The 113589-nt window shown below is 70.8% G+C and carries 100 protein-coding genes and 1 riboswitch (2 of these 101 running past the window's edge); of the genes, 41 read left to right on the top strand and 59 right to left on the bottom strand.

Annotated features, from left to right (window positions below):
- On the bottom strand, positions 1–1027 hold the 5' portion of the coding sequence (locus tag MZC64_RS48825; protein WP_308301076.1) for a DUF4185 domain-containing protein. The gene continues 476 nt to the left of window position 1, outside the view; 1027 of the gene's 1503 nt are visible here — the first part of the coding sequence; its start codon is at positions 1025–1027; its stop codon lies beyond the left edge, outside the window.
- A gap of 229 nt (positions 1028–1256) precedes the next feature.
- Positions 1257–3239, bottom strand: coding sequence for an amino acid transporter (locus MZC64_RS27365; RefSeq protein WP_247761886.1), 1983 nt, complete (start codon positions 3237–3239; stop codon positions 1257–1259).
- 228 nt (positions 3240–3467) lie between these two features.
- Here MZC64_RS27365 and MZC64_RS49180 point away from each other — a divergent pair, with 228 nt between their 5' ends.
- The 4 genes from MZC64_RS49180 (at position 3468) to MZC64_RS27345 (ending at position 7580) form a co-directional block, all read left to right on the top strand.
- Complete coding sequence (locus MZC64_RS49180) at positions 3468–4637, top strand: endonuclease (protein ID WP_247761887.1); 1170 nt, start codon at positions 3468–3470, stop codon at positions 4635–4637.
- A 60-nt stretch (positions 4638–4697) separates the two neighbouring features.
- The gene (locus MZC64_RS27355; RefSeq protein ID WP_247761888.1) at positions 4698–5681 is read left to right on the top strand and encodes a sporulation protein; all 984 of its coding nucleotides are present in this window, start codon (positions 4698–4700) and stop codon (positions 5679–5681) included.
- Positions 5682–5833: 152 nt separating this feature from the next.
- A complete protein-coding gene (locus MZC64_RS27350) occupies positions 5834–6055 on the top strand; it encodes a GNAT family N-acetyltransferase (protein ID WP_247761889.1) in 222 nt (73 codons plus the stop codon).
- A gap of 232 nt (positions 6056–6287) precedes the next feature.
- Positions 6288–7580 (top strand): nucleobase:cation symporter-2 family protein, encoded by a 1293-nt coding sequence (locus MZC64_RS27345; RefSeq protein WP_247761891.1) that lies wholly within the window; start codon positions 6288–6290, stop codon positions 7578–7580.
- On the opposite strand, the gene MZC64_RS27340 is transcribed toward MZC64_RS27345, so the two are convergent.
- From MZC64_RS27340 to MZC64_RS27330, 3 genes are read right to left on the bottom strand one after another with little or no spacing between them, the layout of a single operon-like run.
- Positions 7565–8062, bottom strand: coding sequence for an SRPBCC family protein (locus MZC64_RS27340; RefSeq protein WP_247761893.1), 498 nt, complete (start codon positions 8060–8062; stop codon positions 7565–7567). The two genes, MZC64_RS27345 and MZC64_RS27340, sit on opposite strands and share 16 nt — an antisense overlap.
- Positions 8016–8393 carry a helix-turn-helix transcriptional regulator gene (locus MZC64_RS27335; protein ID WP_247761899.1) on the bottom strand — a complete coding sequence of 126 codons (378 nt, stop codon included), beginning with the start codon at positions 8391–8393 and terminating at the stop codon, positions 8016–8018. Before MZC64_RS27335 ends, MZC64_RS27340 begins: the two co-directional genes overlap by 47 nt.
- 30 nt (positions 8394–8423) lie before the next feature.
- Entirely contained in the window at positions 8424–10154 is a 1731-nt protein-coding gene (locus tag MZC64_RS27330; RefSeq protein ID WP_247761901.1) for an FAD/NAD(P)-binding domain-containing protein, read from the bottom strand.
- A 322-nt stretch (positions 10155–10476) separates the two neighbouring features.
- Here MZC64_RS27330 and MZC64_RS27325 point away from each other — a divergent pair, with 322 nt between their 5' ends.
- The 3 genes from MZC64_RS27325 (at position 10477) to MZC64_RS27315 (ending at position 12763) form a co-directional block, all read left to right on the top strand.
- Positions 10477–10782, top strand: a complete 306-nt coding sequence (locus MZC64_RS27325; protein ID WP_247761903.1) for a hypothetical protein — start codon at positions 10477–10479, stop codon at positions 10780–10782.
- 34 nt (positions 10783–10816) lie between these two features.
- A complete protein-coding gene (locus MZC64_RS27320; protein WP_247761908.1) occupies positions 10817–12073 on the top strand; it encodes a nucleotide sugar dehydrogenase in 1257 nt (418 codons plus the stop codon).
- A gap of 153 nt (positions 12074–12226) precedes the next feature.
- Entirely contained in the window at positions 12227–12763 is a 537-nt protein-coding gene (locus MZC64_RS27315; protein ID WP_247761909.1) for an EF-hand domain-containing protein, read from the top strand.
- 55 nt (positions 12764–12818) lie between these two features.
- Here MZC64_RS27315 and MZC64_RS27310 read toward each other — a convergent pair whose 3' ends face one another.
- From MZC64_RS27310 to MZC64_RS27285, 6 genes are read right to left on the bottom strand one after another with little or no spacing between them, the layout of a single operon-like run.
- Positions 12819–13247: a hypothetical protein gene (locus MZC64_RS27310; protein ID WP_247761910.1), complete on the bottom strand. Its 429-nt coding sequence runs from the start codon at positions 13245–13247 to the stop codon at positions 12819–12821.
- The gene (locus MZC64_RS27305; protein WP_247761912.1) at positions 13247–14164 is read right to left on the bottom strand and encodes a Gfo/Idh/MocA family protein; all 918 of its coding nucleotides are present in this window, start codon (positions 14162–14164) and stop codon (positions 13247–13249) included. The genes MZC64_RS27310 and MZC64_RS27305 overlap by 1 nt, the downstream gene beginning before the upstream one ends.
- A complete protein-coding gene (locus MZC64_RS27300; protein WP_247761914.1) occupies positions 14164–15252 on the bottom strand; it encodes an Ldh family oxidoreductase in 1089 nt (362 codons plus the stop codon). The genes MZC64_RS27305 and MZC64_RS27300 overlap by 1 nt, the downstream gene beginning before the upstream one ends.
- Positions 15249–16520, bottom strand: a complete 1272-nt coding sequence (locus tag MZC64_RS27295) for a M20/M25/M40 family metallo-hydrolase (RefSeq protein ID WP_247761915.1) — start codon at positions 16518–16520, stop codon at positions 15249–15251. Before MZC64_RS27295 ends, MZC64_RS27300 begins: the two co-directional genes overlap by 4 nt.
- Positions 16504–17337: a sugar phosphate isomerase/epimerase gene (locus tag MZC64_RS27290; RefSeq protein WP_247761917.1), complete on the bottom strand. Its 834-nt coding sequence runs from the start codon at positions 17335–17337 to the stop codon at positions 16504–16506. Before MZC64_RS27290 ends, MZC64_RS27295 begins: the two co-directional genes overlap by 17 nt.
- The gene (locus MZC64_RS27285; protein ID WP_247761919.1) at positions 17327–18373 is read right to left on the bottom strand and encodes a Gfo/Idh/MocA family oxidoreductase; all 1047 of its coding nucleotides are present in this window, start codon (positions 18371–18373) and stop codon (positions 17327–17329) included. Before MZC64_RS27285 ends, MZC64_RS27290 begins: the two co-directional genes overlap by 11 nt.
- A gap of 265 nt (positions 18374–18638) precedes the next feature.
- Here MZC64_RS27285 and MZC64_RS27280 point away from each other — a divergent pair, with 265 nt between their 5' ends.
- From MZC64_RS27280 to MZC64_RS27240, 9 genes are all read left to right on the top strand, one after another.
- Positions 18639–19835 carry a DegT/DnrJ/EryC1/StrS family aminotransferase gene (locus MZC64_RS27280; protein ID WP_247761920.1) on the top strand — a complete coding sequence of 399 codons (1197 nt, stop codon included), beginning with the start codon at positions 18639–18641 and terminating at the stop codon, positions 19833–19835.
- Complete coding sequence (locus MZC64_RS27275) at positions 19835–20965, top strand: DegT/DnrJ/EryC1/StrS aminotransferase family protein (RefSeq protein ID WP_282105976.1); 1131 nt, start codon at positions 19835–19837, stop codon at positions 20963–20965. The genes MZC64_RS27280 and MZC64_RS27275 overlap by 1 nt, the downstream gene beginning before the upstream one ends.
- 10 nt (positions 20966–20975) lie before the next feature.
- Complete coding sequence (locus tag MZC64_RS27270; RefSeq protein WP_247761923.1) at positions 20976–21914, top strand: UbiA family prenyltransferase; 939 nt, start codon at positions 20976–20978, stop codon at positions 21912–21914.
- On the top strand, positions 21911–23215 hold the full coding sequence (locus MZC64_RS27265) for an NAD(P)/FAD-dependent oxidoreductase (RefSeq protein ID WP_247761924.1): 1305 nt from the start codon (positions 21911–21913) through the stop codon (positions 23213–23215). Before MZC64_RS27270 ends, MZC64_RS27265 begins: the two co-directional genes overlap by 4 nt.
- Positions 23212–24777, top strand: a complete 1566-nt coding sequence (locus MZC64_RS27260; RefSeq protein ID WP_308301075.1) for a class I adenylate-forming enzyme family protein — start codon at positions 23212–23214, stop codon at positions 24775–24777. The genes MZC64_RS27265 and MZC64_RS27260 overlap by 4 nt, the downstream gene beginning before the upstream one ends.
- Positions 24774–25556, top strand: a complete 783-nt coding sequence (locus MZC64_RS27255) for a bifunctional 2-polyprenyl-6-hydroxyphenol methylase/3-demethylubiquinol 3-O-methyltransferase UbiG (RefSeq protein WP_247761926.1) — start codon at positions 24774–24776, stop codon at positions 25554–25556. Before MZC64_RS27260 ends, MZC64_RS27255 begins: the two co-directional genes overlap by 4 nt.
- On the top strand, positions 25553–27232 hold the full coding sequence (locus tag MZC64_RS27250) for a CoA transferase (protein WP_247761927.1): 1680 nt from the start codon (positions 25553–25555) through the stop codon (positions 27230–27232). The genes MZC64_RS27255 and MZC64_RS27250 overlap by 4 nt, the downstream gene beginning before the upstream one ends.
- On the top strand, positions 27229–28863 hold the full coding sequence (locus MZC64_RS27245) for a fatty acid--CoA ligase family protein (protein ID WP_247761928.1): 1635 nt from the start codon (positions 27229–27231) through the stop codon (positions 28861–28863). The genes MZC64_RS27250 and MZC64_RS27245 overlap by 4 nt, the downstream gene beginning before the upstream one ends.
- Before the next feature lie 164 nt (positions 28864–29027).
- Complete coding sequence (locus MZC64_RS27240) at positions 29028–29648, top strand: LysE/ArgO family amino acid transporter (protein WP_247761930.1); 621 nt, start codon at positions 29028–29030, stop codon at positions 29646–29648.
- 167 nt (positions 29649–29815) lie between these two features.
- Here the strand turns inward: MZC64_RS27240 and MZC64_RS27235 are convergent, their stop codons facing one another.
- From MZC64_RS27235 to MZC64_RS27205, 7 genes are all read right to left on the bottom strand, one after another.
- Positions 29816–30799, bottom strand: a complete 984-nt coding sequence (locus MZC64_RS27235; protein ID WP_247761931.1) for a hypothetical protein — start codon at positions 30797–30799, stop codon at positions 29816–29818.
- A 27-nt stretch (positions 30800–30826) separates the two neighbouring features.
- Complete coding sequence (locus MZC64_RS27230; RefSeq protein ID WP_247761933.1) at positions 30827–32368, bottom strand: hypothetical protein; 1542 nt, start codon at positions 32366–32368, stop codon at positions 30827–30829.
- Between the two features lie 100 nt (positions 32369–32468).
- Positions 32469–33893, bottom strand: coding sequence for a glycoside hydrolase family 76 protein (locus tag MZC64_RS27225; RefSeq protein ID WP_374205799.1), 1425 nt, complete (start codon positions 33891–33893; stop codon positions 32469–32471).
- A gap of 221 nt (positions 33894–34114) precedes the next feature.
- Positions 34115–35164 carry an ABC transporter ATP-binding protein gene (locus MZC64_RS27220; RefSeq protein WP_247761935.1) on the bottom strand — a complete coding sequence of 350 codons (1050 nt, stop codon included), beginning with the start codon at positions 35162–35164 and terminating at the stop codon, positions 34115–34117.
- On the bottom strand, positions 35161–35958 hold the full coding sequence (gene modB / locus MZC64_RS27215) for a molybdate ABC transporter permease subunit (RefSeq protein ID WP_247761939.1): 798 nt from the start codon (positions 35956–35958) through the stop codon (positions 35161–35163). The genes MZC64_RS27220 and modB overlap by 4 nt, the downstream gene beginning before the upstream one ends.
- Positions 35955–36707: a molybdate ABC transporter substrate-binding protein gene (gene modA / locus MZC64_RS27210; protein WP_247761940.1), complete on the bottom strand. Its 753-nt coding sequence runs from the start codon at positions 36705–36707 to the stop codon at positions 35955–35957. Before modA ends, modB begins: the two co-directional genes overlap by 4 nt.
- Positions 36708–37106: a molybdopterin-binding protein gene (locus MZC64_RS27205; protein ID WP_185006245.1), complete on the bottom strand. Its 399-nt coding sequence runs from the start codon at positions 37104–37106 to the stop codon at positions 36708–36710.
- 157 nt (positions 37107–37263) lie between these two features.
- Here MZC64_RS27205 and MZC64_RS27200 point away from each other — a divergent pair, with 157 nt between their 5' ends.
- The gene (locus MZC64_RS27200; RefSeq protein ID WP_247761941.1) at positions 37264–37890 is read left to right on the top strand and encodes a hypothetical protein; all 627 of its coding nucleotides are present in this window, start codon (positions 37264–37266) and stop codon (positions 37888–37890) included.
- Positions 37891–38076: 186 nt separating this feature from the next.
- Here MZC64_RS27200 and MZC64_RS27195 read toward each other — a convergent pair whose 3' ends face one another.
- A complete protein-coding gene (locus MZC64_RS27195) occupies positions 38077–39807 on the bottom strand; it encodes a pyruvate dehydrogenase (RefSeq protein WP_247761943.1) in 1731 nt (576 codons plus the stop codon).
- Between the two features lie 91 nt (positions 39808–39898).
- Here MZC64_RS27195 and MZC64_RS27190 point away from each other — a divergent pair, with 91 nt between their 5' ends.
- The 6 genes from MZC64_RS27190 (at position 39899) to MZC64_RS27165 (ending at position 43974) form a co-directional block, all read left to right on the top strand.
- A complete protein-coding gene (locus MZC64_RS27190) occupies positions 39899–40810 on the top strand; it encodes a LysR family transcriptional regulator (protein WP_247761944.1) in 912 nt (303 codons plus the stop codon).
- Between the two features lie 11 nt (positions 40811–40821).
- A complete protein-coding gene (locus MZC64_RS27185; protein WP_247761946.1) occupies positions 40822–41169 on the top strand; it encodes a hypothetical protein in 348 nt (115 codons plus the stop codon).
- An 84-nt stretch (positions 41170–41253) separates the two neighbouring features.
- Positions 41254–41595 carry a YciI family protein gene (locus MZC64_RS27180; protein WP_247761947.1) on the top strand — a complete coding sequence of 114 codons (342 nt, stop codon included), beginning with the start codon at positions 41254–41256 and terminating at the stop codon, positions 41593–41595.
- Entirely contained in the window at positions 41595–42794 is a 1200-nt protein-coding gene (locus MZC64_RS27175) for an RNA polymerase sigma factor (protein WP_247761949.1), read from the top strand. The genes MZC64_RS27180 and MZC64_RS27175 overlap by 1 nt, the downstream gene beginning before the upstream one ends.
- Before the next feature lie 114 nt (positions 42795–42908).
- Positions 42909–43430 carry a hypothetical protein gene (locus MZC64_RS27170; RefSeq protein ID WP_247761950.1) on the top strand — a complete coding sequence of 174 codons (522 nt, stop codon included), beginning with the start codon at positions 42909–42911 and terminating at the stop codon, positions 43428–43430.
- A gap of 157 nt (positions 43431–43587) precedes the next feature.
- Positions 43588–43974: a glycine cleavage system protein H gene (locus MZC64_RS27165; RefSeq protein ID WP_247761951.1), complete on the top strand. Its 387-nt coding sequence runs from the start codon at positions 43588–43590 to the stop codon at positions 43972–43974.
- On the opposite strand, the gene MZC64_RS27160 is transcribed toward MZC64_RS27165, so the two are convergent.
- Complete coding sequence (locus tag MZC64_RS27160; RefSeq protein WP_247761953.1) at positions 43971–44972, bottom strand: YdcF family protein; 1002 nt, start codon at positions 44970–44972, stop codon at positions 43971–43973. The two genes, MZC64_RS27165 and MZC64_RS27160, sit on opposite strands and share 4 nt — an antisense overlap.
- A gap of 229 nt (positions 44973–45201) precedes the next feature.
- Here MZC64_RS27160 and MZC64_RS27155 point away from each other — a divergent pair, with 229 nt between their 5' ends.
- Positions 45202–45984: a class I SAM-dependent methyltransferase gene (locus MZC64_RS27155; protein ID WP_247761955.1), complete on the top strand. Its 783-nt coding sequence runs from the start codon at positions 45202–45204 to the stop codon at positions 45982–45984.
- On the opposite strand, the gene MZC64_RS27150 is transcribed toward MZC64_RS27155, so the two are convergent.
- On the bottom strand, positions 45981–46532 hold the full coding sequence (locus MZC64_RS27150; RefSeq protein ID WP_247761957.1) for a TetR/AcrR family transcriptional regulator: 552 nt from the start codon (positions 46530–46532) through the stop codon (positions 45981–45983). The genes MZC64_RS27155 and MZC64_RS27150 overlap by 4 nt on opposite strands.
- Before the next feature lie 90 nt (positions 46533–46622).
- Between MZC64_RS27150 and MZC64_RS27145 the strand changes: the two genes are divergently transcribed.
- Positions 46623–47537, top strand: a complete 915-nt coding sequence (locus MZC64_RS27145) for an SDR family NAD(P)-dependent oxidoreductase (protein WP_247761959.1) — start codon at positions 46623–46625, stop codon at positions 47535–47537.
- A 70-nt stretch (positions 47538–47607) separates the two neighbouring features.
- Positions 47608–48057 (top strand): universal stress protein, encoded by a 450-nt coding sequence (locus tag MZC64_RS27140; RefSeq protein ID WP_247761961.1) that lies wholly within the window; start codon positions 47608–47610, stop codon positions 48055–48057.
- Here MZC64_RS27140 and MZC64_RS27135 read toward each other — a convergent pair.
- From MZC64_RS27135 to MZC64_RS27125, 3 genes are read right to left on the bottom strand one after another with little or no spacing between them, the layout of a single operon-like run.
- Complete coding sequence (locus MZC64_RS27135) at positions 48054–48629, bottom strand: suppressor of fused domain protein (RefSeq protein ID WP_247761963.1); 576 nt, start codon at positions 48627–48629, stop codon at positions 48054–48056. The two genes, MZC64_RS27140 and MZC64_RS27135, sit on opposite strands and share 4 nt — an antisense overlap.
- A gap of 13 nt (positions 48630–48642) precedes the next feature.
- Positions 48643–51552: a glycine--tRNA ligase gene (locus MZC64_RS27130; protein WP_247761964.1), complete on the bottom strand. Its 2910-nt coding sequence runs from the start codon at positions 51550–51552 to the stop codon at positions 48643–48645.
- A 40-nt stretch (positions 51553–51592) separates the two neighbouring features.
- The gene (locus tag MZC64_RS27125; protein WP_247761965.1) at positions 51593–52048 is read right to left on the bottom strand and encodes a GNAT family N-acetyltransferase; all 456 of its coding nucleotides are present in this window, start codon (positions 52046–52048) and stop codon (positions 51593–51595) included.
- Between the two features lie 61 nt (positions 52049–52109).
- Between MZC64_RS27125 and MZC64_RS27120 the strand changes: the two genes are divergently transcribed.
- Positions 52110–52709, top strand: a complete 600-nt coding sequence (locus MZC64_RS27120) for a TetR/AcrR family transcriptional regulator (RefSeq protein WP_247761967.1) — start codon at positions 52110–52112, stop codon at positions 52707–52709.
- A gap of 13 nt (positions 52710–52722) precedes the next feature.
- Here MZC64_RS27120 and MZC64_RS27115 read toward each other — a convergent pair whose 3' ends face one another.
- Positions 52723–53463 carry an SDR family oxidoreductase gene (locus tag MZC64_RS27115; RefSeq protein WP_247761968.1) on the bottom strand — a complete coding sequence of 247 codons (741 nt, stop codon included), beginning with the start codon at positions 53461–53463 and terminating at the stop codon, positions 52723–52725.
- Positions 53464–53558: 95 nt separating this feature from the next.
- Here MZC64_RS27115 and MZC64_RS27110 point away from each other — a divergent pair, with 95 nt between their 5' ends.
- The 3 genes from MZC64_RS27110 to MZC64_RS27100 are packed head-to-tail and all read left to right on the top strand — an operon-like array spanning position 53559 to position 55326.
- Positions 53559–54260, top strand: a complete 702-nt coding sequence (locus MZC64_RS27110; RefSeq protein ID WP_247761970.1) for a TetR/AcrR family transcriptional regulator — start codon at positions 53559–53561, stop codon at positions 54258–54260.
- Positions 54261–54304: 44 nt separating this feature from the next.
- Positions 54305–54808 carry an AAA family ATPase gene (locus MZC64_RS27105; RefSeq protein ID WP_247761972.1) on the top strand — a complete coding sequence of 168 codons (504 nt, stop codon included), beginning with the start codon at positions 54305–54307 and terminating at the stop codon, positions 54806–54808.
- Complete coding sequence (locus MZC64_RS27100) at positions 54805–55326, top strand: hypothetical protein (RefSeq protein ID WP_247761973.1); 522 nt, start codon at positions 54805–54807, stop codon at positions 55324–55326. The genes MZC64_RS27105 and MZC64_RS27100 overlap by 4 nt, the downstream gene beginning before the upstream one ends.
- Here the strand turns inward: MZC64_RS27100 and MZC64_RS27095 are convergent.
- From MZC64_RS27095 to MZC64_RS27085, 3 genes are read right to left on the bottom strand one after another with little or no spacing between them, the layout of a single operon-like run.
- Positions 55316–56158, bottom strand: a complete 843-nt coding sequence (locus tag MZC64_RS27095; RefSeq protein ID WP_247761975.1) for a carbohydrate ABC transporter permease — start codon at positions 56156–56158, stop codon at positions 55316–55318. The genes MZC64_RS27100 and MZC64_RS27095 overlap by 11 nt on opposite strands.
- Positions 56151–57077, bottom strand: a complete 927-nt coding sequence (locus MZC64_RS27090; RefSeq protein ID WP_247761976.1) for a carbohydrate ABC transporter permease — start codon at positions 57075–57077, stop codon at positions 56151–56153. Before MZC64_RS27090 ends, MZC64_RS27095 begins: the two co-directional genes overlap by 8 nt.
- On the bottom strand, positions 57074–58381 hold the full coding sequence (locus tag MZC64_RS27085) for a sugar ABC transporter substrate-binding protein (RefSeq protein ID WP_247761977.1): 1308 nt from the start codon (positions 58379–58381) through the stop codon (positions 57074–57076). The genes MZC64_RS27090 and MZC64_RS27085 overlap by 4 nt, the downstream gene beginning before the upstream one ends.
- A gap of 172 nt (positions 58382–58553) precedes the next feature.
- Here MZC64_RS27085 and MZC64_RS27080 point away from each other — a divergent pair, with 172 nt between their 5' ends.
- Positions 58554–59579: a LacI family DNA-binding transcriptional regulator gene (locus tag MZC64_RS27080; protein WP_247761978.1), complete on the top strand. Its 1026-nt coding sequence runs from the start codon at positions 58554–58556 to the stop codon at positions 59577–59579.
- A gap of 207 nt (positions 59580–59786) precedes the next feature.
- On the top strand, positions 59787–60725 hold the full coding sequence (locus MZC64_RS27075) for a glycoside hydrolase family 6 protein (protein ID WP_247761980.1): 939 nt from the start codon (positions 59787–59789) through the stop codon (positions 60723–60725).
- Positions 60726–60785: 60 nt separating this feature from the next.
- Here the strand turns inward: MZC64_RS27075 and mgrA are convergent, their stop codons facing one another.
- The 3 genes from mgrA to MZC64_RS27060 all read right to left on the bottom strand — a co-directional run bounded on the left by mgrA (position 60786) and on the right by MZC64_RS27060 (position 63143).
- Positions 60786–61781, bottom strand: a complete 996-nt coding sequence (mgrA, locus tag MZC64_RS27070) for an L-glyceraldehyde 3-phosphate reductase (RefSeq protein WP_247761981.1) — start codon at positions 61779–61781, stop codon at positions 60786–60788.
- Between the two features lie 84 nt (positions 61782–61865).
- A complete protein-coding gene (locus MZC64_RS27065; RefSeq protein ID WP_247761982.1) occupies positions 61866–62405 on the bottom strand; it encodes a pyridoxamine 5'-phosphate oxidase family protein in 540 nt (179 codons plus the stop codon).
- A 264-nt stretch (positions 62406–62669) separates the two neighbouring features.
- Positions 62670–63143 carry a cupin domain-containing protein gene (locus tag MZC64_RS27060; RefSeq protein ID WP_247761983.1) on the bottom strand — a complete coding sequence of 158 codons (474 nt, stop codon included), beginning with the start codon at positions 63141–63143 and terminating at the stop codon, positions 62670–62672.
- Between the two features lie 150 nt (positions 63144–63293).
- On the opposite strand from MZC64_RS27060, the gene MZC64_RS27055 reads away from it, so the two are divergent.
- Together MZC64_RS27055 and MZC64_RS27050 are read left to right on the top strand one after the other, a co-directional pair.
- Complete coding sequence (locus MZC64_RS27055) at positions 63294–64064, top strand: GNAT family N-acetyltransferase (RefSeq protein WP_247761985.1); 771 nt, start codon at positions 63294–63296, stop codon at positions 64062–64064.
- On the top strand, positions 64061–64462 hold the full coding sequence (locus MZC64_RS27050; RefSeq protein WP_247761986.1) for a DUF1992 domain-containing protein: 402 nt from the start codon (positions 64061–64063) through the stop codon (positions 64460–64462). The genes MZC64_RS27055 and MZC64_RS27050 overlap by 4 nt, the downstream gene beginning before the upstream one ends.
- A gap of 587 nt (positions 64463–65049) precedes the next feature.
- On the opposite strand, the gene MZC64_RS27045 is transcribed toward MZC64_RS27050, so the two are convergent.
- Genes MZC64_RS27045 through MZC64_RS27030 form a run of 4 tightly spaced genes read right to left on the bottom strand, consistent with a single transcriptional unit; the run spans position 65050 to position 74793 of the window.
- Positions 65050–65961, bottom strand: coding sequence for an SDR family NAD(P)-dependent oxidoreductase (locus MZC64_RS27045; RefSeq protein ID WP_247761988.1), 912 nt, complete (start codon positions 65959–65961; stop codon positions 65050–65052).
- A gap of 12 nt (positions 65962–65973) precedes the next feature.
- Positions 65974–66489 (bottom strand): hypothetical protein, encoded by a 516-nt coding sequence (locus tag MZC64_RS27040; RefSeq protein WP_247761989.1) that lies wholly within the window; start codon positions 66487–66489, stop codon positions 65974–65976.
- A gap of 58 nt (positions 66490–66547) precedes the next feature.
- Positions 66548–67534 (bottom strand): TauD/TfdA family dioxygenase, encoded by a 987-nt coding sequence (locus MZC64_RS27035; protein ID WP_247761991.1) that lies wholly within the window; start codon positions 67532–67534, stop codon positions 66548–66550.
- Entirely contained in the window at positions 67534–74793 is a 7260-nt protein-coding gene (locus MZC64_RS27030) for a non-ribosomal peptide synthetase (protein WP_247761992.1), read from the bottom strand. The genes MZC64_RS27035 and MZC64_RS27030 overlap by 1 nt, the downstream gene beginning before the upstream one ends.
- A gap of 165 nt (positions 74794–74958) precedes the next feature.
- Between MZC64_RS27030 and MZC64_RS27025 the strand changes: the two genes are divergently transcribed.
- Complete coding sequence (locus MZC64_RS27025) at positions 74959–76197, top strand: MFS transporter (RefSeq protein WP_247761994.1); 1239 nt, start codon at positions 74959–74961, stop codon at positions 76195–76197.
- Between the two features lie 56 nt (positions 76198–76253).
- Here MZC64_RS27025 and MZC64_RS27020 read toward each other — a convergent pair whose 3' ends face one another.
- From MZC64_RS27020 to MZC64_RS26985, 8 genes are read right to left on the bottom strand one after another with little or no spacing between them, the layout of a single operon-like run.
- On the bottom strand, positions 76254–78494 hold the full coding sequence (locus tag MZC64_RS27020; protein WP_247761996.1) for a lantibiotic dehydratase: 2241 nt from the start codon (positions 78492–78494) through the stop codon (positions 76254–76256).
- Between the two features lie 5 nt (positions 78495–78499).
- Complete coding sequence (locus MZC64_RS27015; protein ID WP_247761997.1) at positions 78500–78748, bottom strand: phosphopantetheine-binding protein; 249 nt, start codon at positions 78746–78748, stop codon at positions 78500–78502.
- Positions 78745–79650, bottom strand: a complete 906-nt coding sequence (locus tag MZC64_RS27010) for a threonine/serine dehydratase (protein ID WP_247761999.1) — start codon at positions 79648–79650, stop codon at positions 78745–78747. Before MZC64_RS27010 ends, MZC64_RS27015 begins: the two co-directional genes overlap by 4 nt.
- The gene (locus MZC64_RS27005; protein ID WP_247762000.1) at positions 79647–81107 is read right to left on the bottom strand and encodes an amino acid adenylation domain-containing protein; all 1461 of its coding nucleotides are present in this window, start codon (positions 81105–81107) and stop codon (positions 79647–79649) included. The genes MZC64_RS27010 and MZC64_RS27005 overlap by 4 nt, the downstream gene beginning before the upstream one ends.
- Complete coding sequence (locus tag MZC64_RS27000) at positions 81104–83407, bottom strand: lantibiotic dehydratase (protein ID WP_247762002.1); 2304 nt, start codon at positions 83405–83407, stop codon at positions 81104–81106. The genes MZC64_RS27005 and MZC64_RS27000 overlap by 4 nt, the downstream gene beginning before the upstream one ends.
- A 20-nt stretch (positions 83408–83427) precedes the next feature.
- Entirely contained in the window at positions 83428–84348 is a 921-nt protein-coding gene (locus MZC64_RS26995; RefSeq protein ID WP_247762003.1) for an ornithine carbamoyltransferase, read from the bottom strand.
- 10 nt (positions 84349–84358) lie between these two features.
- Positions 84359–85654, bottom strand: coding sequence for a diaminobutyrate--2-oxoglutarate transaminase (gene ectB / locus MZC64_RS26990; protein WP_247762005.1), 1296 nt, complete (start codon positions 85652–85654; stop codon positions 84359–84361).
- 26 nt (positions 85655–85680) lie between these two features.
- Positions 85681–95067, bottom strand: coding sequence for a non-ribosomal peptide synthetase (locus MZC64_RS26985; RefSeq protein ID WP_247762007.1), 9387 nt, complete (start codon positions 95065–95067; stop codon positions 85681–85683).
- A 195-nt stretch (positions 95068–95262) separates the two neighbouring features.
- On the opposite strand from MZC64_RS26985, the gene MZC64_RS26980 reads away from it, so the two are divergent.
- The 3 genes from MZC64_RS26980 to sbnB are packed head-to-tail and all read left to right on the top strand — an operon-like array spanning position 95263 to position 97495.
- Positions 95263–95472, top strand: coding sequence for an MbtH family NRPS accessory protein (locus tag MZC64_RS26980; RefSeq protein WP_185006352.1), 210 nt, complete (start codon positions 95263–95265; stop codon positions 95470–95472).
- A 5-nt stretch (positions 95473–95477) separates the two neighbouring features.
- The gene (sbnA, locus tag MZC64_RS26975; protein WP_247762008.1) at positions 95478–96491 is read left to right on the top strand and encodes a 2,3-diaminopropionate biosynthesis protein SbnA; all 1014 of its coding nucleotides are present in this window, start codon (positions 95478–95480) and stop codon (positions 96489–96491) included.
- Entirely contained in the window at positions 96485–97495 is a 1011-nt protein-coding gene (gene sbnB / locus MZC64_RS26970) for a 2,3-diaminopropionate biosynthesis protein SbnB (protein WP_247762010.1), read from the top strand. The genes sbnA and sbnB overlap by 7 nt, the downstream gene beginning before the upstream one ends.
- A gap of 70 nt (positions 97496–97565) precedes the next feature.
- Here the strand turns inward: sbnB and MZC64_RS26965 are convergent, their stop codons facing one another.
- From MZC64_RS26965 to MZC64_RS26900, 14 genes are all read right to left on the bottom strand, one after another.
- Entirely contained in the window at positions 97566–98183 is a 618-nt protein-coding gene (locus MZC64_RS26965) for a LuxR C-terminal-related transcriptional regulator (RefSeq protein ID WP_247762012.1), read from the bottom strand.
- Positions 98180–98791, bottom strand: coding sequence for a response regulator transcription factor (locus MZC64_RS26960; RefSeq protein WP_247762013.1), 612 nt, complete (start codon positions 98789–98791; stop codon positions 98180–98182). The genes MZC64_RS26965 and MZC64_RS26960 overlap by 4 nt, the downstream gene beginning before the upstream one ends.
- A 216-nt stretch (positions 98792–99007) precedes the next feature.
- Positions 99008–100027, bottom strand: a complete 1020-nt coding sequence (locus MZC64_RS26955) for a LacI family DNA-binding transcriptional regulator (protein ID WP_247762015.1) — start codon at positions 100025–100027, stop codon at positions 99008–99010.
- A 10-nt stretch (positions 100028–100037) separates the two neighbouring features.
- Complete coding sequence (locus tag MZC64_RS26950) at positions 100038–100868, bottom strand: class I SAM-dependent methyltransferase (RefSeq protein ID WP_247762017.1); 831 nt, start codon at positions 100866–100868, stop codon at positions 100038–100040.
- Between the two features lie 58 nt (positions 100869–100926).
- The gene (locus MZC64_RS26945) at positions 100927–101676 is read right to left on the bottom strand and encodes a CbtA family protein (protein WP_247762019.1); all 750 of its coding nucleotides are present in this window, start codon (positions 101674–101676) and stop codon (positions 100927–100929) included.
- A 14-nt stretch (positions 101677–101690) separates the two neighbouring features.
- Entirely contained in the window at positions 101691–101888 is a 198-nt protein-coding gene (locus tag MZC64_RS26940; protein WP_185006366.1) for a CbtB-domain containing protein, read from the bottom strand.
- Between the two features lie 22 nt (positions 101889–101910).
- A riboswitch (cobalamin riboswitch) is annotated at positions 101911–102089 on the bottom strand.
- A 98-nt stretch (positions 102090–102187) separates the two neighbouring features.
- The gene (locus MZC64_RS26935) at positions 102188–102445 is read right to left on the bottom strand and encodes a hypothetical protein (protein ID WP_247797754.1); all 258 of its coding nucleotides are present in this window, start codon (positions 102443–102445) and stop codon (positions 102188–102190) included.
- Positions 102446–102448: 3 nt separating this feature from the next.
- On the bottom strand, positions 102449–103060 hold the full coding sequence (locus tag MZC64_RS26930; protein WP_247762160.1) for a TetR/AcrR family transcriptional regulator: 612 nt from the start codon (positions 103058–103060) through the stop codon (positions 102449–102451).
- 61 nt (positions 103061–103121) lie between these two features.
- On the bottom strand, positions 103122–104153 hold the full coding sequence (locus tag MZC64_RS26925; RefSeq protein WP_247762023.1) for a PDR/VanB family oxidoreductase: 1032 nt from the start codon (positions 104151–104153) through the stop codon (positions 103122–103124).
- The gene (locus MZC64_RS26920; protein WP_247762025.1) at positions 104153–105025 is read right to left on the bottom strand and encodes a metal-dependent hydrolase; all 873 of its coding nucleotides are present in this window, start codon (positions 105023–105025) and stop codon (positions 104153–104155) included. Before MZC64_RS26920 ends, MZC64_RS26925 begins: the two co-directional genes overlap by 1 nt.
- A 31-nt stretch (positions 105026–105056) precedes the next feature.
- On the bottom strand, positions 105057–106790 hold the full coding sequence (locus MZC64_RS26915; RefSeq protein ID WP_247762027.1) for an SDR family oxidoreductase: 1734 nt from the start codon (positions 106788–106790) through the stop codon (positions 105057–105059).
- Positions 106787–107620 (bottom strand): M24 family metallopeptidase, encoded by an 834-nt coding sequence (locus tag MZC64_RS26910; RefSeq protein ID WP_247762028.1) that lies wholly within the window; start codon positions 107618–107620, stop codon positions 106787–106789. Before MZC64_RS26910 ends, MZC64_RS26915 begins: the two co-directional genes overlap by 4 nt.
- A gap of 69 nt (positions 107621–107689) precedes the next feature.
- Positions 107690–108487 carry an FHA domain-containing protein gene (locus tag MZC64_RS26905; protein ID WP_247762030.1) on the bottom strand — a complete coding sequence of 266 codons (798 nt, stop codon included), beginning with the start codon at positions 108485–108487 and terminating at the stop codon, positions 107690–107692.
- Positions 108488–108564: 77 nt separating this feature from the next.
- Positions 108565–110316, bottom strand: coding sequence for a serine/threonine-protein kinase (locus MZC64_RS26900; protein WP_247762032.1), 1752 nt, complete (start codon positions 110314–110316; stop codon positions 108565–108567).
- Positions 110317–110520: 204 nt separating this feature from the next.
- Here MZC64_RS26900 and MZC64_RS26895 point away from each other — a divergent pair, with 204 nt between their 5' ends.
- On the top strand, positions 110521–111303 hold the full coding sequence (locus tag MZC64_RS26895) for a right-handed parallel beta-helix repeat-containing protein (RefSeq protein WP_247762033.1): 783 nt from the start codon (positions 110521–110523) through the stop codon (positions 111301–111303).
- 137 nt (positions 111304–111440) lie between these two features.
- Positions 111441–111860, top strand: a complete 420-nt coding sequence (locus tag MZC64_RS26890) for a hypothetical protein (RefSeq protein ID WP_247762035.1) — start codon at positions 111441–111443, stop codon at positions 111858–111860.
- Positions 111861–111878: 18 nt separating this feature from the next.
- Here the strand turns inward: MZC64_RS26890 and MZC64_RS26885 are convergent, their stop codons facing one another.
- Together MZC64_RS26885 and MZC64_RS26880 are read right to left on the bottom strand one after the other, a co-directional pair.
- The gene (locus tag MZC64_RS26885) at positions 111879–112787 is read right to left on the bottom strand and encodes a LysR family transcriptional regulator (protein WP_308301074.1); all 909 of its coding nucleotides are present in this window, start codon (positions 112785–112787) and stop codon (positions 111879–111881) included.
- 43 nt (positions 112788–112830) lie between these two features.
- Positions 112831–113379 carry a TetR/AcrR family transcriptional regulator gene (locus tag MZC64_RS26880; protein WP_247762037.1) on the bottom strand — a complete coding sequence of 183 codons (549 nt, stop codon included), beginning with the start codon at positions 113377–113379 and terminating at the stop codon, positions 112831–112833.
- Between the two features lie 134 nt (positions 113380–113513).
- Here MZC64_RS26880 and MZC64_RS26875 point away from each other — a divergent pair, with 134 nt between their 5' ends.
- Positions 113514–113589 carry the 5' portion of a serine hydrolase domain-containing protein gene (locus MZC64_RS26875; RefSeq protein WP_247762038.1) on the top strand. It continues 1103 nt past the right edge of the window, so 76 of the gene's 1179 nt are visible here — the first part of the coding sequence; it begins with the start codon at positions 113514–113516; its stop codon lies off the right edge, out of view.

Genomic DNA, 113589 nt, shown 5'->3' with positions numbered 1-113589 from the left:
GGTAGGGACCCCACTGCGACATGACGAAGTGGATCTCGTTGCTGCGCGCGCTGTCCGGGTGCAGGAACGCGCCGTAGAGCGCCGGATGGTCGGTGCCGCGCACCACCACCCGGCCGCCGGTCCACGGTCCGGTCGGGGCGGGCGCGGTGCGCAGCACGATCGCGGCCCGGCTCTCGTCCAGGGTCAGCGCGACCCAGCGCCGCAGCACCGTGTTGTACTGCACCGACAACTCGCCGATCTGCCCGCCGAAGACCGGGATCGCCCGGTCCAGGCCACCGAGCTGCCAGCCGTCCGCTGTCCAGTACTCATAGACACCCAGTTCCAGCACCCGGTGCTCCGGCACCCTGGCCAGGTGTGCCGCGCCGAAGCGGCCGTTGGGCGTGCCGAACAGGTAGGTGTAGCCACCGTCCTTGGCGAACGCGCCGAGCTGGAACCGTGCCCCGCCACCGGAATTTGACCAGCGCAACGCCGGATCCTTCACCCAGCTGCGGCCGCCGTCATCGGAGTAGGCGAGCCCCGAGTAGTTCGTGGTCCACGGGCCCCAGCTTTTGATCGACATGTAGTGCACGACGTCCCGGTTGCCCGCGGCCACCCCGGCGGTCGGGATGACGGTGATCTCGGACACCGCCGGATCGCGGTGCAGCAGCTCCGCGGCGTGCCCTGGCCGGTCGGTGATCATCGAGTCGATGCCCAGGCCGTCGGCCAGGTTGGTGTCGGTGGAGTGGGCCAGCACGTTGAATCGCCAGTCCGCGGTCTCCGGCCCGGCCCCGTGACCACCCCAGCCCGCGCCGTAGGTGTCGCCGAACATGATCGCGGTTCGATCCCGGCCGTCCCGCCACATGATGCCCAGATCGGTGGCGTGCACCGCGAACCGTTCCCTGGTGCGGTTGATGTCGTTGGCGCCCTGGCCCGCGACGAGCGCGACCTGCTCGGCCAGCTGCGGTGCCGCCGCGGCCGGAACCACACTCACCAGCCCCAGCACCAATCCGGTCACCAGTACCGCGCCAACGCGGCGTTTCGTCCCCATATCCCCCATCCTGGCGCACTCCGGGATGGCCGATCAGCAGTTCGGCGAAGTACACCAGGTACACCAGCGGTCGCCGCGGGTTCTCCGCGTGCAGGCTCTTGGCCAGCTCGTTCTGCTCGAACAGAGCGCGTTGCGCGGCCAGCAGCCGATCGTCCCGGCCGAAGACCTGGCCGGCGGAATCGCTGTAGCCCACGCAGGTGCGCGCTCCCGCCCTGTTCGCGGTGTGGCCTCAACCGCCCACGTGGATGACCGGCCGGCGGTCCGGGTCCTCCTCCGCGGTGCGCAGGATCTCGCGCACCACCGGCGGGGTGTCGCCCTGGCCGAGGATCAGGTAGCGGAACAGGTGGCCGAGCGGGCTGCCCTCGCTCCACTCGAAGTGGCAGTGCGGGCGCACCCCGGTGGCATCGCGCAGGGCCAGCAGGATGGCCGCGATCGCGTTGGGCGCGGCCGGGCTGTCCACCCGCAGCACCCGGTGGCCGTCGATGTCCACGCCGCGGACCCGGAGCACCTCGGCGAAGTCGGAGGGGTCGACCACGTCGATCTCCAGGAAGATCACGTCGGCGGCGCCGGGCACCGGGTTGAGGCCGCGCTGTTCGCGTTCCTTCGACGAGTACTCGGCGTTGTCCCCGCTCTGCCGCTTGTTGGCGATGATGTTGAGCTGGCCGTCGTGCTCGATCGAGTCGGCGATGAACTTCCGCGCGGTCTCGTCGAACTCGATGTGCTCTGCGCGCAGTTCGGTGGTGCGGGAGATCCGGGAGATCAGCGAGACGACGACGATGCCGAGGATGAACAGCGCCGAGATGGCGATGCCATCCGGCTTGCGGATCACGTTCTCCACCAAGGCGTAGATGAGTACCAGGGTGAGCACGGTGAACCCGGCGGCGGCCCGCTTCTGCCGGTGCCGCCAGGCCGAGATGGCTACCGCGACCGCGCCGGAGACCATCATGGCCAGGATCCCGGTGGCGTAGGCGCCTGCCTGCTTGTTGACATCGGCGTTGAACGCGATGGTGATGATCACGCTGATCAGGGTGTAGACCAGCACCACCGGCCGCACCGCGCGACCCCATTCCGGGGCCATGCCGTAGGCGGGCAGGTACCGCGGCACGATGTTGATCAGCCCGGCCATCGCCGAGGCGCCGGCGAACCACAGGATCAGGATGCTGCTGATGTCATAGGCGGTGCCGAACAGCTCGCCGAGTTCCTGGTGCGCCAGATAGGCCATGGCGCGGCCGTTGGCCGGACCGCCGGGCTTGAACGCCTCGTGCGGGATGAGCACGGTGGTGATCAGGCTGGTGGCGAGCAGGTAGACGGACATGATCAGCGCGGCCGCGGTGAGCAGCTTGCGGGTGTTGCGGATCCGGTCCCACAGCCGCTCCTGCTCGGTTTTCCCGTCCGCGGCGACCAGCGGCATCATGCTGACCCCGGTCTCGAACCCGGACAGGCCCAGCACCAGCGAGGGGAAGGCGATCAGGGCCGGGCCGATGATGCCGGTGAACCCGCCCTGGCCGGAGGTCAGCGCGTCGAACCACCGGTCCAGGACCTCGGGGTGGCTGAACACATCCACCAGGCCGACCACCGAGACCACCGCGTTGAGCAGCAGGAACACCGCTACCAGGGGGATGGCCACGCCGACGGCCTCGCTGAAGCCGAGCAGGAAGACGAAGCCGAGGATGAGCAGCAGCCCAATGGTGATGGGCACCGCCAGGCCGTGCAGGGCCTCGCTGAGGTAGGGGTTCTCCAGCACGTGCACGGTGGCGTCGGCGGAGGACAGGGTGATGGTGACGATCCAGGAGGTCACCACGAAACCCAGTAGCACCAGCACGAATATCTTGCCGCGCCAGAACGGCAGCAGGTCCTCCAGCATGGCCACCGAGCCCTGGCCGTGCGGGCTCTCCGCGGCGACCCGGCGGTACATCGGCAGCATGCCGAGCAGGGTCAGCGCCACGATCACCAGCGTGGCCAGCGGGGAGAGCCAGCCCGCGGAGAGCACCGCGATGCCGGGCAGGTAGGACAGCGTGGAAAAATAGTCAACACCCGTCAGGCACATGACTTTCCACCAGGACTGCGGCTTGGCGTGCGCCTCGTCCGCCTCCGGGCCGACCGGGGCGACCCGGTTGGCCAGCAACCAGCGGCTGACCTTGCCGCGGGGGTGCCGTGGGGGCACCGGACTGTCCATCCGGTCCGGGATCGTGACCCGCTCGCCGCCGCTCATCCGTGCATCCCCTCCGCCGTCTCCGCCCCCATATCGCGCCGTGACCATGCCAGGAAGCAGATCGGCGCGCAGCACCGGGCCGGTCATTGACCGGTTTGTCTGGTGGCGCCCGATTGCTGATATCAACACTTCGTGCGCACCTCACCCGATCGTGTCCCCACCATGTGATTCTCAGCAGGTGGTGGCGCCAACCCTGCGGCGCTACTCCTGGGGAGAGGACACCCGATCGTGCGTCCCTGGCATTCGATCGCCGTACTGATCGCCACCGTCACGGTGGCCACCGGACTCATCGCGCAGGCCCCCGCGGCCACCGGCGCGGCGCCGGCCATCACGGTGGCCCAGGCCATCGGCCAGCAGACCGGGGCCGCGGCCACCGTGCGCGGCTACGTGGTCGGCCAGCCCACCGCGACCAGCACCGTGCTACGGGCGAACTTCCCCAACGACTACGCCCTGGCCCTGGCCGACACCGCGGGCCAGACCAACACCGGCCAGATGTTGTACGTGCAGATCAGCTCCGGCTACCGCGCGGCCTGGGGCCTCAAGACCAACCCGGGCCTGCTGGGCAAGCAGATCGAGGTGACCGGCCCGCTCGGCGCCTACTTCGCGCACCCCGGCCTGACCTCACCGACCGGCTTCGCCTTCGCCGGCACACAGCCGACCACGAGTACCGGTCCGACCAGCACCAGCGCGGGCGGCGGCCCCGGCGAGTACGACAGCACCTACTACAAGGACGCGATCGGCCGCACCGGGCCGGCGCTGAAGTCCGCACTGCACACCATCATCAAGTCCCAGACCAAACTCAGCTACGACCAGGTGTGGAACGCGCTCAAGGCCACCGACCAGGATCCGGCCAAACCGGACAACGTGATCCTGCTGTACTCCGGCCGCTCGCAGAGCAAGAGCAGCAACGGCGGCAAGCCGGATGACTGGAACCGGGAACACGTCTGGGCCAAGTCGCACGGCGATTTCGGCACCGCCACCGGCCCCGGCACCGACCTGCACCACCTGCGCCCCGAGGACGTCTCGGTCAACGCCGACCGCGGCAACAAGGACTTCGACCAGGGCGGCTCCCCCGCCAACCAGGCCCCCGGCAGCTTCACCGACGCCGATTCCTGGGAGCCCCGCAACGAGGTCAAGGGCGATGTGGCCCGGATGATCTTCTACATGGCGGTGCGCTACGAAGGCGGCGACGGTTTCGCCAACCTGGAGATCAACGACAGCGTCAACAACGGCAGCAACCCGTACCAGGGCCGGTTGTCCGTGCTGCGGCAGTGGAACGCCCAGGACCCGCCGGATGCCTTCGAGAAGCGCCGCAACCAGGTGATCTACGAGACCTACCAGCGCAACCGCAACCCGTTCATCGACCACCCGGAGTGGGTCAGCTCGATCTGGGGCTGACCTCCGGCCGGCCAGAATTCTCGGCAGCCGGGCATCGGGCCCGGCTGCTAGTTTCCGCTCGTGTTCAAGAAGATGCTCGGCGCCTTCGGCCTCGGCACCCCCACCGCCACCACGGTGCCGCACACCCGGGAGATCGAACCCGGCCGGCCACTCGCCGGCACGGTGCACCTCCAGGGCGGCAACACCGACACCGAGATCAGTCAGGTGGCCCTGGTGCTGGTCACCGCGGTCACGGTGGACGGCCCGGAACGCCTGATCATCGGCGAGTTCCAGCGCGTGGTGGTGCAGCAGTCGGTCCGGCTGCTCGCGGGCCGGCAACTCACCCTGCCCTTCACCATCCCGGTGCCGTGGGAAACCCCGATCACCGCGGTGGGCCCCGCGTTGCTGCCGGACGTCGCGGTCGAACTGCGCACCGAGCTGATCACCGACGGCGCGCCGGTCCAGGTCGATCCGGTGTCGTTGCTGGTGCAGCCGATGGCCGGGCAGGACCGGGTGCTGGACGCGGTGGGTGAGCTGGGGCTGCAGTTCCGCAACGCCGAGGTGGTGGCGGGGCGGGTGCCGGAGGCGGTGCAGGAACTGGGATTCTTCCAGCGGTGGTTCTTCTATCCGCCGGCGCGGTTCGCGGGGCGGTTGAACGAGGTTGAGCTGGCTTTTGTGGCTGGGGGTGGCGGGTTGGTGGTGTCGCTGATCGCGGATCGGCGGGTGGCGGGGGCGGCGCGGTACTCGCTGGGGCAGGAGGAGGCGGCGGCGCTGGAGTGGGAGTCGGTGCTCGGGGAGTGGCTCGCGGGGGCGGCCGGAGCTGGGGTCGCAGGCGAGCCTGGGATGGGTCCGGCGTTGGGCGAGGGCCAGCCTGGTGCGGCCTCCGCGCCAGGGAATGGGCCGGTTTTCCAGCAGCAGCAAGCGTATCCGGGTCAGCCTGGACAGCCGAATGAGCAGGGATCGCGGGGGGCTGACGTGGGCAAGATCGTGGCGGCGGGGGCCGCGGGCGTGGTCGGCGGGATGATCATCAACGAGATGCTGGACGACGACCAGGACGTGCTCTGACCTGCTTCCCTGTCAGGCCTCGCTGGCTGCCCCTGGTCAGTACCCTGCGCGCGGCGGAGGCGTTCGGGCAACTGCAGCCGCAGTTGTCCGCCGGGGCCAAGCCACTTGATCGGGCAGCCTTGGTCCGGCTGGTCTCAGCTGAGGCCAACACGGTGCCGCGGGCACGCATCGAGGACGTCGTGGTCGACGAGGCCGCCCGCGGTCACACGGTTGGCGCGGCCTTGGCCGAGGAGGCCGTTCGCTTGGTCCGGCTGGCCGGTGCCCGCACGGTGGACCTGACATCCCGGACCTCACGCGACGCGGCCAACCGGCTGTACGAACGTCTGGGCTTCCAGTTGCGCGAGTCGCGGGTCAGTCGACTTCCGCTCGGCTGACGTCCCGGACGACGCACCGCCCGGACTGAGTCCGCGGTACCAGCGCGCTACCTGGTGGGGATACGGGCGAGCTGTTGGGTCCGTGGTTCGGCGGCACCTCGTAGTGGCGGGGCGCGGGGGTCTGTTCGACTGGCGGGCTTGCGCGTTCGGCAGGTTGGGCCGGTGGTCCTGGTGGGGGTGTTCCGGGGTACCCGGGTTGGGGGCGGTGGGGGTGGGGCGATATTGGTAGGGCATGACTAACGTGCATCCGGTCGATGAGCGGCTTGGCGCTGGGCGGCTGGCGGTGCTGGGTTTGCAGCACGTGCTGGTGTTGTATGCCGGGGCGGTGGCGGCGCCGGTGGTGCTGGCGGCGGGGCTGGGGTTGCCTGCGGCGGATGTCGTCTACCTGGTGGCGACTGATCTGTTGTTGTGTGGGTTGGGCACCCTGTTGCAGTCGCTGGGGGTGTGGAAGGTCGGCGTGCGGATGCCGATGGTGCTGGGGGCGGCGTTCACCAGTGTCGCGCCGATGCTGGTGATCGCGCAGGGGCATGACATCCGCACTATGTATGGGGCGTTGCTGGTTTCCGGGGTGTTCATGGTGCTGGCGGCGCCGTTGTTCGCCCGGCTGTTGCGGTTCTTCCCGCCGGTGGTGATGGGGACCGCGATCACGTTGATCGGGATCCAGCTGGTGCCGGTGGCGGCGGGGATGATCGTGGGGGTCAATCCGGCCGCGCCGGGGTTCGGCGGCCCTGGGGCCATTGGGCTGGCGCTGGTTGTGGTGGTTGTTGTGGTTGCGGTGCATCGGTTTTTGCCGAGTGGGGTTCGGCAGGTGTCGATTTTGCTTGGGCTCCTGGTGGGTACCGGGGTCGCCGTGGTGCTGGGGTTGGTTGATCTGGGGGCGGTGTTCCGGGGGCCGGTTGTGGGGTTTCCGGAGCCGTTTCACTTTGGGCTGCCGAGCTTTGAGTGGTCGGCGATCCTGTCGCTGATCATCATTCAGATCGTGATCATGGTGGAGTGTGCCGGGCAGGTGCAGGCGGTGGGGACCGCGGTGGACAAGCCGGTGGGTCCTGCGGATGTGGCCGCCAGTCTGCGCGCCGATGGGCTGATCACCATGCTGGCGAGCGTGTTTCAGTCGTTCATGTACGTCACCTATGCGCAGAACATCGGCATGGTGAGTGTGACCAAGGTGCGCAGTCGGTACGTCACGGCGGTGGCTGGTGGGATCGCGTTGGCGCTGAGCTTCTTTCCGTTCATGGGGCGGGTTGTGTCGGTGGTGCCGCAGCCGGTGCTGGGTGGGGCCGCGTTGGTGATGGTGGCTACCGTGGCCTTGGTTGGGGTGCGGATTCTGTCCACTGTGGACCTTCAGGATGGGCGGAATTTGGTGGTGGTGGCGGTTTCGGTGGGGGTTGGGCTACTGCCTACGGTGCAGCCTGCGTTCTACAGCCAGTTTCCGCCTTCGGCGCAGTTGTTCCTGAGTAGCAGTGTGGCCACCGGGACCGTGGTCGCTTTTGTGTTGAATCTGGTGTTGCCTCAGCGTAAGGACTGAGCGACCAGGTCCAGGGCGTGCAGGGACTCCTGCATGCCGGCTTCCATGCCGGTTTCCAGGATCAGGTCGCGCAGCGCCTGGTCCGGGTGGTCGACCAGCAGGTGCAGGTGGGTGCGGTCGCCCTCGCCGGTGAAGGTGTAGGTGCACAGCACGGGCTGCTCGGGTTCGGGCACACCTGGCTGCTCGTACACCTCGGTGCAGACCACCCGCTGCTCCGGCACGATCTCGCGGTACTCGCCGTGGAAGGCGACCTCGAAGCCGCCGTTGGCGATCATGACGAAGCGCCACTGGCCGCCGGCCCGGAGGTCGATCTCGGCCGAGGTGACCTGGCCGCGTTGACCCGCCCACCAGCGTTTGACCAGTTCAGGCGTGGTCCATGCCTTGTACACCAGGTGCCGGGGCGCGTTGAACTCGCGCGTGATCAGCATCTGGGTGTCACTGGGCAGGGTCAGCACCGCCGAGTGGTTCGCCGTTGTGCTCATGCTCTTCCTCCGTCAGCTCCGCCAGCACCTCGTCCAGCAGCTCGAAACGCTCTTCCCACAGCTGTTCATAACGCCGCACCCAGTCGTGGATGGGCTTGAGCGGCCCGCCGTTCATCCGGTACAGCCGCTGCCGCCCCTCGTCGCGCACCTCGACCAGGCCGACCTCGCGCAGCACACGCAGGTGCTTGGACACCTGTGGCTGCGCCAGACCGAGCGCGCTGACCAGGTCGTTCACCGCTCGCTCGCCGCCGGAGAGCAGGTCGAGGATCTCCCGCCGCCGGGGTTCGGCTATCGCGTTGAACGCGTCTGTGGTCGTTGCCGCTCGCGCCATGGGACCATCGTATACCCATATGGGAATAGGTCAAGCGGGCAGGCAGGCGCGGGCGATGGCGTCCGCGTCGGCCAGGATCACCGAGGCGGCGAAGGGTCGGATGCCGGCCGCGGTCAGCCAGTGCCCGCCCTCGGTGGGCACCCCGAAGGCGAACCGGCGCGGATGCACTCCCCCGGCGGCGTCGAGCAGGTGGCAGGGTCGCCTGGTCACCGCCAGGCCGCCGGTGACCAGGTGCCCGCCCTCGGCCAGCGGCAGCCGGTGCAGTGTGGCCTCACCTCGCTCGAACAGGGTGCGCAACAAGGGATCCCGGGTGCGCCGCAGATCGGGCACGGGCAGCCTGGACTCCACCAGCGCCCGCACCGGGTGCGCCTCGGGCAGCGCGGAGTGGATCACGAACTCCCCCGGTTCGCAGGCCACCCGGATCCGCGGTCCGACCACCTCCACCACCCCGGCCCTGATCAGCGCACCCAGTTCCTCGACCCGTTCCAGCGGCGGCCCGATGGCCAGGAACGTGTTGAGCGGGTCGAACCAGCCGCGTAGCTCGGTCCGCCAGGACTCCGCGGTCAGCCCGCCGTGTTCGACCAGCTCGCGCAGCTCGTTGCGCAGGTCCCGCAGCACATCCAGGGCAGCCTTGCGTGGCCCGGACCGATTGCCCCGCCTGGCCTGCAGCACATCGTCGTCCACATAGGACAGCAGCCAGTCCCGGTAGGTGCGGGCGCTGCCAAGCTGTTCGGGCATGGACGGATCGGCCAGCCGGTGCCAGTCCCAGGGCGGCGGGTCGGCCAGCCCGGACCGCGCCAGGTAGGTGCCGTGATAGACCGCGCGCACCTCGCGATCGAGTTCGGGCCAGATGTCCTCGCGGAAGCGCAGCGGGGTGCCGCCGTCGGCGCGGGCCCGCAGTTTGGCCACTCGCGCCGCGGTCAGGAACACTGGTTCGTGCCGTCCGGCCGCGCCCTTCTGGTTGACCGCGCGGGCGTGGTGCGGCACCCCGCGCCGGCAACCCGCGACCAGCCGCGGTTCGCGCCCGGATCCGTGGTAGCGCAACCGCCCGCCGTGCTCCCGGCGGAACCGGCCACCGCGGCCGACGGTGAGCAGGGAGAGATAGTCGAAGAAGCACAATCCCATGCCACGCAACGCCACCGCCTGTCCCGGCGCGAGCACGTCCAGGTCCACCTCGGCCGGATTTCCCGGCGGCACATAGGTCAGCCCGTACCGGCGGGCGAACTCGCCCAGCGCCAGCTCAGCCGGATCAGGTCGTTGACTGAGGTGCCCCTGGGCCAGCACCACCGCGTCCAGTCCACTCAGGACAGTGCCATCGGCGAGGTGGACCCGTTGCCGCCCATCGGCTTCCGCGGTCAGGTCGACCGCGAGCACCGGCTGCCGCCGGATGGTCACCTCGGCGGGCGCGGTGCTGATGACGTGCCGCAGGAACCAGTCGAGGTACCGGCCGTAACAGGCCCGCGAGGCGTAGGTGCCCGGCGGCAGTCCCGCCCATTCGGCCAGGCTCGGGCCAGTACGCACCGGACCGGCGCAATCGACCGTGTGGTCGGGAAACATGCTGACCTGCTCGGCCACCGTGTTCATCACCAGCAGCGGGGACACCCCGGTGTGCCAGGTCCGCCCGCCCGAACCGAGGTGCGGGTCCACCAGGAACACGGTCAACCGTCTACCGGCCGGTCGGTTGGCGCACAGTCGGGCCAGTACCGCGAGGCCGCGCGGACCGAGGCCGATCAGACAGATCCGGATCTCACGCGCATGCACCGGGGGCCTCCACAAACGAATGCGGGAATGGCGCCGATTCTGTGCGGGGGCGGGTGAACGCGTCAATTGCCGCAGTCACACCGGGGCCGACTCACACCGAAAGCATGAGCGGCTACTCCGGTCGAGTCGCCTCCAGACGTGGTTCCTCTCACGCAAGGCCACCAGAACAACCGATTACCGACACTGACCAGTCGATCAGGTGTCACTGGGATTAACCCGGTCAAAAATACTGACCCACTGGTAACGTCGAAATCAGGCGGAGCGGCTGACCACGCTGGTCAATTGACTCGTGGACAATTTTGCGAAACACAGGAGATTTCCCATGCGCAGGGTTGCACTGACTCTTGCCGCCGTATTCGCGGCCGGCGCCGCACTGACCGGAACCGCGCAGGCCACCCCGGCGGTCGGCGAGGTGATCGTCTACAGCCTGGACACCATGCCGGTGGCGATCTTCGACAACCCCAAGGGCTGCTACTCGATCCCGGTCGGCGCGCACGTGCTGATCAACCGGACGAACAGGCCGGTGGAGATCTACCCGAACCCGGCCTGCTTGCTCCTGCCGATCCTGACTCTCAAGGAGGACACCGGGGCGCACGCGCCACCGGCCGCCGGCTCGTTCCGGGTCTAGTCATCACGCCATCCATGCAGCTAGGAGCCATCTCGTGGGGTTGGACCTTGTCGTCATCGGACTGGGTTACGTCGGGTTGCCGCTGGCTCGGCTGGCCAGCGCGGCCGGGCTGTCCGTGGCCGGATACGACCTCTCCCCGACCGTGGTCAGCGACCTCAACCGGGGCCGGTCGAGCACTCCCGATGTGGCTCCGGCGGAGGTCGCGGCCATGCTCGCGGCCGGCTTCCAGGCCACCACCGACCCGGCCGTGCTGGACGCCGCCGACACCGTGGTGATCTGCGTGCCGACCGGTCTGACCAGCGACGGAGCCCCGGACCTCGGTCACGTCCTGGCGGCCGCGCACACCCTGGCCGGCCGGTTGCAGCCCGGGATGCTGGTGGTGCTGGAGTCCACCAGCTACCCGGGCACCACCGACGAGGTGCTGCGGCCGGTCCTGGAGCGGGGTTCGGGCCTGCGCGCCGGGGAGGACTTCCACCTCGGGTTCTCCCCGGAGCGCATCGATCCGGGAAACCGCAGGTACGGGCCGCGCAACACGCCCAAGGTGATCAGCGGGCACACCCCGCTGTGCGCCAAGCACGTGGCCGCGTTCTACCAGGATCTGGTGGACACGGTGATCGTCGCGAGCGGCACCCGCGAGGCCGAGATGGCCAAGCTGCTGGAGAACACCCACCGGCTGGTGAACATCGCGCTGGTCAACGAGGTCGCGGTGTTCTGCCGGCAGCTCGGCATCGACGTGTGGGACGTGCTGCACTGCGCGGCCACCAAGCCCTACGGCTACTCTGCGTTCACCCCCGGACCGGGTGTGGGCGGCCACTGCATCCCGGTCGACCCGCGCTACCTGCTCAGCAAGGCGGAATCGGCGGGCTTCACCTTCTCCCTGGTCAACGCGGCGTTCCAGGTCACCGAGCGGATGCCGGAGTACATCGCGGACCGGGCCGGGGAGCTGCTGGCCGAGGCGGGCGGACTGGCCGGGGCCGAGGTGCTGTTACTCGGGGTGACCTACAAGCCGGATGTGCCGGATCTACGTGGCTCGCCCGCCTTCGCGGTGGCCGAGGCACTCCGGCGACACGGCGCCGACCTGCGCTTTCACGATCCGTTCGCCGCGGAGTTCGTCGTCGCGGGCGCCCCGGTGCCCAGGGAGCTGGACCTGGCCGCGGGGCTGGGCCGGGCCGAGCTGACGATTCTGCTGCAGAACCACCGCTGTTATCAGCCGAACCGGTTGGCCCGTGCCGCCCGGCTGCTGTTCGACACCCGCGGCACGGTGCCGGGAGGGAGTGTGGCGCATCTCTGATCGATCGTCTGTGACTTTTTGCGCATTCGATCGAAGTTTCATGCGGACTGACGGGCCGGGTGCCCATCCGGTTTCCACTGTTCTACGTTTGACTCATCAGCGAGTCTTCGCCTTCTTGCTGTTCTCTTATCGAGGAGAGGAAGTTCGAGTTCCATGACAACCGCCGTGAAGAACGAGCGCCAGATCCAGCGTTTCAAGAAGTGGGATGTCAACGGGAACGGCCGTATCGAGCGGTCCGACTACGAGGCGGAGGCCAGGCGCATCATCAACGCCTTCGGCGAGAGCGAGTCCACCCCGCGCGGGCGGGCGGTGCTGGACGCGTTCATCGGCATGTTCGAGTACCAGGCCATCGAGGCCGGGGTCGGGCCGGACGGGGCGCTGTCCGAGGACCAGTTCCTCGCCGTGAACGAGAAGCTGATGTTCCGGGACGGCGATGTCGGCTTCAGCCGGCTGCTGCGCCCGACCATCCGCGCCATCGTCGACCTGTGTGACACCGATGGCGACGGCGAGGTGAACCCGACCGAGTTCAAGAAGTGGATGAAGGCGATCGGGGTGCCGGTGGCCGACGCGGACGCCTCCTTCCGCGCGATCGACAGCAACGGCAACGGTGCGCTGTCGGTGGAGGAACTGGTGAACGCGGTGCGTGACTTCCACAACGGCACCCTGGACGTGCCACTGCTGGGCAGCTGATCCACACACCACGAGGCCCCCGGGAGTGTTGACTCCCGGGGGCCTCGGCCTGTGTTCAGCGGCGGACCAGCTGCGGGATCACCGCGGGTTGCTGGACGAACCGCACGGCCTGTTCCGGCCGCAGGTCCAGTTCCTCGCCGCTGACCGGCGTGGTCGCGGCGATGAGGATGTTGTAGTGGTTGGGGAAATGGCAGGCGTCGAAGCCGAGCACGGTGCCGATGTGGTGGTGGCCGATCCACACCTCGTCGCCGCGGTCGATCACGCCGGCGTCGGTGATCTCGGCGAAGCCCAGGAAGCCGACCCGGTCGATCCGGCTGCCGGGCGCGGTGTCCTGGTGGTCGGTGCTGACCAGCTCGTGCACCTCGCCGCGGCGCACGCACCGGCTGGCGTGCTCTTCTAGGTGCATCCCGCGGTCGGTTCGCTTGTGCACCAGCACTTTCACCAGCACGCCGCCGATGGTCCGCTTGGGGCCGTTCTCCCGCATCAACGCTCCTGACCGGTCGGTAGGGCAAGTTCCGCCTGGTAGACCTCGTGCACCAGGGACAGTGCGGCCAGGCCGTCCGCCGGGTCGCCGCCGGTGCGCACCAGGTGCGCGAATTCGCGCAGCACGCCGAGGTACTCGTGCCAGAGCGAGCCTTTGAACTCGCTGTGCCCGGCGAGCATGTCCGCGTGCAGCACCTGTCCGTCGGCCAGGGTGACCCACACGTCCTTGGTCTCCCCCGCAAAGGACCAGTCCAGTTCGACCTCGGCCGGGATGCCGGTGGCCGAGCGCAGGCGCACCAGGGCCTGCCGGTCCACGCCGGTCTCGTCGCGCCGGACGTCCGCGCCGGTCAGCTCGACCGGGCCGAGGAACTGGCGGACCAGGTCGAAGGCGTTGGGCCCGTTGTCGGCCACGCAGCCGCCGCCGCAGCGGGCCGGGTCCAGGTACCAGCGGTCCCGGCCCACGTGGTCCTCGATGCGTTCCAGGTAGCGCACCCGCAGCGCGGTGATCGGCGGCAGCGCGGGCAGTCGTTCCAGCAGGGCGCGCACGGTGGCGTTGTAGCGCCGGTGGAAGGCGGTGAACAGTGGCAACCCGGCCGCGCGGGCCTGTGCGGTGAGGGCGCGGCCGTCGGCGAGGGTGGTGGCCACCGGCTTCTCCACGCACACCGGCAGGCCCAGGGCGAGCGCGTCCCGGCTGACCGGGACATGCGCGTCGTTGGGCACGGTGACCACCACCGCGTCCAGGCCGGGCCGGGTGAGCAGGCCCAGGTGGCTGGTGTGGCAGGGCACCTGACCCCGGTGCGGGGCCAGGGCTTCCGGATCCCGGTCGCACACCCCGGCCAGTTCGATGCCGTCGATCTCCTTGATCGCGGCCAGGTAGAACCGGGAGATCACCCCGAGTCCGATCACGCCGACGCGCATCACAGCCTCCCGATGCCGAGCAGCTCGGCGACCTCGTGGAGTTCGGCGTGCAGGGCCGGTGGTATCGGCAGGCCGTCACGCAGGTGGCTCGCGGCGCGTTCGCCTTCGTGCCAGCCGGGATAGCGCACGCCATCCTCCGATGTGGACGGACAGTCGAGCAGCGCGCCGAAGACCTCGGCGGTCTGGCGCTGGAAGGATTTGCCGTGTCGCAGGGCGGCCGGGGCGATGGCGATGGCGGCGTAGCCGATGTCGTCGTCCTGGCCGCGGTCGCCGGTGTAGGCGTCCCGGCTGGGTCCGGTGCCCGCACCGGAGAGCAGCGCGCCGAGAATCTCCACCACCAGGCCGAGCCCGAATCCCTTGTACGCGCCGGTTTCCGGGTCGCCGCCGAGCCAGCGCAACTGGGCCTCACCGCGGTCGAAGGCGGCCGGATCGGTGACCGGTGCACCGTCCACATCGGACAGCCAGCCGGGCGGGATGGACTCTCCCGCGCGGGCGGCGGCGCGGATGCGGCCGGTGGGCACCACGGTGGTGCTCATGTCCAGCACGAACGGATGGCCGGCGCCGGCGGGGGCGGCCACGCTGAGCGGGTTGGTGCCGAGCATGGCGACCGTGCCGCCGGGCGGGTGCGCGATCCGCTGACCGCCGCAGTTGCCGGCCAGCAGGCCGATCATGCCGTGCCGGGCGGCCAGTGCGGTGTGGTGGCCCGCACAGCCGAAGTGGGTGGCGCCGCGGACCGAGACCAGGCCGATGCCGTGGGTGCGGGCCCGGTCGACCGCGTCCGCCATCGCCTCGGTGGCCTGCCACAGGCCGAGCGCGCGGCGGGCGTCGACCAGGGCGGCGGCGCCGAGGTCGGTGAGCACCACGGGTTCGGCGGCCGGATCGGCCCGGCCGTCCTGGAACAGCGGCAGGTACAGGCGGGTGAGGTTGGCCAGGCCGTGCGAGGTCAGGCCGGTGAGGTCGCCATGGCAGAGCGCGGCGGCCGCGGCGCGGGCCCGGCCCGGGGGCAGACCGAGGGCGCGGAACACCTCGGTGGTCCAGCCCAGCAGGTCCACTGTGGACACCCGGGTGGCGACGCCGGTGGTGGTCATGGGGCTCCGATCTCGGTGGCGAAGGCGAGCAGCAGGCGTCGGATGGTGTCGGCGAAGGCGTCCAGGTCGGCCAGGTCGGCGAACTCCCCGGCGGCGTGCGCGTTGTTGCCGTCCAGGGTGCCGGGACCGAGTACCACGGTGGCGGTGTCCGGGACCCCGGCCAGCCAGATCGCGTCGCAGGTGAACGCGGGTTGTTCGGCGGGCCAGCGCGGGATGTCCAGGCCGGTCAACAGGTTCTCCGTCCACGGGTCGGCGCCGGTGAGCGCGGGCAGGCCGCGTTTGTGCCAGTCCAGGCGGGTGATGTTCTCGGCGTCGGCGGCGGTGCGGGCGAACTGGCGGCTGTGCGCGAACCGGCGGCGGAAGGCGGCCAGGCCCTCCCGCACCGCGGTGGTGACCGCGTGTTCGAGGTGGGTGGCGGAGGCGGGTTCGGCGTAGGAGAGGTTGAGCAGCAGGCGGCCGGAGCCGTAGACCCGGTTGTGCAGCCGGCCGGTGTGCAGTCCGGCCACGCACACCTCGCCGTCGGTGTGCCGGGAGTCCAGGGCCTGGGCCAGGTGCTGGGACAGGAAGCCGAGCAGCACGGTCGCGTTGTGCCCGGCGTAGGGGGTGTCGTCGATGGCGTCCTGCCCGTCGACCCGCACGCAGGCGGTCATCGCGGCGGTGGCCCTGGGCAGGTAGCGGCCGCCGGTGGGTTCGCAGAAGACGTTGAGCCGCCCGACATAGCCGGCCTCCACCAGTGGCCGGGTGCCGATGGTGCCGAGTGCGCCGCCCTCTTCGCCGGAGACCGCCTGCACCAGCACGCCGATGTCCTTGCCCAGTCTGGGTTCTACGGCGCGGGCCGCGCGGATCCCCGCCAGCAGAGCCACAGCCGGGCCCTTGGCGTCGATCGCGCCGCGACCGCGGAAGCGGCGGCCGTCGAAGGCGACCGGTTCGATCCCGGCCACGGTGTCCAGGTGCACGTTGAACATCACCGTGCGGGATCTGGGTTGTTCCGGGCCGAGTCGCAGCACGAGACTGGGTTGGCAGGCAAGGAAATCCGGGTTTTCGGCGGCGGCGCGGACCACGCTGGGCACATCGGGGCGCCGGGCCGCGGCGAGATCGGCCGGGGCGTGCCGCACGGTGTCCAGGCCGAACTCGGCGGCGGCCTCGGCGTAGACCCGCTGGGCGTCCCACAGCCGGGGCGGCGGGCCGGTGTCCTCGATTTCCAGGGGTCCGGCGGTGGGGAGTTCGAGCAGGTCGAGCAGCAGCCAGTGGTCAGCGGGTCGCAGCACGGCCGCTCATCTCGTTGCGTAGCAGGGTTTCCAGTGCGAGCCCGGCTTGATGGAACGACTCGGCCTGATCTCCGGTTGCCTGCAAGCCTTCGTGCGGCACCAGGGACAGATGTGGTTCCAGGGACAGGGATCCGGTGTAGCCGTGGTCGAGCAGCAGCCGCAGGCAGTCGGCCACCCTGGCCTCACCCGCGCCGGGCACGGTGTAGACCGGTCCCGCCAGGGCGTCCTTGACGTGCACGTGCGCGACGTGCTCGACGATCTGGGAGAGCACCTGGTAGGCGTCGTACCCGGCGGAGATGCCGTTGCCGGTGTCGAACAACAGTTTCAGCGCCGGAGAGTCCACTTCGGACAGCAGATCCAGCATGTTCGCCGCGCTGGTGCCTGCCCAGCCCGAGCAGTTCTCGTGCAGCAGGGTGATCCCGGCGGACTCGGCCAGCTTGGCCAGCACCCGGATCCGGTCCACCACCCGCCGCCGCCAACCGGATTCGGGCAGGCCGTCGTTGGGGTAGGACATGATCCGCACGTACCGGCAGTCCAGCCGGTGGCAGTGCTCGATCAACCGGCCCAGTTCGGCCAGGTCCGCGGCCAGTGGGGTGCTGATCGGGCGGGACCAGTTGCCGATCCGCGAGGCCAGGCAGACCACCTCGATCCCGGCCAGGTCGAGCCGGTCCGGGTCCAGGTCGGCCAGCCACACTCCGTCCACGGTGCGCAGCTCGATCTCGCGCCAGCCCAGCCGCCGGATCGCGGCCAGCTGACCGGGCAGGTCCGGCGCGGCCTCATCGCCGATTCCGGTGCGGCGCAACGGTTCAGCCGACATGGATCGGCAGCTCGGCGGTGCGTGCGGGCGGGATCAGCGGTGGTTCCGGCTCAGTGAGTCCGGCGCGGGCCTTGGCCTCGGCGAGCAGCCGCACCACCTCGCACTGCAGCACCAGCGAGGTGGTGGACGGGGCCTGACGCTGGTAGCGGCGGTAGGTGTGCAGCAGGAACGCGGTCAGCGAATCGTCGGGGAAGCTCAGGTTGACCACTCGTTCCGGGGTGCGCACGCTGAGCTGGGCGTGGTGGTCGTCGGCGCTGACCGGGTAGTGCCCGACCGCCTCGCCGCCGTCGAAGCTGAGGGTGATCCGGCGTTCGCGCACCGGCGAGGTCAGCGAGGAGGTGATCTCGGTACGCACCCCGCCGCCGTGTTGCAGGGTGAGCCAGGCTCCGCCCAGGCCGGTCCGCGTGCGGCCCTCGCTGACCAGGTCGGTGGCGCCGGAGTCGACCAGTTCGGCCCGCCCGGCCAGTCGCAGTGCGACCCCGACCGAGTGCGGGAGTTCGACGTCGAAGGCGGTGGGGTGCCCGGCGGAGGCCAGGGATCGGCGGAACCGGGATTTGTGCTGGGCCATGCTGATCCGGCGCAGCGGGCCGAGCTGACCGCCGCGGACCAGGTCCTCCAGCCGCTGGGTCAGCGCGCTGGACTGCCACTGGGCCACCACCACCAGGTCCAGCCAGCGGCGTTGCCGCAGCTCGGACAGGCGGGCCAGGTCGGCGATGCTGGTGGCCAGCGGCTTCTCCACGATGATCTTGCGGAAGCCGTGGTCGGCGAGTTCGGCGAGCAGGGTCGGCCTGCTGGTCGGCGGGGTGCACAGGTGCACCACGGCCCGGATCGGCTCCAGCTGGGCGGCGGCCTCGGCGATGCTGCCCGCGACCACCACGCCGGCGGGGGCGGTCTCCGGCGCGGAGGTGTCGCAGGCGATCACCGGTCCCGGGTCGAACAGTCGTGGGTGTTCGCCGGACTCCCTGGCCCGCAACAGGATCGGCAGGTGCAGTTCGGCGCCGGCCCGGCCCAGTCCCACGACAAAGGTCTGCAACATGTTCTACCCGTTCACCCCGAAAACGGCGGACCCGGAATTCCGGACCCCGGACAGCAGCAAGAAGCCGACCGACCTCGGTTGCCGGACGACAAATTGGCGATGATGACCCCTTTGCACATTCATCCCCCGTGGAAGCGCTGTCAAGGCGGCAATCGACACCGCTACCAGATGAGGTGAATCTTTCTCCGAGTGTGCGATCGGCCCTCGACAAGCCAGGCGTGATTCCTACGCTCAGTCGCGAGCATCGACACCGAGAGTAGCGGAGGTGGGCACCCTGAGCAGCCCTGCGCAAGCGGGTATTTCGCATTCCGCGCCGGTTCCGTTTTTCACCCAATCCGCCTCGTTCGAGCAGCTCTGGCCACTGATCAGCGAACGAGCGGGGCAAGTTGTTTCACACGGCAAGTACTCGCATGGCCGCCAGGTCGCCGAACTGGAACAGGCGCTGTGCGCCTATACCGGCGCCCGGTTCGCCCTCGGCGTGAACAGCGGCACCGACGCGCTGGTGCTGTTGCTGCGGGCGGCCGGGCTGGCGCCGGGCGATGAGGTGCTGGTGCCCGCGTTCACCTTCATCGCCACGGCCTCGGCGGTGGTGCTGGCCGGGGGCAGGCCGGTGTTCACCGACATCGAGCCGACCAGTTACGCGATGGACCCGGCCGCGATGGAGGCCGCGATCACCCCGCGCTGCCGGTTCGTGCTGCCGGTGCACCTGTTCCACCAGCTCGCGGACCTGGACGCACTCGGCGCGGTGGCCCGGCGGGCCGGACTGACCATGATCGAGGACAGCGCGGAGGCGATCGGCATGCGCTGGAACGGCAGGCACGCCGGACTACTGGGCACGGGCGGGGTGCTGTCCTTCTTCCCGACCAAGACCCTGGGCGCGCTGGGCGATGCCGGGGCGGTGCTGACCGACGATCCGCTGATCGCCGAGCGGGTGGCCGCACTGCGGCATCACGGGCGGGGCGGGCGCACATTGGACCATTTCCCTGGCATCGCCAACGAAACCGGGTTGTCCGGGTGCAACAGCAAGATGGACGACCTGCAGGCCGCGGTGCTGCTGGCCAAGCTCACCCGGCTCGACGCGGACATAGCCCGCCGCGGTGAGCTGGCCGCCGCGTATTCGGCGCAGTTGTCCCGTATTTCCGGGATAACCCGGCTACCCACGGTAGTAAAAAGAAATGCGGACACCACCGGGGCGTACTACGTATACCTGATCGAGGTAGACGACCGGGATGAGTTGGCCGGATACCTGGCCGCCCGCGGGATCGAAACCGAGATCTACTACCCCACTCCGCTGCATCTCCAGCCCTGTTTCGCCCACCTGGGGCATCGGCCCGGGGACTTCCCAGTGGCCGAGGCGGCCTGCCGGCGCGCACTGGCCCTGCCGCTGTACCCGGACCTGACCGTGGCGCAGGTGGACCGGGTGTGCGCGGCGATCGGCGAGTTCTACTCCGGGAGCGCGTGATGGTGCCCTTCTTCCCCGACGACCTGTTCGCCGCCGACCGCGAGGTGCTCCTGGACCTGCTCTACGAGCTGGGCACCGGACCGGCGCAGCGGTTCATCCTGGGCGAGCACACCGCCAGATTCGAGCGGGAACTGCGCGAGCAGCTCGGCGCGGCGGACGTGGTGACCTGTTCCAGTGGCACCTCGGCACTGACATTGTTGTTGCACGCCATGGGCGTCGGTCCCGGCGATGAGGTGATCACGCCCGCTTTCGGTTGCGCGCCACTGGCTTCCACCGTGGTCAACCTGGGCGCGCGACCGGTGTTCGCCGATATCGACCCGGTCACCATGACCATGGACCCGGCGCAGGCCGAGCGGCTGATCTCACCGCGTACCAAGGTGGTGCTGCCCGCGCACATGTTCTCCGCGATGGCCGATATGCCCGCCTTCGCCGATCTCGCGGCGCGGCACGGGTTGCGGTTGCTGGAGGATTCCGCGGTCGCCCAGGGCGGGGTGCTGGACGGTCGGCCGGCCGGGCTGTGGGGTGAGGCGGGGGTGTATTCCTTCGTCCAGGTCAAGACCTTCGGCAGCATCGGCGAGGGCGGGGCCGTGGTGACCAAGGATCCCGAACTGGGCCGGGCGGTGCGAATGTTGCGCAACCACGGCCAGGACGGCCGGACCCGGTTCCGGCACCACCGGATCGGCTACAACAGCCGGTTCGACGAGCTGATGGCGTTGTTCCAGCTGCACCGCCTGCCCGGCCTGCCCGAGCGGCTGGAACGGCGGGCGCACATCGCCGCCTACTACAACGCCCGGTTCGAACCCCTTGCCGAGCAAGGGATCCGGCCACCGCCGGGCGGCCGGAACGGGCGCTGCTACTACGTGTACTGCCTGCGCGCGCAACGCCGGGACGAGCTGCAACAGCACCTGGCGCAACAGGGTGTGGGCACGCACGTCTACTACCCCCGGCCGCTACCGCGTCAGCCCGCTTTCTCTTCCTGGGCAACGGGTTCCTGGCCGCAGGCCGAGCTGGCCAGCCGGGAGATCCTGGCGTTGCCGATCTACCCGCACCTCACCGACGCCCAGGTCGAGCAGATCGCCGACGCCGTCTGCTCGTTCGTGCCCGCCCCGGCCCCGGCCGGCACTCGATGAAGGAGAGCGCGTGAGCACCGTCGCCCTGCCCGTCGAAGGCAGGCTGCGCACCTACGCGCGGCTGGCCAAACTGGATATCTTCGACTACTACCTGAGCCTGCCGCTGGTCCTGTCCCTGCTGCCACTGGGCCTGCTCACCGAACCCGGGATCCTGGTGCTGCTGGGGCTTTTCCTGGCCGGGGAGATCATCCTGATGGCCTCGCTGGTGGCCTTCGACGATCTGACCGGGTTCCGCGACGGCAGCGACGCGATCAACTACGGCCCGGACGCGCCCGCCCGCCGGATGCTGCGGAAACCCTTGGTGGCCGGGACATTGACCGAGAACCAGGTGCTCCGCTTCGCCTGGGGCGCGTTCCTGCTCGGCGCGCTGTGCTGGGCGGGCGCGGTGTGGCTGGCGCCCGCGCCGCCGATGTGGGCGCTGGTGCTCACCGGGGTGATGCTGGTGCTGTACCCGCAGTACTCCTACGGGCTCAAACTCAGCTACATCGGCTGCCAGGAGTTCTACCTGGCCTTCATCGGCTGGGTGCTGGTGCTGGCCCCGATCGGCCTGGCCGGGGGCGAGCTGACCGGGTTCACCGTGGTGCAGGCACTGCTGTTCGGGTTGGGGCCGTTGCTGTTCGGGGTGTACTCCAACACCAACGACGTGCGCGGGGACCGCACCGTCGGGCGGATCACGGTGGCCACCAGGACCAGCGCGGCGGGCAACCGGCTGTTCGTGCTCGCGCTGACCCTGGTCGAGATGGCGCTCATCGTCGGCTCCTCGGCGCTGGAAATCGCGCCCTGGTGGTTTGCTTTCGCGTTGGCGCCCACGTTGATCCTGCGCGCGTTGCAGTTCGGGCAGGGCTTCCGGGACGGCGACATCCTGCGCGCCCGCAGGCTCGGCATCCACGTGCACCGGATCACCGTGACACTGCTGATCGTGATCAACCTGGTGGTGCGGCAATCATGAGCACCGACCTGGATGTGGCGGTGGTCGGCGCGGGCATCGCCGGACTGACCCTGGCGCACACATTGCGGCAGGCCGGGCGTTCGGTGCGGGTGTTCGAGGCCGCCGAACACGTGGGCGGGCGGATGACCACCGTGCGCCGGGACGGCTACGCCATCGACACCGGCGCCGAGCAGATCTCTGGTCGCGGCTACGACCAGACCTGGCGGCTGCTGCACGAACTGGGCGTGGATCCCGTTGCGGTGCCCAAGGTTTCCGGTGAGGTCGGGATGTGGCGGGACGGGCGCGCGCACGCCGGGGTGGCGCATCCGCGTGGAGTGCTCACCGGGGCGGGGCTCTCGCCGCGGGCCCGGCTGGACCTGGTGCGGCTGCTGGTCACCGGGGCGAGCCGGGCCAGGACGGCCACGGTGGCCGAGTTCGGCAGGCGCTACCACCCGGACATCGGCGCGTACCTGCTGCAGCCGGTCACCGGCGGGTTCTTCGGCTGGCACCAGGACCGGTCGGCGGCGGCCCCGTTCCTGCACCTGCTGCGGATGGTCGGGCCGTCCACCGGGTGGCGCACCTACCGCGACGGCATGGACACCCTGGCCCGGCTGCTGGCCACCCGGCTGGACGTGACCACCGGCTGCGCGGTACGGGAAGTGTTGGCGGGCAACGGATCTGCCCGCCTGAGCACCGATGCGGGCACGTTCACCGCGCGCACGGTCGCGCTCTGCCTGCCCGCACCACAGGCCAGGACGATCTACGTGAACCCGCCCGCCGCCAATCAGTCCTATGTGGACGCTTGCACGTACACGCCGATGCTCAAGGTGAGCTGCCTGCTGGACCGGCCGCTGGGACCGGAGTGCGCGCGCGAGCTGTACTGCCTGCTGCTGCCCGAGATCGAGGACGGTGTGCTCGGCGGGATCGTGGTCGACCACGCCAAGCACCGCTCGCGCGCACCCCACGGCAAGGGGCTGCTCACCCTGCTCGCCGCACCCAGGGCCATCCCGGATCTCCTTGACGCGCCAGAGGATCTGGTCACCGGCACGCTGACCACGGCGGCGGAGAAATACGTGCCCGGCCTGGCCGCGGCCTTGATCTCCGCGCACAGCCACCGGTTCCGGCACGGCCTGCCCGAGGCCACCCCGGCCGCACTGCGCCTGCAACCCGCCTTCCACCGGCGGCCACCCGGCCCGGTGGAGTACGCGGGCGACTGGATCCTGTTGCGCCCCAACAGCGAGGCCGCCGTGCGGAGCGCACTGCTGGCCGCCCGGCGGATCCAGGCCACCACCACACTCAGCCCGCGGAGGGAACCGGCGTGAGACCACACGACATGGGCGTGCTCTTCGACGAGTGCGCCGAACGCGGCACCGGCACCATCGTGCACCTGGACCGGCCGTTCGACCTGGCCCCCGGCACCAGCCACGACCTGCCAGCACTGGCCGGACTGGTGCGCGCCATGGCGGGCTGGCTGGCCGCCGCCGGACTGCGCCGGGGCGAACGGGTGGCCATCCTCAAGGACAACCACTGGGACTACGACCTCCTTGCCTGCGCGGCGATCCGGCTCGGCGCGGTGCCCGCGCTGCTGTCCGGCCACCTGCCGCCGGAGACGGTCGAGGTGCTGCTCAAACGCCTCGACCCGGCACTGCTGGTCAGCACCGGCCGCCATCTCGCTGTGGGTGATCTGCCCGCGCTGGCCCGGCGCACACTCACCCTGGACCACGGGCCCGAGGGCGTACTCACCCTGGACGAGGTGCGCGGCCACCAAGCTCCTGGCCCGCAACGGCGTGCCGACGACGACCCGCTGGTGATCAACCACACCTCGGGCACCACCGGACTGCCCAAGCTGGTCACCCACTCCACCAAGACGATCATCGGGCGGCTGGCCCGGTTCGAGGCGATCCGCTGGCCGGTGATCGGCACCCGGCGCACCGACACGGTGGCCAGCGCCAGTTCCTTCGCGCACGGCCGCACCTTCTGCTGGACCGCCAGCGTGCTCTGCCTGGCCCCGGCGAAGATCCTCATCCTCAGCGGCGAGCACGACCGGGAACTACTCGAACAGCATCCGCCGAGCACCCTGGAAGCGTTGCCCTCCTGGTACGTGCGGCACCAGCAGCTCACCACGGACCCGGCCAACCCGTTCCGGCGGGTCCGGCTGTTCGTCAGCACCTACGACGCCATGCACCCGCCCACCGTGCGCGCCTACCTGCACGCCTCCCAGCGCAACCGTCCACTGTGGATGCAGGGCTGGGGACAGACCGAGACCGGACCGCTCACCTTCCGCTTCCTCACCCGCAAAGCTCTGGCCCGCAACCATGATCCGGAGCCCACCACCCGGAACCTCGGCCACCCGCTGCCGGGACGAACCCGGTTGCGGGTGGTCGATCCCAGCACCTTCACCCCGCTGCCGCCAGGGCACACCGGGCTGGTGCTGGCCCGCACCAAGGCCCGCTGCCTGGACTACGTGGGCGAGCCGGACCGGTTCGCGGCCAAGGACACCGCGGGCTGGTGGAACACCGGCGACCTGGGCAGGCAGACCCGCTCCGGCGCGATCCTGTTCCTGGACCGCGAGGTCGACCGCACCCCCGAGCTGAGCTGCGTACACACCGAGGACCTCCTGGAAGAGCGGCTGCCCGAGGTCCTGGAGGCCGTGGTGCTCGGCGTGCGCGGGCAACCGCCGATCCCGGTGCTGGTCACCGCGGACGGCACCCTGGACCCGGTCGCCTGGACCCGCGCCCTGCGTGACCTGCCGCCGCTGGCCGACCCGGTCGCGCTCACCTGGGCGGAGGTCCCACGCACCGGCACCGGCAAGGTCCGCCGTCAACAGCTTCTCGACCGACTGGTCGGTAGGGCTGAGCGACACGGCAGCGGGCGGTGGACATGAGCGCCCCGACCTTCTCCGACAACCGCAGCGAACACGCCGCTGACCAGCACCTATTCCTCTCCGAAGCCTACGATCTAATCACCCGTGCCCGGCTCGCCGAGGCCGGGGTTGGCAGCGGCTGGCGGTGTCTGGAGGTCGGCGCGGGCAACGGCGGCATCGCCCGCTGGCTGGCCGGGCGGGTCGGCCCGGACGGCTGGGTGCTGGCCACCGACCTGGAACCCCGGCACCTCACCCCGCAACGCCGGTTGTCCGTGCTGCGGCACGACATCCGGCACGATCCACTGCCGAGCAACGCCTTCGACCTGGTGCACGCCCGCCAGGTGCTGCCACTGCTGCCCGAACGGCTGTCCGTGCTGCACCGGCTGGTCGGCGCGGTGCGGCCCGGCGGGGTGCTGCAACTCGACGATCTCGACCTCGGCTACGGACCCGCCCTGCTCACCCCGGACCAGCGGGCCGCCGAGCTGTACCAGAAGTTCCTGACCGCCAAGGCCGCGGTGATGTCCGCGACCGGCGCCGACAGCACCTGGGGCAGCCGGGTCGCGACCGCGATGCGGGCCGCCGGACTCGTCGAGATCGACCCGGTGCCGTACCTGAGCCAGTGGCGGCCGGACTCACCGGGGCTGCGGCTCCAGCTCAACCACACCTACCGATTGCGAGAACCCTTGCTGGCCGCCGGCCTGACCGAGCACGACCTCACCGAACTGCGTGCCCTGCTCACCGATCCCGGCTTCCGCGCCGTCTCCTGCGTGTTCTACTCGGTGCAGGGACGGCGGCCGTGAGCCCGGTGCGGCTGGACACCGAGGCCGCCGCCGCGCGCATCCTGGCCTGGCGGCAACTCCAGACCCTGGGCGTGGAGGGCCAGGACGCGGAGTGCGTGGTGGCCTGGGCCGGTCCGGTGGCCGCACCGCTGCTGGACGAGACCACCGTGCAGGCCGCCTGCGGGATCGCGCACGTGCACGGCCGCCGCTACGGCAGACCGACCACGCTGGACGTGGACTACGCCACCGTGCTGGCCGGAGTCCTTGCCGCGCAAGGAGTCCTGGCCGTCCTGGTGGCCCGGCAGCGCGGCCTGCGACTGCGCCGGGCAGAGACCTCGGTGGCGCAGGCCGCGCTGCTGTCGGTGTCGCAGTACCTGGCCGCGCGCACCGCGGGCGACGACTGGGCCGAACCCCTGCACCCCGGCGGTCCGCCCTTCGTCGCCAGCGACGGGGTGCGGTTCGAGGTGGAGACCTTCGAAGCCGAGCGCTGGCACCGGTTCTGGACCGTGCTGGCCGCCGAACCGGAAGCGATCCGGGCCGGCTGGCGGCCGTTCCAGCACCGCTACGCCACCGCCACCTGCCCACTGCCCGAACCGCTGTTCCGGGCCGCCAACCGGGTTTCCTTCGGCGCGGCGCACGCCGCCGCCGACCTCACCGGGGTCAGCGTGCTGCGGCTCAACCCGGCCGGGCACAGCCTGGCCGACCTGCCGCCCTGGCGGATCACCTCGCTCGGCCCCGCGTCCCGACCGAACGGTCGGTTGGCACGCGAGAATCCCCTGGACGGCCTGGTGGTGATCGAGGCCGGACGGCGATTGCAGGGCCCGATGGCCGGACACCTGTTGCGGCTGCTCGGCGCCAGGGTGATCCGCCTGGAACCCCGCGGCGGGGACCTGTTGCGGGGCATGCCGCCGATGGCCGGGGACACCTCGGCCCGCTTCCGCGCCATCAACGACGGCAAACACGTGGTCGAGGTCGACCTCAAATCCCGCGCCGGCCGGGCCGAACTCCTCGACATGGTCACCGGCGCGGACGTGTTCCTGCACAACTGGGCGCCCGGCAAGGCCGCGCAACTCCGCCTGGACGCCGAAGACCTGGCCAAGGTGCGTCCCGGGCTGGTCTACGCCTGGGCCTCGGGCTGGGGCGATCACCTCGGCGACCGCCCACCACTGGGCACCGACTTCATGGTGCAGGCCTACAGCGGACTCGCCGCCGAGGTCCGGCCAGCCAGGGAACCCGCCGCGCCCTCCCTGATGACCCTCACCGACATCCTCGGCGGACTGGTCAGCGCCCAGGGCGTGCTCGCCGGTCTGCTGGCCCGCTTCCGCGGTGGCCGCGGCCGCCGGGTCGACTCCTCACTGCTCTCCGCCGCCGCCGTGCTGCGCCGGATGCCGCGCACCCCGCGCCGCGAACCACTGTCCACACTGGACGGTTGGCTGGCGGTCTCGGCGGATCCCAAGCACAACAGCAGGATCGCCAAGGCATTCGACCTGCCCGACCCGCCCGGTTACGCCCACCTCGCGATGCGCTGCGCCCAGCAGTCCACCAGTCACTGGCTGGACCGGCTGACCGCGGTCGGCGTGCCCGCGGTACGGGTGTGCACCGACCTGGCCGAACTGCCCGGCGATCCGCGGTTCGGCGCGGTGCTGCGGCAGGACAACGGCTTCGCCACCCCCACCCTGCCCTGGGAGTTCTCGTGAGCTGGACCTCGAACAACGGCATCGTGTTGCACGATCTGGTGCCGCACGCGCTGCGCAGGCAGTGGGTCCGCGAGGGCCATTGCCCCGACCTGGACGTCTACACCGCCTTCCGCCAGCAGGTGAAGGCCCGGCCCTGCCGGATCGCGGTCAGCGACGAACTCGGCTGCCTGGACTACGTCGACCTGGACCGGGAGGTGCGCCGGATCGCCACCGCGTTGCGCGCGGCCGGACTGGGGCAGCGGGACATCATCGGCATCCAGCTGCCCAACGGCCGCCACGCGGTGGCCGCCGAGCTCGCGGTGGCCGCGCTCGGCGCAGTGTCCCTGCCCTATCCGTACGGTCGCGGCACCCGGGACTCGGTCAGTCTGCTCGGCCGTTCCCTGGCCGCCGCGCTGATCACCGTGGCCCGCCCCGAACTGCCCACGCTGTGCCCGGTCTTCGTCTTCGGCCCGGCCCCCGAGGGCTGCATGTCCCTGGACGAGGCCCCGGTCCCGCCGGAGCCGTGGACACCCGCGGTGATCGACCCGGACGGCCCGGCGCGCATCCTGGTCACCTCCGGCTCCGAAGCACAACCCAAGATGATCGCCTACTCGCACAACGCCTTCCTCGGCGGCCGGGCCCGCTACGTGCGTTCGCTGCACACCGGCGAGGGCCCGATGCGCAATCTCGTGCTGGTGCCGCTGTCCTCCTCCTACGGCTCCCTCGGCGTCCCGGTCACCCTGGCCGCGCTCGGCGGAACCCTGATCACCCAACCGAAATTCGACCCGGCCGACGCCCTCCGGCTGATCACCGAACAACGCCCGACGCACCTGTTCGGCGTGCCCACCATGCTGCGCCGCATAGTCGGCCAGCCCCGTCAGTCCCCAGAGGACACTTCATCGCTGCGGGCGGTGGTGTCCAGCTCGGCCGCGTTCCCGCCCAGTCTGCTGACGGACTGCCGGAAACGGCTGGCGGACAACGTGATCACCGTGTACGGCTCGGCCGACGGCGTCAACTGCCACACTGCCCGCACCGGCATCTCCCCCACCACCGGCACCGGCCTGCCCGACCCGGCGGTCGCCCAGCTGCAGATCCTCTCCCCCACCGGCAGGCCACTGCCCCGCGGCGAGGAGGGCGAGATCATCGCGCTGGGTCCGATGACCCCGCTGTGCTACGTCGCCGACCCCGGTCTGGACGCCACCTACCGACTGGACGGTTGGGTGCGCACCGGCGACCTGGGTCAGCTGGACCGCGACGGCTGCCTGCACGTCTCCGGCAGGCTCAAGCAGATCGTCAACCGCGGCGGCCTCAACATCAGCCCCGCCGAGGTCGAGGCGCACCTGTCCACCCATCCGGACATCGCGGACGTCGCCTGCGTGCCGGTGCCCGACCCGGAACTGGGCGAGCGACTGGCCGCCTGCCTGGTCCAGCACCCCAGCACCGAACCGCTGACGCTGGCGGCGCTGACGGGTTACCTGGAACGGGAACGGGGCCTGGAACGCCGGAAGTTGCCGGAGGTGCTGGTGCCGCTGGCGGAGTTGCCGTTGGGGCCGACCGGGAAGGTGTGCCGGCACACGCTGAGCGCGCTGGCCGCCGACCGTCCCGCGCCACCACCGCCCCGGCAACCGCAGGGTGAACCAGCGCGCAGGTGAGGTCGGCGGGCCGGCCCCCGCCAAATTCGGTTGCCGCACCAACCGGCCCCGGCGCACCCTCCCCTCATGACCGAAATCCTGACGCTCCTGTCCCGACCCGCCGACCGACCGGCCGGTCGGCAGCAGCGCACCCACCTCACCTGGAGGCCGATCCACCCTCGGTCATGATCGAGGCGCTGGTCGCCGGACTGCTCGCGGGCTATGGCATCGCCATGCCGGTCGGCGCGGTCGCGACCTACCTCGTCGCCCTCTCCGCCCGCACCAGCCTGCGCATCGGCGCCGCGGCTGCCCTGGGCGTCGCGGCGGCCGACGGTCTCTACGCCTTGCTGGCAGTGCTCGGCGGGGCCGCGCTCACCGATCTGCTCCGGCCCGTCGCCGAACCACTGCGCTGGGCCTCGGTGCTGATCCTGGTGGGACTGGCGATCCGGACCGCCTACTCCGCGGTGCGCCGGTTCCGGGACGGCCAGGACCCGGCTTCCACGGAGTCACCGCCGAAGCCGGGCCGGGCGTTCCTGTTGCTGCTGGGGATCACCGTGCTCAACCCCACCACGGTGGTGTACTTCTCCGCGTTGGTGCTGGGCCGATCCGGCGCCGCGGCCACCGGGTGGAGCGCGATCGTGTTCGTGCTGGCCGCTTTCCTCGCCTCGGCGAGCTGGCAACTGGTGCTGGCCACCGGCGGCAGTCTGCTGGGCAGGGTGCTCACCGGACCGCGCGGACGACTGGCGACCGCACTGGCCTCAGCAACGCTGATCACCGGCCTGGCGATCAGCCTGGTCCTCGGCTAGCACCCACCCACCGGAGTGTTGGCCGAACTCGTACGCAGTCTTGGCCGTTCTGGTACCAGGTGTTGGCCGTTCTGGTCGCCCGGGGCGGCGCGGGCGTCCACAACGGCCAACCTGGTGTACGAGTTCGGCCAACACACCGTCCCATAACGGCCAACACTCCGGGGTGGTCAGTCCTTCATCTTCAGGCCGAGGGACTTGCGGATGGCGCGGTAGTCCAGCTTGTCGTAGCGGTAACCGATGTAGCTCCACGGCAGCCCGTCGGTGATGCTGCGCGCGCTCACCCGGGACAGGTGGTCGCGGGCGCGTTCGCGTTCCCCGGCCAGGTACAGCCCGGCGCCGAGCAGGTGGTGCGCCTCGATGTTGCGGTGGTGCGGGCGCAGGCCGGCCAGCCAGGTGTCGCTGATCCGCACCAGCTGCGTGCTGATGTGCGGGCGGCCGAAGTAGTCCAGGGGTTCGACGTCGGTGCCCAGCATGACCTCCAGGTGCGCGGCCACGGCCAGCGCGCCCAAGGGTTCCCCCGGCGGGGCGGAGTCGGCGACCTCGCTGGTGAATTCGAGGACCTCCCGGTGGCTGCCCTGCCACTTCTCGCACAGCACCTGGACCCGGGAGTAGTGCGCGCCGTAGTGGTACGGGTCGCGGTCGGTCAGCTCCTGCCAGACCTCGTCCATCTCGTCCCGGCTGACCTGCAGCCCCAGTCCGCGCCACTGGAGTTTGTCCCAGGGCACCGGGTCGGCCGGGCGCAGTTCGGCGGCGCGCATCAGCGGGTCGTAGGCGCCGCCGAGGATGAACCAGAACTGCTCGAACTGCTCCCGGCTGACCTGGTCCGCGGTGGCTCCGGTGCGCACCTTCCAGGCGTGCTGGATCCGGGTGGCGCCCAGCAGCAGCTGCAGGTCGGCGTCGTCGGGGTTGGCGGCGGCGATCTTGCCCAGCTCGTCCACGGTGCGGACCAGGATCTTGCTGATCTTGCCGATCCGGTCGGCGCGCAACTCGTGCTCGCCCTGGGTGGCCGCGGCCAGCTTCCAGGCGACCTCCAGGTCACCCTTGTAGAGGTCGTGCTCGGCGGCCTTGAAGTCCGGGTCGGGCTGGCCCGCGTCGGTGCTGATGCCGATGTCGCGCAGGACACGCATGATCATCATGAATTTGCTGGGCACGGCGTTTCTCCAGGCGCGAGAAGGGGTTCAGTGACGCTTGATGCGGGCGCGCAGGCGGCTCCAGGAGCTGGTCCTGACCTGCCGGGGGATCTCGTGGTCGGCCCGAGGGGGTTTGGGCACCACCACCCCTGGCGGCACGCCGCGGTCGATCAGGTCGGGCAGCGCGGCCCCGTACTTCCACAGGGTGGGCTCGACCCGCAGGTGCAGCCCGTCCCGGCCGATCAGGTGCCGGGCGCCGTCCGGCCAGGCCAGCATCGCGGCGCAGTCGGCGAACCGGATGGTGATGAACTCCGGTCCGCTGATCAGGCTGATCCCGGTCGGCCCGACGCACAGTCGCGGACGGCCGGTGGTGCCGGGGCCGAACGGGTTCTGCTCACCGGGCTGGGCGGATTCGATGGGCAGCAGGATCTCGCCCTCGACCCGGCCGGTGGAGGTGTACGGCGCGGCGACATAGCGGTCGCCCGCGGGGGTGTGGCCCTCGGGGACCATGAGCAGGATGTTGTCCCGCACCGTGATCCCGACATCCTGGATGTCCTCGGCGCACAGGGTTTCCAGCTCCGCCTCCACCGAGGCGATGGTGGGCGGTTCGGCGCCGAACAACTCGGCGTGCGCCGCGCCCACCGGCAGCCCGGCCCGGATCCGCGGGTCCAGCAACGGGGCCCGGCGCAGTTCGATCAGCTCGGCCACCTCGTGTTCCTTGGGCGGCAACTCGGCCAGCCAGTCGATCACCTCGGTGAAACCGCGGACCAGTCGCGAGTGGACAGAGGACAAACCGTCGGCGAAGGCGGTGATCTCAGCCATATACGCGTCCCGCCGGTCATAGGTCGCGGTCTGGCTGTAGCTGATCCCCTCCGCGGTGCGCAGGCTCTGGAACAGCCTGCGCTGCAACAGATCCGCGTAGGCGGTGGCCGCGGTGGAGCGTTCCACCACACTGCCCGCGGCCACCCCGTTGAGGCTGGCGTTGAAGTAGGCGGGGGTGCGGCGCAGCGTGCAGGTGGGTTCCGGTGTCGGCACGCGTGGCCCGGCGGGCAGTTCCAGTCGCAGCCCGTCCGGGGGCGGGCCGCCGATGAGCCACAGCGCGGCGTTGCCGGTGGTGAACCAGGCCCGCGCCCAGGCCCGGACCTCCGCCGGACTGTGCAGGCCGACACCGAATTCGTCGTAGCCGCTCAGGCCGTAGGTGGCCGCGCCGTAGCGCCAGATGGCCAGTGAGGACTGGATGTCCCGGCTGCGGCCGTCGGCCTCGGTGAGCAGCAGCTGGTTCTCCGCGGCGATCCGGTCCACCGGCAGCTCGGCCAGCGCGGCGCACAGCCGGGTGAAGAAGTCGCGCACGTGCTCGGCGTCGCCGTGGGTGAGGAAGGTGGTCAGGGTGGCGTCGACGCTGCCGTTGGACTGATCGTGCCTGGCCCCGGCCTGGTGCAGGGCGAGGTGTTCGACCAGGTGCGTGATGCCGCGCCGGGCGAGTCGTTCATCGGCGTGGCCGACCCGGAACACCAGGCCCGCGGTCAGCTCGCCCTCGTGCTCGGACCAGAACACCGGCACACCGTCGATCTCGGTGCGAACCCATTCCACCCCGTGACTCCCCATACGCGCATACCCCGATCGGGGCCGCGCGCACTATACGACGGGGTGATGGGGCCGCGCGAGTGGTTCTCGGCCGGGCGTCCCCGGTTTACGTGACATTCATCAGGTCCAGCGCGCTGTGCTGGCGGGCGGCGTCGGCCCGGTCGAACGGCCCGGCCCAGCGCAGGCCGTAGGTGTCCAGGGTGGTGCGGGTCCGCGTGTACGCCGAATCGGCCTGTCTGCGCAGGTAGGCGCGGTAAGGACGGTCGGGCAGGAGCTGGTTGAGGGCGCCGAGTCCGCGGACGTAGGCGCCCTTGAACGAGGGTCCGTCCGGATCGCAGTCGTTGTTGGGTTCGCAGGGTTCGCGCAGGATGCCGCCGGGGTTGAGCGCGGTGCTGGTGGTGGAGGCGTCGGCCAGGCGGCGGGCGCGGGCCAGCGGCGCGGGGTCGCCGGTGGCGCGGTGCAGTTCGACCAGCGCGTTCAGGATGACGCCCTGGTTGTAGGTCCAGGCGGGTTTGCCGTCGTTGCGGCAGGTGGCCATGGTGACGCCGTCGTTGACCAGCCCGGCGCTGTTGATCATTCCGGTGCCCTGGAACCAGGTCCACCCCGCGCGGGCCCGGTCGCGGAAGGCGGTGTCACCCGGGATCCGGTTGTGCAGGGCGGCGTTGAGCTGGATGTAGAGCGAGTTGGTGATCGCGTTCTTCACCCGCCGGTCGGTCTTCCAGTACACCCCGCCGCCGCAGCGGCCGTCCCAGTAGGCGTGCATGTGTCCGGCGTCGATCCGGGCGGTGTTGAGGTAGCGGCGGTCGCCGGTGAGGTCGTAGGCGGCGATCCAGGCCAGGCCCCACCAGCCGGTGTCGTCCAGGAACTCGTTGCGGAACTCGCCGAGCGCGGCGGCGCGGTTGCGGTCGTAGGTGGTGGCGATGGCGTGCCGGTAACTGTCCATTCCGGACACCCGGATGTTGTCGATGATCGCGGTGAGCGCGTTGGCCGAGTTCCACCAGCCGCTGGTGTCGAACAGGCCGGTGTCCCGGTTGTAGAACTGCATCAGCGCGGTGGCCGCGGCGGTGCGCCGGTCGTAGGCGTTCCAGGTGGTCCGGGCCCAGGCGGTGCAGGCGATCTCGGGGCGGTCCTTGGCTTTCGCGCAGGCGCGCAGCGCGCCTACCGCTCGGTTGGCCCAGTCGTCGACGTTGTACATCAGCGTGCGCCAGCCACCGCGTCCGGCGGGCACGGCGGTATTGCCCAGGCGCGGGGTCCAGCTGCGGCCGCCGTCGAAAGAGCGGTCCAGCCAGACCTCGTCACCGGGAGTGGCTGCGTCCAGGGCGGCCCAGCCCATGGCGTCGGTGTCGTTGAAGTGCAACGAGATCCGTCGGCCGAACAGGGTGACGTCCAGGGCCGCGCGGTCCTGCGGGGCCAGGGCGGGGTCGCGGGCGTCGCAGTGCCGGTTGCACACGGTGGCGGCGGCGTGTGCGGACGGGGTCATGGTCAGCAGGGTCGCGGTGATCAGGGCAGCGGTCAACGCCGGGCGCAGCATGGTGACCTCCTGGACCGGGCGCTCCGGCAGGGGTGGGTGCGCGGCCGGGTCCAACTCGAACGTAGGCCGGGTCGGCGCGGGCCGTCAACGGCCGGAATCGGCCAGTCGGGGTGGAACCCGTTCCGCGACAAGGACATCGGGCTGCCCCGTCGACCCGGTCCGCAGCTCGCAGGCACACCTACCGACCGTTCGGTAGGTGTGCCTGAGGGGGGCCGGGTTGGTCAGGCCGGGTAGGTGCGGGTTTCGGTGGCCTTGAGGGCGGCCCAGAGGGTGTCGCCGGGGGTGAGGCGGAGTTCGGCGATGGTGGCGGTGGTGACGTCGGCGAGCACCGGTGGGTTGCCGTGCAGCCGGACCCGGGTGGTGTGGCCGTGCTGCTCGATACCGTCCACGGTCACCGGCCACACGTTGCGCGGGCTGCCGCCGGGTTTGTCCCGGTGCAGGCCGACCGCGGAAGGCGGGAAGGCCACGTGCACCGCTCCGGTGGCGGGTTCGGCGATGGTGAGGCTGCCCCCGGCGTCCAGGGTGACGGTGCCGCCATCGGCGTGGCCGCGGTGCAGGTTGAGGCCGACCAGGTTGGCCACATAGTCGGTGCGCGGGCGCTGCGCGACCTCCAGGGGCGGGCCTTCCTGGACGATGCGGCCGTGTTCCAGGATGACCAGGCGGTCGGCCAGCACCATGGCGTCCAGGGGGTCGTGGGTGACCAGCAGGGTGTGGCCGGGGTAGTCGCGCAGGTGCCGGCCGAGGTCGGCGCGCACCCGCAGCCGGGTGCCGGCGTCCAGGGCGGCCAGGGGTTCGTCGAGCAGCAGCAGGTCCGGGCTGGTGGCCAGGGCGCGGGCCAGTGCGACCCGCTGGGCCTGGCCCCCGGACAGGGCGCGCGGGCGGGTGTTCAGGTGTTCGGCCAGGCCCACCCGATCCAGCCAGCGGGCGGCTTCGGCGCGTGCCTCGGCGCGGCGGATTCCCCTGGCGCGCAAGCCGAAAGCCACGTTCTCCAGCGCGGAGAGGTGCCCGAAGAGCAGGTAGTCCTGGAAGACCACGCCGATCGGCCGGTATTCGGCGGGGCGGAACACCTTGGGCGGCTGGTCCCAGACCTGCTCGCCGAGCCGGATGTGCCCTTCGGTCACCGGAAGCAGCCCGGCCAGTGCGCGCAACGCGGTGGTCTTGCCCGCGCCGTTGGGGCCGAGCAGGGCGATGACCTCGCCGGGTTCGATGGTGAGCGGGAGGTCGAGGCGGAACTCGCCGCGGGTGAGCCGGAGGTCGGCGTGCAGGGTCATGTGGCTCCGTTGATCCACCGGTCGCGCAGCAGGGCGAGCACCGCGACGGAGACCAGCAGCAGCACCAGGCTGAGCACGATGGCCGCCTCGGGTTCGATCTCCAGGGCGAGGTAGACGGCCAGTGGCATGGTGGTGGTGCGGCCGGGGAAGTTGCCGGCGAAGGTGATGGTGGCGCCGAATTCGCCGAGTGCGCGGGCCCAGCACAGCACCGCGCCCGCGATCACACCCGGGAAGATCGAGGGCAGGGTGACCCGCCGGAAGGTCAGCCACCGGGACGCGCCCAGCGTGGCCGCGGCCTCTTCGAGTCTGCCGTCCCCGGCGCGCAACGCGCCCTCCACCGAGATGACCAGGAACGGCAGTGCGACAAAGGCTTCGGCGAGCACGACGCCGGCGGTGGTGAACGGCAGCGAGATGCCGAACCACTCGTCCAGGTACTGCCCGATCACCCCGCGCCGGCCGAGCACGAGCAGCAGCGCGACCCCGCCGACCACCGGCGGCAGCACCAGCGGCACGGTGACCAGGGCCCGGATCAGTCCGCGCCCCGGCAGGTCGCCCCTGGCCAGCAGCCAGGCCAGGGGGATGCCCAGTACCAGGCAGATCAGCGTGGCCAGGGTCGCGCACAGCAGCGAAAGCCGTAGTGCCGCACCGATTTCCGGGCTGAACAGCTGTTCGGGCAGCCGGGCCCAGGGCGCGCGCACGAGCAGCCCGAGCAGCGGCACGAGCAGGAAGGCCAGTCCCAGCAGGGCCGGGACGACCAGCAGCGCCGGGCGGCGGCGGGCGACGCGCCGGGTCATGGACCGTCGAACCCGGCCTCGGCGAGCACCGCCCGGCCCTTGTCCGAACGCACGTAGTCGAGGAATGCCTTGGCGCCACTGGCATTGGGCGCTGTGGCCAGGGCGGCCAGCGGGTAGTCGTTGATCGCCTGATCGGCCTCGGCGAAGGTGATCCCGTCCACCTCGGCGCCCGCGGAGCGCACGTCGGTCCGGTAGACCAGCGCCGCGTCCACCTCGCCTAGCCGCACCTTGGTCAGCACCGCCTTGACGTCCTGTTCAAGCGTGTCCGGCTGCCCGGTGACCTTGGCCGCCTGCAACACTTTCTTGGCCCCCGCCCCGCACGGCACCTGCTCCGCGCACAGCGCGATCTTCAGCTCGGCCCGCCCGAAGTCGGCCAGCCCGGTGACCTTGGCCGGGTTTCCCTTGGGCACCGCGATCTGCAACCTGTTGCGGGCGAAGGTCACCGGGGTCTCGGTGACGGTCTTGGTGTCGGTGACCTGCTTCATGTTCGCCGGCGCGGCCGAGGCGAACACGTCCGCGGGCGCGCCCTGGTTGAGCTGCTGGGCCAGTGCCGAGGAGGCGCCGAAGTTGAAGGTCACCTTCACGCCGGGGTTGGCCGCCTCGAAGTCCTTGCCGATCCGGGTGAAGGACTCGGTCAGCGAGGCCGCCGCGAACACGGTCACCGCCCCACCCGCCCCGGCCGGTGGCGCCGGAGCCGACCCACAGCCCGCGAGGACCAGCAACGCCACCAGGGGAACAACCCGCCGCATTCATGCCTCCGGAATCTCGACAACGACATGGGTGGACTTGATCGAGGCGACCGCGACGCTGCCCACCTCCAGGCCCAGCTCGTCCGCTGCTTCGCGGCTCATCAGCGACACCACCCGGAACGGCCCGGCCTGCAACTCCACCTGCGCCATCACCCCGTCCTTGACCACCCGGGTGACGATCCCGCGCATCCGGTTCCGCGCCGAGGCCGCCACGGTCGCCCCCGGCTCCGGCGTCTCCGCCAGTCGCCGCGCGAACTCGGCCAGCTCCCGCCCTTCGATCGCCTTACGCCCGTTAGCCCCCACCACCACGGGCAGCCGCCCCTGCTCCACCCACCGGCGCACGGTGTCATCGGAGACCCCCAGCAGCGCGGCGGCCTCGCTGATCCGCAGATTCGGCATGCCGGGGACTCTACCTCCGCAGTTGCGGCACACGGGGTGACGCGGGTGCTCGTTCGCGGATCAACACCGCACGGTGCCCGCGCCGTGACCCGGGGCGAGGTTTCCGCGCTTGCTGAATCCGGCCCGCCCGCGGGCGCCGATCTCCTACTGTGCCGCGGTGCGCCGAACCCTGCCCGCCCTCGCCCTCCTGCTCACCGCCTGCGCCACTCCCCCGCCGCCACCGGCCCCGGCACCACCCGCCGCCCCGACCGCCGCGTCCAGCAGCGCCGCCCCGGCCGGCGCCGTCGCCGTCCCCGACCTGCAGGCCCGCTGGTGGACCTGGGCCTCCTCCCGCCCCGAGGCCACCAACCCGGTGGCCGACCGCACCGGCGCGCACTGCGCGCTCGACCAGCCCAGGGACGTCTGGCTGCTCGCCGGTTCCTTCGGCGAGAATCTCAGCCGCCGCTGCACCGTCCCCGCCGATCTGCCCCTGGCCGGTCCGGTGGTCAACCTGGTCGCGGACAAGGCCGAATGCACCCGGTTCCTGGCGGCCGCCAGCGGTCAGCTGCTGCTCAACGGCGAACGCCAGGAGATCGAGCGGATCGAGCCCACCGAGATCACCTTCCGCTCGGTCGCCGGGAACCCGGTCACCCAGCGGTCAGGCCGGACCCGCACCTACGGCTGCGGACTGTGGTTCACCCTGCCCAAGCTCAAGCCTGGCAAGCACAACCTGGTGATCACCGGCCGCAGCGCGGACTTCGCGCTCGAGGTCACCTACGAGCTGACAGTCTCCGCCCGGACCTGAGCCAGCAGTCCCGTCCGCGACTCGCCGGCGTGTTGGCCGTTGTCGTACGCCACGTTGGCCCAACTCGACCCGGCGTGCCGCTCTTCCGGCGAGTTGGGCCAACCGGTACGCCAGTTTTGCCCAAGCGGGCGTACCAGTTGGGCCAAGTGGTACGCACATTCGGCCAACACGGGGGCGGGTGGGTGTTCAGGGGCGGGGGATGTTGCGGAGGTTGCTGCGGGCCAGGTCGATCATTTTGCCCACGCCGCCGTTGAGGACCGTCTTGCCTGCTGCCAGGGCGAAGCCGCGGACCATCTCGCCGGTGATCTTCGGTGGCAGGGACAGCGCGTTGGGGTCGGTGACGAGTTCGACCAGGGCGGGGCCGGGGTGGGTGAAGGCGTCTCGCAACGCGGTCTCGACCTCGGCGGGCTTCTCTGCGCGGATCGCGTGGATGCCGGCGGCCTTGGCGATCGCGGCGAAGTTGACCTGGGGGTGGTCGGTGCCGTGGTCGGGGAGGCCGTCGACCAGCATTTCCAGTTTGACCATGCCCAGGCTGGCGTTGTTGAACACCACCACCTTCACCGGGATGTCCGCGCCGGAGAGGGTGAGCAGGTCGCCGAGCAGCATGGACAGGCCGCCGTCGCCGGAGAGGGCGACCACCTGGCGGTCGGGGTAGGCGAGTTGGGCGCCGATGGCTTGGGGCAGGGCGTTGGCCATGCTGCCGTGGCGGAAGGAGCCGATCATGCGGCGGCGGCCGTTGGGGGTGAGGTAGCGGGCGGCCCAGACGTTGTTCATGCCGGTGTCGATGGTGAAGACGGTGTCGGCGGCGGCGACCTCGTCCAGTACCGCGGCCGCGTACTCCGGGTGGATCGGGGTGCGTTCGGCGATGTCCTTGGTGTAGGCGTCGACGACCTTCTCCAGGCGGTCGGCGTGCTTGCGCAGCATCTTGTCCAGGTAGGACCGGTCGGTGCGCTGCTTCACCTTGGGCAGCAAGGCTTGCAGGGTTTCCTGGACGCTGCCGTGCACGGCCAGTTCGAGGGGGGTGCGGCGGCCCAGGCGGGTGAGGTCGTGGTCGATCTGGATGGTGCGGGCCTGGGGCAGGAAGTTGTCGTAGGGGAAATCGGTGCCCAGCAGGATGATCCGGTCCGCCTGGTGCATGGCCTCGAAGCAGGCGCCGTAGCCGAGCAGGCCGCTCATGCCGACGTCGTAGGGGTTGTCGAACTGGATCCACTCCTTGCCGCCGAAGGAGTGGCCGACCGGCGCGCCGAGCCTGCCCGCCAGTGCCATCACCTCGGCGTGCGCGCCCCGGGCGCCCGCGCCGACGAACAGCATGACCTTCTCGGCGCTGTCAAGAAGTTCCGCCAGTTCGCCTACCGTCCGGTCGGTAGGGATGACGGGTGAGGGGCGGACCCTGGTCACCGGCGGGGTGGGTGCGGTGGCCTTGCGGTCAGCCAGGTCGCCCGGGATGGTCAGCACCGACACGCCGCCGCGGCCCAGCGCGGTCTGCATGGCGATGCGCAGCAGGCGGGGCAGCTGTTCGGGCTGGGAGACGAGTTCGCTGTAGTGGCTGCACTCGGCGAAAAGCTGCTCCGGGTGGGTCTCCTGGAAGAAGCCGGTGCCGATCTGCGCGGCCGGGATGTGCGAGGCGATGGCCAGCACCGGCGCGCCACTGCGGTGCGCGTCGAACAGGCCGTTGATCAGGTGCAGGTTGCCGGGACCGCTGCTGCCCGCGCAGACCGCCAACCGACCGGTCAGTTGGGCCTCGGCCGAGGCGGCGAAGGCGGCGGTCTCCTCATGCCGCACGTGCACCCACTCGATGCCCTCGGTGCGGCGGACCGCGTCCACGATCGGGTTCAGGCTGTCCCCGACGATGCCGTAGATCCGCTGGACCCCGGCCTCGCGCAGCAGGTGCACGAGCTGCTCGGCCACATTCGTCATGTTGTCCTCCTCCAGCTGCTAGTTCCCAGCCTGCGCCGGGCTAACCCATGCGTCCAATGCCGAGTTTCCGGCCCATCGATACCCTTGACACATGGATCTGCGGACCTTGACCTGGTTCCGGGAGGTCGCCGAGGGCGCCACGGTCACCGAGACCGCGCGCCGCGCGCACCTGACCCAGCCCGCGCTGTCCCGGGCGCTGGCCAGACTGGACCAGGAAACCGGCGCCGCCCTGTTCCAGCGAGTCGGCAAGACCCTGGTGCCCACCCCGGCCGGACACCTGTTCAAGACCTGCGTGACCGAGGTGCTGGACCGCTACGCCCAGGGCCTGCGCGCGGTGGCCGACCTGACCGACCCAGGACGGGGCACGGTGCCGCTGACCTTCCTGCACACCCTGGGCACCTGGCTGGTGCCGCCACTGCTGAGCCGGTTCCGCGCCGGGTTCCCGGACATCGCCTTCGAGCTGACCCAGCACGGCGAGGCGGGTCTGGCCGCGGCACTGCTCTCCGGCACCGCCGACCTGGCCGTGACCAGCGACGATCCCGGCCACCCTCAGCTGCGCTGGCAGCACCTGCTGACCGAACCGCTGTTCCTGGCCGTGCCGCCGCGACACCGGCTGGCCCGCCGGTCCCGGGTCCGGCTGGCCGACCTCGCCGAGGAACCGTTCATCCTGCTCCGCCCGGGTTACGCGTTGCGCGCCACCACCGAGGACCGCTGCCGCCAGGCCGGCTTCACCCCGCGGGTGGGCTTCGAGGGCGAGGAGGTGGAGACCCTGCGTGGCCTGGTCGCCGCCGGACTCGGCGTCGCGCTGCTGCCACTGCCCGGCGGCGAGCCGGCCACCCCGCACCTGCGGCTCACCGACGTGCCTGCCACCAGGGACATCGGCCTGATGTGGCTGGCCGACCGGGAGCTGCCGCCCGCCTCGGCGGAGTTCCGGGAGCACGTGCTCGACACCGTCGCCGGTGGTCTGGACGTCCCCTGGCAACGGGGGAAACCAGCGAGGTAGGGTCCGCGTCCATGGACGCGACCCCCCTGCCCGATCCCGCGGACTGGCAACGAATCGCCCGCCCGGATCGCCGCCTGTCCATCGCGCTGGCCGCACTGTATGAGTATTACCCGACCCTGGACGGTCCGCCCGGCGCCGAGCACGAGTCCTATGTGGATGGTGCGGTGGCCCGGCTCGCCCCGGCGTTCCAGGCCGACGCCGCCCGCGCCGAGGTGGTCGCCGGCGCGATCCGGCACGCGATCTCCTTCCCGACCTGGCAGTCCCTGGTCCGGACCAGCGGCCTGGTCCCCCTGGACGCGGTGCGGCTGATGGTGGCCATGGTCAAGACCGCCGCGAACGGTCCCGGCGACCGCGGCTGAGAAAAATCTTGGCCGGATTTTCGCCGTGGTGTCGATCCGAGGCTCCTGGGTTCGTGTAGAGAGCGAACCAAGGAGGAGATTGACATGGCCCAGTACCTGCTCAGCATCTACCAGCCGGACGGCCCCACCCCGCCGCCGGAGTTCCTCGACCCGATCATGAAGAAGCTGGACGCGGTCAACGCGGACCTGATCGCCTCGGGCGCCCGGGTCTTCGCCGCTGGACTGTTCCCGCCCAGCACCGCCACCGTGATCAGGGCCAGGGACGAAGAAGTGCTGATGACCGACGGCCCGTTCACCGAGGGCAAGGAGCACATCGGCGGCTTCACCGTGATCCAGGTCGAGGACCTGGACGCGGCCCTGGGCTGGGGCACCCGGCTGGCCGAGGCGCTCGGCCTGCCCATCGAAGTGCGGCCCATGTACGAGTGATGGACGTCGAAGCGGTCTTCCGCGCCGAATACGGACGCGCGGTGGCAGTGCTGGTCCGCCTGCTCGGCGATATCGATCTCGCCGAGGAGGCGGTCCAGGACGCCTTCGTCACCGCGCTGCGCCGCTGGCCCGCGGACGGCCTGCCGCCCAGTCCGGCGGGCTGGATCATCACCACCGCCCGCAACCGGGCGATCGACCGGCACCGGCGCGAGTCCGGCCGGGAAAGCCGGGAAGCCGAGGCGCTGCTGGCACACGGTCCCGAGGAACCGGTGGAGGTGGGTGCGGTGCGCGACGACCAGCTGCGGCTGATCTTCACCTGCTGCCACCCGGCACTGGCCCCCGCGGCCAGGGTCGCGCTGACCCTGCGCCTGCTCGGCGGACTGTCCACTGTGGAGATAGCAAAAGCCTTCCTGGTGCCGGAATCCACCATGGCGCAACGACTGGTGCGGGCCAAGGGCAAGATCCGGGACGCCCGCATCCCGTACCGGGTGCCGCGCGAGGCGGACCTGCCGGACCGGCTGCGCTCGGTGCTGGCCGTGCTGTACCTGGTCTTCACCGAGGGCCACACCGCCACCGCGGGCGACCGCCTGGACCGGCCCGACCTCGGCGCGGAGGCGATCCGGCTGGCCAGGGTGCTGGCCGGGCTGATGCCGGATGAGCCCGAGGTCTGGGGCCTGCTCGCGCTGATGCTGCTGGTGGAGTCCAGGCGGGCGGCCCGCACCGGCCAGGACGGCGAGCTGATCCCACTGTCCGAACAGGACCGTACGCGCTGGAATTCCGGCTATATCCAGGAAGGCCAGGCGATCGTCGAGGCGTGCATCCGGCGCGGGCTGCCGGGCCCGTACCAGATCCAGGCCGCGATCAACGCCGTGCACGCCGACCCGCCGCCCACCGACTGGACCGCCATCGTCACCCTCTACGACCAGCTGCTCAGCCGCACCCCCACCCCGATCGTCGCACTCAACCGGGCGGTCGCCGTCGCCGAGGTCGACGGCCCGGCCGCCGCGCTGGCCCTGATCGAACACCTGGAACTGCCCGGCTACCACCTGCTGCCCGCCATCCGCGCCGACTTGCTGCACCGCCTGGGCCGCACCGCCGAGGCGATCGCCGCCTACGACCAGGCGATCAGCCTCGCGGGCAACGCCGCCGAACAGGACTTCCTGCGCCGCCGCCGCGACCGGCACGCACCAGACTCCTAGCCCGCACGAGACAACCGGCATCGTCGACGACGGCGGCCGTCTGGCTCAATCCGCCTCTACAGGCAACCCCGTCGGCGGCTGGGCCGATCGCACCCGGCTTCGCATACTCGGGTGATGAGTGCCTGGGAGCTGCGCGTGCGGGCCGGCGGCCACGGCGAGGCCGGCTCGCTGGTGGTCGCGATGACCGGGCTGGCCGCGCTGGTCGGGTTGCTGGCCGCACTGGCGGTGGTCGGGTACGCGGCGATGAACCAGGACCCCGCGCCCTGGGCGTCGGACTCGATGCTCGTGGTGGTGCCCATCGCCATCGCCGCGGTGCTCATCCCGTTCGCGCTGTTCCTGCTGCGCCACCGGGAAGTCTCCGCGCACACCGTGCGGATCACCGCGGACCGGGTCGAGACGGTCAGCCGGTCGGGCGCGGACACCCGGCCGCTGACCGCACTGCGCGCGGTGACCGTGCAGCACACCTTCGTCAGTCACCTGCCGCGCTGGACCCACCTGATCCTGCACTTCGAAACCTGCAATGTGCGTTCCCGGCAGTTCCCCTACCGCGCCGGCCTGGCCGCCGAACTCACCGCGGTGCTCGCGGAATGCCAGGTCGCGGTGACTGAAGCCGTCAGTGAGACCAATCCTGATTGAGCCACCCGCTGTCATCCGGTCGAACGACCAGATCGTCCACAATGGACAGTCGCGGGAATCGGCAAATTTGCTGCCAGGGCAAGCTGAATGTGTTCGTTCGGGTAAAAACGACCTCCGCGTGTTTACGCGCCTGTCGCCGGAGCGCTAGAAAAGATTTATGTTCGTCGACTTCCAGACCCTCCGGTTCACCAGGGACCACACCTGGGTCCGGCACCGCGGCGACTCGCTGCGAGTGGGCTTGACCGATGTGCTCACCCGCGGCCTGACCGATCTGGTCGAGGTGGGCCTACCGCCGCTGGGCGGTGACGTCCACCTGTTGACCCCGTGCGGATTCCTGGCCACCCGGACCTGGTTCGGCGACCTGTTCGCGCCGATGTCCGGGCTCGTGGTGGAACGCAACGAACGGCTCTTCGACGATCCCGGCCTGGTCGTGCGCGACCCATACGACACCGGCTGGCTCTTCGAGATCCGCACCACCGGCGACCCGCTGCTGGACACCCTCGACGGCGCCGACTACCTCGAACTGGTCAGCCAGGTTCCCTAGGCGGTAGCGAGCAACAGCAGACCCAGCGAAGGCATCCCCACCACCGCGAGCGCGCCGAGGGCCGTGGTGATCCGGTACTGCATGAGCAACGCGACGAACTCGCGGATGAACGCGCTCGGCAGGAAGTACAGCGCGGTGCGCGAACCCACCACCCGCATCCGCAGCTTCAGCTGATACGACAGCACCGCGGTGCGGAAGACGTGGTAGTTGTTGGTCACCGCGACGATCCGCGCCCCCGGCCGCGCCGGGGTCACCAGCGCCGAGCTGAATCGCAAATTCTCCTCGGTGGTGCGGGCCCGGTCCTCCAGCACGATGTGCTCGGCCGGGACCTCGCGGGCCAGCAGGTAGTCCCGCATCGCGGCCGCCTCGGTGGTGGTCTCCCCCGGTCCCTGGCCGCCGGAGACCACCAGCACCGGCTCACCCCCGGCCGCGCGATCCCTGCGGTAGAGCGCCAGACCGCGCTCGATCCTGGCCGCCAGCAGCGGCGGCACCCGGTCCCCGATCAGGCCGCTGCCCAGCACCACGATCGCGTCCACCCGGCCCCGGCTGCTCAGCGACCCGTACACAATGGAGTAGGCCAGCAGGCTGACGAACAGGAACGCGAAGTAGCCGAAGGCCAGGATCACCGCGATCAACACGAGTTGCGCGGAACGTTCCAGCCGCCAGCCGAAGATCACGGTGAACCCGAGCAGCCCGATCGTCGTCAATCCTGTGAGCAGGGACAGCAGGTTGGCCGGCCGGAAGGACTCGCGGCGTAGCATGATCACTCCGTTGGCGACCAAGGCGAACGGCAGCACCAGCCCGATGAGCAGGGCGAGCAGCCCCAGCACCACCACGATCGTGCCGTAGCCGTACTGGCCCAGCTCCCACAACGCCCACAGACCACCGAAGAACAACAGGATGCCGAACCACACCGCGTTGCTCATCCGGCGGGGTTCGCGCACCACCCGCACCAGAAAGACGAGGCCCGCGATTCCTGCCAGGATTCCGAACAGCACGTCAGCCCTCTCCGACCCGACCGGCGACCGTCCACAGTGTGCAGTACCGGCCGAGAGCGCGAACACCGGGCCGCCCGCGGTCGACATCGGGCCGCCGATGATCCCCGGCGGACCCTCCCGCGCGGCCCGCAACACGCTGCTGCGTACCCCGGATCCGTGCCCGGATGCCCCCGCCGACTTTCGCCGGAGCCCGCCAGCCGCCAAGGTAGTAGCCGGACCAGGAGGCGCGGTGGGCAGTTACCCCTTCGACAACGCGGTGGACGCCGCGCGGACCCGGATGGCCGCGCTGGAGGCCACCTATGACGCGGTGACCACCCCGCTGCTGACCGCGCTGGGTGTGGCGCCGGGCTGGCGCTGCTGGGAGGTCGGCGCCGGCGGCGGTTCGATCGCCCGCTGGCTGGGCGAGCGGGTCGGCCCGGAGGGCTACGTGCTGGCCACCGACCTGGACACCCGGCTGCTGGAGCTGGATCCGCCGGTGCAGATCCAGCGGCACGACGTGCTCACCGACCCGCTGCCGCCGGGCGGCTTTGACCTGATCCACTGCCGGCTGGTGCTCATCCACCACCCGGCGCGAGATGCCGCGGTGGCCAAGCTGACCGCCGCGCTCAACCCCGGCGGGGTGCTGCTGCTGGAGGAGATCCTGCCCAAGGAGCAGCGGGTGCTCAGCACCGCCACCTGCCAGCAGGACTCGTTCTGGGCGGTGCAGACCCAGGTGCTGGAGGTGCTCACCAAACTCGGCTCCGACGACCTGGACTGGGCCCTCGGCGTGGAGAAACTGTTTGTCCACTGTGGACTCGACCAGGTCGCGGCCAGCCGGTCCACCCCGATCTGGGTGGGCGGCGGCGAGGGCAGCAGGCTGTTGCTGGCCAACGCCTGGGAGCTGCGGGACAAGCTGCGCGCGGCCGGGGTCGAGCCGGGCGAACTGGCCCAGTTCACCCGGCTGCTGCGCGATCCCGGGTTCAGCGTCACGGCCTATCCGCTGCTCAGCACCTGGGGCCGGGCCCCGCGTTAGGCGTCGGGGGCCAGGGCCTTGCAGAGCAACGGGATCAGCCGGGCGCCCGCCTCGCCGCGGTAGCCGATCATGGCGTGCCCGGCGATGACCATCGCCTTGACGTCGTGCACGTCCACATCCGACCGCACCGCGCCCGCCTGCTGGGCGCGGGCCAGCAGCACGCCGAGCGCGGCCTTGAACTCGGCGGTGCGCTCGGGTTCGGCGGTCTCGATGTCGAAGCTGCTGCCCGCGAAGGCGTCCATCAGGCCCTGGTCGGTGCTGTACTCGTGGATGAAGCGGGTGAAGTAGCCGTAGAAGGCCGCGCCGGGATCGGCTGCCTCGGCCAGCTCCCGCGCGCGGGCGATGAGCTGGTCGAACTGGTCGGCCACGATCGCCCGGAACAGCGCCTCCTTGGTCGGGAAGTGCCGGTACACCGTGCCCGCGCCGACGCCGGCCCGCCGGGCGATCTCGTCGATCGGCACCCCGAGCCCCTCGGTCGCGAAGGTCTCGTACGCCACCCGCAACAGGCGTTCCCGATTGCGAACAGCATCCGACCTGGTCTTCTTCAACACACCCTCCCCCAGCGTTGGACAAACGGGGCGCGCGTTCCGTATGTTCGTAAACGGAACGCACACCCCGGATTATAGGTGGGAGCAGCCATGAGCAAGTGGAGTGCGGCCGATGTGCCGAGTCAGTCCGGCCGGGTCGCGATCGTCACCGGCGCCAACACCGGGATCGGCTTCCACACCGCGGAGGTGCTGGCCCAGCGCGGTGCGACCGTGGTGCTGGCGGTGCGCGATGTGGAGAAGGGCAAGCGGGCCGCGGACCGGATCGCGGGCACCGCGCCGGGCGCGCACCTGGTGGTGCAGCGACTGGACCTGACCTCCCTGGACTCGGTGCGCCAGGCCGCCACCGACCTGCGGGACGGCTTCGACCAGGTCGACCTGCTGATCAACAACGCCGGGGTGATGTACACGCCGAAACTGACCACCCAGGACGGTTTCGAGCTGCAGTTCGGCACCAACCACCTGGGCCACTTCGCCTTCACCGGCCTGCTGCTGGACCGGCTGCTGGCCACCGCGGGCTCGCGGGTGGTGACCGTGTCCAGCATGGCGCACACCATCCGCGCGAAGATCCACTTCGATGACCTGCAGCTGACCCGCTCCTACGACCGGATCGGCGCGTACGGCCAGTCCAAGCTGGCGAATCTGATGTTCAGCTACGAGCTGCAGCGGCGGCTGACCGCACACGGCGGCCCGACCCTGGCGGTGGCCGCGCACCCGGGTGTCTCGATGACCGAGCTGGTCCGCAACTCCCCACTGCCGCTGCGGGTGGGCTCCAAGCTCCTCGGCGGACTGTTGAGTCAGCCCGCCGATCAGGGCGCGCTGCCCACGCTGCGCGCGGCGGTGGATCCGGCGGTCCAGGGCGGCCAGTACTACGGTCCGGACGGTTTCCGCGAGCTGCGTGGCGCGCCGGTGGTGGTGCGGTCCAGCAGTCAGTCCCGCGACGCTGACCAGCAGCTTCGGCTGTGGACGGAGTCCGAACGGCTCACCGGTGTGACCTTCCCCGTGTGATCACTCGGTTTCACCGCGCCGCTCCCGGTGGTATTCGGCAAGCTGAAGCCCAGCAACCCAGGGAGGCGGCATGGCCGGAACGATCGTGGTGGGTGTGGACGGCTCGACCGAAAGCCTGCGCGCCCTCGGCTGGTCCCTGGCAGAGGCCGATCGGCGGGACGCCGAGGTGGTCGCGGTGATCGCCTGGGTGCCCAACCCGGTCCCGTCCTCGGCGACCCCGTTCACCATGGCCGACCCGGTCGACCTGGGTGTCGACCACGAGAAGGTGCACCGGGAACGCCTGGACGAGGCGATCACGGAGGTGACCGGCGGCGGCGAGCACCCGGTGCGCACGGTGGTGCGGCAGGGCTATGCCGGTGACGTGCTGACCGAGGAGGCCGCGCAGGCGGATCTGCTGGTGGTGGGCAGTCACGGGCACGGCCGGTTGTACAGCGCGGTGCTCGGCTCGACCAGCACCGAATGCATCCGGAAGGCGACCTGTCCGGTAGTCGTGATCCCGCCGAAGCTGGTGCCGCGCTAGCGGATCAGCCCGGTGCGGCGCGGGTCGATCAGGTCGGGCTGGACGCGTTCGAGTTCTGTCTCGAAGGCGGTCCAGCCCTGGGCCGCGACGAATGCGGCCTCGCCGCGGCTGATCGGGATCAGCCACACCAGCACGATGCCGAACGGCCGTCCGTCCGAGCTGGGCTCGGCCACGGCGAAGTCGTCGTCGTGGTGCACCGGCGCGGCGGCATAGAAGGCCTCCATCAGGCTGTCCGGCAGGATCGGGCCGTGTGGACCGAGCACGTCGCCGCGCAGCAGAGCCGTTTCCTCGGCGAGCAGCCCCTCGGCGATCTGCTGGAGCATCGCCGGGAACGGGCCGTCGGCCTGCTCCGACGGCACTGAGATCAGCAGTTCCTGGTGGATGCCCTTGCCCGAGGTCCGGGAGCGCAGGTGTTTGTCGCTGAGCCCGACGGTGGCGAAGGTGGTGACGCCGGGCAGCGCCCCGCCGTCGCACTGGACGATGGTGAACGGCATCGGCCCGCCGTCCGGGTCGGTGTCCCAGCCGTGCTGGACCGGGCCCAGGCGGCTTTCCAGGTGTGCGATCAGGTTCATCTCACTCGCCAGCCTAGAGCGCGGACCAGTCCAGTACCCGGTCGGCCCGGTCGCGGATGCGCGCGAGCAGGCCAAGCCGGGTGGCGCGCAGGACCGGATCGTCCACCAGCACCAGGACATCGTCGAAGAACCGGGTGACCGGGTCGATGAGAACCGTTGCGGCGCGGGCGAACCCGGCCAGCTCGGTCGCGGACGGCATCGTGGACACGGCCTGGTGCAAGGCGATCTCGGCGGGGTCGACCAGACGGGCCGGGTCGTACTCGGCGGTGGTGCCGGGCGGGACGATCCGGCGGACCCGTTGCAGGGCGGCGACCAGGTTGGCGAAACCCGGGTCCGCGCTCAGGTCGACCAGTTCGCGCAGGGTGGCGTCGGCGGTCGCGGGCGAGGCGGCCAGGGGCAGCACGGCGGCCACCCGGCGATGGTCGTGACCGGCGTCCAGGAGTTGCTGTTCGTAGCGGCGGAGCAGGAAATCGCGAGCCTGCGCCGGTAGGTCGATGTGCAGCTGGCGGGCGGCGGCGCGCAGGCCGTCGTCCAGGGTGAGCGGGAGTTCGGGGCGGGCGCGCAGGATGGCGAGGATGCCCAGGGCGGCGCGGCGCAGGCCGAACGGGTCGGAGCTGCCGGTGGGCGCGGCGCCGACGCTGAACAGGCCGGCCAGCAGGTCGAACCGGTCGGCCAGGGCGAGCAGCGCGCCGGGGGTGGTGGCGGGCAGGTCGTCGGTGGCGGTGCGCGGCAGTTCCAGGTCGAACAGGGCCTGGGCGACAGCCTCGGATTCGCCGGCGCGGCGGGCGTAGTCGCGGGCCATCACACCAGCCAGCGCGGGCAGTTCTACGACCAGGTGGGTGGCCAGGTCGAATTTGGCCAGCTCGCCCGCGCGGCGCAGGACGTCCCGGTCCACCGGCAGCTCGGCGGCCAATTCCGTTGCCACCGCGGCGATGCGGTCCGCGCGGTCGGCCATCGAGCCGAGCCGGTCGGCGAAGGTCAGCGCGGCCAAGCCGGCGCGGAAGCTGTCCGGGGTGCGGGTCAGATCGGCGCGCCAGAAGAAGGCCGCGTCCTCGTACCTGGCCCGCAGCACCGCCTCGTTGCCCGCGCGCACCACCTCGGGCACGCAGTCGCCGTTGGCCACCGCGAGAAAGTGCGGCAGCAGCACGCCCTCGGCGTCCCGGACCGCCAGGTAGCGCTGGTGTTTGCGCATCACCGTGGTCAGGATCTCCGGTGGCAGTTCCAGGTAGGCCGGGTCGAAGCCACCCAGGATGGTGGTCGGCGACTCGACCAGGTTGACCACCTCGGCCAGCACACCGAAGTCCGGCACACCGCCGACTTCCTTGGCCAGTGCGGTGGCGGCCTCGACGATCAGCCGCCTGCGTTCGTCGGCGTCGGCGATCACGTTGTGCTGCTTGAGAAAGTCGAGGTAGCCGGTGGCATCGGGCACCTCGACCACCGGCCGCGGCGCACTGCGGTGCACCCGGGTGGTCCGGCCACCGGCCACTGTGGACACCGCTAGCGGGATCTCAGTGTCGCCGAGCAGGGCGAGCAGCCAGCGGATCGGGCGGGCGAAGGAGAGCGCGGGATCGTGCCAGCGCATGTTCTGCTCCGCCCGCAACTCGCCGACCAGGTGGGCCAGCAACTCGCTCAGTACGGTCACCGCACCCCGGCCGGGTTCGATCCGGCGCACGCCGACGTGCTCGCCGATCCGTTCCAGCTCCTCGACCGCGACACCCTGACCACGCGCGAAACCCAGCGCGGCCTTGGTCGGCACACCGTCCACATAGGACCGGTCAAGGCCGGGGCCGCGGACGGTGCGTTCGGCGTCGATCTCCCGCGGCGCGACCGCGTCCACCACGGCCACGATCCGGCGCGGGGTGCCGTGCACCCGGATCTCGCCGTGCGCCAACCGGGTCGCGCCGAGCCGCCTGGCCAGCGCGTCCCGGACCGCCGCGACGGTGCGGGTCACCTCGGCCGGTGGCAGTTCCTCCACGCCGATCTCGAAGACCAGCGTCGCCGGTTCGGTGACCTCCGGCAGCACCTCGGGTAGCGTGGCGGGCGGCGGGAATTCCGTGCTGCCAAGGGGATGGCCGAGTTCGGCGCGGCGCTCGGCCCAGAGTTGGGCGACCTCGCGGGCCAGCGCGCGCATCCGGCCGAAGTACTGGGCGCGTTCGGTGGCGCTGACCGCACCGCGCGCGTCGAGCACGTTGAACAGGTGCGAGCAGCGCAGCACGCAGCCGTGCGCGGGCACCGGCAGCCGCCGGTCGAGCAGGCGGCGGGCCTCGGCGGCCTGGGCCTCGAACAACTCCCTGGTCATCGGCACATCGGCCTCGTCCAGGTAGTACCGGCTCAGCTCGTACTCGGCCTGGCCGAACGCCTCGCCGTAGCTGATGCCGGGCGCGTAGGCGATGTCCTTGAAGTGCTCGACACCCTGCACCGCCATCATGATCCGCTCGACGCCGTAGGTGATCTCCACCGACACCGGGTCCAGGGTCTGGCCGCCCGCCTGCTGGAAGTAGGTGAACTGGGTGATCTCCAGGCCGTCCAGCCACACCTCCCAGCCCAGGCCCCAGGCGCCCAGGGCGGGCGAGGCCCAGTTGTCCTCCACGAACCGTATGTCGTGCGCGGCCACGTCCACGCCGATCGCGGCCAGACTGCCCAGGTACAGCTCCTGCGCATGGCCGGGATCGGGTTTGAGCAGCACCTGGAACTGGGTGTGCGTCTGCAGCCGGTTGGGGTTCTCGCCGTAGCGTGAGTCGTCCGGGCGCACACTGGGTTCCACATAGGACACTCGCCACGGCTCAGGGCCGAGCACGCGCAGGATGGTGGCCGGGTTCAGGGTTCCGGCGCCGACCTCGGAGTTGACCGGCTGGACGACCAGGCAGCCCTGGCTCGTCCAGTAGTTCGTCAACGCCAGCAACACGTCCTGCATGGTCGGCATGGCCCGAGTCTAGGTGCGGACCACCACGGCGACATCCGATTTACAGGTCCCGCCGGTAGCAGCGGGACAGCGCCGAGCCGACGTAGACGCCGAAGTTCTCGATCGGCCGGTAGCCCTCGCGCTCATAGAAGCGCATCGCCTCCGGCTGTTCGGTCCCGGTCTCCAGCAACAGGGTGCGCAACTCCCGCCGCCGGGCCTCGTTCTCCAGTGCCCGCAACAACGCCACCGCCACCCCGCTGCCGCGCGCGGACGGCGTCACGTACATCCGCTTGATCTCCACCGAGTCCGGCCCGAGCACCCGCAGCGCGCCACAACCGACCGCCTGCCCGTCAGCGTCCCTGGCCAGCAGGAACACCGCGATATCGGCCGCTGAGGGCGGGGTTCCCGGCTCGTGGTCGTCGATGCCGTAACGGGCGTCCAGCTCCTCCTGCTGCGCCTTGCGCAGCACGGCGCCCTCCGGATCCGCCCAGCTCACCTCGGTCACCTGGAAGGTCATCAGCCACCCCTCTCGTCGTAACAGACGTTACGGTAACATGCGTTACGAGAGGTGGTGGCCGATGGCGAGGATCGCGGATCGGGCGGAGCAGGGCAGGCGGATCTCCGCCGCGGTGTGGCGACTGATGGCCGAGACCGGTCCGCAGGGGCTGACCCTGCGGGCGGTGGCCGCGGCGGCGGGCTGCACCACCGGCCTGGTGCTGCACCGCTTCCCGGACAAGCGGGCGTTGCTGCGCCACGCCAGGGATCTGCTGCACGAACGCACCGGGGCCGCGATGGACGAGCTGACGGGGGCGGGCGGGTCACCGGCGGCGGTGCTGCGCGCGGTGCTGCGGCACGCCGCCTCGGTGGATCCGGCCAAACAGCAGGAGGCCAGGGTGTGGCTGGGTTACCTGGCCGCCGCCCTGGGTGACGACGACCTCGCCGACCGGCACCGGAGCGCGAACCGGGCCTTCCTCAGCCGGATCGACCGCCTGGTCGGCCAGGTCCGTCCACAGTGGACCAAGGCGCGACGGGCCACGGTGAGCCTGTCCCTGGTCTCGCTGATCGAGGGCATGAACACCCTGGCGGTGGCCGATCCGGAGACCTACCGGCCCACCCGGCAGATCGCGGTGCTGGACTCGACCCTGGCCGCACTGGACCTCACCGATCCCCCGGCCTGAACCTGCCCGCTCATCAGACCATGCCGCCGTTGGCGCGCAACACCTGCGCGTTCACCCAGCGCGCCGGACCGGCCAGGAACGAGACCACCTCGGCGATGTCCGCCGGCGTGCCGATCCGCTCCAGCGGGGCCATCTTGGCCATCCGGTCGATCAGGTCGGCGTCCTTGCCCTCCAGGAACAACGCGGTCGCGGTCGGGCCGGGGGCCACCGCGTTGACCGTGATGTCCCGGCCGCGCAGCTCCTTGGCCAGGATCTTGGTCAGCACCTCCACCGCGCCCTTGGCGGCGGTGTAGGCGGCGTAGGTCGGCAGCAGGGTGCCCATCACCGAGGTGGAGAAGTTGATGATCGCGCCACCCTGGCGGACCCGGTTCGCGGCCAGCTTGGCCACCACGAACGGGCCGCGGATGTTGGTCCGGTGCAGCCGGTCGAGCTGATCCAGATCGAGGTCGGCCACGGTGGACAGGTGCATGATCCCCGCGGCGTGCACCACCACGTCCACCCCGCCGAAGGCCTGCTCGGCCGCGTCGAACACCGCGGTCATCGCCGCCTCGTCGGCCACGTCGGCCTGCACCGCGATGGCCTGCCCACCGGCCGCGGTGATCTCACCTACCGCTTGGTCGGCTTCGGCCTTGTTGCCGCCGTAGACCAGCACCACGGCCTGGCCGTCGGCGGCCAGCCGCTGTGCGCTCGCCCGGCCGATGCCGCGCGATCCACCGGTGACGATCGCGACCCGCTGCTGCGCAGGAACAGTCATCGTTCCACTCCCTAACTGGCGTTTCCGTTGCTAACGACATCACCGTATCACTGATACCGGAGCGACGCTACTAGAAGTTTGTTATCGTTGATTGCATGACCGAGAAGAGCGCCGAGGCCACCAGGGACCGCCTGGTGAGAGCGGCTGCCGAGCTACTGGCCGAGGGCGGCCGGGACGCGGTGTCCACCCGTGCGGTGAGCGCCGCGGCCGGGGTGCAGGCACCCACTCTCTACCGACTGTTCGGGGACAAGGACGGCCTCCTGGAGGCGGTGGCCGCGCACGGCTTCGCCGAGTACCTGACCGACAAGGTCGCCCTCGGGGAGAGCGACAATCCGGTCGAGGACCTGCGCCGCGGCTGGGACCTGCACGTCCAGTTCGGCCTGACCCACCCCGCCTTCTACCTGCTGATGTACGGCGATCCGAAGGCGGGCGCCTCCTCCGCGGCGGGCAAGGAGGCGGAGAACAAGCTGCGCCGGATCGTGCAGCGCATCGCCGAGGCAGGCCAGCTGCGGGTCAGCGTCAGCCGCGGCGCGGAACTGGTGCACGCCACCGGCAAGGGCGTGGTGCTGACCCTGATCGGCACCCCGGAGGACGAGCGGGACATGGAGTTCGCCGCCGCCGCCCGGGAGCACGTGATCAGCTCAATCACCACCGGCGGGCAGGCGCTCGGCGACACCGATGTGCCCGCCCGCGCCGCCGGACTGGCCGCCGCGCTGCGCAGCGATCCGGTGGGTGCACTGTCCGGGACCGAGCAGGCGCTGCTGGTGGAGTGGCTGGACCGGATCGCGGATGCCTGAAATCCGCTGGCCGCCCCGATCCGGGCCGCACTACCCTGCACCGGGTGGCTGGTGATCGTTTCCCGGTGCTGTGGCTGTGCGGCCCTTCCGGCGTGGGCAAGTCCACGGTGGGCTGGGAGATCCACACCCAGCTGCCGGGGACCGGCTATGTCGACACGGATCAGCTCGGCCTGTGCTCCCCCGTCCCCGCCGACGACCCGGCCAACCATCGGATCAAGGCGGCCAACCTGGCCGCGATGCTGCCCGCCTACCGAACGGTCGGTAGAGAGGGGCTGATCGTCTCCGGCATCCTGGAGAACGCCACCGTCGCCCGGCGCTACACCGGCGCGCTGCCCGGTGCGGCGGTGACGCTGTGCCGGTTGCGGGTCAGGGCCACAGAGTTGCGGGACCGGATCCACCGGCGCGGCTGGCTGACCGAACTGGCCGAGGCCGCGGTGCGGGAGGCCGAGGCCATGGACCGCAACGACTTCGCCGATCTGTGCGTGGACACCACCGGGCTGTCCACGGTGGCGGTGGCGCGGCTGGTGCTGGAGCGGTGGGCGCGGTGACCGCGTTGCTGTTGTGCGGGCCGCGCGCGGTCGGCAAGTCGGTGGTGGGCTGGCAGGTCTACGCGCACCTGGCACGCACCGGGGTCGCCGTCGCCTATCTCGACCTGGCCCAGCTCGGCTTCTGCCAGCCGGACTCGACCTGGCTGACCGCGCGCAACCTCGCCTCGGCCTGGACGACCTTCCGCGCCAACGGCATCCGGTCGCTCGTGCTCTCCGGCGATATCAGTGGGCCCGCCGTGCTCGACTCCTATGCCGAGGCGCTGCCCGGGATCAGGCTGACCGTGTGCGAGCTGCGGGCCGGTCGCGAGCGGCTGACCGAACGGATCCTGGCGCGCGGCCAGGGACACGGGCCGCCGATCCCCGGTGACGACCTGCGCGGCCGCGATCCGGACGAGCTGCGCCGGCTCGCCGCCGAATCCCCGATTCGCCGCCCGATCGGCGACCTCCGAGTGGACACCGACAACCGGTCTGTCGCCGAGGTGGCCGACCGGGTCCGGCTGGCCTGGCTCAGCCCTTGACCGCGCCCGCGGTCAGTCCGCGCACCAATGCCTTCTGCAGCAACAGGAACCCCAGCACCACCGGGATGCTCACCACCAGCGAGGCGGCCATCACCTGGTTCCAGTACACGCTGGACTGGGTGGCGTAACCCCGCAAGCCCACGGCCAGGGTGCGGGTGTCGGCGGTGGTGAGCACCGAGGCGAAGAGCACCTCGCTCCAGGCGGTCATGAAGCTGTAGATCGCCACCGCGGCCACCCCGGGCAGCGCGGCGGGCAGCACCACCCGGAACAGCGCGCCCACCGGCCCGCAACCGTCCACTGTGGCCTGTTCGTCGAGTTCCCGTGGGATGGAGTCGAAGTAGCCGAGCAGCAGGTAGATGGAGAACGGCAGCGCGAAGGTCAGGTAGGTGATGATCAGCCCGGCCTGGCTGCCGAACAGGCGCAGCCCGGTGACCCGGTCCAGGTTGACGAACAACAGGAACAGCGGCAGCAGGAACAGGATGCCGGGGAACATCTGGGTGGACAGCACCGCGGTGAGGAAGGCGCCGCGGCCGCGGAAACGGTAGCGGCTCAACGAGTACGCGGCCAGGATCGCGATCACCATGGAGCAGGCGGTGGCGCCCAGCGCGACCACCGCGCTGTTGAGGAAGTACCGGGCCAGCGGCACCGTGCGCCACATCTCCCGGAACGGCTCCAGGGTGAGCACGCTGGGCCAGGCGGTGAACGGGCCCTGCACATCGCGCAGCGGCTTCACCGCGGAGGTGATCATCACGTACACCGGGGTGAGCGCGAACCCGGTCAGCGCCACGATCACCAACCGCCGCGACCAGCGCACCACCGCGGACTCACCCATCCCGCCGCCTCCGTCCGGTCAGCGCCAGGTAGCCGATCGTCACCAGCAGCAGGAAACCCAGCATCAGCATGGACATCGCCGAGCCAAGGCCGAAGTTCCAGGTGACGAAGGAGGACTGGTAGATGTGCAGGGACACCACGTCCGCCTCGGCCGGGGCGGCCGCGCCGAAGAGGGTGAACGGGGTGGTGAAGTCGTTGCAGGACCACAGGAACAGCACCAGCACGAGCACCGTGGTGACCGGCCGCAACAGCGGCAGCGTCACCGCGAACAGCCGGCGCCACGGTCCCGCGCCGTCCAGGTCGGCGGCCTCGTACAGCTCGGCCGGGATGCTCTGTAGCCCAGCGGTGATGGTGAGGAAGGCGAACGGCCAGGTCCGCCACACCGCGACCACGACCAGACTCGCGAAGCTGTTCGGCCCGACCAGCCAGAACAGCCGGTCCTCGGTGAGGCCGAGCCAGTCCACCAGCACCGTGTTCACCAGGCCGGTGTCGCGTTGCAGCATGAAGTTCCAGGTGATCACACTGGAGAACACCGGCAGTGCGAACGGGATCAGCAGCAGCGTGCGCAGCAATCCCCTGCCCCGGAACGCCTTGCGCATCGCCACCGCGCCCGCGAGGCCGAGCAGGAACGCCCCACTCACCGCGAGCAGACTGAACGCCAGGGTGATCCCGAAGGAGCGCAGCAGATCCGCGCCGACCGGGCCGGTCAGGTCGGCGGCCAGCCGGTAGTTGTCCAATCCGGCCGCCGGGGCCCGGGTGAGGTCGCGGATGGCGAACTGGTTGAGCCGCAACAGGCTCATCACCGCACCGGCCAGCATCGGCAGCACGTGCACCAGCAGTTCGACCAGCAACGCGGGCGCCAGCAACAGGTACGGCAGCAGCCGGACCGCGCGGCGCCGGCCCGGGGTCGATCCGCTCATCCGCCGCCGCGCATCCGCTCGTCGACCGCGGCCAGCTCGGCCCGGATGTCGGCCACCGCGACGGTCCCGCCACCGGCGACCTTGGCCAGGAGGTCCTTGACCGCGGTGCCCACCAGGGTCTCGAACTGGGCTTCCTGGGGGATCATCGGCATGGTCTCGGCGGTGCCGGCCAGCACCTCCCGGAAGGTCCGCGTCACCGGGCCCTGGAACCGCGGATCGTCATAGGCGGCGGTGGCCACCGGCAGCGAGCCGAGCGCCGCGTTGACCGTGCGCTGGGTGTCCGGGCTGGTCATGAACTCGACGAACTTCAGCGCGCCCTCCGTGTTGTCGGTGTCGGCGAACACGCCGAGGTTGATCCCGGCCACGTGGCTGGTGATCCGTTTTCCGCCCGGTGGCAATGGATCCGGCACCGGGATCGGCGCGACCCCGTAGTCCTGTTCCGCCATTCCGTTGGCGTGCAAGCCCATGGTGGCGTGGCTCTGCAACATCACCATCGCGGTCCGCCCGGTGGCGAAGTCCTTGAGCGGCTGGGTGTCGTTCTGGTATTCGGCGTTGCCCGGGTTGACCACCTTCGCCCCGGCCACCAGGTCCAGGTACTGCCCGATGCCCGCGGCGAGCTGCGGTGAGTCCACAGTGGACCGGTTGCCCTCGAACAGGGTCGCGCCGTGCTGGCGGCCGAAGATGAACGCGAGGTGCGCGTTCGAGGTGTAGCTGGATCCCATGATGCCCAGCCCCCAACGGTCCTTGGCCGGTTCGGTGAGCTTGCGCGCGGTGTCCAGGAACTCGGCCCAGGTGCCCGGCGGGGCGCTGATCCCCGCCTCGGCGAAGCGTTTCCTGCTGTAGTACAGGCCGTAGGCCAGGCCGTACAACGGAACCGCGGCCGGTGGCTGCCCGGCCGCGCCGGTGGAGGTCAGCGTGCTGGGCAGGAACCGGTCCCGGCCGCCGACCTTGGCCAGCGCTGGCTCGTCGAAGGGCAGCAGCGCGCCGCTGGCCTGCAGCGAGGCCGACCAGGTGTTGCCGATGTTGAGCACATCCGGCCCCTGCCCGCTGGAGGCCGCGGCCAGGATCCGGTTGAGCAGGTCCGACCAGGGAATCACCTCCAGCTCGACCTCGATCCCGGTGCGCCGGGTGAACTCGGCCAGTCGCGGGGTGAGGATCTCCCGGTCCCGGTCCAGGCTGGCCGACTGGTTGCTAGCCCAGTAGGTGAGCGTGCCGCTGCCACCGCGGTCCTCGGCCGGGTCGCAGCCGGAAAGACCGACGGCGAACAGGATCAGCCCGACCGCGGCGAGTCCGGGTAACCGCATGACGCTCCTCATCTGACCGTGGCGGCGGCAGCGTGGAATGCGCTCTCCAGGATGCCGGGATCGCCCCGGATCAGCGCCCTGCGGAGGTCGGGTCCTGACCGGTTTCAGCCGTTCGGCCGCGTTGCCCGGGTTAAGCCGTGTTTGGTGGCCTGGGCCGGATAGGGTGGTGGGTGTGATCCGAGATGAGGCACGGCCGACGCTGGAGGATGTCGCCGCGCACGCGGGCGTCTCCCGGTCCACCGCGTCCAGGGCGCTCAACGAGGAGAGCTACGTCAGCGCCCGGTCCAGGGAGAAGGTGCTCGACTCCGCCCGCGAGCTGGGCTACTCGCCCAACCAGGCGGCCCGCTCGCTGGTCACCCGCCGCACCAACGCGGTCGCCCTGGTGCTCTCCGAGCCGGAGACCAAGTTCCTGGAGGACCCCTACTTCGCCGAGATCGTCCGCGGCGCCTTCCGCCAGTTGTCCGCGCTGGGCAGTCAGATGCTGATGATGCTGGTGGACAGCGAGGAGGACATCCCTGGCACGGTGCGCTTCCTGGACGGCGGACACGTGGACGGCGCGCTGATCTTCGCCTCACACCAGGCCGACCAGCTGCCCGCCGCACTGCGTCCGCTGCGGCTGCCGATGGTCTACGGCGGTGGCAGGCCGGGCGGGGCCATCCGCGGCCTGCACCTGGTGGACTTCGACAACACCGGCGGCGCGAAGCTCGCGGTGGAGCACCTGCGGTCGTTGGGGCGCAAGCGGATCGGCACTGTGACCGGCCCGCAGGACCAGCGCTCGGCGGTGGACCGGCGTACCGGCTGGCAGCAGACCCTCGGCCTGTCCGACCGGGCCGCGGCCCGGCTGGCCGAGGAGGGCGACTTCACCACCGAGGGCGGCGAGCAGGCCATGCGCCGGCTGCTGGCCAGGGTGCCGAACCTGGACGCGGTCTTCGTGGGCAACGACCCCATGGCCGCCGGCGCCCTGCGCGCGCTGCAGACCGCGGGCCGGCGAGTGCCCGAGGATGTGGCGCTGGTCGGCTTCGACGACCACCCCGGCCTGGCCGAGGCGACCAACCCGCCGCTGACCACCGTGCATCAGGACCCGCGGGAGCAGGTCCGGCAGATGGTGGCCACCCTGCAGCAGCTCATCGACGGCGACACCCCGCCACCGCGCCGCCGGGTGCTGCCGGTCCGCCTGGTCCGCCGCGCCTCGGCCTGACCGGTCCGGCGATCGGCCGTGCCGTCAACGGTTGATTTTCGCGCATCTACCGACCGGTCGGTAGATGCGCGTGCACGGTGCCACCCGCCCAACTGTAAAGACCGCACTTCCCAGCAGGGCAGCACATCCGTAGACTCCGACGCATTCTGGGAGCGCTCCCAGAAACCGCCGCCTGTGTCCCTGTCACGTCGGCAACTCGGAGTTCAGATGAGCAGATGGTCAGTGTTGCCCGTGCTCAGCACGGTGCTCGCCACCCTCGCCCTGCTGGGCCCACCGGCCCAGGCCGCACCCTCGGGCTTCTACGTCGATCCGGCCACCAACGCGGCCAAATGGGTGGCCGCCAACCCCGGTGACGGCCGCATGCCGGTGATCCGCGACCGGATCGCCGCGGTGCCCCAGGCCCGCTGGTTCACCAGCACCAACACCGCTACCGTGCGCGGCCAGGTGGACGAACTGGTCGGCGCGGCGGCCAGGGCCGGGAAGGTGCCGATCCTGGTGGTCTACAACGTCCCGAACCGGGACTGCGGCGGCCCCAGCGGCGGCGGCGCCTCCAGTCACAGCGCCTACCGCCAGTGGGTGGACCAGGTCGCCGCGGGCCTGGCCGGCCGACCGGCCAGCATCGTGCTGGAACCGGATGTGCTGGCGCTGATGTCCAACTGCCAGAACGAGGCCCAGCAGGCGGAAACCCGGGCGTCCATGGCGTACGCGGGCAAGAAGCTCAAGTCCGGTTCGGCCGCGGCCAGGGTGTACTTCGACGCCGCGCACTCCAACTGGCACAGTGCCGCGGAGATGGCTGCCCGGCTCACCCAGTCGGACGTGCTCAACAGTGCCGACGGCATCTCGCTCAACGTGTCCAACTACCGGCACACCAGCGCGGAAACCGCCTACGCCAAGGACATCCTGTCCCGGCTGGGCAGTCCCCGGCTGCGCGCGGTGATCGACACCAGCCGCAACGGCAACGGCCCGCTCGGCAGTGATTGGTGCGATCCGGCAGGTCGCGCCGTAGGCACGCCGAGCACCACCAACACCGGCGACCCGCTGATCGCGGCCTACCTGTGGGTGAAACTGCCCGGCGAGTCCGACGGCTGCATCGGCCCCGCGGGCCAGTTCGTGCCGCAACGCGCCTACGAACTGGCCACCGGCTGACCCCGCCTGGGGCAGGCGCCCAGCCTGCCCCAGGCTGTGGCCTGCCCCAAACGGCCTACGTCAGTTCCCGCCGAGCAACCGCTCAATCTCGGCCAGTTCCCCCTCCGCGAAGTCCAGCTTGCCGGTGGCCGCGACGTTGTCGGTGAGCTGCTTGACACTGCTCGCGCCGATCAACGCCGAGGTGACCCGCTCCCCACGCAACACCCAGGCCAGCGCGAGCTGGGCGAGGGTCTGGCCACGCTGCCGGGCGACCTCGTTGAGCCCACGGGTCAGCGTGAGCTGCTGCTCGGTGATCCGCTCGGCGTTGAGGAACGGGCTGGCCCCCGCGGCCCGCGAGTCAGCCGGAATCCCATCCAGGTAGCGATCGGTCAGCAACCCCTGCGCCAACGGCGAGAACGCGATCGAGCCGGCGCCCACCTCGTCCAGCACATCCTGCAGCCCGTCCTCGATCCACCGGTTCACCATCGAGTAAGAAGGCTGGTGGATCAGCAACGGCGTGCCCAGCTCCGCCAACACCCCCGCCGCCTCCCGGGTCTGCTCCGGCGAGTAGTTGGACACCCCCGCATAAAGCGCTTTCCCCTGACGCACCAGGGAATCCAGCGCTCCCATGGTCTCCTCGATGGGCGTGTCCGGGTCCGGCCGGTGGTGGTAGAAGACATCCACGTAGTCCAGCCCAAGCCGCCGCAAACTGGCGTCCAAAGAGGACACCAGGTACTTGCGCGACCCCCACTCCCCGTACGGCCCCGGGTGCATCAGGTACCCGGCCTTGGTCGAGACGATCAGCTCATCCCGGTACGGCCGCAGATCCGCGGCGAACAACCGCCCGAAGTTCTCCTCCGCGGCACCCGGCGGCGGCCCGTAGTTGTTGGCCAGGTCGAAATGCGTGACCCCCAGATCGAAGGCGGCCCGCACGATGTCGCGCTGGGTCTCCAGATCCTTGGCCTGCCCGAAGTTGTGCCACAGCCCCAAGGAGATCGCGGGCAACTTCAGGCCACTGCGACCGCACCGGCGATAGGGCATGGCGTCGTAACGCGCGTCAGCGGCGAGGTAGGTCATCGTGCTCCTTGCTACCAGGTGTGCAGATGTCAACCTCGGCTGGCCCCGGAGTGACAGCCTGAGGTGGACCCGCGCGAGCTCTCTTCAGACTGACGGTAGTTGGTCGAGCAGCCCGACGGGGTCGGTGCTGTAGGCGACCATCCAGCTGGGGTCGATGCGATACCAGACGTTCTCTTCCCAGAACGGGTCATCGCTGTCGCCGTCGTAGTGGTTGACGAGGTAGTCGCGGATTGCCGGCCAAGTCGGGTCGCTGCTCGTCCCCTCGGGGTTCAGCGGAACGGCGTGTCCGTGCGTGAAGATGCCGAGCTGCTCGCCGCGCATGAAGGTCGCGCTGATGCCGGGCCGCGCCGCGAGATGACGGGCTTTAGCGGCCTGGCGGTGGGTGCCGACGATCCAGCGGCCGTGCAGGAAGTGCCCGTCGACGCCGCTGATGCGTGGCTCACCGCGCCGGGTGACTGTGGCGATGGCCAGGGTGCACATGCCGTGGCAGACTCGGACGACCTGCTCGGCGTCCAAGGTGCTTTCACCTGGCCGGATGATCGATTTGAGGTGGCTGCTGGAGCCGGCCAAAGACGTGTCGAGCAGGACTTGGAGGCTGTGGAGCTCGTCGGGAGTCTCGAACATTCGGCTAGCTAATCAGCTCCCACCGACAGTGTCGGCTCAGTGCGCAGCCGCCGACCGGGCGTGGGCGAGTCGGTAGGTGGGGCCAACTCGAACCGTCACAACCTCCCGGCGAGCCAACCCCGGTGGAGCCAGATCAGACCGTCACGGTGGGGCCAAAGCAGGCTGACATCCTCACAGGTGGGCGCATCGGGGAGATCGTAACCACCCGGGGTCTCAGACCGGCGCCAACGGAAGCCCGGCCCCGCGACCACCCTGTCCAAGACGCTAAACCAGGTACTGGTCATGCCGTGCGTAGAACTCCGCCCACTGGTCATCGCTGAGCACCCGCCCACTCCCCCGGATCTCCACGAGTTCGCGAAAGAACTCCTCCCGCGGCGCCCCCGGCGCGAACAACACAAGCATGGAAGCAGGCTCCCCGGAGTTGTTCGCGAACCCATGCACCCCACCCTCCGGCACATAGAGAAAGTCCCCTGCCCCAGCGTCAATATGCCGCTCCCCATTGAAAAAGGTCACCACCCCGGAGAGCACGTAGAACGACTCGGAAAAAGTCCGATGAAAATGCGCCCCCGCCCCACCCCCAGTACCGTCCATGTCCCACCGAAACAACCCGTATCGCCCCTCGGTCAGGGAACCGGGCGCGGTGAAGAACGTGCGACCGGTGGGGCGCTGGAGGAACTCCACGTCGCTGCTGGGGCGGTAGATCGCGTTCTGCTCGCCGAGGTCGCCAAGGTAGGACACCAGCGGATAGTAAGTCGCCCACCACCACGGCGCGCGCGATCCAACCAAACTCCGCCCCCATGCCGAACCTCCAGCCCCACACCGGGCCACCGTCCCCACAGCGCACACGACTCAGTCCGGCTCCGCACCGAGTTCCGGCAGACTGAAAAGGTGCCAACGATCCGCCCCGCCACCCCCGCCGATCTCGCCCGCCTACCCGAGATCGACAACTCCTTCACCACAGACGCGATCATCGAAGTCACCACCACCCCCCAAGGCTTCGAGCTGAAAGAACGCCCCCTCCCCACCCCCATCCACAAGACCTACCCAGTCGACGAAGACCCCGCCGACGCCCCCACCCAGGTCTACGTCGCCACCGAAGGCGACACCCTGTGCGGCTTCATCGCCCTCACCCACGAAACCTGGAACCACCGCCTGTCCATCACGGCCATCGAGCTGTCCCCCACCCACCGCGGCCAAGGCCTCGGCCGGGCCCTGATGGAACAAGGCGCCACCTACGGCAAATCCCAGGGCGCCCGCACTTACTGGCTGGAAGTCACCAACCTCAACGCCCCAGCCATCCGCGCCTACCAGCACTGGGGCTTCACCTTCTGTGGCCTCGACACCACCCTGTACACCGGCACCAGCACCCCCACCGAAACCGCCCTCTTCATGAGCCGTTCCCTGGAACCCGCGCCCGCAGCCACATCGACATCCGCCTCGGCATCCGCGCCCCAGGGTGCGACCGCGCCCACGACCGCTCCCGGGCCGGTGGCCGCACCCACACCCGCGCCCTCAGCCGCGCCCGCGCCCGCACTCGATCCCGCGCCCACACCCACAGCGGATCTCCCAGCCGCACCCGATCCCCATCCCCATCCCGCGCCCGCCCCCGATCTCGCGCCCACAGCCGCTCCTACGCCCAAGCCCGAGGACCGGCCATGACCGAGCGGAAACCGGCCGGAGCCGGCTGGGAGACCTGGGTCGAACGCCAGATCCGCGAATCGATGGAACGCGGCGAGTTCGACAACCTCGCAGGCGCGGGCAAACCCCTACCCGATGCCAACCAGCCTTACGAGGAGATGTGGTGGCTCAACCGGAAGCTGGCCGAGGAACAACTCACCAACCTGCCGCCAAGTCTGATCTTGCGCCGCGATGCGGAGACGGCCTACGACGCGGCACTGGCGGCGCCCACTGAGGCCCAGGCTCGGGCGATCATCGAAGCGATCAATGTCCGGATCGCGGCGGCCATCCGCAACCCGCCGCCTGGGCCCGGAGTGAACCTGGTGCCGTTCAGCGTGCGGAAGGTGTTGAAGGCTCGGCGGTCGCATCAGGCGGGCTGAGCTGCCAGCCGACCTGGCGTCAGACGGGCTGGGGCCGGATGTCCAGGCGCAGGCGCCCTGCACAGGTCACGCCGGTGCGTTCTCATCCCGTGCCCGGGGCAGCTCTCGCTCGCGGAGCGTGCTTCCGTTCTCCGGCCTTTGGCGTTTCTCTGGGCCTTGGCGCTTCTCCGGGCCTTGGGTGTTCCCGTTCTTCCGGTGGCCGGTTGGGCGAGTCGTGTCGGAGCCCGGGTGCTTCCGTTCTTGGGCCTCTGCCGGGGTGGGCCGCGCTGGGTCCTGTGGGCTGGGTTGGGGACCTGGGGGTGTCCTGCGCCGCCCTCCGCTTTGTACTGCGGTAACGAAATGACCATGGGGCTGAGTTCCCTGGAGCGTTCACTATTACGGGGATTCCAGGTTCACTCTTGCTAGCGATCGATGGAGCGGGGATTCGTTACTCGTTGCGACTTGTGGAGCCCGAGGTTCAGTTGCGAGCCGGGGTGGGGGCGGTTCGCGAGGGTTCTGGGGACGCGGGGCGCGGTGGGTGGATTGGTCGTGAGTTGAACATAGCGGGGAAGTTGGCGGCGTGGGGGTGGCTGTCCACAGGGTGCCGGTCAGGGGGTTTGGGGGGTGGGGTAGGTGGCGTTGGTGAGGGCTTCCGAGTGGGTCCAGAGGGTGGTGGTGGCGATGGGGGTCAGGCCTCGGCCGCGGAGGGGTTCTTGGGTTACCTGGTTTTTGTGGAGGGTTTTGCCTGGGGAGAGCATCTGGCCGGCGGGGGCTTCGGGGGCCGTTGCGGCGTAGTTGATGGGGAGGGCTGCTTGGGTTACCGGGCGGCCGAGTAAGCCGGCGATGCTGCCGGTGATGCGGCTGACAATCGGGCCGGGGGCGCTGCTGAGCATGGGGGTTCGGGCGATGCCGGGGTGGGTGAGCATGCTTTTGACTGGGGAGTTTGTGGCGCGGAGGCGACGATCCAACTCAGTGGCGAATAGGACGTTGGCGAGTTTGGAGTTCGCGTAGGCGCGGCCTGAGCTGTAGCCGCGGGTGAGGTGGAGGTTGTCGAAGTCGAAGTGGCCGAGTTTGTACAGGAAGGACGCCACCGTCACCACGCGTGGGTCGTTACCGTTGGCCAGGTTGGGCAGCAGCAGGGCGGTCAGCAGGAAGTGGCCCAGGTGGTTGGTGGCCAGGTGGAGTTCGTGGCCCTGGGCGGAGACCGCGTGCGGTTGGTTGCCGATGCCGGCGTTGTTGACCAGGACGTCTACCTGGTCGCCGCGGGATTCCAGGTCTGTGGCGAAGGATCTGACCGAGTCCAGGTCGGAGGTGTCGAGTTTGTGGATGGCCAGGTTGGCGCTGGGGAACTGGGGGCGCAGGGCTTCCGCTTTGGCGGGGTTGCGGACGGCCATGATGACTCGGGCGCCGCGGGCGGACAGGGCTTGCGCGACAGCCAGGCCCAGGCCGCTGGTGGCGCCGGTGATCACTGCCGTGCGGCCGGTCTGGTCGGGCATGGTGGCGAGGGTCCAGGTCCGCACAGCTACCTCCTGCTAACCGGATTTGCTATCCGCCTGCACCGTAGCATAAGCGGATGAGCCATCCGTTAGTAGGACTCCGGCGACCGTGATCTCCAGGGCCTCGCGCAGGGCACGGATGGCGGGGGCGGCTTGACGGTCGGGACACAGCACTGCCAGGCGGTTGCCGGTGGCGGACATGAAGTCCAGGGTGACGCCGATTCTGGTCAGGGCCTCGCAGAAGATCGGGTGGATGGCGGGGTCCGAGCGCAGGCCGGAGCCGGTGACCGCCACCTCGGCGATGTCGCTGTCCAGGGTGAGGTGGGTGAAGCCGAGGTGCGGCCGGGCCGCTTGGAGGGCCGCGGCGACGCGGGCGCCTGCGGTTCTGGGGATTATCGCGGCCCAACCGTCCGGTCGGTAGGTAATGGCGTAGGTGGGGACCTGCTGGTTCGCGATCGCGCGGAGCAACGGGGCCAGCAGGACCTGGCCGGTGACGGTGATCTTGGCGTGGGTGTGCGAACTGTGGATGCGGTGCAGGACTGCCTGTTCCATGGCCCCTCCGATGGGCCAGGCGTGGGCTCCGCCGCCGAAGCCCACGCCTGGGGTCCGCTCAGCCGTACAGCACCTGGCCGTCGCCGATCCGGTGCACCCGGGACCGCCGCAGGTCCTGGGTGGCGAAACTCCGTTGCAGCCAGCGGTCCTGGCCGTCGTAGCGCGGGGTGAACCCGGTGCGGCCGTGCACGGTCACTCGATTGTCCACAATGGCCAGATCGCCGGGCACCAGATAGTGGGTCAACGCGTTGGCGGCGAACAGGTTCTGCAGTTCGGCCATGGCGGTGCGGGCGGGCTCGGTGAGCGGGGTGGTGGCGGCGAAGTCGACCAGGACGTCCGGGTCGTCGGGGGCGCCGGCGAGCACCGCGTGCGGTTCGGTCTCGCCAGCGGGCAGGCCGAAGGACGGGGGTGGGGCGGTGACGAATTCCCGGCGGAACAGCACTTCCCGGCTCTGGTCGCTCAACAGGTCGTGCACCTGGCGGATGGACGCGGTGCGCAGGCCGGCCTCCCGGTCGTGGTCGGCACGCAGGCACAGCAGCAGCACGTAGTCCGGCCGGTTGTCGTGGAAGGCGTTCTCGTTGTGGAAGGACAGCAGCACCGAGCCCTCGTTGCCCTGGAAATCCTCGCTGCCGGGCACCGGCACCACGTTGTGCACCAGCGCGCCGGACTTCTCCGGGCGGAACGCGATCACGTCGCCGAGCAGGTGGGTGACCATCATCAGCGTGGCGGCCGGGATGGTGGCCGCGCGTTGCACGGATCCGCTCTGCGTAGGGGTTTCCGGCACCAGAGACTCGTCCACCGGGAGGCCGCGGATCACCAGCGCGCCGCTGGGGCCGGAGTCCCGCCGGTAGCCGGACAGGGCGCGGCGCAGGGAGATCGGCAGCTCGTGCGCGCGCTCCGCGGCCGCGCGCACCCAGCCGCGGTCGTCAACGCGTCCATCCTCGGTAGACAGTAAGGCGCTCGCGACCTCCTCGACGGCGAGTGCGTTGGCGCGGTTGAGGGTCAGTACGCCCGCGGGCGCGTCGACCTCGAGGACCATCGACATCAGTTCACATCCTTCTGCGCGTCTTCGGGGGTTGCCATCAGGCGGGTCAGCACCCGCGCCACCTCGGCGACCTGCGGCGCCCGCAGAACGCCGAGGTGGTTGCCGCCGACCCGGTGCACGTCCAGCCCGCCGGTGGCCAGTTCGGCCCAGCGCTGGGTGTAGTCGACGAAGTTCACGCCGACCGCGACCTCGTGTTCACCGGCGGCCAGCTCGTCCCCGGCGATCAGGTGCAGTGGCCCGGGATAGGGCTCGTGCCGGTAGTCCAGGCGGGTTTGCAGCAGCTCGCGCCACACCCGCACCCTGGCCGGCCAGAACTCATCGCCCGGCACCGGCGGGTCGATCCGGCCGTCGTCGACGATCAGTTCCAGCACCGCCACGGCCTGTTCCTGGAGACCGGGCACCTCCTCGGCGGGGGCGGTGGCCAGTTCGGCCAACAGGTGTTCGGCGCGGCGGAAGCGGGCCATGAACTCGTGCATGTTGGCGCGTTCGTAGCTGTCCAGCGCGGGGTCGAGCAGCATGAAGGTGACCTGCTCGCCCTCGGCGCGCAGCCTGCGGGCCATCTCGGTGGTGATCTGGCTGCCGCCGCACCAACCGAGCAGTCGGTAGGGACCACTGGGTTGCAGGCGGCGGAGCTGGGCGAGGTTCAGTTCGGCGATGTGGTGCACGCTCTCCGGCGCCGGGCAGCGGCGGCTCAGGCCGGGCCACTCGAAGGCGGCGACCGGCTGGTCCGGGTCGAGGTGTTCGGCAAGCTGGGCGAACCAGTGCGCACTGCCGGGATGCACGCAGAACAGGGGCGCTCTGGTACCGCCGCGGCGCAGCCACACCACCGCGTCCAGACTGTCCACTTCGGACTGTTCAGCGCTGCCGTCGCCGAGCACGCGGGCGAGTTCGGCGACGGTGCGATGCTCGTAGAAGTCCCGGAAGGACAGTCGGATGCCGTGTTCCTCGCGGAGTTTCACGATGATCCGCATGACGCTGAGCGAGTGGCCGCCGAGTTCGGTGAAGCTGTCGTGCACGCCGATCCGGCCCCGTTTCAGCGCCCCGGCCCAGGCGCGGGTCAGGATGTTCTCCAGCGCGGTGCGCGGCGCCTGGAACCGGGCACTGCTCCTGGCCACTTCGGGTTGCGGGAGCCGGGCGGTGTCGACCTTGCCGTTGCTGGTCAGCGGCAGCTCGTCGAGTTCGAGGAAGGCTTGGGGCACCAGGTAATCGGGCAGGATCTCGGCCAGTTTCGCTGGCAGGGCGGGGAGATCCAGGGTGGTGTCCTCGGCGGGGACCAGGTAGGCGATGAGTTCCTTGTCGCCGGCGGACGCGATGTGCACGCGCACGATGACGTCCTGCAGCGGGATCTGGCGGTGCAGGGCGGCCTCGATCTCGCCGAGTTCGATCCGGTAGCCGCGGATCTTGACCTGGTGGTCGACCCGGCCGGCGAACTCCAGCACGCCGTCGGCGCGGTAGCGGGCCAGGTCGCCGGTGCGGTACAGCCGCGCACCCGGTTGTGCGGCAAAGGGATCCGGGATGAACCGGGCGGCGGTCAGCTCAGGTCGTTCGACGTAGCCGCGGGCGAGCTGGGCGCCGCCGATGTACAGCTCCCCCGCCACGCCGACCGGCACCAGCTCCAGGTTGGCGTCCAGCACCCGCATCACCGTGTTGGCGATGGGCTTGCCGATGGGCAGCACCCCGGGTTCCAGGCCGTTGGCCGGGGCCTCCAACCAGGAGCAGCCGACGGTGGTCTCGGTAGGGCCGTACTCGTTGTCCACCACCGTGTCCGGGGCGTGTTGTGCCCAGGTGGACACCATGTCCCGCACCAGTTCCTCGCCGCCGGCGATGATCCGGCCGGTGGCCCGGCGGGCCGCTGCCGGGGTGAGCGACTGGTTGAGCACGGCCAGGTGTGAGGGGGTCAGTTTGAGCAGGCCGAACTCGCCTTCCTCCAGCGCGGCCACCAGGGCGTCGATGCCCGGGGTGCCGTCGTCGGCGGTGATCGTGACCGGTTGGCCGGTGAGCAGCGCGGGGAAGATCGAGGTGACCGGCAGGTCGAAGGCGACCGAGGAGTACAGCGGGGATCCCTTGCCGCGCAACGGGGTGTACGCGCCGAGGCACCACAGCACGTAGTTGACCAGGTTGCGGTGTTCGATCATGACGCCCTTGGGCGTGCCGGTCGAGCCGGAGGTGTAGATGATGTAGGCCAGCGAGTCCGGAGTGGATGTGCGACCGAGGTCCGCTGTGGACTGGTGGTCGAGGTCGCTCTGGTCGAGGAGGACGAGTTCCTTGCCGGGCACCAGATGTGCGGTGGCGGATTCGGCGAGCACGACTTCGGCGTGGGTCTCGGCGAGCAGGTCGGTGAGGCGCTGGGCCGGGTGGGTGGGGTCGAGCGGCAGGTAGGCGGCGCCCGCCTTGAGCACACCCAGCAGGGCGGCGACCAGGTCCGGGCCGCGGCGGAGCAGGATGCCGACCCTGGATTCCTGGCCGACACCGAGGGAGCGCAGGTGATGTGCGATCCGGTTGGCGCGGGCGTTGAGCGCGGAATAGTCCACAGTGGACCCGTCTGCACAGTGCAGGGCGGTCGCGTCCGGGGTCCGGCTGACCTGCTGCTCGAACAGCTCGTGCAGGCACAGCTCCGGATACTCGGCCACCTCGCCGTGAGCGAAGGACAGCAGCCGCGCGGTTTCCACCTCGTCCAAGCCGTTGTCGCTGGCGTTGCCGCCCGGGTCGGCGGCCATGAGTTCCAGGATTCGCCGGTACAGCCGGGCCAGGCGTTCGCCGTTGGCGCGGCTGATCCGCTCCGGCCGGGCGGCCAGGAACAGCGCGCCGGGGAAGGTCCAGACATCCAGGGCGAACTCGTTGGGGCTGACGTCGACCACCCCGGCGGACTCGATCCGGCGCGCGTCCAGCACGTGGAAGTCCAGGTAGGTGAACGCGGTTTCCACCAGCGAGGCGCCGCCGCCCCAGGCGCGCTGCATCTCCGGCAGCGGGAACCGGCGGTGCGGCCAGACCGCGACCTCCTCGGCGAAGACCTGGCGCACCAGGTCAAGCCAGGTCGAGCCGGTCAGTTCGACGCCGACCGGGACGGTGTTGAGGTGCATGCCGCGCACGGTCTCGCCGCCGCTGGTCTCCAGCCGCCCGTTGCACACCAGGCCGGTGTGAAACCGGGTGGAACCACTGAGCACGCTGAGTGCCTTGAGGTGCGCGGTGAACAGCACGCTCTTGAGCGAGACGCCCGCGACCACGGCGAGGGCGCGCAGGCCGGGTTCGAGGTCGGCGATCGGGACGCCGATCTTGTACGCGGTCTCGCCGCTGCCGGGTTCGGCCGCCCAGCCCTCGGGCAGTTCGACCCGGTCGAGCCGGCCGAGCCTGTCCTGCCAGAACTCGCGGTCGGTGTTCTCCTTGAGGGAGCGCTGTTCCAGGGCGATGTAGTCGGCGAACCGGACACTGTGGACGGTCGGCTCGGCAGGTTCGCGGCCCGCGCGCAGGGCGCGGTAGTCGGCCATCAGCTCGGTGATCAGCGAGTGGTGGCTCCAGCCGTCCAGGATGGCGTGGCACTCGATGAAGGAGAACGTCCAGCGGTCCGTGGCGGTCTGGTGGGCGTGGAAGCGCAGCATCGGCGCGGTGCCGACGTCGAACGGCGTGGCGCGGGTGGTGCTGATGAAGCGCTGGATCTCGGCGTCCGGATCGGCGCTGTCCCGCAGGTCGTGGTAGCCGACCTCGATCGCGCCCGTCGGGTGCACGAGCTGGAGCGGTTGGCTGAATCCGTTGAGGTCGAAGGAGGTGCGCAGGATCTCGTGCCGTTGTCCCAGCAGGGCCGCGGCCTGACGCAGTGCGGTCAGGTCGAACGGGCCGTCGTCGTTGATCGGCAGCAGGGTGATGTTGTGGTACGGGTTTTCCTCGCTGTCGGCGATCATCTGGTAGACCATGGCGGCCTGCACCATGGACATCGGGTAGGCGTCCACCAGCCCGGCGGGCAACGCGGCCCGGTCCGCCGGGTCGAGCAGGGCGAAGGCGTCGACCCGGCGCTCCTCGGCGTTGTCCACTGTGGACTGGTCGCGGGTCTCGCTGAACCGGGCGAGTTCCTCGACGGTCTGGTGCAGCAGCAGGTTCTGCACGGACAGGTCGATGCCGCGCGGGCGCAGCGCGCCGACCACCCGGATGGCGCGGATGGAGTCGCCGCCCAGGGTGAAGAAGTTGTCCCGCACGCCGACCGTGGGCACGCCGAGCACCTCGGCCCAGGTCTCGGCGATGATCTGTTCGACCGGGTTGCGCGGGGCGAGCTGATCGGCGGTGTGCTGGGCGCGGTGGGCGTCCGGATCGGGCAGCGCGGCGTGGTCGATCTTGCCGTTCACGGTGAGCGGGAAGGACTCCAGAGGCACGAACAGGGCGGGCACCATGTAGGCGGGCAGGGTCCGGCCGAGGTGTTCGCGCAGGTCGGTGATCTCGGCAGGCGCGCCGGTGAAGTAGGCGACCAGGCGGGACTGGTGGGCCAGCACGACGGCCTTGTCCACGGCCGGGTGGGCGGTGAGGGCGGCTTCGATCTCGCCGGGCTCGATGCGATGACCGCGGATCTTGACCTGGTTGTCGGCGCGGCCGAGGAACTCCAGGTCAGCGACCGAAGACCTGCTCGCAGGGTCGAGCGTGGGCACAGCCCGGTAGCGGGCCAGGTCGCCGGTGCGGTACATGCGGGCGCCGGGGGTGGTGGCGTAGGGGTCGGGGCCGAAGCGGTCGGCGGTGAGGGCGGGGCGGCCGAGATAGCCGCGGGCCAGGCCGGGGCCGGAGACGTAGACCTGGCCGGGCACGCCGATCGGGACCGGGTTCAGTTCCGCGTCCAGCACGTACAGCCGGAGGTCGCGCAGCGCGCCGCCGACCGGGCTGCGCTGGTCCCCGTGCAGGTCGCCGCTACCGACCGGACGGTAGGTGACGTGCACGGTGGTCTCGGTGATCCCGTACATGTTGACCAGTTCGGGCCGCTGGTCGCCGAAGCGGTCGAGCCAGGGCGCGAGTTCGGTGATGTCCAGGGCCTCGCCGCCGAAGACCACGGTGCGCAGGGACAGCGCGTCGGCGGACAGGTCGGTCTGGGTGACCGCCTCGATCAGGCCGCGGAAGGCGGAGGGGGTCTGGTTGAGCACGGTGACCCGTTCGCTGACCAGCAGGTCGAGGAAGTCCCGCGGGGACCGGGAGATCTCGTACGGCACGACCACCGCGGTGCCGCCGTGCAGCAGGGCGCCCCAGAGTTCCCAGACGGAGAAGTCGAAGGCGTAGGAGTGGAACAGGGTCCAGACGTCGGTGGGGCCGAAGCCGAAGTCGGGTTCGCAGGCCCGCAGCAGGCGCAGCACGTTGGCGTGGGTGACCTGCACGCCCTTGGGTTTGCCGGTGGAGCCGGAGGTGTAGATGACGTAGGCCAGGTTGTCCGGCGCGGCCAGGGGTTCGGGGTTGATGTCCGGGCGGCCGGGCTGGTCGACCGGGAGGCTGTCGACGCCGGGCAGCGGGGTGCCGGTGATCGTGAGGGCGACCTCGGCGTCGTCCAGCAGGTAAGCCAACCGATCGGTAGGGGCGGCCGGGTCCAGGGGCAGGTAGCCCGCGCCGGACTTGAGCACGCCGAGCAGGGCGATGACCAGGTCCAGGCCGCGGTCCAGACAGACGCCGACCAGGTGGTCGGGACCGGCGCCACGGGCACGCAGCTCGTGCGCGAGGCGGTTGGCGCGGGTGTTCAGCTCGGCGTAGGTGAGGCTGGCGCCGCGGTGCCGGACCGCGATCGCCTCGGGGGCGCGCCGGACCTGGGCCTGGAATACCTCGGCCAGGGATTCCGCCGCCGGGAAGTGGCGGCCGGTGCCGCCCCACGGGCCGAGCAGCTGCTCGCGTTCGGGTTGGGTGAGCAGTTGCAGGGTTCCCACCCGACCGGTCGGTAGGGCGACGATGCTGGTCAGCAGCTGGGTGAAGTGGCCGATCAGCCGCTGGATGGTGGCGGCGTCGAACAGCGCGGTGGCGTATTCGAGCTGGCCGGTCAGGGAGCCGTCGGGGTGGGTGGCCAGGGCCAGGCCGAGGTCGAACTTGGCCGCGTTCCACTCGACCGGCTCCTGCTCGGCGCGCAGGCCGCTCAGTTCGGTGGCCTGCTGGCTGGTGAGCTGGAAGACGACCTGGAACAGCGGGTTCCGGGACGGATCGCGTTCAGGAGCCAGTGCGTCGACGATGCGCTCGAACGGGGTGTGCTGGTGCGCGTAGGCGTCCAGGGCGGTCTCGCGAACCCGGCTGAGCAGGTCGAGGAAGCTCGGGTCGCCGGAGAGGTCGGTGCGCAGCACCACGGTGTTGACGAACAGCCCGAGCAGGTTCTGCGTCTCGGCGCGGTCGCGACCGGCGACCGGGCTGCCCACCACCACGTCGTGCTGACCGGCGTAGCGGCCGAGCAGCAGCTGGAAGGCGGCCAGCAGCACCATGAACGGCGTCGCGCCCTGCTGCCTGCCCAGGGCGAGCAGCGGTTCGGCCAGGGTCGCGGGCACGGTGAAGTTCTCGCTGGCTCCGCGCGGGTCCCGGATCGGGCCTCTCGACCGGTCGGTAGGCAGCGCCAGCGGGGTGAGGCCGTCCAGGGTCTTGCGCCAGTGCGCGAGCTGCTCGGCGAGCTTCGGACCGGCGAGCTGATCACGTTGCCAGGCGGCGTAATCGGCGTACTGCACCGGGACCGGCGGCAGCGGCGAGGGCATGCCGGCGGCGAAGGTGGCGTAGAGACTGTCCAGTTCGGCCAGCAGCACCGACTCGGACCAGCCGTCGGCGGCGATGTGGTGGGTGGTGATCAGCAGGATCTGGTCCTCGGCGGTGAGCCGGATGAACAGGGCCCGGATCGGGTGCTCGGCGGCCAGATCCATCGGGCGCTGTCCGTCGGCGTCGATCAGCTTGGCGATCCGGGCGGCCGAATTGGCGCCGCGCAGGTCGGCCTCGCGCCAGCTGATCGGCGCGGGCGGGTCGATCACCTGGACCGGCTCACCGTCCACTGTGGAGTACCGGGTGCGCAGGATCTCATGCCGGGCCACGATCTCGTCCAGGGCTGCGCGCAACGCGGGCACGTCGATGGGCCCGCGCAACCGCAGGCGCAGTGGCATCAGGTACTCGGTGCCGCCGGGCTGGATCTGGTCCAGCACCCACAGCCGCCGCTGGGCGAACGACAGCGGCAGCGCGCCATCCCTGGCGACCGGGGTGATCCCGGCGTCCGGTGCGGCGGGGCTGAGACCGCGCAGTCTGCGCTGCAACAGTTCCGCGCGGGAGATTGAGCTGGTGCTCATCCGTTCGCCTTCCTGCTCCGGGTCGGCCGATCAGTGGACAGCCTGCCGAGCGGAGGCGGTGGTAGAGCAGAGTCAGCGTGGTACCTCTGTCGGCAACCGGGACTGCCTGCGTGGTTGCCGGTCCTTCTCTGTGTCCTGCTCTGGACGCCGAGAACCATCGGGCGTATGAGCGAAGAGGTGCCGCCGCTGCGGCGTAACCGGGACTTCCTGCTGTTGTGGTCGGGTTCGGCGGTGTCCAGCCTCGGCGCGAACGCCTCCAGCGTGGCCTATCCGCTGCTGGTGCTGGCGCTGACCGGTTCACCGGTGGACGCCGGGCTGAGCGGGTTCATCGCGCTGCTGCCGCAACTGGTGTTCCAGGTGCCGGCCGGCGCGCTGGTGGACCGGTGGAACCGCAAGCGGGTGATGATCTGGTGCGACATCCTGCGCGCGCTGGCCATCGGCACCCTGGCGGTGGCGCTGGTGAGCGATTCGCTGACGTTGCCGCACATCCTGGCGGTCGGGTTCGTCGAGGGGGTGCTGACCGTGACGTTCAAGATCGCGGCGGCGGCCGCGGTGCCGAACGTGGTGCACCCGAGTCATCTGACCTTCGCCTTGTCCCGCAACGAGGCCAGGGAGCGGGGTGCGGCGATGCTGGGTCAGCCGCTGGGCGGGGCGTTGTTCGGGCTGGGCCGGGCGGTGCCGTTCCTGTTCGACGCGGTGACCTACCTGGTGTCCCTGGTCTCGTTGTTGTTGATCCGCACCGATTTCCAGGCCGAGCGCAAGCCGCGGCGGCTGGAGCTGGGCGCCGGGATCGCCTGGTTGTGGCGGCAGCCGTTCCTGCGGATGACCACGTTCCTGGTGGCGGGCAGCAACTTCCTGTTCCGCGCGCTGTTCCTGGTGGTGATCGTGATGGCCGCGGACTACGGCGCCTCGCCGACCCTGGTGGGTGTGATGTTCGGACTGGCCGCGGTGGGCGGGGTGCTGGGTTCGCTGGCCGCGCCCGCGCTGGAGCGCAGGCTGTCGATGAAGGTGGTGGTGATCGCGGCGAACTGGGCCTGGGGCCTGCTGGTGCCGATGGTGTTGCTGGTGCCCAATCCCTATGTGCTGGGCGCGGTGTACGCGTTGATGTGCTTTGTCGGTCCGGTGTGGAATGTGGCGATCTCGGCGTATCAGCTCGCGGTGACGCCGGATCACATCCAGGGTCGGGTGCTGGGGGCGGCGGGGATGATCGCGTTCGGCGCGGTGCCGTTGGGCTCGTTGCTGGGCGGGTTCGCGCTGGAGTGGATCGGGGCGCGGGCGACGGTGTGGGCGCTGGCGGTGTGGATGATCGGGCTGGCGATCGTGGCCACGGTGAGTCCGGCGGTGCGTAACGCGCCCAGTCTGGATTCGGCGCGGCCGGTGGCGGAGCCGGTCGCGGTCCGCTGAACACAGCGTCGAGCCCCCGCCCCGAGTTTCCGGGGCGGGGGCTTTTTGTGTTGTGCTCAGCGGGGATCGGCCACCGCGACGAAGCGGAGTTCGGCGGTGTGCGGTTCGCGGTTGTGGTCGGGCAGCCAGGCCTGGTCCGGAGTGGGCAGCATCTCGGTGATGGTGAGCTGGGCGGCCGGGTCCTTGCGGGCGAGGCGGCGGATGGCTTTGGCCAGGATGTTGAGGTAGACGGGGCTGTCGAAGTCGACGTAGAACGGGCGGGGTTCGGCCGGGGAGGTGACGAAGACGAAGCGGGGCAGGGTGTTCGTCTCGCGCCATTGGCGGAGGCGAACGAAACGGCGGGGTTCGGACTTCTCCTCGGCGGCGGTGACCTCGGCGGCCGGGAAGCGCCAGGTCTCGCGGGTGACGACCAGGTTGTCGACGGTGATCCGCGGGGTGTGCGGGGCTTCCGGGAGCAGGCGGAACAGGTCCATGGCCAGGGTGGTCAGGACGTGGCCGAAGACGTCGATCACCGGGAACCGGGTGCCGTCGGGCAGCACCGCCTGGAGGGTGTCCTGCCGTTCGACCTGGATGTCCGCGCTGGCGTGGATGTGGGGGCGGGCCGGGTCGGCGGTCTGGTCGACCAGGGCGACGTAGTGGTCCTCGGGGCGGATCAGGGTGTGCCGGATCCTGGCGGAGAGGCGGGAGCGGTGTTCCTTGGGCAGCAAGGGAAGCAGGCGGGGCTCAGGATGGTCCCTGGTGGTGCTGGCCAGCAGTTCGGACTGGTCCGGGTGCTGGTTGACGAACAGGGAGGCGCCCAGGGTGTTGGTGGCCACGTGCAGTTCGCCGAGTACCAGGTGGTCCTCGGTGAGCAGGATGTCGGGGCTGAGATAGCGGGCCGCGGTCCAGCCGGGGGCCCGGTTGCCGAAGGCCACCGACACCCGGTGCTCAATGTCCTTTGTGGACCGCTTGACCCGGCTGCCACTGCCCGGGTTGAGGATGATGCCCCAGCGGCGCTGGAACTCCTGCTGCAACTCGGTCGCGTCCTCGGCGGCGGCGCCGTGCAGGATGGGCATGCAGGCGAACCAGAAGTCGGCCAGGTTGACCGGGCCGTTGGCGGCCAGACGGTCGAAGACCTCCTCGGCGCGGTGCAGGACCCGGTCGGCGAGGTTGGCGGTCAGCCAGGTGGCGCTGGTCAGGAACAGGGACAGTGGGGCCAGCGCGTCCAGCACCCGGTGGCCAGCGGTGGCGGTGGCGCTGCGCCGGCAGTCGGCGTAGACCAGTGCCCGGCATGGCGCGGTGCTCGCCGACTTCTCGCGGACCGCGGCGGTGTCGGTGAGGGCGACGAAGTCCTGTTCCAGCTTGGTGAGCGCGGCGGCCAGGGTGTCCGCGTCGGTGGCGGCGGCGACCTCGGCGCGGCCGCGTTCCAGGGTGTCCAGGGCGGCTTCGGCCTTGGCACGCTGGGGTTCGTCCTCGACGGTGGCCAGCCAGGTGCGCAGCCAGCGTTCCGGGTGCGCGTCGGCCGGGATCTCCAGGCGCCACACCAGCCAGCGGCGGGCGACCAGGTCGGCCAGTAGTGCCGACACATCCAGGTCGGGGTTGGACCGGGTCAGGTGGTGGGCCGAACGGGTGCCGTCGCATTGCGTCAGCAGGCGATGCTGCTCCGGGGTGATCGGCTGCGGTGGTCGGCTGGGGATGGTGACCGCGTCCTGTCCGATGTGGACGAACGGTACGCGGCGAGGTGCGATCCACTGGCGCAGTGCGGGTTCCAGGGTGCGGGCGAGGGTGTCGATGGCCCAGCTGGCGAAGTAGACGTTGGTTTCCGCGATCAGCGACTCGCCGGGGTCGACGGTGACACCGGTCTGGGTCAGGTCCCAGCGACCCCAACCGACCGGGCCGAAAAAGCCGATGGTGTCGTTCTTGACGCAGAACCGTTGCCAGTAATGGGCGATGAGTTCCTCGCGCTGGCGGGGCATGCTGGTGCGGCCGGCCGCGGTGGGTGTCCAGTCCAGGAAGGGTTTGATGCCGGTGGTCAGCACCGGGCGGTTCTGCCAGGCGACCGCGGCCCGGAAGTCGGGCCGGGCCGCGATGTCCTGGAGATCCCTGGCGGTCTGCACCGCGGCTTCCTGGTAGGTCTCCTCGAACCCTTGCCAGTCCACACCGGAGAGTCGATCGTCCCGGTCGAACTTGTCTGCGGCCTGGGCCAGGCCGGCGGGCGCGAGCCGGAGCACCCCGCCGGCGGGGAAACCCGGGCCGCGCAACGCGAACTGGTCCCACAGTCGCCAGTTCTGGTCCAGGCGCACCTCGTCCGCACCCATTGGGCTCACCCCTGTGCCGGTTCGAGTTCCAGCACGCCGGCCAGGTCGATCGGCGAGGGGTAGGCGAAGACCAGCGCCACCGGCACTTCGACGCCGAGGGCCTCCTGAAGGCGAGCGGTGATCTGGAAAGCGGCCAGGGAATCGCCGCCGGCCTCGAAGAAGTCGCTGGCGGTGTCCAGGTGCTCATCGCCCAGTGTCTCGCGGTAGATCGCGGCGATCAGTTCGGGCACGTCCACCTTGAGGTCGTTGGTCATGGCTGTCCTTTCGCTGTGGTGTTTCCGCCGGAGACGATCGCGACGGCGGTGCCGGTCCACCCGGCGCGCAGCGCGCCCGCGAGGGCCACGGCGCCACTGGGTTCGGCGTTGACCCCGTTGCGTCGCAACAGGTCGAGTGCGTGGCGGATGGCCTCGTCGGACACGCCGATCAGGTCGTCCACCCGGTGCTGGATGATCGGGAACGGCACCTCGCCGGGTCGCTGGCCGCGCAGGCCGTCGGCGATGGTGTCCGGTGGCGGCAGTTCGACCGGTTGCCCGGCGGCCAGTGAGCGCGCGTACCGGCGGCAGGCGGCGGGTTCCACGCCGATCACCCGGACCCTGTTTCCCAGCGCGGCCAGGCAGGAACCGGCGAGCAGACCACCGCCGCCAGTGGGGACGAAGATCGTGTCGGTCTCGGGTGCGTCGGCGAGGATCTCCAGGGCGACCGTGCCCGCGCCCGCGACCACCAGGTCGTGGTCGGAGGAGGGCAGCAGGAACGCGCCGGTGTTCGCGGCCAGTTCGCGGGCATGTCGTTCGCGGTCGGCCACTCCCCCGGGCACCGCGACGATGTCCGCGCCGAGTTCCCGGATCCGGACGGCCTTGACCGGACTGGCTCCCGCGGCCATCACGACCGTGACGGTGACGCCGAGCCGGGCACCCAGGGTGGCCACCGCGATGCCGTGGTTGCCGGAGGAACCGGCCACGACGGCGGTGACCCCGGTGCCCAGCAAGGCGTTGGCCGCGCCGCGGAGTTTGAAGGAGCCGCTGCGCTGGCGGTGCTCGGCCTTGAGTCGCAGGCCGGGCAGGCAGGGCAGCAATGGGGTGTGCCGGATCTGGGCGGCGATCCGGTCCGCGGCGGCCGAGACGTCGGCGTGGCCGAGTTGCAGGGCGGGCGTGGTCATCGGGCCAGGGCCTTGCGGTCGGTCTTGCCGGTGCTGGTGGTGGGCAGCTGGTCGATGCGGGCGAACCGGCGCGGCATCAGGTGCGGTGGCAGGGTTTTCCCGAGGTGCGTGCGCAGGTCTGCGTCGGTGGTGGTCGTGAGGTCGCCAGTGATGTGGGCGATCAGGTGGACGCGGCCGCGGTCGTCGGTGGCGGCGGTGATGACCGCGCCGGTGACCGCGGGGTGGGTCAGCAGGGCGGCTTCGACCTCGGCCGGGTCGACCCGGTAGCCGCGGATCTTGATCTGCCGGTCCACCCGGCCCAGATACTCCAGGATGCCGTCCTCGGTGCGGCGGGCCAGATCGCCGGTGCGATACCTGCGGGAGCCGGGCTCGCCGAAGGGGTCCGGGCGGAAGCGGTCCGCGGTGAGACCGGGCCGGTCCGCGTACCCACGTGCGACGCTCAGACCGCCGAGGTGGATCTCGCCGATGGTGTTGGGCGGCACCGGATTTCCTTGATCGTCCAGGAGATGCGCGGTGACGCCGTCGACCGGCAGACCGATGTGGTCGGCGCTGAGGTCAGGGACGACCGGGACGCGGTGGCGGGTGGAGGTCATGGTGCACTCGGTCGGGCCGTACTGGTTGACCAGGCTGCCCGCGATCAGGTCCCGGCCACCGGCAGCGAGGAAGGGGCGCAGGGACTCACCGCTGGACACCACGAGCCGCAAGCGGTGCAGATCCGCGGCGATGTCCTTGTACTGGGCCAGGAAGGTGAGGAAGGACGGAGTCACGCTGAGCACGGTGTTGACCTCGTACTGGCGGATCACCGCGGCGAACTCGTTGGCGCGCAACAGGGATTCCCGTGGCGCGAGCACCAGTCGCCTGCCCGCGAGCAGTGGGGCGAAGATGTCCCGGATGGACGCGTCGTAGCCCAGCGGGGCCAGTTGCACGGCGGTGGTGTGCGGGCCGAGGTCGTAGTCCCGGGCCAGGAATCGCAGGTAGGAGTCCAGGCCGCGGCGTTCGATCAGCACCGCGTTGGGGGTTCCGGTGGATCCGGAGGTGTGGCTGACGTAGGCCAGCGACCGGGGTGACACCGGGGGCAGGGGTGCGATGGCTGGGGTGAGCCGGTCCAGCAGGGTGGTGCGGCCGGGGAAGGACAGCGTGACCTGGCTGGTGGTGAGCAGGTGCGCAGTTTGTCCACTGTGGAGCATGGCGGCCAGGCGCTGGGGTGGCTGGTCGATGTCCAGGGTCAGGAACGCGCCGCCGGCGTGCAGCACGGCGGCCATCGCGACCACCGCGTCCACACCTCTGGGCACGGCGATGGCGCAGACCTGTTCCGGGCGCAGTCCTTCGACCACAAGGCATTGGGCCAGTCGGACGATCCGGTTGCGCAGTTCGCCGTAGGACACGGTGCGGTCCGGGGTGATGATCGCGGGGGTGTGTGGCGGGTTGGCCAGCAACTCGTCCACGAAACCGGTCATGACGCACCGCCGGTCTGGTCCACCGCGACGAAGCGGAGTTCGGAGGTGTAGCGCTGCCCCTGGTCGTCGGTGAGCCAGGCCTGTTCCGGGTTGGGCAGCATCTCGCTGACCGTGATCCGGCCGTCCGGGTCGGTGCGGGCGAGGCGGCGGGCGGCCTTGGCCAGGATGTTGACGTAGACCGGGCTGTCGAAGTCGACGTAGAACGGCCGGGGTTCGGTGGGCGAGGTGACGAAGACGTACCGGGGCAGGTCCAGTTCCTCCCGCCACTGCCGGGCCTTGACGAACCGGCGAGCTTCGTTCTTCTCCGCGGTGAACTCCAGGCTCGCGGCGGTGAACCGCCAGGTCTCCCTGGCGATGATCATGCGGTCCACGGTGATCCGCGGCGAGTGCTCGGCGTTGGTGCGCAGCGAGAAGCGGTCCATGACCCGGTTGGTGAGCGCGTTGCCGAAGACATCCAAGAGTGGGAACTCGGCGCCGTCGGGCAGGATCGCGAGCAGCCGGTCGTCCCGGTCGAGCACCTCGACGTCGGCGCTGTTGAGGGCGCGCGGGTTGTGCGGGTCGGCGGTGTAGTCGACCATCCCGGCGAAGTAGTCCTCGGGACGCACCAGGGCCGGGCGGCTGCGGGTGGACCAGCGCGGCGGCTGTTCCTTGGGCAGCATGGGCATCAGCCGCGGACCGGGGAAGTCCATTGTGGTCTCGGCGAGCAGCTCGTTGATGTCCGGGTGCTGCATGGCGAACAGGGAGGCGCCGACGGTGTTCATCGCCACATGCAGTTCGCCGAGCACCAGCTCGAACTCGCCGCGGGCCACCGCGTCAGCGTCCTCGGCCAGGATCAGCACGTCCGGACTCACGTATCGGGCAATATTCCAGGCGTCGCCGGGTTCGCCGAACGCCGCCTCCACCTGGTCTTTCAGGTCCACTGAGGACAGTCGGACCCGGCGGGCGCCCTCAGGCGCGTTGATGATCCGGGTCCAGCGTTCACGCAGTTCGGCCTGGATGCGGTCGATCTCGGCGGTGGAGTCGGGGTGCGGCACCGGCAGGCATTCGAACCAGAGCGCGCCCAGGTCGACCCGGCCGTGCTTGGCGAGCAGCTTCTCGTAGGCAGCGCGGATGCGGGTGGTCATCGACTCGGCGAACCGGTTGGTGAGCCAGCGGGCCGCGGTCAGGCACAGGGCCAGTGGGGTGAGTTCGGCCAGCACGGCCGAGCCCAGGGTGGCGGTGGCCGAGCGGCGGCAGTCGGCGTAGACCAGTGAGCGGCAGGGGGCGGTGCGGCTGTTCTTGGCCCGGACCGCGGCGGACTCGGTGAGCGCGGCGAAGTCCTGTTCCAGCGCGGCCATCGCCGCCGCCAGCGCGTCCGCGTCACCATAGGCGTGGTGGATGCGTTGTTTGGCCTGCTCCAGCACGGCGAGTTTGGCCAGGGCGCGATCGCGGACCGCCGGGTCACCGACTCGCTCCATTGTGGACCGCAGGTGCTGCTCGGGATGGGCGGTGGTCGGGACTTCCAGCCGCCACACCGCGCAGCGCCGCTTGACCAGGTCCTCGATCCCGGCCAGCACCTCCTCCTCGCTCCGGCCGAGCTGGGTGGCCAGGTCGACCGGGGAGCGGGTGCCGTCGCAGCTTGCAAGGAGTTCACGCTGGTCCGGGCTGATCGGCTGGGGTGGGCGGCCGGGCAGGTGCACGGAGTCGGCGTTGATCCGGACGAAGGACACCCGGCGGGGTGGGGTCCAGCGGCGCAGGGCGGGGTCCTCGCCGAGCACGCGGGCGAGGGTGTCGATGGCCCAGCTGGAGAAGTACACAGTGGACTCGGCGATCAGCCCCTGCCCCGGGTCGACCGTCACGCCTTCCTGGTCCAGGTCCCAGCGGCCCCAGCCGACCGGGCCGAAGAAGCCGATGGTGTCGTTCTTCACGCAGAACCGCTGCCAGTAGTGGGCCACCAGCTCCTCGCGCTGGCGGGGCATGCTGCTGCGGCCGGCGGCGGTGGGGGTCCAGTCCAGGAAGGGCTTGATGCCGGTGCCGAGCACGGTGCGGTTCTGCCAGGCCACCGCGGCGCGGAAGTCGGGCCGGGCTGCGATGTCCTGGAGGGCCAGTGCGGTCCGCACCGCGGCCGTACCGAACTCCTCCTCGAAGGCAGTCCAGTCCACACCGGACAGTGGGGTGCCCCGGTCGAACTTGTCCGCGGCCGCGGCCAGGCCGTCCGGGGCCAGCCGCAGCACTCCGGCCGCGGGGAAACCGGGCCCACGCAGGGAGAACTGGGACCACAGCCGCCAGCCGCCGGTGGGGAGGAAGACGTTGTCGGACATCGCGACGGACACCTTTCGGATCAGGCCGTGCACCATTCCAGGACTGCGCGTGCACTGTGGTACTTGTTCTCCGCCTGCGTGAACGCGATGCTGGCCGGGCCGTCGAGCACCTCGGCGGTGACCTCTTCGCCGCGGTGCGCGGGCAGGTCGTGCATGAACACCGCGCCGGGACAGGCCGCCAGCAGCGCACTGTCCACCTGGAACGGTGCGAAGATCGCCCGCCAGTTCGGGTCGGGTTTGCTGGTGCCGGTGGTCTGCCAGCGGGTGGTGTAGACGACGTCGACCTCGGGCAGGTCGGCCAGGTCGTGCCGCTGCTCAATCCGGGCGCCGCTGCGTTTGGCGCTGATCTGGCCGCGTTCGACGAAACTCGCCGGGACGCCGTAGCCGGGTGGCGTGCGCAAGTGCAGTTCGGTGCCGGGGAAGCGGGGCAGGGCCAGGGACAGCGCGGTCGCGGTGTTGTTGCCCTCCCCCACATACAGCACGCGCAGCCCGTCGACCCGGCCGAAGTGGCGGGTCAGCGTGGTGAGGTCGGTGAGGGCCTGGGTGGGGTGTTCCTCCGCGGTCATCGCGTTGATCACCGCCATCCGGTGCTGGGCCGCGTAGGCGCGGAGTTCCCGTTCCGGTCCGGCGGTGCGGGCGACCAGGACGTCGAGCATGCCGGCGAGCACCGCGCCGGTGTCCTCGACGGACTCGCCGGTGTTCTCCTGGAGATCGCCGGGACCGTAGGTGATCAGCTGGGCGCCCAGGCGCAGCGCGCCGGCGGAGAAGGCGGTGCGGGTGCGGGTGGAGGTGCGGCGGAACAGCACCGCGACCACCAGGTCCCGCAACGGTTTCGCGCCTTCGAGGTCGCCCGCGGAATACTCGGCGCCGCGCTGGACCAGCCGGCGCAGGTCCTCATCGGACAGATCGTCGATGGAGATCAGGTGTCGTCGGTCGGACATCGTTGGCTCCTCACCGGTTCCGGGTGCTGTGCAGGGCGTCGCGGAGCACGTCGAGTCCGCGGTCCAGCCGGGCGATGTCGATGGTCAGCGGCGGCAGCACCTTGATCACCTCGTCGTGGCGGCCGCACAGCTCCACGATCAGGCCGTGCTCGAACGCGTGTCGCTGCACCAGGTCCGCGCGCTCCGGCCCGCCGGCGTTGGCCAGGTCGATGCCCAGGGCCATGCCGCGGCCGCGGGTGACGATCGCCGGATCCAGGAGTTCGGTGCGGAAGCGGTCCAGGCGGCGGGACGCCACGGCCAGGTCGGTGTGGAACTTGGTCTGCCGCCACAGGTCCAGGGCCGCGGTGGCGGCGACGAAGGCGAGCTGGTTGCCGCGGAAGGTGCCGGTGTGCTCACCCGGCTCCCACACGTCCAGGTCGCGGCGGAACAGGGTCAGCGAGAGTGGGAGTCCGTAGCCGCCGATGGACTTGGACACGGTGACCATGTCCGGCACCACCCCGGCGTGCTCGAAGCAGAAGAAGGTGCCGGTGCGGCCGCAGCCCGCCTGGATCTCGTCGAAGATCAGCAGGATGCCGTGCCGTTCGGTGAGCGCGCGCAGCGAGCGCAGCCAGTCCGGGGAGGCCGGGTAGATACCGCCCTCCATCTGCATGGGTTCGACGATCACCGCGGCCGGGATCTCGAAGCCGGAGGACGGGTCGGCGAGCAGGCGCTCCAGGTAGCCGACCGAGTCGAAGATCCCCTGTGGACTGTCCTCATAGGGCACGAAGGTGACGTCGGAGGGCCCGATTCCGCCGGCCCGGCGGGCGCGGCGGCTGCCGGTGACGGCCAGCGAGCCGCGGGACATGCCGTGGTAGGCGCCGGTGAAGGCGACCACGCCGGTGCGGCCGGTGGCCTTGCGGGCCAGTTTGAGCGCGGCCTCGACCGCGTCGGTGCCGGTGGGCCCGCAGAACTGGATCTTGTAGTCCAGGTCGCGCGGACGCAGCACGACCTCGGCGAAGGCGTTGAGGAACTCGCGTTTGGCCACGGTGTGCATGTCCAGGCCGTGCACGATGCCGTCGGCGGCCAGGTACTCGGTGAGGCGGCGCTTGATGAACTCGTTGTTGTGCCCGTAGTTCAGGGTGCCCGCGCCGCAGAAGAAGTCGATGAAGACCCGGCCGTCCTCGCCGTGCAGTTCGGCGCCCTTGGCGCGGTGGAAGACGATCGGGAACTTCCGGCAGTAGCTGCGCACCTCGGATTCGAGGTCCTGGAACACCGAGAAGTCGGTGGCCGCGGTGTGCGTGCCGGGGTGGTGCGCGGTGACGGTCATCGTGCGGTCCTCTCGGGTGGTGGCGGTCAGCGCTCGCCGGGATCAGCCAGGATCGCGGCGACCTCTTCGTCGGAGAGCTGGTTGATCTCCGCCTCGATGGCCTGCTGCACCGCCTCGGCCAGGGTGGCGATGGTGGTGGCCTCGAACAGGCGGCGCAGCGGCAGGTCGATGCCGAAGACCACGTTCAGCCGGGCCAGCACGCGGGTGGCGAGCAGGGAGTGCGCGCCGAGGGCGAACACGTCGTCCTCGACCCCGATCCGGCTCAGGCCGAGCACCTCGCTCCAGATCCCGGACACGATGTGCTCGGTCGGGGTTCTCGGTGCCAGGTAGGGGCTGTCGAGGTCGGGGCGGTCGATCTCGGGTCGCGGCAACGCCTTGCGGTCGACCTTCTTGCTCGGGGTGAGCGGCAGTTCGGGCAGGAAGGTCCACAGGCCGGGCACCATGTACTCGGGCAGCCGTTCCGCCGCGAACGCGCGCAGGTCGGTGATCTCCGGTGTCCGGTCCTGCGGCACCAGGTAGGCGACCAGTCGCCGGTCGCCGGGCTGCACGTCCCTGGCCACCACGACCGCGGCGCGGATCGCCGGATGCTGGGCGAGCACGGCTTCGATCTCGCCCAGTTCAATCCGGAAGCCGCGGAGTTTCACCTGGTGGTCGATGCGGCCGAGGAACTCGATGGTGCCGTCGGGCAGGTAGCGCACCAGGTCGCCGGTGCGGTACAGGCGGTCGCCTGGTTGCGTGCCGAACGGGTCGGGGACGAACTTCTCCGCGGTCAGTTCGGGTCGCCGGTGGTAGCCGCGGGCCAGCCGGACGCCGCCGAGCAGCAGTTCTCCTGGCACGCCAACGGGTACCGGGTCGCCGTGTCTGTCCACAATGTACGCGCTGGTACCGGGAACGGGGCGGCCGATGGGCAGGGCAGCCTCGGCGCGGGCCGCGGCGGGCACGGTGGTGATGGGGTGCAGCAGGCAGGTGACGGTGGCCTCGGTGGGGCCGTAGTTGCACAGGAACCGGCCGGGCAGCCCGGTCGCGGCCCACTGCCGGGCGTCCTCGACGGTGACCACGTCGCTGCCCACATTCATCAGCCGCAGGCCGCGCAGTCGCGGATCGCCGGGCTGGAGGGTGCGCAGGACCTCGCGGTAGTAGGCGGGGGTGATCTCCATGATGGTGATGCCGTGTTCGTGGATCCGGTCGGGCAGTTCGGCCGGGCTCCAGAACAGCGGGTCGGCCACCACGATGCTCGCGCCGACCAGCAGGGTGGCCGCGATCTGGTCCATAGCCACGTCGAAGGTCAGCGCGGACAGCAGTACCACCCGGTCGGTCGGCCGGATGTCGTACTGCTCGGCGATGACCCGGCAGTGGTGGGCGTAGGAGCCGTGTTCGATCAACACACCCTTGGGGCGCCCGGTCGAGCCCGAAGTGAAGATCATGTAGGCCAGGTGGGCCGGGGTGACCAGCGGAGTGAGGTTGGTCGCCGGGCGCTGGGCGATGGCCTGCGCTTCGTCGGACAACCTAACGACCGGTCGGTCGGTGGACAGGCGCCGGTCGCCGGTGGTGATCACCAGGTGTGCGGTGGCGTCGGCGAGCATGAAGGTGAGCCGGTCGGCCGGGTGGTCCGGGTCGATCGGGACGTAGGCGCCGCCGGCCTTGAGCACGGCGAGCAGGGAGATCACCGCGTCCAGGCCACGGTCCAGGCAGACCGCGACGATGGTCTCCGGTCCGACGCCGTGCGCGCGCAGGTGGTGGGCGAGCTGGTTGGCGCGGGCGTTGAGTTCGGCGTAGCTGAGTCGTTCGGGGCCGAAGGAGACCGCTTCGGCGTCCGGGTGCTGCTGCACGCGCTGCTCGAACAGTGCGGGCACGCAGGCCGGGGTTTCCGCGGGGGCTGGCGGGTTCCACTCGTGCCGGAGCTGGCGCTGTTCGGGTTCGGTGAGCATGGCCAGTGCGTCGAGGGGCAGGGCGGGATTGGTGACGGCGTCGTGCAGCAAGTTGAGGTAGTGCCCGGCCATCCGCTGGATGGTGGACTCGTCGAACAGCGCGGTGGCGTACTCGAACAGTCCGGTGAGACTGCCGTCAGCGCGCCGCCCCAGGGACAGGGTGAGGTCGAACTTGGCGGTGCGCCAGGGAGCCTGTACGCGTTCGACGGTCAGGCCGGGCAGGCGGAGTGGAGTGCGCTGGGCCTGTTGCAGCTCGAACATGACCTGGAACAGCGGGTTGCGGGACAGGTCGCGTTCGGGCTGGAGTTCGTCCACCAAGCGCTCGAAGGGCAGGTCCTGGTGCGAAAACGCGCCGATCACGTGCTCGCGGACCTGGTCGATGAGTGCGGCAAAACTGGGGACACCGGTGAGGGATTCACGCAGTACCACCGTGTTGAGGAAGGCGCCGAGCATGTCCTCCACCTCGGCCCTGGTGCGCCCGGCCACCGGGGTGCCGACCGCGACGTCGGACTGGCCGGTGTGCCGGGCGAGCACCAGGTGGAAGGCGGCCAGCAGCACCATGAACGGGGTAGCGCCGTGCGCGCGAGCCAGGGTGTCGACCGCGGTGGTGGTGTCGGCGGGGATCTCGATGGCCAGCAGGTCGCCGCGACTGTCCCTTGTGGACGGCCTTGGCCGGTCGCCGGGGAGTTCGAGCTGGGGCAGGTGGGCGAGGCGGTCGCGCCAGTAGGTCAGGTGGCGTTCGGGTTCGGGGCCGGTGGACCAGTGGTGTTGCCAGGCTGCGAAGTCCGCGTACTGGACGGTGGCTGCGGTGGGCGGGTTGCCGCCGGTGGTGCGGGATTCGTAGTAGTGGCCCAGGTCTCGGGTGAGCACGTCGATGGACCAGGCGTCGACCGCGACGTGGTGGACGGTGAGCGCGATCAGGTGTTCGTCCGGGCGGATGCGGATCAGCAAGGCGCGGAACGGGATTTCCGCATCGAGCGCGAACGGGCGGGCGGTGTCGGCGTGCACCAGGGTTTCGGCCTGGGTGACGGCTTCCTGGTAGGGCAACGTGGTCAGGTCGATCGGGTGCAGGTCGAGGTTGGTGGCCGGGTCAATGACCTGGATCGGATCGCCCAGCGGAGCCAGGTAGCGGGTACGCAGGATCTCGTGCCGGGCCACCACATCGTCCAGGGCGCCGCTGAACGCGGCCAGGTCCAGGGGGCCGCGCAGGCGCAGGACCAGGGGCACCAGGTACTCGGCACTGCCGGGTTCGAGCTGGTCCAGGAACCACATCCGGCGTTGGGCCGAGGAGGGCGGCAGGTCGACGTCCCGGGGCACCCGGACGATCGGGTCGACTCGACTGTCCGATGTGGACACCAGGTCGGCGAGGGCTTCGACGGTGCGGCGGGTGAAGACCTCGGCGACCGGGATGTCCACGCCGAAGGCGGTGCGCAGCCGGAAGACCAGGCGGGTGGCGAGCAGGGAATGACCGCCCAGGGCGAAGAAGTCGTCGGTCGCGCCGATCCTAGGTGAGCCGAGCAGTTCGGCGAACTGGGCGGCGATGGTGACTTCGGCCGGGGTGCGGGGTTCGAGGTGTTCGGTGGTGGTTTCCAGGCCGTCGAGGCCGGGCAGCGCGGCGCGGTCGATCTTGCCGCTGGCGGTGAGCGGCAGGGCGTCCAGGAAACGCAGCACCGCGGGGATCATGGCTTCGGGCAGCCGATCCGCGAGGTGCGCCCGGATCTCGGCCTGGTCGATCTCGGTGCTGGTGACCAGGTGGGCGACCAGGCGCTGGTCGTCGCCGACTGGGTAGACCTCGACCGCGGCGGCGGAGATCGCGGGGTGTTCGCACAGCGCGATCTCGATCTCGCCGGGTTCGATCCGGACGCCGCGCAGTTTGACCTGGCGGTCCAGGCGGCCCAGGTATTCCAGCACGCCGTCCGCGCGCCACCGGGCCAGGTCGCCGGTGCGGTAGAGACGTTCGCCGGGTTGGACTGGGAACGGGTTGGGCGCGAAGCGTTCCGCGGTGAGGTCGCCGCGGTCGTGGTAGCCGCGGGCCAGGTTGACTCCGGCCACGCAGAGTTCGCCGGGCACGCCGATCGGGGCGAGCTGGTTGTCCCGGTCGAGGACCAGGATCCGGGTGTTGTCCAGCGGGCGGCCGATGGCGACGATCTCGTTCGGCTCGTCGCCGGTGTACTGCCAGGCGGTGACGTCGATGGCGCATTCGGTGGGGCCGTAGGTGTTGGTGAGCCGCACCGGGACCTGGTTGAGCAGCTCGTCGCACAGGTCGGCGGGCAGGGGTTCGCCCGCGCAGAACACCAGGCGCAGCGCGGTGCAGTCGGCCAGACCGGGTTGCTGGATCAGGATTCTCAGCACCGAGGGCACCAGTTGGAGCACGGTCACCCGGTGTTCGATCATCGCGGCGACCATGGCGGCCGGGTCGCGGGGCACGCCGTCGGCGGCGACCACCACGGTGCCACCGGAGACCAGTGGGGCCAGGAACTCCCACATCGAGGCGTCGAAGCTGACCGTGGTCTTCTGCAGCACCCGATCGGCCGGGCCGAGGCCGTGTTCGCGCACGGTCCACAGCACCCGGTTGCGGATGGCCTCGTGGCTGATCACCACGCCCTTGGGGCGGCCGGTGGATCCGGAGGTGTAGATGACGTAGGCGGCACCAGCCGGGTCCAGTGTGGACAGTGGCTCGATGCTGGGTTCCGGACCCGGCTCGTCCAGCAGCAACAGCGGGATCCGGGTTTCGGGGAGATCGTCGCGGATCCAGGACTGGCTGATCAGTACCTGGGCGCCACTGTCCCGGAGCACGTGTTCGCGGCGCTGCGGCGGGTGGGCCGGGTCGATCGGAACGTAGGCGGCGCCGGCTTTGAGCACCCCGAGCACGGCGGTGACCAGGTCGGCGTCCCGGCGCAGGGCGACCGCCACCGGGGTTTCCGGGCGGACGCCGAGGGTGCGCAGCTGCCGGGCCAGGCGGTCTGCGCGGGTGTGCAGTTCGGCGTAGGTCAGGCTGGTGTCGCCGAAGATCACCGCGGTGGCGTCCGGGGTGCGCCGGGCCTGGTCGGTGAACAGGTCGGGCAGGGTGGCGGCGGGACGCTGGGTCCAGGCGTCGGTCCAGCCGGTGGTGAGGCGGGAACGTTCGGCGTCGTCCAGGAAATCGGCCTGGTGCAGCGGGTGATCCGGGTCGGCCAGCACGGTGGCGAGCAGGCGGCCGTAGTGCTCGGCCAGACGTTCCACTGTGGACTCATCGAACAGGGCGGTGGCGTACTCGAAGCCACAGCGAAGTGAGCCGTCGGCGCGGTGCAGCACGGAGAGCATCAGGTCGAACTTGGCGATGGGCCAGCTGATCCCGATCTGCTCGACACCCAGTCCGGGCAGGGTGAACGGGGCCGGATTGTCCGGGCGGACCTCGAACATCACCTGGAACAGCGGATTGCGGGACGGATCGCGGTCGGGCGCGAGTTCGGCCACGATCCGCTCGAACGGGATGTCGGCGTGCGCGTAGGCGTCCAGGGCGGTGTCCCGGACCCGGGTGAGCAGGTCGGTGAAGCTTGGGTTGCCGCTGAGATCGCCGCGCAGCACCAGGGTGTTGGCGAAGAACCCGAGCAGCTCGTCCAGTTCGGGGCGGCCGCGGCCGGCGACCGCGGTGCCGACCGGGATGTCCTGGCCGCCGCCGTGCCGGGCGAGCAGGGCCTGGAAGGCGGCCAGCAGCACCATGAACGGGGTCGCACCGTGTTGCCTGGCCAGGGTTTCGGTGGCGCGACCGAGTTCGGCGGGCAGTTCGACGGCCAGCCGGTCGCCACGCCAGTCGCGCACGCGAGGTCGGCGGCGGTCGGTTGGCAGGTCCACAGTGGACAGATTCGCCAGGATCTCGCGCCAGTGGTCGAGGCGGATGGCGAACTCGGGGGTGTCCGCGGTGGTGCGCTGCCAGGTGGCGTAGTCCGCGTACTGCACCGGGGGCGGTGGCGGCGGGGTTTCGCCGTGGTGGCGGGCGGTGTAGAGGCGGTTGAGGTCGGTGGCCAGGACCTCGGCGGACCAACCGTCGGAGCTGATGTGGTGCAGTGTCAGCAGGAACAGGTGGTCGGTGGCGCTGACCCGGATCAGGGTGGCGCGGGCCGGGAGCTGGGTGGCCAGGTCGAAGGGCTGCCGCAGATCGGCGTGCACCAGGTCCAGGGGATCGCCGTCGGTGGTCAAGGTGGTGAACGGGATCCGCGCGGCCGGGTCGATGAGCTGGACCGGTTCGCCGTCCTGTTCGGTGTAGCGGGTACGCAGGATCGCCTGCCGGTCGGCCAAGTCCTGCACGGCGTTGCGCAGGGCGGGTTCGTCGAGTTCGCCGGTCAGGCGCAGGACGAACGGGACCAGATAGTCGGTGCCGCCGGGGGCGAGCCGGTCCAGGAACCACAGGCGCTGCTGGGCGAAGGACAGCGGCAGCGGGCCGTCGTGGGAGACCGGGGTGATCGGCAGCTGACCGGGTCCGGCGGCGGTGATCACCTCGGCCAGGCGGGCCACGGTGCGCGCGGTGAAGACCTCAGCCAGGGGGAGTTCGACGTCGAGTTGGGCGCGCAGCCGGGCGGCGATCCGGGTGGCGAGCAGGGAGTTGCCGCCGAGCAGGAAGAAGTCCTCATGCACACCAACCCGCGGCAGCTCAAGGAATTCGGCCCAGACCGCGGCCACCGCGTGCTCGATCGGAGTGCGCGGGGCAACGTACTCGATGTCGGTGGGTCGGCGATGTGCGGACGGGTCGGGCAGGGCCTTGCGATCGACCTTGCCACTGGCGGTCTTGGGCAACACGGGCAGCACCACGTACTGGGCGGGCACCAGATGTTCGGGCAGGTGCTGACCCAGTTCGGCGCGCAGGCCGGTGACGTCGATGTCCACTGTGGACGCCAGATAGGCGACCAGGTTGCCGCGGTGCGCGACCACGGCAGCCTCCCGGATGTCCGGGTGCGTGGTCAGCGCGGCCTCGACCTCGCCGGGTTCGATCCGGAACCCGCGGATCTTGACCTGGGTGTCCACTCTGGACACGAACTCCAATTCGCCGTCGGCCCGGTGTCGCACCAGGTCGCCGCTGCGGTACAGCCGGGCGCCCGAGGTGAACGGGTCGGGCACGAACTTGGCCGCGGTGAGCGCGCTCTGGTTGTGGTAGCCACGGGCGACCTGGTCGCCGCCGATGTACAGCTCCCCCACCGCACCTGGCAGCACCGGCCGCAGCTCGGTGTCGAGGACGTACATGGTGGTGTTGGCGATCGGCGCGCCGATCGGCAGCGGGCCGGGATCGAGTTCACCGGCCCGGCGGATGAGCACCGAGCAGCCGACGGTGGTTTCGGTGGGGCCGTATTCGTTGAACACCACGGTGTCCGGGGCGTGCCGTCGCCACGGGTCCAGCAGCGCGCCGGTGAGCAGCTCACCGCCGGCGACCACGTGCGGAGCGCCGGTGCGCAGGGCGCGCGGGGAGAGTTCCTGGCCGAGCACACCGACGTGTGTGGGGGTGAGCTTGAGCAGGTCAAAAGTGTTGTGCTCCAAGGCATGCACCAGCGCGTCGAGGCCGGGTGAGCCGTCGTCGGCGGTGAGGGTGACCGGGACGCCGGTGAGCAGCGCGGGGTAGAGCGAGGTGACCGGCAGGTCGAAGGCGACCGAGGAGTAGAGCGCGGTGCCGTGGGTGTGGCTGCCGTAGGCGGTGGCCGCCCAGCTGACGTAGTTGACCAGGTTGCGGTGGGTGATGGTGACACCCTTGGGTTTCCCGGTGGAGCCGGAGGTGAAGATCACGTAGGCGGCGTTGTCCGGATGGGCGACCTGGACCGGGGGTTCCGTGGCGAGTTCGACTTCGGCACTGATCTCGTTGACCAGCAAAGCCACCCCGGCCTCGGTGAGCAGATCCACGCGCCGGGCTGGTGGGTCGGCCGGGTTGAGCGGTAGATAGGCCCCGCCCGCCTTCAACACCCCGAGCAGCGCCACCACCAGGTCGAAGCCGCGCGGCAGGCACACCCCGACCAGCGACTCCGGCCCGATCCCCTTGCCCCGCAGCAGGTGTGCGAACCCGTTGGCACGCTGGTCCAGCTCACGGAAGCTCAGCTCCCCGTCCGGACCGCGCAGCGCGATCGCATCCGGGGTGCGCTTGGCCTGGGCCGCGAACAGCTCGTGCAGGCACTCGCCGGGCAACGCGGTGGCGGTGTCGTTGTACTTGGCGATCAGGTCGCGGCGGTCCTCGGCGGAGATGAGTTCGATCTCGGCCACCGGGGTGTCCGGTGTGGACAGTGCGGTGCGCAGCAGCTGTTGGTAGCCCTCGGCGATCCGGCGCACGGTGGTCTCGTCGAACAACGCGGTGGCGTACTGCAGCCGGGCAGCCAGGGTGCCATCGGCGCGGATGTCCATATCCAGCAGCAGATCGAACGGGGTGCCCAGCAGCGGGGTCGGCACCAGATCGGTGTCCAGGCCGGGCAGGGTGATCGGCTCGGCCACCGCGTTGCGCAACGAGAAGGAGACCTGGAACAGCGGGTTGCGGGACAGGTCGCGGTCCGGGGCCAGCTCCGCCACGATCCGCTCGAACGGCAGGTCGGCGTGCGAGAACGCGGCCAGCGCGGTGGCCCGCACCCGGTCCACCAGTTCACTGAAGGCAGGTCGGCCGGAGACGTCGCCGCGCAGCACCAGGGTGTTGGCGAACAGGCCGATCAGCGGTTCGGCCTCGGTGCGGGTGCGACCGGCGACCGGGGTGCCCACGGCGAGGTCGGTCTGCCCGGTGTAGCGGGCCAGCAACGCCTCGAAAGCGGCCAGCAGCACCATGAACCGGGTGGCGCGGCGGCTCCTGGCGTAGGCGTCGACCTGGGCGACCAGCTCCGGTGGCAGCTGGAACCGGACCACATCGCCCGCGCCGTCCCAGACAGTGGGGCGCGGCCGGTCGGTGGGCAGTTCCAGCGGGGTCAGGCCGTCGAGGCTGGTGCGCCAGAAGTCGAGCTGCTTACTCAACCGGTCCCCGGTGAGTCGCTCGCGCTGCCAGGCGGCGAAGTCCGCGTACTGCAAGGACAACTCGGGCAACTCGGCAGCGGGGCCGCCGGTGCGCTCGTGGTATCCGGCGGCCAGCTCACGGGCCAGCACACCCCAGGACCAGCCGTCGAAGGCGATGTGGTGCACCACGAACAGCAGCAGATGCTCGTCCTCGGCCAGGCGCACCAGGGTCAGTCGCAGTGGCGGCGCGGTGCTCAGGTCGATCGGGCGGCGCAACTCCAGTTCGACCAGCTCGGCCAGTCGTGCTTCCACCTCCGGCGACCCGCTCAGGTCATGCCAGCTCGGCACACTGTCCACTTCGGACTCAACGATCTGCCCGGCCGTGGTGTAGCGGGTACGCAGGATCTCGTGCCGCGCGATGATCCCGTGGAACGCCCCGGTCAGCGCGGACACATCCAGGTCGCCCTGCACCCGCAGCGCCAGTGGCAGCAGGTAGTCCGGCGCGCCGGGACGGAGCTGGTCGAGGAACAACAGCCGTTGCTGTGCGAACGACGTCACCCTGGCACCGCTGTCCACCGGTCACCTCCACCTGCTTGGCCCTGGTCCACCGAAGAGTGCGGCCGGCACCCCCTGTCTCGCCAGGGAAGGAACAGCAGCGCTCGACCGCCACTGCCGGTGCGCGTTTGTCCCTATGGCCCACCACCGGTGCCGGGGGACGCTCGGCGGGCCAGTACACCGACCCGGGAGGACGGCATGACCGAGGAGAACGACGAGGCCGTGTACCGCGTCGTGCGCAACGACGAGGAGCAGTACTCGATCTGGCGGGCCGACCGGGAACTGCCGCTCGGCTGGCACGCCGAGGGCACCGAGGGATCCCGGCAGGACTGCCTGGACCACATCGGCCGGGTGTGGACCGACATGCGCCCGCTGAGCCTGCGCCGCCGCATGGAACAGGTGAGCTGACCGGCATGAGCGGCTACGGCGCCGGTTCGGCCGGGGTGCTCGGCACGATCGGCGGGACCCCGCTGGTCGAGCTGACCAGGTTGTTGCCCGGCAGCGGGTTCCGGGTGCACGCGAAGCTGGAGGCGGCCAATCCCGGTGGCAGCATCAAGGATCGGTCCGCGTACGCGATGCTGACCGAGGCGGTGCGCACCGGCGCGGTCGTGCCCGGCCGGTCGGTGGTGGTGGAGTCCAGTTCCGGCAACCTCGGCATCGGACTCGCCCAGGTGTGCCGGATCCTGGAGCTGCGCTTCATTTGTGTGGTGGACCCGCGCACCAACCCGCAGAACATCGCGATCATGCGGGCCTACGGCGCCGAGGTGCACACCGTCACCGACCGCGATCCGGCCACCGGCGAGTACCTGCCGATGCGCAGGCGCCGGGTGCGGGAACTGCTGGCCACGCTGCCGGATGCGTACTGCCCCAACCAGTACGGCAACCCCCGCAACGCCTGGGCGCACCGCGGCACCATGCGCGAGATCGTCGAGGCGCTGGACGGCGAGCTGGATTTCCTGCTGTGCACGGTGAGTTCGGCCGGGACGTTGCGCGGGTGCGCGGAGTACGCGCGGGAGCACGGGCTGGGGGTGCGGATCATCGCGGTGGACGCGGAAAGCAGCGCGATCTTCCACACCCCGGTGGGCAACCGGCTGATTCCCGGGCACGGCGCGGCGGTGCGGCCGGAGTTGTTCCGGCCGGGGCTGGCCGATGAGGTGGTGCACGTCAACGACCTGGACTGCGTGGTCGGCTGCCGCAGGCTCGCGGTGCGGGAGGCGATCCTGGCCGGCGGGTCCTCCGGCGCGGTGGTCTCGGCGCTGCACCGGCTGCGGGAGCGGATCCCGGCCGGGGCGAACTGCGCGCTGATCCTGCCCGACCGCGGCGAGCGGTACCTCGACACGATCTACGACGACGACTGGGTCGCGGCCCAGTTCGGCGACGTCACCGAACTGTGGAAGGACGACGCGATGGAGGTGGCCAGGTGCTGATCCTCGGCAACGACACGGTCCGGCGGGTGCTGGACGGGCGGGAGCTGGAGGTGCTGGCCGCGGTGCGGCAGGCCTACGTGCAGCACGCGCGGGGCGAGACCGCGTTGCCGCACTCGGTGTTCCTGCGTTTCCCGGACGACACCCGCAACCGGATCATCGGGCTGCCCGCCTATCTCGGTGGCGCGCAGGCGGTCGCCGGGATGAAGTGGATCGCCAGCTTCCCCGGCAACGTCGCCCTCGGCCTGCAGCGGGCCTCGGCCGCGATCGTGCTGAACTCCATGCGCACCGGCAATCCCGTTGCGCTGCTGGAGGGTTCGACCATCTCGGCCCGGCGCACCGCGGCCAGCGCGGCCCTGGCCGCGGCGACTTTGCCCGGCGCCACACCGGATTCCGGGGTCACCCTGATCGGCTGCGGGGTGATCAACCGGGAGGTGCTGCGGTTCCTCCGGGTGGTGCGGCCCGAACTGCGCGCGGTGACCGTGTTCGACCTGGACCGCGAGCGGGCGGCGGCCTTCGCCACCTGCGCCGACCCGGAGCTGACCGTCACCGTGGCCACCGACCTCGACCAGGCCCTGGCCGCGAACCTGCTGATCTCCTTCGCCACCACCGCTTCCGTGCCGCACGTGGACCTCAGCGCCTGCCGGCCCGGCACGCTGGTGCTCGGCCTGTCCCTGCGCGATGTCACCATCGACGGGGTCCTGGGCGCGGTGAACATCGTCGACGACCACGACCACGTGTGCCGCGCGGCCACCTCGTTGCACCTGGCCGAACAGCACCTGGGCCACCGCGAGTTCATCACCGGCGCGCTCGGCGACCTGCTCGACACCGGCACCGACCACCGGCGGGACCCGCACCGGGTGACCCTGTTCTCCCCCTTCGGTCTCGGCGTGCTCGACCTGGCCGTGTCCGCGCTGGTGCTGCGGGTCGCGCGGGAGTCCGGGCTCGGGGTGGAACTCACCGACTTCCTACCCGCCGAGGAGGCCGCCTTGAGTTCCACCGGCTGATCGCCTGCCGCACGAAGGCCCCGTCGCGACGACGGGGCCTTTTCCTTGTGTGGCAGTGACTATCCGGAGATCAGATCAGTCCGGCGCGGACCGCGCGGGCCACCGCGTGCGAGCGGTTGCGCACCTGGAGCCGGGCCATCAGCTCGTAGATCACGTTCTTCACGGTGTGCCCGGAACAGGACAGCGAACGGGCGATCGCGGCGTTGCCGTGCCCGTCGGCCATCAAGGTCAGCACCGCGGTCTGCCGCGCGGTGAGTGTGCGGGGCGCGGTGACCACCGCGGTCTCCGGCCCGGACAGCAGCCGGGCCAGCACCTCCGAGGGCAACCGGCCGTCGCCGTGCCGGGCCGAGTGCACCGCGGCGACCAACTGGTCGGTAGTGGTGCGCCGGGCGTGCAACAGCACGCTGACCCCAGTGCGCACCGCGCGCAGCACACCCGCGGGGGCGAAGGTGTCGGCCAGCACCATCAACCGCCGGGCCCGCCCGGACTCGGCAGCTGTCAGTGCCTGCTCCGGCGTGGCGAGGGCGGCGTCCAGTGCCTCCTCCACCGTGCCGCCCGCCGCCAGGGTCACCGTCGCCTCCGCCGGGTCGACCGCGATACCCGCGCGGGCCAACAACTCCAGCGCCCCGGCCCGGACCATCGCGTCGGTCGCGTCCAGCCGCACCCGCAACTGCGCCACCGCGGTCACAGCAGACCCGCCCGCAACGCGTAGGCCACCGCGTGCGCGCGGTTGCGCAGCCGGAACCGGTGCGTGATGTCGTGCACCACGCTGACCACGGTCCGCGGCGAGTAGCACAGTTCCTGGGCGATCTCCCCGGTCTCCCGCCCGTCCGCGACCAGCCGCAGCACCTCGCGTTCCCGCTCGTTCAGCGTCACCCCGCCGACGCCGGCCCGCGCGACCGGCCGGGCGCGGTGCTCCAGCAGCGAGTCGAGCAGATCCGGCGGCACCGTGCAGTCACCGCCCGCGGCGGCCAGCACGGTGCGGGCCAGCCGGTCCGCACTGGCCTCCCGGCGGCGCAGCAGGCCACGGGCGCCCGCGGCGATGGCGTGCAGGGCCTCCGCGGGTTGCAGATCGGTGGCCACCAGCACCACCTCCGGCCGGTCCGGGCCGTTCCTGGTCTCCCGCACCAGGTCCAGCACGGCCTCGGCCACCGCGTCCACGATCACCACGGTCACCTCCGCGGCCTCGGCCGGGCCCGCCACGGCCACATCCGGGCAACTGTGCAATGCACCGGTCGCGCCGGCTTCCAGCATTGGGTCCATCGCGACGACGCTGACCCGCACCGGCTCACCCATCCGGTCCCTCCTCGGTCGTGTTGCCTCCTGTTGACAAGCCAATACGTGCCCGACCGACGGCACATCGGGTTCGACCACCCACATTTCCGCCACCCACGCACCGGACCACCCACAATCTCCCCCTACCGACCGGTCGGTAGGCGAACATGCCTCCCCCCGACGGGGATCACGCGGTCAGCGTGGCCAGGCGGTCCGGGGACGTCGAGCTGAAGACGATCAACGCCGGACCGGGGCGGCCACCGTGCCGCCCTCATGCAGCGCACAGGGCAGCAACACGTGTCGGCCCGAGTCCGGACTCCGGCCCGCCAGCAGCTCGACCAGCATCCGCACCGCGGCGGCGCCCATCTCCTCACGCGGGATGCGGAACATCGACCAGTCCACCGCCGAGCCCCCGCCACCCTGACTGGGATCGTTGTCCCCCAACAGAATCAACGACAGGTCACCCGGCAGGCTCAACCCCGCCGCGGTGGCCTGCGCGTACAACCCCTCGGCCATCGCGGTGGTCTCGACCAGCACCCCGGTCACCTGCTCGGCGGCCAGCGCGTGCCACACCTCCGCCGGATCCTCCTGGTGCAGTACCAGGGGTGTGCGCCGGTGGCGACGGGCGGCCAGCTCGTGGCCGCGCCGCCGGTCCACGGTGGGTTCGTGGTCCCCGGCCACGCCCAGCAGGGCGATCCGCCGATGACCCAGCCGCCACAGCCAGTCATAGCACTGCCTGGTCGCCTCGACGTAGTCCGCGCCGACGTAGTCGATCGGCCCAGCCGGGGACTCGCGGCGGCCGATGAAGACGAACGGGAACCGCTCCCGCACCAGCCGGGCCAGGTCGGCCGGATCGTTGTGCCGCCCCAGCAGGATGCTGCCGTCGGCGATGCCCAGCCGGTTGGTCCCGTTCTCATACACCTGGCGGCGGCCGGCACGACGCCCGGAACTGGTGAACAGCAACAGGTCGTAGCCCTGGGCCTCGGCCTCCGCCTCGATGCCGAGCAGGATCGGGCGGTAGAAGTCGGCGGGGAAGACCGACTCGTAGCTGAACACGCCGAGGATGTTGTTCCCCTTGCCGCGCAACCGCCTGCCCATGATGTCCACGGTGTACCCGGTGCCGCGCAACGCCTGCTCCACCCGGGCCCGGGTCTCCGGCGCGATCGGCACCCCGCTGGATCCGTTGAGCACCAGCGAGACCATCGCCTGCGACACACCGGCGATCCGCGCGACCTCGGCTTGGGTGACCCGCTTCATGCCCAGCCCCTCAGTCCGCCCGGCCCGGCCAGGTCAGGGTCGCCAGCTCACGGCCGGAGGAGCCCAGATCCGGTGGCAGCTCAGGGTTGTGGCCGTGCTCCCGCAGCACCCGGTCGACCTCGGCGGCGGACTCCGGTGGCAGGCACAGGCGGCGGCGAGTGGTCTCGACCAGCTCGGCGAAGTCCCGGTGCTCGGGTTCCGGCGGTCGCCGCCAGCGGGTGAGGTGGGGGTGCACGCCGAGTTCGCCCAGTGCGGCGATCAGGTCATCGACGGTGGGACCCTCGGGGCGGGTGATGCCGTGAAAGTGTTGCCACAGCGGATTGAGGTCGATCAGCGGGTGCCGGGCCGCGGTCTCCAGCACCACGCTGCGCCGCGCGGCCGCGGTGAGGGCGGCGACGAACGGGGCGAGGTCGGGCACGTTGTACACCACGTTGCCGCACACCACGACATCGGCGACCCCGGCTCGTGTGGCCAGGTCCGGCCAGCGGCCGCGCAGTCCGCGGGTGGGTACACCGAGGGCCTCCGCGCCCTCGACGCAGGCGGCGAGCAGGTCGGCGTCGGCGTCCACCGCGGTGAACTCGGTGACCAGCCCGGCGGCCAGCAGTGGCAGGCTGCTCGCCCCGGCCCCGGCGCCGATGTCCAGCAGCGAACCGGATTCGTCCAGTTCCACCCGGGCCCGGTCCAAGGTGGCCCCGGTGGGCGCGGCGAGCTGGGCGGCGGCGCGGCGGCGGAACACCTGACGCGGCAACACCCACGGCGATTCGGCGGCCCCGGCCAGCACGTGCGCCGGGATGGCCCAGTCGGCGAGCTGCCGGGCCCAGCGTTCCTGTGCGGTGCTCACCTGGCCAGCATAGGGCCGGGCCGCGGGCTCCTCGCCCCGCGGCCCCGGCCCGTTGATGCTATGCGGCCAGCGCGGGCGTGTCAGCCTTGCGCTGCTGACGCTCCAGCAGCAGGCCGAACACGCTGGCCAGCACCGTCCACAGGGTGGCCAGCTGGAGCAGCGAGTACAGCCGGAACTGCCAGAGCAGCGGGGCCGGGATGTCCGCCGGAATCGGATCGTTGTTGGCGGGCAACAGGAAAACCACCAGCGCCAGCAGGACCACAGTGGACAGTCCGGTCAGCACCAGCCGGACCGAGCGGTCCACGCCCTTGCCCGCCAGGAACCGGTTGAACCACGGCGCGAGGTTGGCCAGCACCAGCCCCGCGACGATGACCGCCAGGTACAGCAGCGTGCGTTCCTCCACAGTGGACGGATCGCCGACGCCGGGCGGGTTGGCCGGATACTTCAGGCCGGGCAGCAAGGAGATCGTCAGGAACCCGACGCCGCCCAGCAGCACCGCGCGGTCCAGGTCGGCCCGGCCGGGCAGCCGGTGGCGCAGCCGCGCGAAGGCGACCGCGAACACCAGGCCGATGGACAGCCCGATCACCACGGTGGCCAGCAGTCCGCCGACGAGCTGGGTGCCCCGGTCGAACAGTTCCTCGTGGTGATCGCCCGCCGCGGGGTCGGCCGGGCGGGCCTCCTCCACAGCGAGCGCCGCTTCCAGCGGGATCTCGGTCAGGAAGTACTGCACCGCGGCGCCGGCCAGCCCGGCGACCACGCCGGCCAGGGCGCCGCGGAGCAGCGTGGACCCAAAGGTGGGAGTAGTCATCTATGCGGCCCCGTTCAGTGGCACGGAACGCCGAGCGCGTGCCGCCCGTCGTGGGCGAACTCGTGGATCAGCTCGGAGCTGTGCGCCAGCAACAGGCCGTTCTCCTGCAACAGCACGTACAGCACGATCAGCGCGGCGGCGGCGACCAGCCAGGACCAGGCTGGCACCGCGATGGCGGTCGGACGATCGGGGGACGCGGCAGATGCCGACATGTTCTCCTCCATGCCTCGTGGACGGTTCCGTACGCGCCGCAGCCGGTCTCCTGGCTCCCGGATCGTGGCCACGTCTCAGGCCTTCCCAGACGGCGGAACCGCCCAGTGACACTGTTCGAGACGGGACTTCCCCGGTCACAGTGGCGAGGACCACGCCGGATTCACACCGGCTTCCCGAACACTGCGGCTCAGTGACCGTAAGCCACCTGCCAGCAACGCAGCCAGCTCTGAATGGGTCATCAGGATCACAATCCGGTGGCGATCCGGCATAGCGCGGAACTTTCGTCGCGTTCCTGCGTTCAGCTGCTGGGATCCGGTGCCGGATCGTTGCGCAGCCTGCGGTAGAGGTGGCCGTCGCGCCACTGTTCGGTCTGGTGCTCCGGGTGGCGACGGCCACGGCCGGCACCGCGCGCGTCCCAGGCGAGGAATCCTGTTGCCACGCCGTCGATCTCGCGGGAACCGGGCCAGTCCGGGCCGACCAGCCAGGGTTCGGTGGCGAACCGGCGGAACAGGGCCAGGTCCGGCTCGGTCACCGGAGGCAACACGGGCACGGGCATGGCTCAGACGTCCGCGGCGATCCGGGTCAGCAGTTCGGCGGTGACGGGGTCGCGGGTGGCGGTGGCCGCGGTCATCGCGGCGAGCTGGTCGATCAGCCAGTCGATCAGCTCTTCGCGGCCGTGATTGCGTTCCTGCAACCAGATCAGCAGGGTGCCCTCGACCACCGCGACCCAGCAGCGCAGGGTCAGCAGCATGAACGGGCTCGGCTCGGTGACCCCGGTGACGGTGAGGATCTCCCGCACCGCCACGTGCCGGACCTCGTCGATGAGCGTGTCGGTGTCCTGGGTGGCGACCACGGATCCGCTGCGCAGCAACGCGATGTAGGCGGTGGCGTAGGTGTCGGCGACGTCGACGAACACGCCGAGGGAGCCCCGGAGCTGGTCGATCAGGGTGCCGGGCTCGCGCCGGGTCAGCCGGTCCACCAGCTCGTCCACCGCGGTGCGCAGCGCGGCCACGTGCACCTCGCGCAGGCTGCCGAAGTAGCGGTAGAACAGCGCTCTGGACACGTCGGCGTGGGTGATGATGTCCTCGATCGACACCAGTTCCGGCGCCCGGCTGCTGTACAGCTCCAGGGCCGCGCCGATGAGGTCCTCGCGGCGTTCGGCCGGGGACATCCGGCGTTTGCGCCGGGGCGGGCTGCTCGTCTCGGTCAGTTCAGTCATGTCCGGTTCATCATCACAGATCCAGCGTGAGCCGGGTGCGCGCGCGGGTCACGCAGATGCGCGTCTGGTCCGCCTCGTCGGCCGGATGGGCGCGGTCCGGTTCGCCGTCGAGCACCCGGACCCGGCAGGTGCCGCAGAATCCCTGCTGGCAGGAGTAGCCGATATCGGGCAGCACGGCGCGGATCGCGGTGAGCGCGGAGACCTCGGCGGGCACCGGCACGGTGACGCCGGTGCGGCGCAGCTCGACCTCGAACGGCGCGCCGCCCAGGATCGGCGGTGGGCTGAAACGTTCGCTGTAGAGCGGCCTGGTCACCGGAACGACCTGGCTGACCGCGGCGAGCATGGGTGGCGGGCCGCAGCAGTAGAGCACCGAGTCGCCGGGGTCGACCAGCTCCGCCGCGGTGGGCGGGCCGCCGTGCTCGTCGTCGGCGTGCACCCGCACCCGGTCGCCGTAGCCTGCCAGCTCGGCCAGGAACGGCAGGCTGGCCCGCGACCGTCCACTGTAGACAAGTCGCCAGTCCGCGCCCGCCCTGGCCGCGGCGTGCACCATCGGCAGGATCGGGGTGATCCCGATGCCACCGGCCAGGAACAGGTAGCGCGGGGCGCGGACGAACGGGAAGGCGTTGCGCGGCCCGCGGATGCCCAGTTCGTCCCCGGCGCGCAGTTCGTGCACCTCCCGCGATCCGCCGCCGCCCCCGGCGATGCGGCGCACCGCGATCCGATACCCGACCGAACGGTCGGTAGGGTCCCCGCACAGCGAGTACTGCCGTCGCCTGCCCGAGGGCAGGTGGACGTCGAGGTGGTGGCCGGGCTGCCAGGCGGGTAGCGGGGTCCGGTCGGCGGCCACCAGGCGCAGGCTCACCACGTCCTCGGCCTCGGCCCTGACCTCGGCGATCCGCACCCGCCGCGGTGGCTCGGGCGGCCGCTCGGCAACTCCGCCGCGGCGCAGCATCCGGATGTAGGTGTCCATCGCGCGCGCCGCCCAGCCGACCAGTCGGTCGGGACCGGTGCCGATGGGGTGCGGCGGGGTGTCCTGGCGGGTCATCAGTGCCCCGCGGCCCTGGCCGCGGGCGAGGTCGCCAGGTAGGCCACGGCCCGCGCGGTGGAGCCCTCCTGGGAGGGGTGGTAGGAGCGGCGCAGGAAGGTGGACAGCTTGCGCAGCAGCGAACCGTAGCCGGGCAGCAGCCCGCGCCGGGCACTGCGCGGCACATCCCGCCAGCGCGGCCGGACCTGCCCGCGCAGCACCGGGTCGGCCTGCATCAGGTAGCGCAGGCCGCGCACCCAGCACAGCACCAGCGCGGGCCCGACGACGGCCATCGCGCGCAGTCGGCGCGGGTAGCTGCCGTCGATGTGCTGGTACAGGTCGAAGGCGACCGAGCGGTGCTCGACCTCCTCCGCGCCATGCCAGCGCAGCAGGTCCAGCATGGTCGGATCGATGCCGGCCCGGTCCAGGCCGCGGGCGTCCAGGACCCACTGCCCGAGGAAGGCCGTGACGTGCTCCACCGCGGCCACGTAGGCCAGCCGTTCGATCAGCCAGGCCCGCTGCCCGCGTGCGTCCAGGTCCCGGTCGCCGAGGATCCGACTGAAGATCCACTCCACCTGCCGCACGTACGGATCGGGGTCGATCCCCTGTTCCCGCAGGTGTTCCTGGGCGCCCTGGTGCGATTCGGCGTGCACCGCCTCCTGCCCGACGAAACCGATCACCTGCTCGCGCAGTTCGGCGTCCCGGATCAGTGGCAGCGCCTGCTGGAAGACCCGGACGAACCAGCGTTCGCCCTCGGGCAGCAGCAGGTGTGTGACGTTGAGGATATGGGTGGTGAACGGCTCCCCCGGCACCCAGTGCAGCGGGGTGTTCGACCAGTCGAAGTGCACGTCTCGCGGGGTGAGGACCAGCCGGTCGGGTTGCTCGTGGCTCATCGGACGCTCCGGTGATCAGTGTTCCGGTGGATCAGTGCGGGGTGAGGTCGTAGCGGGCGGCGGCGCGCAGCAGTCCGGGGGTGAGCCGGGAGAGCAGCAGTCCGGCGTGCGCCTCGGGGGTCACCGGCGCGATCGGCTTGTCCTGGTGCACGGCGAGCAGGATCGCCCGCGCCACCTTCGACGGCGGGTAGTTCCGCCTGCGGTACAACGCGGACGTGCTGGCGCGGGCCTGTTCCTGCCCGCGGTCGTCCAGGCCGACGAACCGGGTGCTGCGGGTGATGTTGGTGTTGACGATGCCGGGGCAGACCGCGGTGACGCCGATCCGGTGCGGGGCGAGTTCGGCGCGCAGGCACTGGGTCAGGGTGAGCACCGCGGACTTGGTGGTGGCGTAGGCGGGCAGGGTGCGCGAGTGCAGGTAGGCCGCGGCGGAGGCGATGTTGACCAGGTGCCCGCCCTCACCTCTTTCGACCAGTTGGTCGGCGAAGATGCGGGAGCCGTGGATGACGCCCCACAGGTTGACGTCGATGACCCGCTGCCAGTCCTGGGTGCTGGTGTCCAGCAGCGTCCCGGCCATGCCGATCCCGGCGTTGTTGATCACCACGTCGGGCACGCCGCGGGTGCGCCGGACCTCCTCGGCGAAGGCGATCATGGCTTTCTCGTCGGCCACGTCCACGGTGTGCGCGCTGGCGCTGATCCCGAACAACTCGGCCAGTTCGGCGGTGCGCGCGGCCGACTCACCGTCCACATCGGACACCACCACGTCGGCGCCGTGCTCGGCGAAGGCCAGCGCGGTCTCCCGGCCGATGCCGCTGCCCGCGCCGGTGACCAGCACCAGGTGGTCGGCCCAGCGCTGCTTGGGCCGCAGCGGGCGGATCCGGCGCAGTGACCGGGTTTCCGGCGCGCCGTCGAGGTGGTCGGCGAACTCGGTGACGCAGCGGGCGATGACCTCCGGGCGGCTGCGCGGCAGCCAGTGCCCGCCGGCGATCCGGCGCACCCGCAGATCACTGGCCCAGCGCGCGATGTCGGTCTGCACCGAGGTGCTGACGAAGGGATCGCGGGTCGGCGCGAGCACCTGCACCGGCAGGTCGGTGTGCCGCTGGACCGGCTTGGCGAAGCGCGGGCCCATATTGGCGCGGTAGAGCTGGAGACCGTGCACGCCGTCGGCCGTGGCGGGCGGCGGCAGGGCCACGCCGTCGCCGAGCTTGACCAGGCGGCCCATCACCCTGGGCAGCACGCCGGTGCGCCAGGCGAGTTCGGGCAGGAACGGGAGCTGGAAGAAGCCGATGTAGCCGGAGAACACCAGCTGCTGCACCAGTTCGCGCAGCCGCCGCGGGCTGGGCCTGCGGATCCGCTCGCGGATCCAGTGACCCGCGTGGTCCAGGCAGGGGCCGGAAATCGAGGTGTAGGAACGGAACCGCGACTTCAGCTCCGGATCGGTCACGGCGTGCCAGGCCTGGATCGAGCCCCAGTCGTGCGCGAGCAGGTGCACCGGCCGGTCCGGGCTGACCGCGTCGAGCACCGCGGTCAGGTCGGCGGTGAGCCGGTCGAGCAGATAATCCTTCCGTGCCTTGGGTTTATCCGATTCACCCGCGCCGCGCACATCGTAGGCGACGACGTGGAAGCGTTCGGCGAGCCGGATCGCGACGTCGGTCCACACCGAACTGTCGTCCGGGTAGCCGTGTACACACAGGACGGTCGGCGCGGCCGGGTCGCCCCATTCGCGCACGGCGAGCTGGACCCCGTCGCCTTGGACGAACCGTGTCATCGGGTTTCCGCCTTCCCCTGCCAGTGCCGGACGTGCGGGAGGTCGTCGTCGAGCCAGTACGCGTCGGTGTCGGTGACCACCAGGATCTCCTCGAATTTCACGCCCACCCCGCGGAAACCGATGTGCGGTTCCACCGCCCACAGCCCGGGAGTGGCGGGGTGGTTGGAGATCTCGCCGTTGGCCCACAACGGGGAGCGGTGGTGCAGCCGCTCGACCAGCAGGTCCCCGAACAGGGTTTGCAGGGAGCGGACGCCGAACCCGGCCACGATGAACTTCGGCAGCCGCGAGGTGACCTTGCCGACCTGGTGCGCGATCACCCGGCCCGGGTAGACGCGGTGCCGGTTGTCGTAGCCCTGCTCGCCGATCAGCGCGTCGACCGCGCGGTAGATGTCGCGCAGGGTCTGCCCGGCGCGGACCTGCTCGACAATCAGCGAGCGGTAGGCGGCCAGGTCGTCGCGGAGTCGCTCGAAGATCGGGTTGTGGCCGAGGCAGCCCGCGTAGCCGATGTCGGCGACGTAGCCGTCCCGCACCGGGGCGCAGTCCAGGATGAACGGCATGTTCGCCGACAGCCGCCGGTTGCTGGGGAAGAACTGGGTGGGCACCCGGAAACCGCGGAAGGCGGTGCGGTCGCCGAACCAGGCGAACGGGGTGTGGAACCAGTCCTGCACACCGCGTTCGGTGAGCCAGTCCCGCAACCGCCGCGCGGCCACGCGCTCGGTCACCCCCGGTTCCAGGGTGGCCGCGACAGCCTGGGCGCCCGCGTAGGCGAGCTGTTGCAGCTCCCGGAACCCGGTCAGGTCGGCGGTCTCCAGCACCCCGTTGTGAGACATGATGTCATGTTAGACATTCTGTCAATAGCGCTCGTCTACCGACCGGACGGTAGGCGAGCGAACGCCGGGTCAGAGCGGGGACGGGTCGTCCATCAGTCCCAGGTCCGGCGGCACCAGCGTGGTGGAGAGCACCAGCTCACGCAGCAGGTTGTCGTTGAGCGCGTTGCCCACCGGCTCGCCCACCTCGGCCTTGGTCAGCCCGGCCACTCCCCCGGCGGACAACCGCGCCCGCACCTCGGTGACCATGTGTTCGACCCGCTTGAGCGTCCAGCCCGCCCTGGGCTGCAGGGTGGCCAGGACCTCCGCGGTGTGCTGCCGGGACATCGGCTGCGGCCGGGCGTCGTGCAGCAGGTAGCGCTGTCCGAGCACGACCAGCATCAGTTTCTCCGCCGGCCGCAGCACCCAGGTGCGCGGCGGCCGGGTCGGCTCGCCGTGCTTGGGCGCGGGCCTGCCGCCGTCGGCGCCGGCCACGTAGACCTCCAGGAGGTGCTCCCGGTTGCGCGCGCCGCGGATGAACAGCGGGGTGTAGCCGTCGGTCAGCGGGACCTCGTCCTCCCCGCCGCACAGCAGCAGCGCGCCGGGGAACCGGATCGGCAACCGGCCGGTGTTGCCCACCCACCACTGGCCGGACCGCCTGGTCAGCACCCCGTGCCGCCTGCTCACCTGGACATCGTCCTCACCGACGCAGACGTCCACGTCCGGCCGGTTGCGACCGAAACTGACCTGGCGGCCGTCGAACGGCGACATCCGCACGCCACCGGTGACGGTCAGCGCGTACACCTCGCCCGGCTCGGCGCGCTCGACGCCGTGCGCCAGGCTGCGGTGCTTGCGGGGCAGCAGCGCGCTGCCCGGCTGGGGTGCGGTCATTCCGGCCTCCTCGTCCATGCTCGGACCAGTGTCCAACCGACCGGTCGGGATCCCTCCCATCTCGTCCGCGACACGGGCTACGGCGAGAGCCGGGCCGCCACCTGGCGGGCGACCGTGGTCGCCGCCGCGCAGAGTTGCTCACCGGGCAGGTCATCGCGGATCACCACCCGCACCAGCTCGACCATCTGTTTGGCGTTCAGGTCGAGATAGGGGCGGTGCACGATGGACACATCGCAGGTCCCCTTGCCGAAGCCGTCCGGGTCGACGTAGGCGGTGTGGCCGCTGAGGGTGAGCTTCGTGCCGTCCAGTCCGCCGGGCTGGTTCCGGTCGAAGATCACGGTCAGCTTCCGGCGGACCCGTTCCCAGTCGCATTCCCAGTTGCCGAACCCGGGGTCGGCGGCGGTGTGCCCGCCGACCGCGGCGGCGGCCTCGGCTTCGGTGACCAGCGCGCAGGCTTCCAGGCGGATCAACGCGTCCGGCGCGGGGTCCTGGTCGCGCCGCGGGATCTTGCCGCCGCCCAGCACGATCATCGCGCCGCTGGTGACCGCGTCGGCCATCGCGCAGAGCTGGGCGGGTTTGCCGTCCACGTGTTTGGCACTGACCAGGACCCGGTTGCCGTCGTTGAGCCGGAGGGTCCGGCGGCACTGGCCGTCCTGTTCCGGGGCGCGGTCGATCGCGATGGCGGTGGCGGTGATCTCGGTCGGCGCGTTGTTCGCGCGGGTCTCCAGTTCGACCCGGACGTCGGCCTCGTCGTCTTCCTGCTCGCTGAGCTTGACCAGCACGTCGCACCGGTTGAAGTTGCCGTAGTCCGGGTCCAGTGTGGCCTGCCCGAATCGGCTCAGCGAGGCGGGATCGGTCAGTGTGCACGGGTCCGCGGTGCGCTGGTCGCCGGTGATCGAGTCCGGGCTGCCCGGGATGGCCCACCACACCAGCGTCGCCGCGACCAGCCCGAGCGCCACCGCGGCCGCGCCCAGCGCCAGGCCCTTGCGCCTGCGCCGCACCGAGGGCGGGATCCGGATGGTGGCCTCGCTGCCGTTGGCCACCTGGCTCAGCATCGCCTCGGCCTCGGCGGCACCCGGCCGGTCGCCGGGTCGCTTGCGCAGCAACGCTTCCAGCACCGGACCGAGCGATCCGGCCTGGCGCTGCGGCTCGATCTGGTAGCCGGCCGCGCGGTGCACCTGGCCGTACGGGCTGACCGTGGTCCGGCCCCACGGCGAAACGCCCTCCACGGCCGCGAACAGCGTGGCGCCCAAGGAGAAGACGTCCGCGGCGGTCTCGCCCGCCTCGCCCCTGGCGACCTCGGGGGCGAGGAAGCCGGGGGTGCCGTCCAGGCTGCCGCTGCCGGTGCGGGTCTCCTCGGTCCAGCGCGCGATGCCCAGGTCGGTCAGCTTCGCCACGCCCCGCTCGGTGACCAGGACGTTGCCGGGCTTGACATCCCGGTGCACCAGGCCGGCCTCGTGCATGGCGGTCAGCGCGGCGGCGAGCTGCAGGCCGATCCGGGCGACCTGCTCGGGCGGCAGCGGACCGTCCGCCTCGATCAGCTCGTCGAGGTTGCGGGCGTTGAGGTATTCCATGACCAGCCAACGGTCTTCGCCGAAGAGCAGCACGTCGAAGACGGTGATCACGTTGGGGTGGTTGAGCCCGGCGCCCAGCCGGGCCTCGCGCCGGGTCTGGCTGCCCCCGTGCTCGCCGTCAGCGGCATGCGATCGCTTGAGCGCCACCGTGCGGTCCAGCTCCAGGTCGGTCGCCCGCCAGACGACGCCCATGCCCCCGGCGCCTAACCGCTCCTCCAGACGATAACGCTCAGCAATCAACTGCCTACTGCGCATGCGGCCAGTGTAGGGAGGCATGGACGGCTCCCCACCCCGGGTCACCCGATCCACGCAGCACCGCTACCGACCGGCCGGTAGGCGCGGCCGCGCACCGAACCACTCTGGACAACCGAGGTCCGGGAACCTTCCCAGCGCCCGGCCCTAGCGTCCGCCGCATCCGGTGCGGCAACCCGCCGGGTCAGTGCGAGGAGAGGAATCCACATGATCGGAAAGGTGTCGGCGGTCATCGCGGCGATGGGGGTCGTCGTAGCGCTCACCCCGGCCGCGGCCGGGGTCGCCGAACCGGCCAGGTCCCGCCTGGTGATCTCCCAGGGCGGCACCGCTGAACAGCCGCTGATCGTCGACGGCACCGGCAAGGACGTCAACGGCATCACGGTCAACGCCAGTCACGTGGTGATCCGCAACTTCCGCCTGCTCGATCCGGAGGCGCCCGGGATTCGCGCGCAGGGCAACAACATCACCCTGGAGGACAACACGATCACCAAGCCGCGCAACGGCGATGGCGACGGCATCCGGTTCTTCGGCGCCGGGATCAAGATCCTGCGCAACACGATCTCGGGCACCAGCAACCGGTACGGGCACGCGGACTGCATGCAGACCTACGCCACCAACACCCCGGCCAGCCAGGATGTGCTGATCGAGGGCAACCGGTGCGAGAAGATCGACAACATGTGCCTGATGGCCGAGGGCCCCAACGAAGGCGAGGGCAGCGGGCGCGGTCATTCGCACCACTTCACCATCCGCGGCAACTTCTGCGAGACGCTGAAGGCATCCCAGACGCTGATGTTCGAGGACATCCAGCACGCCACGATCGAGCAGAACGAGTTCGCCGCCTCGCCGGTGAAGGCGATCGGGCTGGCGATCAAGTCCACCAACGCGACCGTGCGCGGCAACAAGGTCAGCCCCGGCATCCGCTACGAGGTCGGCATCGACGACTCCTCCCGCCCCGGCTACCAGGGCCCCAAGCCCGGCGGCCGTCCCTGATCCACCGGGACCCGGCCGCCCGGCACCAGGGCAGCCGGGTCCCGGCATGTGGGAAAGTCATCACCATCAGAGAAAACCGGCCTTGGACGCCCCCGCGGTCTGCCCCGGAAGCTGGGTCCGGACCGAGGAGGACATTGATGACGGACCTGGCCTTGCCGCTGGCAGGAAAACTGATCGCGCGAGACCACCAGGGCTGGAGCCCGGAACTGCGCGCGGAGTTCCACCGCAACGCGCACAACGGCGCGGTCGGCAGCCGCCTGATCGAGGTGACCAGGCAGACCCGGCTGTGGGAGGTCCGGCTGGCACCCGGGGAACGCCTGCCCGCACACCGGCACGTGCTCGACTACTCCTGGACCGCCGTCCACGGTGGACACAGTCGCCAGCACAGCCACGACGGCAGCACCCGCGAGGTGACCTACCGGTCGGGAGACAGCAAGTTCCTGGCCTTCACCGCGGGCCGGTTCCTGCTGCACGACCTGGAGAACATCGGCGACACCCCACTGCTGTTCATCACCACCGAGTTCCTGAACAGCCCCAACCCGCCCCTGCCGCGGTAGCTCCGCACCGGCGTCGGCTCACTCCCCTACCGACCGGTCGGGCGGCGCGGGCAGAAAGGCGGGCACCACGGCCGCCGCGCGCTCCAGCAGTTCCAGGAACGCCCCGGCCATCGGATCCGGCGCCCGCCGGGTGAACGCCGCGACCGGCCTGCGCACCGCCGGTTCCGGGAAGGCCACGGTCATCGCGTCGGTGGGCACCAGGATGTTGGCAGGCACCAGCGCCACGCCCAGTCCCGCCGCGGCCAGCCGGGGCGCGGCACTGGTCTGCGCGGTCCGCACCGACACGATCGGACTGAACCCGGCCGCCGCGCAGGTCCGATCCACCACCTCGGCCAGCCCGTTCACCGGGTCGAAGTGCACCCACCGCCGCTGCGCCAGCCCCGCCACCGGCAACCGCTCCCCCACCGGGGCCGACTCACCGGTCGGCAGGATCAGCACGAACTCCTCGGTGCCCAGCTCCCGCACCGGCCCGTCCCAGTCCCTCGGCCGAGGCGAGACGGCGACGTCGGCGAACCCGTCCCGCACCACCTGCTCCAGGTGGTCCCGGTGGGTGAACTCGGTGATCCGCAACTCGACCTCGGGGTGCTCCTCCCGCCACAGCCGCACCACCGGCAGCAACGCGCCGAGCGTCAGCGACTGCACCACGGCCACGTGCAGCTCGCCGGTGAGCAACCCGGCCGCCCGCCGACCGATCTCCCGCACCCGGCGCGCCTCGGCCAGCGCGCTGCGCGCCGCGGGCAGCACCGCCCGGCCGACCGCGGTCAGCTCCACCCCACGCGGCAACCGCTCCAGCAACGGCGCCCCGACCACCCGTTCGAGTTCCCGGACACTGCGCGAGAGGGCGGGCTGGGTCAGCAGCAACACCTCGGCGGCCGCCGTGAACGTCCCACTGTCCACAACCCCGACAAAACACTCCAACTGCCGCACGGTGACCACCCACGAACCCTAGGCCGCGCGGGTCCCCGGCCGCTCAGTGGTGGCGCAGGGCGAGGATCGCGTGCGCGCCGCGCACGAGTTCGATGTGCAACTCGTTGGCGGGGATGTCGGCGAACAGGGCGACGGGGTTGGTCACCGCGCCCAGGGCCTGGGTGGCGAGCAGCCGTCGGCGCCAGTCGGCGAAGCCGTCGGCGAGCACGTCCCTGGCGCGGTCGATGAGCGACTGGAACTGGTTGACGACCTCGGCGGTCTGCTCGCCGCGCACGGAGTCGTCCCGCAGCAGCAGGCCCATGGCCTGCCGGTGCGCGATCATGACCCAGGCGAAGCCGTTGAGCACGTGGTCCCGGCGCTCTTCCTGTTCCGCCTGCGGGTGGATCCTGTCGAACACGCCCTCCAGCTCGGCCAGGGGTTCCCGCACGAGCAGCGCCAGGATCGCGGACTTGCCCGCGTGGTAGTGGTACAGCGAGGCTTTGGTGATGCCGACCGCCGCGGCGATCTGCTGCATCGAGGTGCCGCCGTAGGTGTGCTGACTGAACAAGGTCCTGGCCTCGTCCATAATCCGTGTCCAGGTCTTGTCTGGCATTCGAATCCTCTCATTTCCGCTGGTCGAACGACCGTACCAGCCAATCGGCAGGCAACCATCCAACCGGTCAGTAGGCTCCTTACGGCCGTCTACCAACCGGTCGGTAGGCGTGCGTGACAACGCGGAGGTGCGTCGTGCATGAGATCAACGGGACGGTCCGGACGGGGTTCGAGGGAGTCCGGGACGCCTTCACCCGGAACTTCACCGAGG

The sequence above is a fragment of the Crossiella sp. S99.2 genome, assembly GCF_023094165.1.
In the GTDB taxonomy this organism is placed as follows: Bacteria; Actinomycetota; Actinomycetes; order Mycobacteriales; family Pseudonocardiaceae; genus Crossiella.
This window is presented reverse-complemented; position numbering and strand designations above follow the sequence as displayed.

What these genes read in the sequence shown, in the direction of transcription:
- MZC64_RS27365 (WP_247761886.1), bottom strand. Translation starts at nt 3,239, where the DNA reads ATGAGCGGCGGCGAGCGGGTCACGATCCCGGACCGGATGGACAGTCCG.
- MZC64_RS27345 (WP_247761891.1), top strand. Translation starts at nt 6,288, where the DNA reads ATGACTAACGTGCATCCGGTCGATGAGCGGCTTGGCGCTGGGCGGCTG.
- MZC64_RS27340 (WP_247761893.1), bottom strand. Translation starts at nt 8,062, where the DNA reads ATGAGCACAACGGCGAACCACTCGGCGGTGCTGACCCTGCCCAGTGAC.
- MZC64_RS27335 (WP_247761899.1), bottom strand. Translation starts at nt 8,393, where the DNA reads ATGGCGCGAGCGGCAACGACCACAGACGCGTTCAACGCGATAGCCGAA.
- MZC64_RS27325 (WP_247761903.1), top strand. Translation starts at nt 10,477, where the DNA reads ATGCGCAGGGTTGCACTGACTCTTGCCGCCGTATTCGCGGCCGGCGCC.
- MZC64_RS27315 (WP_247761909.1), top strand. Translation starts at nt 12,227, where the DNA reads ATGACAACCGCCGTGAAGAACGAGCGCCAGATCCAGCGTTTCAAGAAG.
- MZC64_RS27310 (WP_247761910.1), bottom strand. Translation starts at nt 13,247, where the DNA reads ATGCGGGAGAACGGCCCCAAGCGGACCATCGGCGGCGTGCTGGTGAAA.
- MZC64_RS27305 (WP_247761912.1), bottom strand. Translation starts at nt 14,164, where the DNA reads ATGCGCGTCGGCGTGATCGGACTCGGGGTGATCTCCCGGTTCTACCTG.
- MZC64_RS27300 (WP_247761914.1), bottom strand. Translation starts at nt 15,252, where the DNA reads ATGACCACCACCGGCGTCGCCACCCGGGTGTCCACAGTGGACCTGCTG.
- MZC64_RS27290 (WP_247761917.1), bottom strand. Translation starts at nt 17,337, where the DNA reads ATGTCGGCTGAACCGTTGCGCCGCACCGGAATCGGCGATGAGGCCGCG.
- MZC64_RS27285 (WP_247761919.1), bottom strand. Translation starts at nt 18,373, where the DNA reads ATGTTGCAGACCTTTGTCGTGGGACTGGGCCGGGCCGGCGCCGAACTG.
- MZC64_RS27275 (WP_282105976.1), top strand. Translation starts at nt 19,835, where the DNA reads ATGGTGCCCTTCTTCCCCGACGACCTGTTCGCCGCCGACCGCGAGGTG.
- MZC64_RS27265 (WP_247761924.1), top strand. Translation starts at nt 21,911, where the DNA reads ATGAGCACCGACCTGGATGTGGCGGTGGTCGGCGCGGGCATCGCCGGA.
- MZC64_RS27255 (WP_247761926.1), top strand. Translation starts at nt 24,774, where the DNA reads ATGAGCGCCCCGACCTTCTCCGACAACCGCAGCGAACACGCCGCTGAC.
- MZC64_RS27240 (WP_247761930.1), top strand. Translation starts at nt 29,028, where the DNA reads ATGATCGAGGCGCTGGTCGCCGGACTGCTCGCGGGCTATGGCATCGCC.
- MZC64_RS27225 (WP_374205799.1), bottom strand. Translation starts at nt 33,893, where the DNA reads ATGCTGCGCCCGGCGTTGACCGCTGCCCTGATCACCGCGACCCTGCTG.
- MZC64_RS27220 (WP_247761935.1), bottom strand. Translation starts at nt 35,164, where the DNA reads ATGACCCTGCACGCCGACCTCCGGCTCACCCGCGGCGAGTTCCGCCTC.
- modB (WP_247761939.1), bottom strand. Translation starts at nt 35,958, where the DNA reads ATGACCCGGCGCGTCGCCCGCCGCCGCCCGGCGCTGCTGGTCGTCCCG.
- modA (WP_247761940.1), bottom strand. Translation starts at nt 36,707, where the DNA reads ATGCGGCGGGTTGTTCCCCTGGTGGCGTTGCTGGTCCTCGCGGGCTGT.
- MZC64_RS27205 (WP_185006245.1), bottom strand. Translation starts at nt 37,106, where the DNA reads ATGCCGAATCTGCGGATCAGCGAGGCCGCCGCGCTGCTGGGGGTCTCC.
- MZC64_RS27195 (WP_247761943.1), bottom strand. Translation starts at nt 39,807, where the DNA reads ATGACGAATGTGGCCGAGCAGCTCGTGCACCTGCTGCGCGAGGCCGGG.
- MZC64_RS27190 (WP_247761944.1), top strand. Translation starts at nt 39,899, where the DNA reads ATGGATCTGCGGACCTTGACCTGGTTCCGGGAGGTCGCCGAGGGCGCC.
- MZC64_RS27185 (WP_247761946.1), top strand. Translation starts at nt 40,822, where the DNA reads ATGGACGCGACCCCCCTGCCCGATCCCGCGGACTGGCAACGAATCGCC.
- MZC64_RS27180 (WP_247761947.1), top strand. Translation starts at nt 41,254, where the DNA reads ATGGCCCAGTACCTGCTCAGCATCTACCAGCCGGACGGCCCCACCCCG.
- MZC64_RS27175 (WP_247761949.1), top strand. Translation starts at nt 41,595, where the DNA reads ATGGACGTCGAAGCGGTCTTCCGCGCCGAATACGGACGCGCGGTGGCA.
- MZC64_RS27170 (WP_247761950.1), top strand. Translation starts at nt 42,909, where the DNA reads ATGAGTGCCTGGGAGCTGCGCGTGCGGGCCGGCGGCCACGGCGAGGCC.
- MZC64_RS27165 (WP_247761951.1), top strand. Translation starts at nt 43,588, where the DNA reads ATGTTCGTCGACTTCCAGACCCTCCGGTTCACCAGGGACCACACCTGG.
- MZC64_RS27145 (WP_247761959.1), top strand. Translation starts at nt 46,623, where the DNA reads ATGAGCAAGTGGAGTGCGGCCGATGTGCCGAGTCAGTCCGGCCGGGTC.
- MZC64_RS27140 (WP_247761961.1), top strand. Translation starts at nt 47,608, where the DNA reads ATGGCCGGAACGATCGTGGTGGGTGTGGACGGCTCGACCGAAAGCCTG.
- MZC64_RS27135 (WP_247761963.1), bottom strand. Translation starts at nt 48,629, where the DNA reads ATGAACCTGATCGCACACCTGGAAAGCCGCCTGGGCCCGGTCCAGCAC.
- MZC64_RS27130 (WP_247761964.1), bottom strand. Translation starts at nt 51,552, where the DNA reads ATGCCGACCATGCAGGACGTGTTGCTGGCGTTGACGAACTACTGGACG.
- MZC64_RS27125 (WP_247761965.1), bottom strand. Translation starts at nt 52,048, where the DNA reads ATGACCTTCCAGGTGACCGAGGTGAGCTGGGCGGATCCGGAGGGCGCC.
- MZC64_RS27120 (WP_247761967.1), top strand. Translation starts at nt 52,110, where the DNA reads ATGGCGAGGATCGCGGATCGGGCGGAGCAGGGCAGGCGGATCTCCGCC.
- MZC64_RS27115 (WP_247761968.1), bottom strand. Translation starts at nt 53,463, where the DNA reads ATGACTGTTCCTGCGCAGCAGCGGGTCGCGATCGTCACCGGTGGATCG.
- MZC64_RS27110 (WP_247761970.1), top strand. Translation starts at nt 53,559, where the DNA reads ATGACCGAGAAGAGCGCCGAGGCCACCAGGGACCGCCTGGTGAGAGCG.
- MZC64_RS27095 (WP_247761975.1), bottom strand. Translation starts at nt 56,158, where the DNA reads ATGGGTGAGTCCGCGGTGGTGCGCTGGTCGCGGCGGTTGGTGATCGTG.
- MZC64_RS27090 (WP_247761976.1), bottom strand. Translation starts at nt 57,077, where the DNA reads ATGAGCGGATCGACCCCGGGCCGGCGCCGCGCGGTCCGGCTGCTGCCG.
- MZC64_RS27085 (WP_247761977.1), bottom strand. Translation starts at nt 58,381, where the DNA reads ATGCGGTTACCCGGACTCGCCGCGGTCGGGCTGATCCTGTTCGCCGTC.
- MZC64_RS27075 (WP_247761980.1), top strand. Translation starts at nt 59,787, where the DNA reads ATGAGCAGATGGTCAGTGTTGCCCGTGCTCAGCACGGTGCTCGCCACC.
- mgrA (WP_247761981.1), bottom strand. Translation starts at nt 61,781, where the DNA reads ATGACCTACCTCGCCGCTGACGCGCGTTACGACGCCATGCCCTATCGC.
- MZC64_RS27065 (WP_247761982.1), bottom strand. Translation starts at nt 62,405, where the DNA reads ATGTTCGAGACTCCCGACGAGCTCCACAGCCTCCAAGTCCTGCTCGAC.
- MZC64_RS27050 (WP_247761986.1), top strand. Translation starts at nt 64,061, where the DNA reads ATGACCGAGCGGAAACCGGCCGGAGCCGGCTGGGAGACCTGGGTCGAA.
- MZC64_RS27040 (WP_247761989.1), bottom strand. Translation starts at nt 66,489, where the DNA reads ATGGAACAGGCAGTCCTGCACCGCATCCACAGTTCGCACACCCACGCC.
- MZC64_RS27035 (WP_247761991.1), bottom strand. Translation starts at nt 67,534, where the DNA reads ATGTCGATGGTCCTCGAGGTCGACGCGCCCGCGGGCGTACTGACCCTC.
- MZC64_RS27030 (WP_247761992.1), bottom strand. Translation starts at nt 74,793, where the DNA reads ATGAGCACCAGCTCAATCTCCCGCGCGGAACTGTTGCAGCGCAGACTG.
- MZC64_RS27025 (WP_247761994.1), top strand. Translation starts at nt 74,959, where the DNA reads ATGAGCGAAGAGGTGCCGCCGCTGCGGCGTAACCGGGACTTCCTGCTG.
- MZC64_RS27020 (WP_247761996.1), bottom strand. Translation starts at nt 78,494, where the DNA reads ATGGGTGCGGACGAGGTGCGCCTGGACCAGAACTGGCGACTGTGGGAC.
- MZC64_RS27015 (WP_247761997.1), bottom strand. Translation starts at nt 78,748, where the DNA reads ATGACCAACGACCTCAAGGTGGACGTGCCCGAACTGATCGCCGCGATC.
- MZC64_RS27010 (WP_247761999.1), bottom strand. Translation starts at nt 79,650, where the DNA reads ATGACCACGCCCGCCCTGCAACTCGGCCACGCCGACGTCTCGGCCGCC.
- MZC64_RS27005 (WP_247762000.1), bottom strand. Translation starts at nt 81,107, where the DNA reads ATGACCGGTTTCGTGGACGAGTTGCTGGCCAACCCGCCACACACCCCC.
- MZC64_RS27000 (WP_247762002.1), bottom strand. Translation starts at nt 83,407, where the DNA reads ATGTCCGACAACGTCTTCCTCCCCACCGGCGGCTGGCGGCTGTGGTCC.
- MZC64_RS26995 (WP_247762003.1), bottom strand. Translation starts at nt 84,348, where the DNA reads ATGTCCGACCGACGACACCTGATCTCCATCGACGATCTGTCCGATGAG.
- ectB (WP_247762005.1), bottom strand. Translation starts at nt 85,654, where the DNA reads ATGACCGTCACCGCGCACCACCCCGGCACGCACACCGCGGCCACCGAC.
- MZC64_RS26980 (WP_185006352.1), top strand. Translation starts at nt 95,263, where the DNA reads ATGACCGAGGAGAACGACGAGGCCGTGTACCGCGTCGTGCGCAACGAC.
- sbnA (WP_247762008.1), top strand. Translation starts at nt 95,478, where the DNA reads ATGAGCGGCTACGGCGCCGGTTCGGCCGGGGTGCTCGGCACGATCGGC.
- MZC64_RS26960 (WP_247762013.1), bottom strand. Translation starts at nt 98,791, where the DNA reads ATGGGTGAGCCGGTGCGGGTCAGCGTCGTCGCGATGGACCCAATGCTG.
- MZC64_RS26955 (WP_247762015.1), bottom strand. Translation starts at nt 100,027, where the DNA reads ATGAAGCGGGTCACCCAAGCCGAGGTCGCGCGGATCGCCGGTGTGTCG.
- MZC64_RS26945 (WP_247762019.1), bottom strand. Translation starts at nt 101,676, where the DNA reads ATGACTACTCCCACCTTTGGGTCCACGCTGCTCCGCGGCGCCCTGGCC.
- MZC64_RS26940 (WP_185006366.1), bottom strand. Translation starts at nt 101,888, where the DNA reads ATGTCGGCATCTGCCGCGTCCCCCGATCGTCCGACCGCCATCGCGGTG.
- MZC64_RS26935 (WP_247797754.1), bottom strand. Translation starts at nt 102,445, where the DNA reads ATGCCCGTGCCCGTGTTGCCTCCGGTGACCGAGCCGGACCTGGCCCTG.
- MZC64_RS26930 (WP_247762160.1), bottom strand. Translation starts at nt 103,060, where the DNA reads ATGTCCCCGGCCGAACGCCGCGAGGACCTCATCGGCGCGGCCCTGGAG.
- MZC64_RS26925 (WP_247762023.1), bottom strand. Translation starts at nt 104,153, where the DNA reads ATGACCCGCCAGGACACCCCGCCGCACCCCATCGGCACCGGTCCCGAC.
- MZC64_RS26920 (WP_247762025.1), bottom strand. Translation starts at nt 105,025, where the DNA reads ATGAGCCACGAGCAACCCGACCGGCTGGTCCTCACCCCGCGAGACGTG.
- MZC64_RS26915 (WP_247762027.1), bottom strand. Translation starts at nt 106,790, where the DNA reads ATGACACGGTTCGTCCAAGGCGACGGGGTCCAGCTCGCCGTGCGCGAA.
- MZC64_RS26910 (WP_247762028.1), bottom strand. Translation starts at nt 107,620, where the DNA reads ATGTCTCACAACGGGGTGCTGGAGACCGCCGACCTGACCGGGTTCCGG.
- MZC64_RS26905 (WP_247762030.1), bottom strand. Translation starts at nt 108,487, where the DNA reads ATGACCGCACCCCAGCCGGGCAGCGCGCTGCTGCCCCGCAAGCACCGC.
- MZC64_RS26900 (WP_247762032.1), bottom strand. Translation starts at nt 110,316, where the DNA reads ATGCGCAGTAGGCAGTTGATTGCTGAGCGTTATCGTCTGGAGGAGCGG.
- MZC64_RS26895 (WP_247762033.1), top strand. Translation starts at nt 110,521, where the DNA reads ATGATCGGAAAGGTGTCGGCGGTCATCGCGGCGATGGGGGTCGTCGTA.
- MZC64_RS26890 (WP_247762035.1), top strand. Translation starts at nt 111,441, where the DNA reads ATGACGGACCTGGCCTTGCCGCTGGCAGGAAAACTGATCGCGCGAGAC.
- MZC64_RS26880 (WP_247762037.1), bottom strand. Translation starts at nt 113,379, where the DNA reads ATGCCAGACAAGACCTGGACACGGATTATGGACGAGGCCAGGACCTTG.